The 113,316-nt window shown below is 71.6% G+C and carries 106 protein-coding genes and 1 pseudogene (2 of these 107 running past the window's edge); 56 read left to right on the forward strand and 51 right to left on the reverse strand.

Going from position 1 to position 113,316, the window contains the following annotated elements; genetic code table 11:
• The 8 genes from OG470_RS24530 to OG470_RS24565 form a co-directional block, all read right to left on the reverse strand.
• Nucleotides 1-1,297 carry the 5' portion of an OFA family MFS transporter gene (locus tag OG470_RS24530; RefSeq protein WP_328415823.1) on the reverse strand. 260 nt of this gene lie to the left of the window's left edge, so 1,297 of the gene's 1,557 nt are visible here — the first part of the coding sequence; the start codon lies at nt 1,295-1,297; the stop codon falls past the left edge of the window.
• Nucleotides 1,298-1,636: 339 nt separating this feature from the next.
• Nucleotides 1,637-3,217, reverse strand: a complete 1,581-nt coding sequence (locus tag OG470_RS24535; RefSeq protein ID WP_328415825.1) for an MDR family MFS transporter — start codon at nt 3,215-3,217, stop codon at nt 1,637-1,639.
• Nucleotides 3,218-3,291: 74 nt separating this feature from the next.
• A complete protein-coding gene (locus tag OG470_RS24540) occupies nt 3,292-3,912 on the reverse strand; it encodes an acyl-CoA-like ligand-binding transcription factor (protein WP_328415827.1) in 621 nt (206 codons plus the stop codon).
• 76 nt (nt 3,913-3,988) lie between these two features.
• Nucleotides 3,989-4,816 (reverse strand): alpha/beta fold hydrolase, encoded by an 828-nt coding sequence (locus OG470_RS24545; protein WP_328415829.1) that lies wholly within the window; start codon nt 4,814-4,816, stop codon nt 3,989-3,991.
• Entirely contained in the window at nt 4,813-5,685 is an 873-nt protein-coding gene (locus tag OG470_RS24550; RefSeq protein WP_328415832.1) for an SDR family oxidoreductase, read from the reverse strand. Before OG470_RS24550 ends, OG470_RS24545 begins: the two co-directional genes overlap by 4 nt.
• On the reverse strand, nt 5,675-7,168 hold the full coding sequence (locus OG470_RS24555) for a flavin-containing monooxygenase (RefSeq protein WP_328415834.1): 1,494 nt from the start codon (nt 7,166-7,168) through the stop codon (nt 5,675-5,677). Before OG470_RS24555 ends, OG470_RS24550 begins: the two co-directional genes overlap by 11 nt.
• The gene (locus OG470_RS24560; protein WP_328415836.1) at nt 7,168-7,467 is read right to left on the reverse strand and encodes a DUF4873 domain-containing protein; all 300 of its coding nucleotides are present in this window, start codon (nt 7,465-7,467) and stop codon (nt 7,168-7,170) included. The genes OG470_RS24555 and OG470_RS24560 overlap by 1 nt, the downstream gene beginning before the upstream one ends.
• Nucleotides 7,464-8,192, reverse strand: a complete 729-nt coding sequence (locus OG470_RS24565) for a TetR/AcrR family transcriptional regulator (protein WP_328415838.1) — start codon at nt 8,190-8,192, stop codon at nt 7,464-7,466. The genes OG470_RS24560 and OG470_RS24565 overlap by 4 nt, the downstream gene beginning before the upstream one ends.
• A gap of 48 nt (nt 8,193-8,240) precedes the next feature.
• Between OG470_RS24565 and OG470_RS24570 the strand changes: the two genes are divergently transcribed.
• Entirely contained in the window at nt 8,241-9,137 is an 897-nt protein-coding gene (locus OG470_RS24570; protein ID WP_328415840.1) for an AurF N-oxygenase family protein, read from the forward strand.
• A 60-nt stretch (nt 9,138-9,197) separates the two neighbouring features.
• Here OG470_RS24570 and OG470_RS24575 read toward each other — a convergent pair whose 3' ends face one another.
• On the reverse strand, nt 9,198-9,716 hold the full coding sequence (locus OG470_RS24575; RefSeq protein ID WP_328415841.1) for a winged helix-turn-helix domain-containing protein: 519 nt from the start codon (nt 9,714-9,716) through the stop codon (nt 9,198-9,200).
• A 349-nt stretch (nt 9,717-10,065) separates the two neighbouring features.
• Between OG470_RS24575 and OG470_RS24580 the strand changes: the two genes are divergently transcribed.
• Nucleotides 10,066-14,439, forward strand: a complete 4,374-nt coding sequence (locus OG470_RS24580) for a S8 family serine peptidase (RefSeq protein ID WP_328415842.1) — start codon at nt 10,066-10,068, stop codon at nt 14,437-14,439.
• A gap of 133 nt (nt 14,440-14,572) precedes the next feature.
• On the opposite strand, the gene OG470_RS24585 is transcribed toward OG470_RS24580, so the two are convergent.
• A complete protein-coding gene (locus tag OG470_RS24585; RefSeq protein WP_328415844.1) occupies nt 14,573-15,088 on the reverse strand; it encodes a winged helix-turn-helix domain-containing protein in 516 nt (171 codons plus the stop codon).
• Between the two features lie 272 nt (nt 15,089-15,360).
• On the opposite strand from OG470_RS24585, the gene OG470_RS24590 reads away from it, so the two are divergent.
• The 4 genes from OG470_RS24590 (at nt 15,361) to OG470_RS24605 (ending at nt 19,091) form a co-directional block, all read left to right on the forward strand.
• On the forward strand, nt 15,361-16,374 hold the full coding sequence (locus tag OG470_RS24590) for a phosphatase PAP2 family protein (RefSeq protein ID WP_328415845.1): 1,014 nt from the start codon (nt 15,361-15,363) through the stop codon (nt 16,372-16,374).
• 61 nt (nt 16,375-16,435) lie between these two features.
• Nucleotides 16,436-17,131 carry a response regulator transcription factor gene (locus OG470_RS24595; protein ID WP_328415846.1) on the forward strand — a complete coding sequence of 232 codons (696 nt, stop codon included), beginning with the start codon at nt 16,436-16,438 and terminating at the stop codon, nt 17,129-17,131.
• Nucleotides 17,132-17,205: 74 nt separating this feature from the next.
• The gene (locus OG470_RS24600) at nt 17,206-18,585 is read left to right on the forward strand and encodes an ATP-binding protein (RefSeq protein WP_442931210.1); all 1,380 of its coding nucleotides are present in this window, start codon (nt 17,206-17,208) and stop codon (nt 18,583-18,585) included.
• Nucleotides 18,582-19,091: a hypothetical protein gene (locus OG470_RS24605; protein ID WP_328415850.1), complete on the forward strand. Its 510-nt coding sequence runs from the start codon at nt 18,582-18,584 to the stop codon at nt 19,089-19,091. The genes OG470_RS24600 and OG470_RS24605 overlap by 4 nt, the downstream gene beginning before the upstream one ends.
• Nucleotides 19,092-19,107: 16 nt before the next feature.
• On the opposite strand, the gene OG470_RS24610 is transcribed toward OG470_RS24605, so the two are convergent.
• The 3 genes from OG470_RS24610 to OG470_RS24620 are packed head-to-tail and all read right to left on the reverse strand — an operon-like array spanning nt 19,108 to nt 22,432.
• On the reverse strand, nt 19,108-20,130 hold the full coding sequence (locus OG470_RS24610) for a D-alanine--D-alanine ligase family protein (RefSeq protein WP_328415851.1): 1,023 nt from the start codon (nt 20,128-20,130) through the stop codon (nt 19,108-19,110).
• Nucleotides 20,127-21,269 (reverse strand): alanine racemase, encoded by a 1,143-nt coding sequence (gene alr, locus OG470_RS24615; protein ID WP_328415853.1) that lies wholly within the window; start codon nt 21,267-21,269, stop codon nt 20,127-20,129. The genes OG470_RS24610 and alr overlap by 4 nt, the downstream gene beginning before the upstream one ends.
• On the reverse strand, nt 21,266-22,432 hold the full coding sequence (locus OG470_RS24620; RefSeq protein WP_328415855.1) for an acyltransferase family protein: 1,167 nt from the start codon (nt 22,430-22,432) through the stop codon (nt 21,266-21,268). The genes alr and OG470_RS24620 overlap by 4 nt, the downstream gene beginning before the upstream one ends.
• 153 nt (nt 22,433-22,585) lie before the next feature.
• On the opposite strand from OG470_RS24620, the gene OG470_RS24625 reads away from it, so the two are divergent.
• On the forward strand, nt 22,586-23,461 hold the full coding sequence (locus OG470_RS24625) for an LLM class F420-dependent oxidoreductase (RefSeq protein WP_328415857.1): 876 nt from the start codon (nt 22,586-22,588) through the stop codon (nt 23,459-23,461).
• A gap of 68 nt (nt 23,462-23,529) precedes the next feature.
• Here the strand turns inward: OG470_RS24625 and OG470_RS24630 are convergent, their stop codons facing one another.
• A complete protein-coding gene (locus tag OG470_RS24630) occupies nt 23,530-25,791 on the reverse strand; it encodes a catalase (protein ID WP_328415859.1) in 2,262 nt (753 codons plus the stop codon).
• Between the two features lie 241 nt (nt 25,792-26,032).
• On the opposite strand from OG470_RS24630, the gene OG470_RS24635 reads away from it, so the two are divergent.
• The 13 genes from OG470_RS24635 (at nt 26,033) to OG470_RS24695 (ending at nt 41,069) form a co-directional block, all read left to right on the forward strand.
• The gene (locus OG470_RS24635; RefSeq protein WP_328426582.1) at nt 26,033-26,899 is read left to right on the forward strand and encodes an alpha/beta hydrolase family protein; all 867 of its coding nucleotides are present in this window, start codon (nt 26,033-26,035) and stop codon (nt 26,897-26,899) included.
• A gap of 137 nt (nt 26,900-27,036) precedes the next feature.
• A complete protein-coding gene (locus OG470_RS24640; protein WP_328415861.1) occupies nt 27,037-27,822 on the forward strand; it encodes an ABC transporter ATP-binding protein in 786 nt (261 codons plus the stop codon).
• 87 nt (nt 27,823-27,909) lie between these two features.
• Entirely contained in the window at nt 27,910-28,632 is a 723-nt protein-coding gene (locus OG470_RS24645; protein WP_328415862.1) for an ABC transporter ATP-binding protein, read from the forward strand.
• Nucleotides 28,633-28,663: 31 nt separating this feature from the next.
• Nucleotides 28,664-29,542, forward strand: a complete 879-nt coding sequence (locus OG470_RS24650) for a branched-chain amino acid ABC transporter permease (RefSeq protein ID WP_328415864.1) — start codon at nt 28,664-28,666, stop codon at nt 29,540-29,542.
• Entirely contained in the window at nt 29,539-30,663 is a 1,125-nt protein-coding gene (locus OG470_RS24655; RefSeq protein WP_328415866.1) for a branched-chain amino acid ABC transporter permease, read from the forward strand. The genes OG470_RS24650 and OG470_RS24655 overlap by 4 nt, the downstream gene beginning before the upstream one ends.
• Before the next feature lie 83 nt (nt 30,664-30,746).
• A complete protein-coding gene (locus OG470_RS24660) occupies nt 30,747-32,033 on the forward strand; it encodes an ABC transporter substrate-binding protein (RefSeq protein ID WP_328415867.1) in 1,287 nt (428 codons plus the stop codon).
• Between the two features lie 167 nt (nt 32,034-32,200).
• A complete protein-coding gene (locus tag OG470_RS24665) occupies nt 32,201-32,968 on the forward strand; it encodes an SDR family oxidoreductase (protein ID WP_328415868.1) in 768 nt (255 codons plus the stop codon).
• A gap of 91 nt (nt 32,969-33,059) precedes the next feature.
• Complete coding sequence (locus OG470_RS24670) at nt 33,060-33,671, forward strand: TetR/AcrR family transcriptional regulator (protein ID WP_328415870.1); 612 nt, start codon at nt 33,060-33,062, stop codon at nt 33,669-33,671.
• A 64-nt stretch (nt 33,672-33,735) separates the two neighbouring features.
• Nucleotides 33,736-36,522 (forward strand): helix-turn-helix transcriptional regulator, encoded by a 2,787-nt coding sequence (locus OG470_RS24675; RefSeq protein ID WP_328415871.1) that lies wholly within the window; start codon nt 33,736-33,738, stop codon nt 36,520-36,522.
• Nucleotides 36,523-36,582: 60 nt separating this feature from the next.
• A complete protein-coding gene (locus tag OG470_RS24680; protein ID WP_328415872.1) occupies nt 36,583-37,731 on the forward strand; it encodes an acyl-CoA dehydrogenase family protein in 1,149 nt (382 codons plus the stop codon).
• A 231-nt stretch (nt 37,732-37,962) separates the two neighbouring features.
• The gene (locus OG470_RS24685; RefSeq protein WP_328415874.1) at nt 37,963-38,115 is read left to right on the forward strand and encodes a hypothetical protein; all 153 of its coding nucleotides are present in this window, start codon (nt 37,963-37,965) and stop codon (nt 38,113-38,115) included.
• A gap of 264 nt (nt 38,116-38,379) precedes the next feature.
• Nucleotides 38,380-39,663, forward strand: coding sequence for an extracellular catalytic domain type 1 short-chain-length polyhydroxyalkanoate depolymerase (locus OG470_RS24690; protein ID WP_328415875.1), 1,284 nt, complete (start codon nt 38,380-38,382; stop codon nt 39,661-39,663).
• 35 nt (nt 39,664-39,698) lie between these two features.
• Nucleotides 39,699-41,069, forward strand: a complete 1,371-nt coding sequence (locus OG470_RS24695) for an endo-1,4-beta-xylanase (RefSeq protein ID WP_328415877.1) — start codon at nt 39,699-39,701, stop codon at nt 41,067-41,069.
• 111 nt (nt 41,070-41,180) lie between these two features.
• On the opposite strand, the gene OG470_RS24700 is transcribed toward OG470_RS24695, so the two are convergent.
• From OG470_RS24700 to OG470_RS24735, 8 genes are all read right to left on the reverse strand, one after another.
• Entirely contained in the window at nt 41,181-42,623 is a 1,443-nt protein-coding gene (locus OG470_RS24700) for a hypothetical protein (RefSeq protein WP_328415879.1), read from the reverse strand.
• Nucleotides 42,624-42,643: 20 nt separating this feature from the next.
• On the reverse strand, nt 42,644-43,195 hold the full coding sequence (locus tag OG470_RS24705; protein WP_328415881.1) for a hypothetical protein: 552 nt from the start codon (nt 43,193-43,195) through the stop codon (nt 42,644-42,646).
• Nucleotides 43,196-43,215: 20 nt separating this feature from the next.
• Entirely contained in the window at nt 43,216-43,482 is a 267-nt protein-coding gene (locus OG470_RS24710) for a hypothetical protein (RefSeq protein WP_328415883.1), read from the reverse strand.
• A 46-nt stretch (nt 43,483-43,528) separates the two neighbouring features.
• Nucleotides 43,529-46,279, reverse strand: coding sequence for an AAA family ATPase (locus OG470_RS24715; protein ID WP_328415885.1), 2,751 nt, complete (start codon nt 46,277-46,279; stop codon nt 43,529-43,531).
• A gap of 65 nt (nt 46,280-46,344) precedes the next feature.
• The gene (locus OG470_RS24720; RefSeq protein WP_328415886.1) at nt 46,345-46,788 is read right to left on the reverse strand and encodes a hypothetical protein; all 444 of its coding nucleotides are present in this window, start codon (nt 46,786-46,788) and stop codon (nt 46,345-46,347) included.
• Between the two features lie 73 nt (nt 46,789-46,861).
• Nucleotides 46,862-48,265 (reverse strand): Si-specific NAD(P)(+) transhydrogenase, encoded by a 1,404-nt coding sequence (gene sthA, locus OG470_RS24725; protein WP_328415887.1) that lies wholly within the window; start codon nt 48,263-48,265, stop codon nt 46,862-46,864.
• Nucleotides 48,266-48,322: 57 nt separating this feature from the next.
• On the reverse strand, nt 48,323-48,961 hold the full coding sequence (locus OG470_RS24730; RefSeq protein ID WP_328415888.1) for a response regulator transcription factor: 639 nt from the start codon (nt 48,959-48,961) through the stop codon (nt 48,323-48,325).
• A complete protein-coding gene (locus OG470_RS24735) occupies nt 48,958-50,160 on the reverse strand; it encodes a sensor histidine kinase (RefSeq protein ID WP_328415889.1) in 1,203 nt (400 codons plus the stop codon). Before OG470_RS24735 ends, OG470_RS24730 begins: the two co-directional genes overlap by 4 nt.
• 147 nt (nt 50,161-50,307) lie before the next feature.
• On the opposite strand from OG470_RS24735, the gene OG470_RS24740 reads away from it, so the two are divergent.
• Together OG470_RS24740 and OG470_RS24745 are read left to right on the forward strand one after the other, a co-directional pair.
• A complete protein-coding gene (locus OG470_RS24740; RefSeq protein ID WP_328415891.1) occupies nt 50,308-51,066 on the forward strand; it encodes an ABC transporter ATP-binding protein in 759 nt (252 codons plus the stop codon).
• Between the two features lie 11 nt (nt 51,067-51,077).
• On the forward strand, nt 51,078-53,603 hold the full coding sequence (locus OG470_RS24745) for an ABC transporter permease (protein WP_328415893.1): 2,526 nt from the start codon (nt 51,078-51,080) through the stop codon (nt 53,601-53,603).
• A gap of 94 nt (nt 53,604-53,697) precedes the next feature.
• On the opposite strand, the gene OG470_RS24750 is transcribed toward OG470_RS24745, so the two are convergent.
• On the reverse strand, nt 53,698-54,120 hold the full coding sequence (locus OG470_RS24750) for a DUF2000 domain-containing protein (protein WP_328415895.1): 423 nt from the start codon (nt 54,118-54,120) through the stop codon (nt 53,698-53,700).
• A 50-nt stretch (nt 54,121-54,170) separates the two neighbouring features.
• On the opposite strand from OG470_RS24750, the gene OG470_RS24755 reads away from it, so the two are divergent.
• Nucleotides 54,171-55,052, forward strand: coding sequence for an AraC family transcriptional regulator (locus OG470_RS24755; protein WP_328415896.1), 882 nt, complete (start codon nt 54,171-54,173; stop codon nt 55,050-55,052).
• A gap of 102 nt (nt 55,053-55,154) precedes the next feature.
• Nucleotides 55,155-55,976, forward strand: a complete 822-nt coding sequence (locus OG470_RS24760) for an alpha/beta fold hydrolase (protein WP_328415898.1) — start codon at nt 55,155-55,157, stop codon at nt 55,974-55,976.
• Nucleotides 55,977-55,992: 16 nt separating this feature from the next.
• Here OG470_RS24760 and OG470_RS24765 read toward each other — a convergent pair whose 3' ends face one another.
• From OG470_RS24765 to OG470_RS24800, 8 genes and pseudogenes are all read right to left on the reverse strand, one after another.
• Nucleotides 55,993-56,826: a helix-turn-helix transcriptional regulator gene (locus OG470_RS24765; protein WP_328415900.1), complete on the reverse strand. Its 834-nt coding sequence runs from the start codon at nt 56,824-56,826 to the stop codon at nt 55,993-55,995.
• 306 nt (nt 56,827-57,132) lie between these two features.
• Complete coding sequence (locus OG470_RS24770; RefSeq protein ID WP_328415902.1) at nt 57,133-57,897, reverse strand: aldehyde dehydrogenase family protein; 765 nt, start codon at nt 57,895-57,897, stop codon at nt 57,133-57,135.
• Between the two features lie 85 nt (nt 57,898-57,982).
• Nucleotides 57,983-58,558: pseudogene (locus OG470_RS24775) on the reverse strand (aldehyde dehydrogenase family protein); the annotation flags it as partial.
• An 84-nt stretch (nt 58,559-58,642) separates the two neighbouring features.
• Nucleotides 58,643-59,608 (reverse strand): quinone oxidoreductase family protein, encoded by a 966-nt coding sequence (locus OG470_RS24780; protein WP_328415904.1) that lies wholly within the window; start codon nt 59,606-59,608, stop codon nt 58,643-58,645.
• Nucleotides 59,605-59,967 carry a hypothetical protein gene (locus OG470_RS24785; protein WP_328415906.1) on the reverse strand — a complete coding sequence of 121 codons (363 nt, stop codon included), beginning with the start codon at nt 59,965-59,967 and terminating at the stop codon, nt 59,605-59,607. The genes OG470_RS24780 and OG470_RS24785 overlap by 4 nt, the downstream gene beginning before the upstream one ends.
• Entirely contained in the window at nt 59,964-60,830 is an 867-nt protein-coding gene (locus OG470_RS24790; RefSeq protein WP_328415908.1) for an extradiol ring-cleavage dioxygenase, read from the reverse strand. The genes OG470_RS24785 and OG470_RS24790 overlap by 4 nt, the downstream gene beginning before the upstream one ends.
• A 27-nt stretch (nt 60,831-60,857) precedes the next feature.
• On the reverse strand, nt 60,858-61,628 hold the full coding sequence (locus OG470_RS24795) for a citryl-CoA lyase (RefSeq protein WP_328415910.1): 771 nt from the start codon (nt 61,626-61,628) through the stop codon (nt 60,858-60,860).
• On the reverse strand, nt 61,613-62,749 hold the full coding sequence (locus OG470_RS24800; protein WP_328415912.1) for a CaiB/BaiF CoA transferase family protein: 1,137 nt from the start codon (nt 62,747-62,749) through the stop codon (nt 61,613-61,615). The genes OG470_RS24795 and OG470_RS24800 overlap by 16 nt, the downstream gene beginning before the upstream one ends.
• Nucleotides 62,750-62,943: 194 nt before the next feature.
• Between OG470_RS24800 and OG470_RS24805 the strand changes: the two genes are divergently transcribed.
• The 3 genes from OG470_RS24805 to OG470_RS24815 all read left to right on the forward strand — a co-directional run bounded on the left by OG470_RS24805 (nt 62,944) and on the right by OG470_RS24815 (nt 67,060).
• The gene (locus tag OG470_RS24805; protein WP_328415914.1) at nt 62,944-64,380 is read left to right on the forward strand and encodes an amidohydrolase family protein; all 1,437 of its coding nucleotides are present in this window, start codon (nt 62,944-62,946) and stop codon (nt 64,378-64,380) included.
• Nucleotides 64,381-64,384: 4 nt separating this feature from the next.
• On the forward strand, nt 64,385-65,188 hold the full coding sequence (locus tag OG470_RS24810) for an IclR family transcriptional regulator domain-containing protein (protein ID WP_328415916.1): 804 nt from the start codon (nt 64,385-64,387) through the stop codon (nt 65,186-65,188).
• Between the two features lie 291 nt (nt 65,189-65,479).
• Nucleotides 65,480-67,060: a DHA2 family efflux MFS transporter permease subunit gene (locus OG470_RS24815; RefSeq protein ID WP_328415918.1), complete on the forward strand. Its 1,581-nt coding sequence runs from the start codon at nt 65,480-65,482 to the stop codon at nt 67,058-67,060.
• Between the two features lie 58 nt (nt 67,061-67,118).
• Here the strand turns inward: OG470_RS24815 and OG470_RS24820 are convergent, their stop codons facing one another.
• Together OG470_RS24820 and OG470_RS24825 are read right to left on the reverse strand one after the other, a co-directional pair.
• Complete coding sequence (locus OG470_RS24820; protein ID WP_328415920.1) at nt 67,119-67,580, reverse strand: DUF5709 domain-containing protein; 462 nt, start codon at nt 67,578-67,580, stop codon at nt 67,119-67,121.
• A 148-nt stretch (nt 67,581-67,728) separates the two neighbouring features.
• The gene (locus OG470_RS24825; RefSeq protein ID WP_328415922.1) at nt 67,729-68,697 is read right to left on the reverse strand and encodes a helix-turn-helix transcriptional regulator; all 969 of its coding nucleotides are present in this window, start codon (nt 68,695-68,697) and stop codon (nt 67,729-67,731) included.
• 62 nt (nt 68,698-68,759) lie between these two features.
• Between OG470_RS24825 and OG470_RS24830 the strand changes: the two genes are divergently transcribed.
• From OG470_RS24830 to OG470_RS24840, 3 genes are read left to right on the forward strand one after another with little or no spacing between them, the layout of a single operon-like run.
• On the forward strand, nt 68,760-69,893 hold the full coding sequence (locus tag OG470_RS24830) for an epoxide hydrolase family protein (protein ID WP_328415925.1): 1,134 nt from the start codon (nt 68,760-68,762) through the stop codon (nt 69,891-69,893).
• 5 nt (nt 69,894-69,898) lie between these two features.
• A complete protein-coding gene (locus tag OG470_RS24835) occupies nt 69,899-71,047 on the forward strand; it encodes a winged helix DNA-binding domain-containing protein (protein WP_328415927.1) in 1,149 nt (382 codons plus the stop codon).
• 19 nt (nt 71,048-71,066) lie between these two features.
• Entirely contained in the window at nt 71,067-71,810 is a 744-nt protein-coding gene (locus OG470_RS24840; protein ID WP_328415928.1) for a YqjF family protein, read from the forward strand.
• A 63-nt stretch (nt 71,811-71,873) separates the two neighbouring features.
• Here the strand turns inward: OG470_RS24840 and OG470_RS24845 are convergent, their stop codons facing one another.
• Entirely contained in the window at nt 71,874-72,851 is a 978-nt protein-coding gene (locus OG470_RS24845) for an aldo/keto reductase (RefSeq protein ID WP_328415930.1), read from the reverse strand.
• Nucleotides 72,852-72,992: 141 nt separating this feature from the next.
• Between OG470_RS24845 and OG470_RS24850 the strand changes: the two genes are divergently transcribed.
• Together OG470_RS24850 and OG470_RS24855 are read left to right on the forward strand one after the other, a co-directional pair.
• Nucleotides 72,993-73,355: an ArsR/SmtB family transcription factor gene (locus OG470_RS24850; RefSeq protein WP_328415932.1), complete on the forward strand. Its 363-nt coding sequence runs from the start codon at nt 72,993-72,995 to the stop codon at nt 73,353-73,355.
• Entirely contained in the window at nt 73,352-73,834 is a 483-nt protein-coding gene (locus tag OG470_RS24855) for an SRPBCC family protein (RefSeq protein ID WP_328415933.1), read from the forward strand. The genes OG470_RS24850 and OG470_RS24855 overlap by 4 nt, the downstream gene beginning before the upstream one ends.
• A gap of 23 nt (nt 73,835-73,857) precedes the next feature.
• On the opposite strand, the gene OG470_RS24860 is transcribed toward OG470_RS24855, so the two are convergent.
• Nucleotides 73,858-77,151, reverse strand: coding sequence for a BTAD domain-containing putative transcriptional regulator (locus tag OG470_RS24860; protein ID WP_328415934.1), 3,294 nt, complete (start codon nt 77,149-77,151; stop codon nt 73,858-73,860).
• A gap of 196 nt (nt 77,152-77,347) precedes the next feature.
• Between OG470_RS24860 and OG470_RS24865 the strand changes: the two genes are divergently transcribed.
• The 4 genes from OG470_RS24865 (at nt 77,348) to OG470_RS24880 (ending at nt 81,239) form a co-directional block, all read left to right on the forward strand.
• On the forward strand, nt 77,348-78,631 hold the full coding sequence (locus tag OG470_RS24865; protein WP_328415936.1) for an SGNH/GDSL hydrolase family protein: 1,284 nt from the start codon (nt 77,348-77,350) through the stop codon (nt 78,629-78,631).
• Nucleotides 78,632-78,791: 160 nt separating this feature from the next.
• Complete coding sequence (locus OG470_RS24870; protein ID WP_328415938.1) at nt 78,792-79,394, forward strand: dihydrofolate reductase family protein; 603 nt, start codon at nt 78,792-78,794, stop codon at nt 79,392-79,394.
• A 106-nt stretch (nt 79,395-79,500) separates the two neighbouring features.
• On the forward strand, nt 79,501-80,262 hold the full coding sequence (locus tag OG470_RS24875; RefSeq protein ID WP_328415940.1) for a maleylpyruvate isomerase family mycothiol-dependent enzyme: 762 nt from the start codon (nt 79,501-79,503) through the stop codon (nt 80,260-80,262).
• Between the two features lie 104 nt (nt 80,263-80,366).
• Nucleotides 80,367-81,239 (forward strand): hypothetical protein, encoded by an 873-nt coding sequence (locus OG470_RS24880; RefSeq protein ID WP_328415941.1) that lies wholly within the window; start codon nt 80,367-80,369, stop codon nt 81,237-81,239.
• A 101-nt stretch (nt 81,240-81,340) separates the two neighbouring features.
• Here the strand turns inward: OG470_RS24880 and OG470_RS24885 are convergent, their stop codons facing one another.
• Genes OG470_RS24885 through OG470_RS24895 form a run of 3 tightly spaced genes read right to left on the reverse strand, consistent with a single transcriptional unit; the run spans nt 81,341 to nt 83,115 of the window.
• Nucleotides 81,341-82,033 (reverse strand): GNAT family N-acetyltransferase, encoded by a 693-nt coding sequence (locus OG470_RS24885; protein ID WP_328415943.1) that lies wholly within the window; start codon nt 82,031-82,033, stop codon nt 81,341-81,343.
• Entirely contained in the window at nt 82,026-82,235 is a 210-nt protein-coding gene (locus tag OG470_RS24890) for a DUF397 domain-containing protein (RefSeq protein ID WP_328415945.1), read from the reverse strand. The genes OG470_RS24885 and OG470_RS24890 overlap by 8 nt, the downstream gene beginning before the upstream one ends.
• The gene (locus OG470_RS24895; RefSeq protein ID WP_442931211.1) at nt 82,228-83,115 is read right to left on the reverse strand and encodes a helix-turn-helix domain-containing protein; all 888 of its coding nucleotides are present in this window, start codon (nt 83,113-83,115) and stop codon (nt 82,228-82,230) included. The genes OG470_RS24890 and OG470_RS24895 overlap by 8 nt, the downstream gene beginning before the upstream one ends.
• A gap of 170 nt (nt 83,116-83,285) precedes the next feature.
• Between OG470_RS24895 and OG470_RS24900 the strand changes: the two genes are divergently transcribed.
• The 4 genes from OG470_RS24900 (at nt 83,286) to OG470_RS24915 (ending at nt 85,043) form a co-directional block, all read left to right on the forward strand.
• Nucleotides 83,286-83,516: a DivIVA domain-containing protein gene (locus OG470_RS24900; RefSeq protein WP_328415948.1), complete on the forward strand. Its 231-nt coding sequence runs from the start codon at nt 83,286-83,288 to the stop codon at nt 83,514-83,516.
• The gene (locus OG470_RS24905) at nt 83,513-83,767 is read left to right on the forward strand and encodes a hypothetical protein (protein WP_328415950.1); all 255 of its coding nucleotides are present in this window, start codon (nt 83,513-83,515) and stop codon (nt 83,765-83,767) included. Before OG470_RS24900 ends, OG470_RS24905 begins: the two co-directional genes overlap by 4 nt.
• A 94-nt stretch (nt 83,768-83,861) precedes the next feature.
• The gene (locus tag OG470_RS24910) at nt 83,862-84,416 is read left to right on the forward strand and encodes a hypothetical protein (protein WP_328415952.1); all 555 of its coding nucleotides are present in this window, start codon (nt 83,862-83,864) and stop codon (nt 84,414-84,416) included.
• A 72-nt stretch (nt 84,417-84,488) separates the two neighbouring features.
• A complete protein-coding gene (locus tag OG470_RS24915; RefSeq protein ID WP_328415953.1) occupies nt 84,489-85,043 on the forward strand; it encodes a dihydrofolate reductase family protein in 555 nt (184 codons plus the stop codon).
• A gap of 7 nt (nt 85,044-85,050) precedes the next feature.
• Here the strand turns inward: OG470_RS24915 and OG470_RS24920 are convergent, their stop codons facing one another.
• Nucleotides 85,051-88,080 (reverse strand): BTAD domain-containing putative transcriptional regulator, encoded by a 3,030-nt coding sequence (locus tag OG470_RS24920; protein ID WP_328415955.1) that lies wholly within the window; start codon nt 88,078-88,080, stop codon nt 85,051-85,053.
• Between the two features lie 104 nt (nt 88,081-88,184).
• Between OG470_RS24920 and OG470_RS24925 the strand changes: the two genes are divergently transcribed.
• The gene (locus tag OG470_RS24925) at nt 88,185-88,940 is read left to right on the forward strand and encodes an alpha/beta fold hydrolase (RefSeq protein ID WP_328415957.1); all 756 of its coding nucleotides are present in this window, start codon (nt 88,185-88,187) and stop codon (nt 88,938-88,940) included.
• A gap of 10 nt (nt 88,941-88,950) precedes the next feature.
• Here the strand turns inward: OG470_RS24925 and OG470_RS24930 are convergent, their stop codons facing one another.
• Nucleotides 88,951-89,400 (reverse strand): hypothetical protein, encoded by a 450-nt coding sequence (locus tag OG470_RS24930; RefSeq protein ID WP_328415959.1) that lies wholly within the window; start codon nt 89,398-89,400, stop codon nt 88,951-88,953.
• Between the two features lie 203 nt (nt 89,401-89,603).
• On the opposite strand from OG470_RS24930, the gene OG470_RS24935 reads away from it, so the two are divergent.
• From OG470_RS24935 to OG470_RS24950, 4 genes are all read left to right on the forward strand, one after another.
• Nucleotides 89,604-91,478, forward strand: coding sequence for an adenylyl cyclase (locus OG470_RS24935; RefSeq protein ID WP_328415961.1), 1,875 nt, complete (start codon nt 89,604-89,606; stop codon nt 91,476-91,478).
• 401 nt (nt 91,479-91,879) lie between these two features.
• Complete coding sequence (locus OG470_RS24940; RefSeq protein WP_328415962.1) at nt 91,880-92,026, forward strand: hypothetical protein; 147 nt, start codon at nt 91,880-91,882, stop codon at nt 92,024-92,026.
• Nucleotides 92,026-93,270, forward strand: a complete 1,245-nt coding sequence (locus OG470_RS24945; protein ID WP_328415964.1) for a YeiH family protein — start codon at nt 92,026-92,028, stop codon at nt 93,268-93,270. Before OG470_RS24940 ends, OG470_RS24945 begins: the two co-directional genes overlap by 1 nt.
• 158 nt (nt 93,271-93,428) lie before the next feature.
• On the forward strand, nt 93,429-95,813 hold the full coding sequence (locus tag OG470_RS24950) for a galactose-binding domain-containing protein (RefSeq protein ID WP_328415966.1): 2,385 nt from the start codon (nt 93,429-93,431) through the stop codon (nt 95,811-95,813).
• Between the two features lie 61 nt (nt 95,814-95,874).
• Here OG470_RS24950 and OG470_RS24955 read toward each other — a convergent pair whose 3' ends face one another.
• Nucleotides 95,875-96,741: a metallophosphoesterase family protein gene (locus tag OG470_RS24955; protein ID WP_328415968.1), complete on the reverse strand. Its 867-nt coding sequence runs from the start codon at nt 96,739-96,741 to the stop codon at nt 95,875-95,877.
• Nucleotides 96,742-96,895: 154 nt separating this feature from the next.
• On the opposite strand from OG470_RS24955, the gene OG470_RS24960 reads away from it, so the two are divergent.
• Nucleotides 96,896-97,747, forward strand: coding sequence for an alpha/beta fold hydrolase (locus OG470_RS24960; RefSeq protein WP_328415970.1), 852 nt, complete (start codon nt 96,896-96,898; stop codon nt 97,745-97,747).
• Between the two features lie 81 nt (nt 97,748-97,828).
• Here OG470_RS24960 and OG470_RS24965 read toward each other — a convergent pair whose 3' ends face one another.
• The 4 genes from OG470_RS24965 to OG470_RS24980 form a co-directional block, all read right to left on the reverse strand.
• Nucleotides 97,829-98,845 carry a methyltransferase gene (locus OG470_RS24965; RefSeq protein ID WP_328415972.1) on the reverse strand — a complete coding sequence of 339 codons (1,017 nt, stop codon included), beginning with the start codon at nt 98,843-98,845 and terminating at the stop codon, nt 97,829-97,831.
• Nucleotides 98,846-98,970: 125 nt separating this feature from the next.
• Complete coding sequence (locus tag OG470_RS24970; RefSeq protein ID WP_328415973.1) at nt 98,971-99,375, reverse strand: hypothetical protein; 405 nt, start codon at nt 99,373-99,375, stop codon at nt 98,971-98,973.
• A gap of 92 nt (nt 99,376-99,467) precedes the next feature.
• Nucleotides 99,468-99,644 (reverse strand): hypothetical protein, encoded by a 177-nt coding sequence (locus OG470_RS24975; RefSeq protein WP_328415975.1) that lies wholly within the window; start codon nt 99,642-99,644, stop codon nt 99,468-99,470.
• Nucleotides 99,645-99,808: 164 nt separating this feature from the next.
• Nucleotides 99,809-100,843, reverse strand: coding sequence for a LacI family DNA-binding transcriptional regulator (locus tag OG470_RS24980; protein WP_328415977.1), 1,035 nt, complete (start codon nt 100,841-100,843; stop codon nt 99,809-99,811).
• A 132-nt stretch (nt 100,844-100,975) separates the two neighbouring features.
• Between OG470_RS24980 and OG470_RS24985 the strand changes: the two genes are divergently transcribed.
• The 9 genes from OG470_RS24985 (at nt 100,976) to OG470_RS25025 (ending at nt 107,644) form a co-directional block, all read left to right on the forward strand.
• Nucleotides 100,976-101,932 (forward strand): LamG-like jellyroll fold domain-containing protein, encoded by a 957-nt coding sequence (locus OG470_RS24985; RefSeq protein ID WP_328415979.1) that lies wholly within the window; start codon nt 100,976-100,978, stop codon nt 101,930-101,932.
• A 37-nt stretch (nt 101,933-101,969) separates the two neighbouring features.
• On the forward strand, nt 101,970-104,072 hold the full coding sequence (locus OG470_RS24990) for a PQQ-dependent sugar dehydrogenase (protein ID WP_328415980.1): 2,103 nt from the start codon (nt 101,970-101,972) through the stop codon (nt 104,070-104,072).
• A gap of 129 nt (nt 104,073-104,201) precedes the next feature.
• Complete coding sequence (locus OG470_RS24995; RefSeq protein ID WP_328415982.1) at nt 104,202-104,687, forward strand: molybdenum cofactor biosysynthesis protein; 486 nt, start codon at nt 104,202-104,204, stop codon at nt 104,685-104,687.
• Between the two features lie 108 nt (nt 104,688-104,795).
• Complete coding sequence (locus tag OG470_RS25000) at nt 104,796-105,209, forward strand: YbaB/EbfC family nucleoid-associated protein (protein WP_328415984.1); 414 nt, start codon at nt 104,796-104,798, stop codon at nt 105,207-105,209.
• Complete coding sequence (locus tag OG470_RS25005; RefSeq protein ID WP_328415986.1) at nt 105,206-105,535, forward strand: hypothetical protein; 330 nt, start codon at nt 105,206-105,208, stop codon at nt 105,533-105,535. Before OG470_RS25000 ends, OG470_RS25005 begins: the two co-directional genes overlap by 4 nt.
• A 4-nt stretch (nt 105,536-105,539) precedes the next feature.
• Nucleotides 105,540-106,034, forward strand: a complete 495-nt coding sequence (locus OG470_RS25010) for a WXG100-like domain-containing protein (RefSeq protein ID WP_328415987.1) — start codon at nt 105,540-105,542, stop codon at nt 106,032-106,034.
• Nucleotides 106,027-106,557, forward strand: a complete 531-nt coding sequence (locus OG470_RS25015; RefSeq protein WP_328415989.1) for an endonuclease — start codon at nt 106,027-106,029, stop codon at nt 106,555-106,557. Before OG470_RS25010 ends, OG470_RS25015 begins: the two co-directional genes overlap by 8 nt.
• Nucleotides 106,554-107,111, forward strand: a complete 558-nt coding sequence (locus OG470_RS25020) for an SUKH-4 family immunity protein (RefSeq protein WP_328415991.1) — start codon at nt 106,554-106,556, stop codon at nt 107,109-107,111. Before OG470_RS25015 ends, OG470_RS25020 begins: the two co-directional genes overlap by 4 nt.
• Nucleotides 107,108-107,644 (forward strand): SUKH-4 family immunity protein, encoded by a 537-nt coding sequence (locus OG470_RS25025; RefSeq protein ID WP_328415993.1) that lies wholly within the window; start codon nt 107,108-107,110, stop codon nt 107,642-107,644. Before OG470_RS25020 ends, OG470_RS25025 begins: the two co-directional genes overlap by 4 nt.
• Before the next feature lie 9 nt (nt 107,645-107,653).
• On the opposite strand, the gene OG470_RS25030 is transcribed toward OG470_RS25025, so the two are convergent.
• The 4 genes from OG470_RS25030 to OG470_RS25045 form a co-directional block, all read right to left on the reverse strand.
• The gene (locus tag OG470_RS25030; RefSeq protein ID WP_328415995.1) at nt 107,654-108,058 is read right to left on the reverse strand and encodes a nuclear transport factor 2 family protein; all 405 of its coding nucleotides are present in this window, start codon (nt 108,056-108,058) and stop codon (nt 107,654-107,656) included.
• 111 nt (nt 108,059-108,169) lie between these two features.
• The gene (locus OG470_RS25035; RefSeq protein ID WP_328415997.1) at nt 108,170-108,595 is read right to left on the reverse strand and encodes an ATP-binding protein; all 426 of its coding nucleotides are present in this window, start codon (nt 108,593-108,595) and stop codon (nt 108,170-108,172) included.
• Nucleotides 108,595-108,762 carry a hypothetical protein gene (locus OG470_RS25040; protein WP_328415998.1) on the reverse strand — a complete coding sequence of 56 codons (168 nt, stop codon included), beginning with the start codon at nt 108,760-108,762 and terminating at the stop codon, nt 108,595-108,597. The genes OG470_RS25035 and OG470_RS25040 overlap by 1 nt, the downstream gene beginning before the upstream one ends.
• A 129-nt stretch (nt 108,763-108,891) precedes the next feature.
• Nucleotides 108,892-109,224, reverse strand: a complete 333-nt coding sequence (locus OG470_RS25045) for a nuclear transport factor 2 family protein (protein ID WP_328416000.1) — start codon at nt 109,222-109,224, stop codon at nt 108,892-108,894.
• 215 nt (nt 109,225-109,439) lie between these two features.
• On the opposite strand from OG470_RS25045, the gene OG470_RS25050 reads away from it, so the two are divergent.
• Nucleotides 109,440-109,826, forward strand: coding sequence for a DUF2267 domain-containing protein (locus tag OG470_RS25050; RefSeq protein WP_328416002.1), 387 nt, complete (start codon nt 109,440-109,442; stop codon nt 109,824-109,826).
• Nucleotides 109,827-109,920: 94 nt separating this feature from the next.
• On the opposite strand, the gene OG470_RS25055 is transcribed toward OG470_RS25050, so the two are convergent.
• Together OG470_RS25055 and OG470_RS25060 are read right to left on the reverse strand one after the other, a co-directional pair.
• Complete coding sequence (locus OG470_RS25055; protein WP_328416004.1) at nt 109,921-112,317, reverse strand: ricin-type beta-trefoil lectin domain protein; 2,397 nt, start codon at nt 112,315-112,317, stop codon at nt 109,921-109,923.
• A 256-nt stretch (nt 112,318-112,573) separates the two neighbouring features.
• On the reverse strand, nt 112,574-113,316 hold the 3' portion of the coding sequence (locus tag OG470_RS25060) for a copper resistance CopC family protein (protein WP_328416006.1). The gene runs 100 nt beyond the window's last position; only the last 743 of its 843 coding nucleotides appear in the window; the start codon falls outside the window, past its right edge — the gene reads right to left on this strand; its stop codon occupies nt 112,574-112,576.

A 113,316-nucleotide genomic window follows, 5' to 3' on the forward strand; every position in this document is an offset into this window, starting at 1 on the left:
CGAGGATGCCGACCATGGTGAACAGCGCGGGCCGGTACGCCGACGCGGTGAGCGTGCCGGGCTTGCCCTGCGTGTCGAGGATCCCGTTGACGATCAACGGGCCGGCGACGCCCGCGGCCGACCAGGCGGTCAGCAGCCGGCCGTGGATGGCGCCGACCTGGAAGGTGCCGAACAGGTCGCGCAGGTAGGCGGGCATGGTGGCGAAGCCACCGCCGTAGAACGAGATAATCGCGGCGGCGATCAGCACGAAGACCGCGGTCGCGGAGTGGCCGGCCACGGCGAGCAGTGCGTACAGCACCATGCCGACGCCGAGGTAGATCATGTAGATGGGCTTGCGGCCGATGAGGTCCGACGTCGTCGACCAGACGAATCGCCCGGCCATGTTGAACAGCGACAGCACCCCCACGAAACCGGCCGCCGCGGACACCGAGATGGCGGTGGTCCCGTTGTCCCGGAAGAAGTCCTGGATCATCGGGCTGGCCTGCTCCAGGATGCCGATGCCCGCCGTGACGTTGCAGAACAGCACGATCCACAGCAGCCAGAACGACCGGGTACGTACGGCGTTCGTCGCGGACACGCTCGCCCTCGTCACCAGAGGCCGGCTGGCGACGGTCGCGGGGTCGAACCCGGCGGGCCGCCAGTCCGGCGGAGGAACCCGGACGTTGAACGGGCCGAACATCATGATCACGAAGTAGCCGATGCCGAACGTGACGAAGAGTGCCACCAGGGCATGCCCCGACGCCACAGCAGCAGGGTTGTTCGGGTTGTAGCCGGAGTCGTAGAGGGAGAGCAGTTGGCGCGCGAGCGGGCCGGCGACCAGGGCGCCACCGCCGAACCCCATGATGGCAAGCCCGGTGGCAAGGCCGGGCCGGTCCGGGAACCACTTGATCAGGGTCGAGACGGGCGAGATGTAGCCGATGCCGAGCCCGATGCCGCCGATGACGCCGTATCCGAGGTAGAGCAGCCAGAGCTGATGGGTCGCGATGCCGAGCGCGCCGACCAGGAACCCCACGGCCCAGAAACAGGCGGAGACGAACATCGCCCGGCGCGGTCCGTTCCGCTCCACCCACCTGCCACCCACGGCCGCGGACGAACCCAGCATGACGATGGCGATACTGAAGATCGCCCCGATCGCCGTCTGACTGGTGTCGAAGTGCGCGATGAGGGAGTTCTTGTAGACGCTCGTCGCGTAGACCTGGCCAATGCACACGTGCACGGCCAGTGCCGCGGTCGGGATCAGCCAGCGGCTGTATCCCGGGGGAGCGACAGTGTGCCGAGGATCGAATACCGACAGCATGGTCCGCACCTCCTGCGGCTGAGTAGGCCGGCGGCGGTGCAGAGCTGTCCGAAGCCTCGCAACGTCGTCCTGCCTACTGGGCAGAATCCGCGCATACCCGGATCAGGCCGGGTCGGGAATCTCGCCGGACTCCCGGCAGCTGGCCGAGCGGTGCCGCCACAGTGGCGGCCCGGCGCACGTCCGGCGTCAGCCGTTGGCCGGCTGTACTTCACGTTACGTGGCAACCGGTTCACAGCTTGTCGATACCGAAAAACGCGGCCACGTCACCGGGCGGCCAGCGGTGTGGGCGCAGAACGGGGGCGGGCCAACCGGCCCGCCCCCGTTGTGCTGTCGTACGGCTCAGTGAATCGCGGCCTTTGCGGCCGCCTCCTCCTGGGCGCGTCGTTCGTCCCCGCTGAGGGTGTGCAGCGGCTTCTCCTTGATGAACAGCACGACGATCAGCGCGAGCAGCGCGAACGGCGCGCCGACCAGGAAGAGGTCGGCGGTGGCGATGCCGTACACGTCCTGCACGATGCGCAGCACCGGCTCAGGCAGGGTGGACAGGTCGGGCACCTCAGCGGAGCCGCCGCCGGCCGTCGCCGCCGGGCCGAGCCGCTCGGCCGTCAGCGAGGTCACCCGGCTCGCCAGCACCGCGCCGAGGGCGCTGACCCCGATGGCGCCGCCCATGCTGCGGAAGAACGTCAGCGCCGAGGTGGTGGCGCCGAGTTCGTGGGCCGGCACGTCGTTCTGCGCGGCGAGCACGAGGTTCTGCATGAGCATGCCGACGCCGATGCCCAGCACGGCCATGTAGATCGACAGGACGACGACGCTGGTGTCGGCGTCGATGGTGCCCAGGAGCAGCATCCCGACGGTCATCACCGCGGCGCCGGCCACCAGATAGGCCTTCCACCGGCCGTACTTCGTGATGAGTTGGCCGGCCACCGTCGACGAGACGAGCAGACCGAAGATCATCGGAAGGCTCATCAGGCCCGCGACGGTCGGCGACTTGCCCAGCGAGATCTGGAAGTACTGGGACAGGAAGACGGTGCCGCCGAACATCGCCACACCGACCAGCACGCTGGCGATCGTGGCCAGCGAGACCGTGCGGTTGCGGAAGATGTCCAACGGGACGATCGGCTCCGCCGCCCGCGACTCGACGGCCACGGCCAGCGCCAGCAGGACCAGACCGCCGATGACCATCAGGGCCGTCCAGCCGGAGGCCCAGTCGAACTTGTTCCCGGCCAGGGACGACCAGATCAGCAGCGTGGAGACGCCCGAGGTGATGAGCAGGGCGCCCAGCCAGTCGATCTTGGCCTTGCGGCGGACGACCGGCAGGTGCAGGGTGCGCTGCAGCAGGGCGATGGAGATGATGCTGAACGGGACCCCGATCAGGAAGCACCACCGCCAGCCCAGCCAAGACGTGTCGACGAGCAGGCCACCGATCAGCGGACCGGCGATGGTGCCGACACCGAAGACCGCGCCGAAGATGCCGGCGTAGCGGCCCAGCTCACGCGGCGGGATCATCGCCGCCATGACGATCGTGGCCAGCGCCGTCATGCCGCCGGCGCCAACGCCCTGGACGACACGGCTGAGCAGCAGCACCTCGACGTTCGGCGTGAAGCCCGCGATGAGTGAACCCACCACGAACAGTCCCAGGGAGAGCTGGATCAGCAGCTTCTTGCTGTACAGGTCGGCCATCTTGCCCCACAGCGGCACCGTCGCCGTCATGGCGAGCAGTTCGCTGGTGACGATCCACGTGTAGACCGTCTGGCTGCCGTTCAGATCGGCGATGATCCGCGGCAGCGCGTTCGCCACCACCGTGGAGGCGAGGATGGACACGAACATGCCGACCATCAGGCCGGAAAGGGCCTGGAGAACCTCCCGACGCGACATGCGCGTGCCGACATCGGCGGTGTCGGCGGGCGGGGCGGTTGTGGTCATTGACGCTCCCTTGTCGGGTTTGTAGCGGAGTGACTGGCCCCGGAACTGATGCGGCGGGGCGGGGACTGGTGGGGTCAGGAGGGGTGTGGCGGATCCGGAAGGCCGGCGGCGACGGCGGCGAACGCCTCGTCCACGAAGTCGCGCAGGGGGCGGGTGTCGTCGCTGGCGGCCCAGCGCAGCATCGCGGTGTGGAAGGAGGCACTGGTGACAGCGATGATCAGCGGCGGGAGGCCGTGGTCGGGACCTACGCCGAGGCGGGTGGCGATGACCGTGACCATGGCCCGCTCGGTCGCGATGTTGCCGGCTATCAGCCGCGGCAGCAGCGCGGGATTCTGGGCGATGACCGCCAGCCGCAGCCGCCACAACTCCCGGTCGGCCTGCATCGTGTCGATCGCCTCGTCGAGGGCGAGCCGGACCGCCTGCAACGCCGGCACCTGCGCAGGGACGGCGGCCAGACGCGCCACGACCGGGGTGCCGTCGAGCGCCGGGTCGTCGGTGAGCGCCTCGTCCTTGCAGGTGAAGTAGTTGAAGAAGGTACGCGAGGAGACGTCGGCCGCCTCGCTGATCTCCTCCACCGTCACGTGCTCCAAGCCGCGTTCGGCGACCAGCCGCAGCGCGGCGGCGGTCAGCGCGGCCCGCGTCAGCCGCTTCTTGCGGTCCCGACGCCCGGTGGCAGCGTGGTCGGTGTTGGTCACGCGAGCGAGGCTAGGAGCCAACTTGCGGAGGCTGCAAGTTTTTAGTCTGTGAAGTGATTTTCCTGACCCGTGCTGCCTAGGCGACCACCGACGGGTCCGGTCGCTCGGTGCGGGGCACGGCGCCGGTGGTCTCCAGGATGAGCGCGGCGACCAGGTCCGGGTCGTCGCTCATCGGCACGTGCCCGCAGCGGGGCAGCGTCACCACCCGGGCTGCCGGCAGGCCGGCCCGGGCACGCTCGGCCTGGTGGACGCCGAAGATGCGGTCGCAGTCGCCCCAGCCGATGGTCACCGGCACGGTCGTGTCGGACAGCCGGGGGCAGTCGAAGCGGTAGTGGCGGGCGGCTCGGGCCACGGCGTTGAAGCCGAGCCCTCGCCGCAGGGCGAGCGCGTCGCCCAGCGCGCGGTCGACGTCCAGCAGCGCCGGGCGGGCCATCAGCGGCGCGAAGCACAACGCCCGCAGGTACGCCGAGCGCAGCGCGAGCCGCATGATCGGGGTGGGCAGGTACGAGTTGGCCCGCAAGATCTTGAGGATGGCCAGCGCCCGTCGGCGCTCCGCCGGCGTGAAGAAGCCGGCGGGGGAGAAGGCGGTGGCCGAGGCGACCGCCCCGGTGGCGGCAAGCTCCAGGCCGATCGCCCCACCGAGGCTGTAGCCGGCCACATGCGGACGCTCCAGCCCCCACCCGGTCAGGACCGGCAGGACCGAGGCCACGGTGGCGGCCATGTCGGCGGGCATGCCGGCGCCGGGCACCGGGGAGTTCCCGAAGCCGGGCAGGTCGAGCGCGATCACCTCGTGGTGGGCGGTGAGCCGGTCGAACACCGGCTCCCAGGCCTGGTGGCGGTGACCGATGCCGTGGATGAGCACGAGTGGCTCACCGCTACCCGCGCGACGGATGTGAACGGTCATGGCTGCCCTCCCACCGACGTCCTGCCGAAGGAACGCCCGAGCTGGCGTACCTCGTCCTCCAACTGGCCGACCATCGTCTGGCCACCGAACCGGGTGATCAACGCGTCCGAGAGGCCGCTCAGCACCATCGGTCGCAGCGCCTGCACCATGGCGAGCGACCGTGGCACGTACACCTTGCGTTTGCGGCGCTCGATGCCGCGCAGCAGGGCGTCGACGCACTGCTCGACGGGTACGACGGTGGACAGCGGCCACGGCAGCCGGCGCAGCGCGGTGCGGAACGATGCCAGGTCGTCACGGATGTCGCGGACCAGGTCGGTGTCGATCCAGATCGGATGTGCGGTGCCGACGGTGACGCCGCGTGGGCGGGTCTCCAGGCGCAGCACGTTGGCGAACTGCTCCACGCCCGCCTTGGACGCGCAGTAGGCGGCCATGCCGGGCATCGCCGTGAAGGCGGCGGCTGACGAGACGATCAGGACGTGGCCACGGGCGGCGGTGACGTGGGGAAGCGCCGCGCTGACCGTGCGGATCGCGCCGCAGAGGTTCACCTCGACGGTACGGACCAACGCGTCGACCGGCCCCACGGCGACGGTACCGAGGTTCGCGATGCCCGCATTCGCCACGACCACGTCGATGCCGCCGAAGCGGTCCACCGTGGAGGCCACCGCGGCGTCCAGCGCCGCCTGGTCGGTGACGTCGCACTCGTACCAGTGCGCATCGAGGTCGGCGCCGAGCTGCTTGAGCAGCTCGCCTTCCAGACCCACGACGGCGACCTGGGCGCCGCGGGCGACGGCCTCGCGGGCCATCTGCGCCCCGATGCCGCGTGCCGCGCCGGTGATGAGCATGGTCTTGCCCGCCAGGTCATACCGCATCGGCGTGCTCCCGTTCCGGATCGTTGGGGGTGTTGCCGGGCGTGGCGATCCGGTAGTCGGCCGGGCGGAACCGGCGCAGCCGCATCCGGAAGCTGGTGGCGAAGCCCGGCCAGATGGTGGTGTTGCGGCCGGTGGCGTCGAGGTACCAGCTCGAACAACCGGTCTGCCAGACGGTGCCGGTCATCTTCCGGTCGATCCGTTCGGTCCAGCGTCGTTGCGCCTCCGCGGTGGGCTCGATGGCCTGGATGCCCTTGGCCCACATGTGCCGCAGGGCCGCGAGCACCAGGTGCAGCTGCGCCTCGATCATCAACACCACGGAGGTGTGCCCGAGCCCGGTGTTCGGGCCGAGCAGGAAGAACAGGTTGGGGAAGCCGGCGATGGTGGTGCCCCGGTACGCGTGCATGCTGGGGGTCCAGGCCTCGCCCAGACTGCGCCCGCCACGGCCGTGGATGCGCCGCACCACAGGGGAGTCGGTGACGTGGAAGCCGGTGCCGAGGATGATGGTGTCCGCCCGGTGGTGTCCGCCGTCGGCGGTAACCAGGCCATCCGGCACGATCCGAGCGATGCCGGCGGTGACCACGTCGACGTTCGGCCGGGTGAGCGACGGCCAGTAGTCGTTGGAGATCAGGACCCGCTTGCAGCCCATCGCGTACCGAGGGGTGAGCTTGTCCCGCAGGTGCGGGTCGGTGACCTGACGCCGCAGCGTACGCAGGGACAGCCGCGAGGCGAGCCGGTTGACCGCCGGGTGCAGGAAGCCCAGGCCCATGGTTTCGCGTACCAGATAGAGCCCTGCCCGGACGGCCCGCTGCGCGCCGGGCACGGTGCGGAACACGGCCTGCTCGACCCGGCTGATCCGGCGCGACAGCCTCGGCATGATCCACGCGGGGGTGCGCTGGAACAGCGTCAGCTTCTCGACCGTCGGCTGGATCTGTGGCACGAGCTGGACCGCCGAGGCGCCGGTGCCGATGACCGCGACGCGGCGGCCGGTCAGGTCGTGGTCGTGTGGCCAACGGGCGGAGTGGAACACCGTGCCGGCGAACTCGTCGATCCCGGGCAGGTCGGGGATGGCGGGGTCGCTGAGCGGGCCGGCCGCACAGATCAGGACCCGGGCGGTGTGGTCGCCGCCGGAGGTGCGCAGCAGCCAGCGTTGGCGCTGGTCGTCCCAGCTCGCAACCCGCACCTCGTGGCGCAGCCGCAACTTCGGGCGTATGCCGAAGCGGTCGACGCAGCCGCGCAGGTAGTCCCAGATCTCCGGCTGGCTGGAGAAGGTGTTCGACCAGCGGGGGTTGGGGGCGAAGGAGAAGGAGTAGAGGTGCGACGGGACGTCGCAGGCGCAGCCGGGGTAGCTGTTGTCACGCCAGGTGCCCCCGACGTCGTCACCCCGGTCGAAGACGAGGTAGTCGGTGAAGCCGGCCCGCTGGAGCCGGATGGCGGCGCCCAGACCGCCGAAACCGGCGCCGATAATGGCAACGTCTGATTCCATCACTCCTCCAGAGGCTCGGACACGGCACCCGGTTCGGCCAACGGCGGCCAGGGCGGATCGCCCACGCCGGTGATCCGTACGCCGCCCCACGGGTCGACCTCGGCCAGTCGGGCGGGCCGGACGCGGTCGGCGATGCGTAACTCGACGTCGCGCCGGCCGGAGCGCAGCAGGCGGGCCACCCGTGGCTCGGGCTCGATCCGCCCACCCCAGTGGTAGCGGCCGTCGACCGGCTCCCACCGTCCACTGAGGTGCACCCGGACCGAGGTGCCCTCGACGCCCGCAGGGCCGTGGTAGCTCACGGCACGATCCGCTCGTGGGCGCGGGTGAGCTCGCGCGGCAGGTCGGCGCTGGCCCGTACCCCCTCGATTCCGCTCCACAGCAGAGCGGTCAGGTAATCGGTGAGGGCCGCGCGGCTGATCGGCTGGCCGTGCGTGGTCCACCAGTCGCCGACCGCCTGCACGAAGCCCACCAGGCCGTACGCCCACGGCTCCGCCGGACCGGCGTCCAGGCCCAGCGAACGCAACCGGTCGCCGATCACCCGGGCCAGCCCGGCGGCCACCTGCCGGCTGGTGCCGGCGACCACCTGGTGGATGCCGGGGTCGCCAGACTGGTGCATCAGGAACCGGTAGAGCCTCGGCTCCGACTCGATCACCCCGAGGTACGCGTCGATCGTCGCCTCGACCAGGTCACGTTCCTCGCGGACCTGCGCTACCGCCGGCGCGATGGTGTCGACCACGCGCGCCGCCACCACCTCGCTGACCGCGACCCAGAGCTGCGACTTGTCGGCGAAGTAGCGGTAGAGGACCGGTTTGCTGACGCCTGCGGCGGCGGCCACCTGGTCCATGTCGACCCCCGGCCCGTGCCGCAGCAACGCCTGCACGGCGGCCCCGACCAGCTCCCGCCTTCGTTGCTCACGATGGTCGGCCCAGCGGTCCCGGCGGCCGTTCCCCTTTGCCTTCGGATCGCCGTCAGAGGGCGGGGGCGGCGGGTCGGTTGCATTGACATCGGTGAGCGGCGATTGCATGCTACTACTCGTAACAGTTACCGGTCGTCACGTCAATATGGAGGAGCCATGGAGGCCGCACCGACGGAGACCGAGCGCGCGGCGGTCGCCGAACGACTACTCACGTCCTCACTGCGGACCAGCTACGACCCCACTGTCGAGATCGACTGGGATGCCCCGCACACTCCGGGCGCCTATTGGCTCCCGCCGCACCGCAGCAGCCTCTACGGCACGCCGCTGTGGGAGCAGCTCAGCGAGGAGCAGCGCGTCGAGCTCACCAAGCACGAGGTGGCCAGCGCGGCCAGCGCCGGGCTGTGGTTCGAGACGATCCTCATGCAGATGCTGATCCGGGAGTACTACGGCGCCGACCCGACCAGTCCGCAGGCCCAGTACGCGCTGACCGAGGTGGCTGACGAGTGCCGGCACTCCATCATGTTCGGCCGGCTGATCGAGGCGATGGACTGCCCCGTCTACCGGGCGAGCACGGTGGATCACCACCTCGGGCGCTTCCTGAAGGCCACCGCCAGCGGTCCCCGGATGTACGCCGCGATCCTCATCGCGGAGGAGATCCTCGACGCGTTCCAGCGCGAGATCATGGCAGACGAGTCGCTCCAGCCGCTCATCCGGATGGTCTCCCGCATCCACGTGGTCGAGGAGGCGCGACACGTCCGGTTCGCCCGCGAGGAGCTGGCCGGCGCGGTCGCGGCCACCGGCCCGGTGGGCATGGCGTACGCCCGACTGTTGGTCGGTCGGGCCGCCTACACGATCGCCAACCGCCTGGTCCATCCCGACGCGTACGCGGCGGTGGGTATCCCACCGGCGGTCGGCCGGGCCGCTGCCCGCGCCAACCCGCACTGGCGTGCCACCCTGCGCTGGTCGGCGGCGCGGGTGCACGCCAACCTGGCGGGCGTTGGACTGGTGGCCGGGCCAGGGCGTCTGCTGTGGACCCGGGCCGGGCTGATCTGACCCGTCGTCGCCAGGGTGACTCCGGTGAGGCAGCGCGGAACTGCCCACATCAGGCAACGGTCAGGCCCGGCCGATCCGCGGCTCCTGACGGTCGGTCAGCCGCAACCCGACACCCCGCACCGCCTCGATCGTGGCACCGGTGCCGAGGTCCTGTAGCTTGCGCCGCAGCCGCTTCACCAGGGACTGGACGTCCGCCTTGCGCTCCAGCCCCTCGTCGCGCCAGACCGACCGGTGCAGCTCTTCGTAGCTCCAGACCCGGACCGGCGCGGTCGTCAGGCAGGTCAGCAGGTCGTGCTCCAACCGGGTCAGGTCGATCTCGCGGCCCTCGCAGCGGGCGGTGGATCGGGCCGAGTCGATGACCAGGGCGTCGCTCGCGGCGGCGGGTGCTGGCTCGGGTGGCGTCCCGGCCAGCTGTTGCGGTGCAGCGATCAGCCGGCGCAGCTCGTCGAGGTCGGCCACCAGCAGCAGCGGTGCGATGCCGTCGAGGCGCTCCGCGAGCCGGATGCGCTCGGTCGGCGATGGGGTCACCGCGATCAGCAGCGGGAACGGCTCGTCGGCCGGATCAGCCCCATCCAACATCGCTTCGTCGTCCTCGGCCACAGCACCGCCCGGGATCGATGGGCATCCCTGCCCAATTCTTGTCACGCCCCTGACAATGATTGGCAGGCACGCTGCCCAGCCTGGCAACGGTTAGCGACAAGTTGCTCACGGCAAGTTCTTGATCGTCCTTTCTTCTCGATCATAGTGTCCACTCGGGCAACCGGCGTGACCCGCGCGGTGCATGGGGGGGCATGGAAGGGTTCGTTCACTCGGTCCATAGAGACGAACCTTCTGCACCTTCACATGGCCCATTTCACCCTGGGTCGTTCTGAGGGAGGCAGCACCGATGTTCAGACGTCCACAATGGCGGCGCACAGCCAGATCACTGGTGAGCGCTGGTGCGGCGATGATCCTCGCCGCAACATGCATGGTCAGCATCGGCTCGCCCGCGCAGGCCGCGCCCGGCGGCGGGATGGGCACGGGTACCCCGGTCGGAGACAAGATCCGACCGGAGCTGGCAAAGCAGCTCCAGGCCAAGAGCGAAGGGGACTTCTGGATCCGGTTCAAGGACCGGGCGGACCTGAGCAAGGCCAGTGCCATCAAGGACTGGGCGAAGCGTGGCACGGCGGTTGCGGACGCACTGCGCAAGACCGCCGCCGAGAGCCAGGGCAAGATCCGGGCCGAGCTTGACGGCTCGGGCGCGAAGTACCAGACCTTCTGGGCGACCAACGCCATCAAGGTGAGCAGCGGCTCCCTGGCGATGGTGCAGAAGTTCGCCTCCCACGCAGAGGTCGAGGGCCTGTACGCCCCGGTCGCCTACAAGGTGCCCGAGACCACCAAGGGCACCGACGAGAAGACCGTGAACGCCCTCGAGTGGGGCATCGCGAACATCAACGCCGACGACGTCTGGTCCCAGTACGGCGTCACCGGCGAGGGCATCACCATCGCGAACATCGACACCGGCGTGCAGTTCGACCACCCGGCGTTGGTCAACTCCTATCGCGGCAACAACGGCGACGGCACGTTCGACCACAACTACAACTGGTTCAACGCCGCCGGGACCTGTGCCACCGCACCCTGTGACGGCGATGGCCACGGCACGCACACGATGGGCACCATGGCCGGCTCCGACGGCGCGAACCAGATCGGTGTCGCCCCGGGGGTCAAGTGGATCGCGGCGAACGGTTGCTGCCCCAGCGACGCCGCCCTGATCACGTCCGGTCAGTGGATGCTGGAGCCGGTCGACCTCAACGGCCAGAACCCGGACGCCAGCAAGCGACCGAACGTCATCAACAACTCGTGGGGCAGCCAGAACCCCTCCACCGAGCCCTTCATGGAGGACGTGACGCTGGCCTGGGCCGCGTCGGGGATCTTCGGAGTCTGGTCCAACGGCAACAGCGGGCCGGCATGCCAGACCAGTGGTTCGCCGGGCAGTTCGGTCAGCAACTACTCGACCGGCGCGTACGACATCAACAACAACATCGCCGGTTTCTCCGGCCGGGGTCCCGGGCAGAACGGCGACATCAAGCCCAACATCTCGGCGCCCGGCGTGAACGTTCGGTCGAGCCTTCCGGGCAACGCCTACGGCAGCGCCAGCGGCACCTCCATGGCCGCCCCGCACCTCGCGGGTACGATCGCGCTGCTGTACTCGGCGGCGCCGTCGCTGGTCGGTGACATCGACGCGACCCGTGCGCTGCTCAACGGCGCCGCGATCGACAAGGCCGACGCCCAGTGCGGTGGCACCCCGGCGGACAACAACGTCTACGGCGAGGGCCTGCTGGACGCGCTCGCGCTGCTCAACGCCGCCCCGACCGGCGACACCGGCACCCTGGCCGGCACGGTCACCGACGCGGCCACCGGCGCCCCGATCGCCGGTGCGACCCTGACGCTCACCGGCCCGACCGCGCGCGAGGTGAGCACCGGTACCGACGGGAAGTACTCGACCCAACTCCCGGTCGGCGACTACCAGGTCGCCGTGGCGGCGTTCGGGTACGGCAGCACCACGAAGCCGGCGACGGTCACCGATGGCGCCACCACGACGCTCGACGTCGCGCTGACGGCGGTGGCGAGCGTCAACGTCACCGGAGCTGTCACCGACGGCTCCGGACACGGCTGGCCGCTCTACGCGAAGGTCACCGTGCAGGGTGTGTCCGGCGTGTACGACTACACCACGCCGGTGAACGGCCGCTACAGCATCAAGCTGCCGGCCGGGCAGACCTACACGCTGAAGTACGAGTCGCAGTACCCGGGCTACCAGACGGTCACCAAGGAGGTGGTCGTCGCGTCGGGTAACGTCACCGCCAACGTCGCGGTACCGGTGAACACCACCACCTGTACGACGGCGCCCGGATACACCTTCGGCTCCGACGGTGAGTACGAGACCTTCGACGGCACCACGGTGCCGGCCGGCTGGTCCGTTGTGGACAACAAGGGCAACGGCCAGGTCTGGAAGTTCACCGACGACGGCAGCCGCGGCAACCTGACCGGCGGCACCGGCAACTTCGCGATGATCGACAGTGACGCGTACGGCGCGGGCGGGAGCCAGGACACCTCGCTGGTCAGCCCGGTGGTCAACCTGACCGGCGTCACCGCCCCGGTCATCCGGTTCAACCAGGACTTCAACCAACTGGCCAGCGACCGCGGCGATGTCGATCTGAGCATCGACGGCGGGGCCACCTGGACGAACGTGCTCCGGCAGGCGACGGACGTCCGGGGGCCGAAGGTCACCGAGATCCCGATCCCGCAGGCGGCCGGCCAGGCGCAGGTCCAGGTCCGGTTCCACTACTACGACGCCTCGTACGAGTGGTGGTGGGAGGTCGACAACGTACTGATCGGCAGCCAGGTCACCTGCGTGCCGGTCGACGGTGGTCTTGTCGTCGGCAACGTCCGTGACAAGAACGACAACAGCTACATCAACGGTGCCACCGTCACCAGCGACGACCGGCCCGCCGAGAAGGGCGTCACCGTGGCGACCCCGGACGACCCGGGACTGGCCGACGGCTTCTACTGGATCTTCTCGACGCTGACCGACACGCACAAGTTCACCGCTAAGGCCGGCAACTACGTCAGCCAGAGCAAGCAGGTCGACGTCCAGGCAGACTGGGCCACCGCCGCGAACTTCGTGCTGGCGGCCGGCCGGCTGTCGGTGGCACCGACCCAGCTGAGCGCGACGGTCCAGATGCCCAGCGGCAAGGCCAGCAAGACGTTCACGGTGACCAACACCGGCGGCGCGCCGGTCGACGTCGAGTTCAGTGAGCGCGACAACGGGTTCGAACTCCTTCGGGCGGACGGGTCCCGGGTGACCAGGCAGCAGGTGCTCGGAGCCAGCGGCGCGCCGGAGCAGCGACTCACCGTGCCGACGTCGTTCGCCGCCAAGGCGTCCGGCAAGGCGGCGACGGCGACCTCCGCCGCGGTCAGCCCACAGGCTGCGCCGTGGACGGACATCACCGACTACCCGTCCAACATCATGGACAACCGTGTGGTGAACCTGGACGGCAAGGTCTACTCGATCGGCGGTGGCGACGGCAGCGCCTCCACCACGAAGAACGTCGTCTACGACCCGGTCGCGCAGACCTGGACGCCGGTCGCTGACCTTCCCGGCGCCCGCAATGCCCTGACGGTGGGCGTCGTGGGCGGGAAGATCATCGCCACCGGTGGCTGGGGTGCCTCCGGGCCGGACTCGGCCACCTGGTCCTACGACCCGGCGGCCAACACCTGGACCGAGTTGGCCGACAACCCGGCGCCGCGAGCCGCTGCCGGCCAGGCGGTCGTCGACGGCAAGCTGTACGCGATCGGTGGCTGCACCACGGCCGCCTGTACGCCGATGTCGAACAGTGTCGTCCGGTACGACCCGGCCAGCGACACCTGGGAGACGCTGGCCAACTACCCGAAGTCGGTGGCCTTCGCCTCCTGCGGAGGGATCGACGGCACGGTCTACTGCACCGGTGGCAATGACGGCGCTGCCGCGCAGAAGTCCAGCTACGCCTTCGACCCGGGTGCCAACACCTGGACCGCCATCGCCGATGCGCCGGTCGACAACTGGGCCAGCTCGTTCGCTGTTGCGAGCGGCAAGCTCCTCGTCGTCGGTGGTTCGCAGGGTGGAGCCATCAGCAACGCCGGCTTCGCCTACGACCCGGCCACCAGCTCGTGGTCCAACCTGCCGAACGCCAACACCGCGCGCTACCGCGGTGGCGCGGCGTGCGGCTTCTACAAGATCGGCGGCTCGTCCGGCAACTTCAACGCGGCGCCGGACAGCGAGGTGCTGCCCGGGTTCGAGGGTTGTGCCGAGGCGGCCGCCGATGTCAGCTGGATGACGATCGACAAGTCGGCCGTCACCCTCGCGCCGGGTCAGAAGGTCACGGTCACCGTCGGGATGACGGCGAACGTCGATCAGCCGGGCACCTACTCCGGCTCGGTGGGGATCAAGGAGAACACGCCGTACACGGTGGCACCCGTCGCGGTGACCATGAACGTGACGCCTCCGAAGACCTGGGGCAAGCTGCTGGGCACGGTGACCGGGACCAGCTGCCAGGGTGCGACCTCGCCGATTGCCGGTGCGGTGGTCCAGGTCGACTCGTGGGCGATGTCGTGGACCTTCGCCACCGACGCCCAGGGCAAGTACGCCTACTGGGTGGACCGTCGGAACAACCCGCTCACGATGATCGTCGCCAAGGACGGCTGGAAGCCCCAGACCCGTCAGACGAAGGTCAACACCACCACGCCCACCGTGGAGGACTTCGGGTTGTCTCCCGTTCGGTGCTGACGTCTGAGCGGTAGCACGATCCGGCCCGCCTGGTCAGTGACCAGGCGGGCCGGACCAGCTTCGCCGGCGGTGAGCCGGAACGACACGATCCGGGGGCGCCGCAGCCGCGGCGCCCCCGGATTGCCGGTCGCGATCAGACCGGGGCGAGCCGGAAGCCGACCCCACGCACCGCGTGGATCGTCGCGGCGGCGTTCAGCCGGGCGAGTTTGCGGCGTACCCGTCGGATGACCGAGTGCATGTCGGACCCGCGGCCGAGGTGCCTGTTGCCCCAGACCTCAAGGTGCAGGCGCTCGTACGTCCAGACCTGTCCGGGTGCGTCGACCAGGCAGAGCAGCACGTCGTGCTCCAGCCGGGTCAGGTCGATCTCCTGGTCGCGCCACCGCAGCACCCGGCGGTCGGAATCGACGGCCAGCTCGGGTGGTGGCGGCGAGTGCGTGCTCTGCGCCGCCTCGGCGACCACCGCCTGAGCGGGGGGAGTCGCCGAGGCGACGGGAGGCACCTCGACCACCCCGAGGAACTCCCGTGCCTGCTCGACGCTTGAAACAATCAGGAATGCGTCGCTCCCGCCGAGCAGCCGCGCCAACTGTCGGCGTTCGGCCGGCGAGGACGCGATACCGATCACCAAGGAGGCGGCCGGAATCCCCTGCATTTCCCCAACCCCTTCCGGTTCCCCAACTCGCTCCGGATGGTTTTTCGCACCGCCGACCGAAAATATCGATCAATCGATGTCCTGACCTTAGTGGTGGCTCGTCTCGGTCGGGTAAAACATAGTTGCATGTAAGCATATGAATGAGCGTTCAGGTGCGGGCAAGCCGTTCGGGGGCGGCCTCGTCGGTTTTGCCGGGAACCCACCGGAAGTTGTGACAGAACGAAGACAATCCGCGGACGGTGCCCGGACCTGGCGAGCGGAGCATGGCCGACATGTCCCTCGGATCGTCGTACCACGTCGGGCGGTCGGCACCGGGCCCGCAGCCGGCGGGACCGCTGCCACAGGTCCGCGCAGCCACGCCCCTCGGCCTGCCTCTGCTCGGTGCGGCCCTGGGTCACCTGGTCGTCCTGGGCCTGATCTGCGTCGTGTTCGTACGGACCTACCCCGGCCAATGGCTGGACGGACTGCTCCTGCCGCGTGCCGAGCGGGGCGGAGGGTACGAGCAGCAGACCGTCCTGGTGGGTCCGTCCAAGACCGTGCTGGCCGCCTTCGGCAGCCCTGTGCTCCTGGCCGTCCTGCTCGGCGCGGTGTTGCTGGTGGGTCTGCTCGGCCGGCGGTTGCTGGCGGGAGTCGTGGGTATCGGCATGGTGCTCACCGCGGTGGTGGTGGCCGGAGCGGTCAAGTCGATGCTTCCCCGTTCGGACTTTCAGATCGAGAGTTCAACCACCCACAACAGCTTTCCCAGCGGTCATGTCGCCGCCGCGACGGCCCTGCTGCTGGCGTTCATGCTGGTCCTGCCCGGGTGGGCCCGACGATGGCTGGCGGTACCGGGCGCGGTGGGCGTCTCGGTGATCGCCTCGGCCACCATGATCGCGGGCTGGCACCGGTTCAGCGACGCGCTCGGCGGTGTTCTGCTGGGCGTGGCGCTGTTCTGCCTGGCCGCGGCGGCGCTGGCGGGCTGGCGCCGGGACGCTGATCCGGGCGGCGTCACCGGCCCGCGCGGTGGGCAGGACAGCGGCACCCTGTGGCGCGGGCTGATCGAGGGGGCGGTGGGGCTGGTCGTGCTGGTCTGGGCGCTTCTGGTGGTCGGACCGGGTCTGGACGCATCGGTGCAGCGGGGGACGCTCGTCGCCATCATCGCGGCGACCGGATTGACGCTGCTGTCGGTGGTGTCGGTGGTGTTCCTGGTGCGGTCGGCGGATTTTGTCGGCCCGATGCATTCGCGGCATCGTGCCCAGCCGGAGCCGGCAGTGAACATTCGGGACGGCGGGACAGCGCAGGGTTGATACCCAACCTCCAGGACATCGACAAAAGGCTAAACCAAATCATGATGCGATACTTGGCGACATGTCCCAGGTCCTGCTGATCGAAGATCACCAGACGGTGCGCGACGGACTGCAGTTGGCGCTCACCCGACAGGGCCACACGGTGGATGCCGTGGCGACCGGTGAGCAGGGGCTGGAACGGTTGCGCGCGGCCTCGTCCGACGTCGTGATCCTCGATCTCATGCTGCCCGGGATGGACGGGTTTGAGGTCTGTCGCCGGATCCGGCAGCTCGGCGACCTGCCGATCATCATGCTGACCGCCCGCAGCGACGACATGGATGTGGTGGCGGGCCTGGAGGCCGGCGCCGACGACTACGTGGTCAAGCCGGTGCAGCCCCGGGTGCTTGAGGCGCGCATCCGCGCGGTGCTGCGACGGACCGCTGGCGAGTCGCGACGTAGCGGCGGCGAGCGGTCCGGCCTGGAACAGCACGGTGCCCTGACCATCGACCGGGCGGCGCTGGTGGTCAGCAAGGGCGGGCAGCCGGTCAGCCTCGCCCCGACGGAGCTGCGCCTGCTGCTCGAACTCTCGTACACGCCGGGACAGGTGCTGAGCCGGCAGCAGCTGCTGTCGGCCGTGTGGGAGCACGGATACCTCGGCGACTCGCGGTTGGTGGACGCCTGTGTACAGCGGCTGCGCGCCAAGATCGAGGACGACTCGTCGGTGCCGGTCTTCATCCAGACGGTGCGCGGTTTCGGATACCGGTTCGGGCCGCTGTGAGGCTGTGGCGCTGGGCCGGTGGCCAGGCGTCGGGCCTGCGGGTTCGGCTGCTGCTGGCCTTCGCGTTGCTGGGCATGACCACCACCGCGGTGGTGGCCAGCGGAAGCTACTTCCAGGCCCGGAGGGTGATCCTCCAGCAGGCGCAGGACGCCGCGGTGGTGTCGCTGACCGAACAGCTCACGGAGGTCTACCCGGTACGCCAGCTCCCGCCGTCCCAGGAGGTGCTCGACGCGTTGTCCCAGCGCCTCTCCGACCGGGACGGAGACGTGGTAATCCTCTACCGTGACATGCGGGCGCAGGGCGTGCAGTTCCCCGAGCCGGTCAGCCCGGAGCTGCGGCAGGCGGTCGAGAGTGGCCTCGTCGCCTGGCAACGCGTTTCGCGCGACGGTCAACCCATGCTGCTCATCGGGACCCAGCTGAGGCTCGAGCGACCCGATGGCACTGCCCAGCCGTCCGGGCTGGAGGTCTATGCGCTGCGCAGCCTCGCCCCCGAACAACAGAGCATCGACCGGCTCGCCACCCTGGCGTGGCTGACCGGTGGGCTCTCCCTGGTCCTCGCCGTCCTGCTGGCCCTGCTGGCCGCCCAAGGCGTGCTCCGGCCGGTACGCGAGCTGGGACGGGCGGCGCGCCGGCTCGGCGAGGGCGACCTGACAACCCGGCTGGTGGTTCGGGGCGCCGACGAGCTGGCCGACGTGGCGCGGACCTTCAACGACACGGCGGGGACGCTGGAGCGGCAGGTCGGCGAGCTGCGGCGGATGGAGTCCGACGCCCGGCGCTTCGTGGCCGACGTGTCGCACGAACTCCGTACGCCCCTGGCCGCGATGACGGCGGTCACCGACGTGCTGGACGAGGAGGCCGACCGGCTGCCGGGGGATGCCGGCAAGGCCGCCCGGCTCGTCAGTCAGGAGACGCAGAACCTCACTCGGCTGGTCAACGACCTCATCGAGATCAGCAGGTTCGACTCCGGCACGGCGCGGCTCGCCCTCGACGACGTCGACGTGGCCGCGGCGGTGAGCGCCACCCTGCGGATCCGGGGCTGGGCCGATCGGGTGCGGACGGAACTGCCGCCCGGAATCGTCGCCCGGCTGGATCCCCGCCGGCTGGACGTCATCGTCGCCAACCTGGTCGGCAACGCCTTCCGGCACGGGGCCGAGCCGGTCTCCGTGGACCTGCGCGCCGAACCGGACTGGATCACCATCGAGGTCCGCGATCAGGGGCCCGGGCTGGACCAGGAGGTGCTGCCGCACGTCTTCGACCGCTTCTACAAGGCGGACACCGCGCGGACCCGCACCGAGGGCAGCGGTCTGGGCCTCGCCATCGCATGGGAGAACGCCCGCCTGCACCGGCACGCCGGGCAGCAGGGAAGTCTCGTCGCCGGCAACGGTCCGACCGGCGGCGCGGTGTTCACGCTCCGCCTGCCCCGGGTGGCGGCGGACGCCGGAGGCGTACGGTGACCGGCCGCCGGGCGGCTCGGGCGCTGCTCGCCGGCGGGCTTCTGCTCACGCTGCTCGTGGCGGGCTGCGGGGTCCGGCCCAGCGGCGTCATCACCGGCAGCGCCGCGACGACCGGTCCGTCCGCGGGAGTCAGGCTCTACCTGCTCGCGCACGGGCAACTCGTGTTGGTCATCCGCCCGACCAAGATGGACGCCTCGCCGGAGGAGACGCTCCGGATGCTGGCAGCGGGTCCGGACGACTCCGAGTGGAGACAGGGGCTCACCAGCGAGGTGCCGGTCGGCCTCGTCCCAGCCTCCCTGGTGACGGTGACGGTGACGGGCGACCAACCCGGCCTCACGGTGACGATGGTGGGTGCCGTCATGTCCTTGTCGGGGACCGCGGCCGACCAGATCGTCTGCACCGTGATCGGCACCACGGCGGTCGCCGGTCTGGCCGACAGTTTCGTCCCGGTCACCGTCGCCGGCCCGGATGGCGCCCGCCCGCCCCGGTTCTGTCCGATCAGGTGACCGGGGCGAGGGGCGCTCACACCAGATCGACCGCCCGTGCCGGCCGGGGCAACCCGCCGGAGCGGGACCGGCCCTGGTCGGCCAGCGCGCCGGAGATCAGGATGTCGAGCAGGTCGGCGAACCCGATCCCGGCCTGCTGCCAGATCTGCGGGAACTGCGATGCGGTGGTGAACCCGGGGAAGGTGTTGACCTCGTTCACGATGGGCTCCGCGGACCCCTCGGCGGGCAGGAAGAAGTCGACCCGGAGCAGCCCGCGGCAGTCGAGGGCGTGGAAGGCGCGGATCGCGCGGTCCTGAAGCACCTCGGTGGTGGCCGGGTCGAGCGGTGCGGGGATCTGGAAAACCGCCCCGCCGTCGTACTTGGCGTCGTAGTCGAAGAAACCCGTGCCGCTCACCCGGATCTCCAGGGGCGGTCCGGCCTGCACCCGGCCGTCGGGATGCTGGAGGACGGCCACGTCGATCTCACGTCCGCGCGCCCCCTGCTCGACCAGGACCTTCGGGTCCACCTCCCGGGCCTGCTCCAGCGCAGCGGGAAGTTCCGCCCAGTCGGTCACCCTGACGACGCCCAGGCTGGAGCCGGCCCGGGCGGGCTTCACGAAGACCGGCAGGCCCAGCCGTCGCCGGTCGGCCGGGGACAGTTCCTCGCCGGGACGCAGGGTCACCCCGGGGCTGACCCGCAGGCCCTCCGCGTTGAGGAGCCTCTTGGTGACTCCCTTGTCCATGCCGGCGGCGCTGGCGAAGACGCCGTTGCCGACGTACGGCACGCCGAGCCAGCCCAGCAGCGACGCCACGGTGCCATCCTCGCCGTACGGGCCGTGCAGGGCCGGGAACACCACGTCCTGGGCGCGTAGCACGCGCAGCGCCTGGGGGAGTGGTGTCGGGCGGCCGTCGACGTGCCACCCGCCGTCCCGGTCGATGAGCACCTCGGTGACCTGGTACCGGTCGCGGTCCAGCCCGGCGAGGATGCTCGCCGCCGAGCGGCGGGACACCTCGTGCTCGCCGCTCTGCCCGCCGTACAGCACTGCCAGTCGGGTTGTCATGAAACGTCCGCCCTTTCGTGGAGGTGGTCGCGGGCCACCCGGGCCCCGATGCCGGTGAAGATCTCGTTTGGGTTGGTGCCGGCCCACCGCGCCCACTCGGCGACCGTCGGTTGGGCGAGGTCGTCCCCTTCGGGGCCGAACACCACGACCGGGTCGCCGATCGCCACGGGAAGGTCGCCCGCGTCGACCACGCACTGGTCCATGGCGATGCGCCCGACGATCGGGCAGCGCCGGCCGCCGAGCCACACCGCGGCGCGGCCCTCGGCGGCCCGGGTGATGCCGTCGGCGTAGCCGAGCGGCAGCAGGGCCAGCGTGGTCGGCGCCGAGGTCACGTACTCGGGTCCGTAGGAGACACCCGTGCCCGCGGGCACCCGCTTCACGTTGACGACGGTCGTGCGCAGCGTCATCGCGGCGCGGAGCCCGAACTCACCGGGCCCGGTACCGCCGAACGGGTCCACGCCGTACAGGGCGAGCCCGATCCGGCAGAGGTCGAAGCGGGTCCGGGGTGCCGACAGCGCGGCAGCCGAGTTGGCCAGGTGGACCAGGTCGGGGTCGAGGCCGGCGGACCGGGCGACCCGCAACGCCTCCTCGAAGGTCGCCACCTGCCGGGCCAGCCCGGGGCTGCCTGGTACGTCCGCGTCGGTCAGATGGGACCACACGCCGCGCACCCGGACTCCGCCCTCCCGCTCGTACTTGCGGGCCCAGGCGACCAGTTCGTGCCAGTCGGCCCCGCGGGCTCCGTTGCGGGACATGCCGGTGTCGGCCTTGAGCTGCACCAGCGCGGGTACGCCGAGCCGGTGGGCCGCGTCGACGACGGCGTGCAGGTGGGTCGTCGTCGACACGCCGACGTCGACGCCGGCGCTGATCAGGCTGGCGAAGTCGTCGTCCGGGCGGTGCAACCAGCTCAGCGTGGGCGCGGTGATGCCGGCGCTGCGCAGGGCCAGCGCCTCGGATGCCGAGGTCACCCCCAGCCAACCCGCGCCGGCGCGCAGCGCGGCACGGGCGACCATCACCGCGCCGTGGCCGAACCCGTCCGCCTTCACCACCGCCATCAACTCGGTGCCGGTGAGCGACGCGATCGTCCGGACATTGCCGGCGATCGCCCCGAGGTCGACCACCGCCTCGGCCAACGCGCTCATCCGGCCGCCTCCAGCCGGCGGAGTACGGTCCGGCGGTCGCCGGGGAGGGCGAACAGCCAGCGCGCGTGCACCGCCAGCAGCCCGCGGTGGATGGCCAGGCTCACGCCGATCACGAGCCCGGTCAGCAGGATCGGGTAGCCGAGCACGATCAGGTCCTGCCCGCCGCGGTCCAGCCGGGAGGCCGGTGCGAGCAGCAGCCGGTGCAGCAGGGCCAGGACCGGCAGGTGGATGACGTAGATCGGCAACGTGTTGCGGCCGAGCGTGCTGAGTCGGCGGCTGAGGGCGGGCCACCGGCCCAGTTGGGCGGCCGCGGTGACGCCGAACGCGACCGCCACAACGGAGACCTCCGGCCACACGCCGAACCATCGCTGGGCGCCGACCGTCGCCATCGCGGCGAGCGCGAGGACGTAGGCACCCGAGGTCAGCGCGAGGCGGCGCCGGGTGGCGGTTGCCGCCCACCACTCGATCTGCGGTCGCAGGTACAGGCCGGCGAGGAAGAAGATCAGGTTCTGGTACAGGCCGGCGCGGTTGCCCGGTGCGTCGAGCAGGCCGGCGGCGGCGACGGCGGACAGCGCCGCGGCGGGTACGAGGACCAGCACCCGGGGCGCCCGGCGGGCCACCTTGGCGACCGTGAAGTAGAGCGCCAGGGCGTACAGGTACCAGAGGTTCGAGGGCGTGATCGTGAGCTGTTCCAGCAGACCGAGGGCGGACGTGGCGCGGTCGGTCGGGAAGTCCGGGGCCGCGGCGAAGATCACGGTGTGGATCAGCAGCCAGACGGCGTACAGGTAGAGGAACCCGGCGATCCGGCTGCGGGCGACGACCCGCCAGGGGCGCTGGACGGCGGTCGCCGCGAAGACGCCGGAGATGGTGAAGAACAGCGGCATCCGCAGCGGCAGTAACTGCTCGCCCAGCGTCCCCCACAGGCCCGGCACCGGTACGCCGACGTGCCAGTCGATCTGCAGGTAGTCCTTGACGACGACGTGCCACAGGACGACGAGGATGATGCAGGTGCCCTTCGCGGCGTCGGCCCACTCCGCTCGGCGTGGCCGTCCCGGGGCGGGGCTGGACAGGGTCCAGGGCCTCCGGTGGCGGAACCGGGCGCGCGCCACCTCGGGCGCGTACCCGGTGGGCCGGGAGTCGGTGGATGTCGGCTGGGGGATCACTCAGCAGAAGGTGTCACCCGGATATCCGCGCATGATCCACGAATTGTCATGAACCGGTAATGGAAATCCCCGGACCTCACCCGCCGTCGGCCTGCTCGACCCGCGGGTCTGTGGCGTCGACGACCACTAGGCTCGGTTCGGAGGTGTCGAGAAATGAAGCTCGGACTGCACTACTGGACGTACTCGACCCCGGCCGAGCCGGCGGCGATCGCACCGACCCTGGCCGAGGCGGCCACCACCGCCGAACAGGCCGGCGTCGCGTCGTTCACGGTGATGGACCACTTCTTCCAGATGGACGCGGTGGCCCCGGCCGAGGAGCCGATGTTGGAGGCGTACACGACGCTGGGCTTCGTCGCCGCGAAGACCCAGCGAATGACGCTGGGCGTGCTGGTCACCGGCGTGATGTACCGGTATCCGGGGCTGCTCGCCAAGATCGTCAGCACTCTCGACGTGCTCTCCGGCGGTCGGGCCCGGCTCGGCATCGGCGCATCGTGGTACGAGCGGGAGCAGCGCGGCCTCGGCGTGCCCGTGGTGCCGGTGGCCGAGCGCTTCGAGCGGCTGGAGGAGACGCTGCGGATCTGCCTGCAGATGTGGGGTGACGACAACGGGCCGTTCAACGGACAGCACTACCAGCTCGCCGAGACGATCAACTCGCCCCAGCCGTTGAGCCGTCCGCACCCGCCGATCATGATCGGCGGCGGCGGCGAGAAGAAGACGCTGCTCCTGGTGGCCCGGTACGCCGACGCCTGCAACCTGTTCGGCACGGCCGCCGGCGCCGACGAGGTGGCGCGCAAGCTGGAGGTGCTGCGGGGGCACTGCGTCGCCGAGGGCCGCGACTACGACACCGTCGAGAAGACCGTGGTCGCCCACCGGCCACCGTTGGCCGACGTCGACGCGTTTCTCGCCGAGGTTGCCGACTACGCCGCGCTCGGGGTCACCGAGGTGCAGGTCACGCCGGATCGCCACCCGGTGGAGTTCGCCCAGCGACTCGGCGACGAGGTGCTGCCCCGGTTGGCCGACATCGGCTGATCCCGGCACGGCACCGGGGGCTGCCCTCCGACGAGCGGAGGACAGCCCCTGGTGAATAGCTGGTGGCGTCAGGCGACCGAGGTGGGGAACCGTTCCCACACCCGGTGTGCGGCCATCAGCCGCTGCACCGCGGTCAGGGCTTCGACGCCGGAGCCCGCCGTGACGACGCCGGGAGTGCCGCTCACCCCCGCCTGTTCCAGCACGGTGACGCCGGCGTCCCAGGCGCCGATCGTCTTGGCGTGCCGCCAGCACTCCTCGACGAGGAGCAGCACGCGGGGATCCACGGCCACCGCCTGTGGCCTACCCGCCTTGTCGTCGCGGGCCGGGGTGGCATCCGGTGCGGGTGCCGGCGCTCCGGCCAGCAGGACCGCGTCGAACTCGACCGACCGGCCGGTGGCGAAGGTCCGCTGCACCGGCATGCCGCCCACCATGCCGCCGTGTGGGGCGATCAGCAGCGGCACCATGCCGGCCTCGAACACGGCTGCGCGTACCTGGTCGACGCCGTCGAGGTCGCTGTCGGGGTCGACGACGATCCCGATCGTGCGACCGTCGGTCGGCCACTCCCTGCCGACCTGCGACAGCGCGGGGCTGGGCGTGACGTCGGCCAGCGGCACGGTCGGCTCCGGGGCGGGTAGGCCCAGCCCGGTGGCGACCTGCGCGCACAGCACCGGGTCGATGTTCGCGAGGCACTGGAGCTGGCGCTCCTTGATCGCCTGGTGGTAGCACTTGCCGAGCTCGAAGGTGTAGGCCCGGATGATGTGCTCCTTCTCGACCGGCGACATGCTCAGCCAGAACAGGCGTACCTGGCTGAAGTGGTCGTCGAACGAGGCCGGGTTCGCCCGGACCTTGGGCGCCTCGGCGACCGTCACCGGTACGTCGAGGAAGGCGTGCTCGTCGTCGCCGGCGGGGAAGGGATTGCCGCCGTCGAGCGAGTTCGGCCGGTACGGCGCCACCCCCGCGTGCACGGCGTGCTGGTGGAAGCCGTCGCGCAGCATGTCGTTGACCGGGGCGTGTGGCCGGTTGATCGGGATCTGGGAGAAGTTCGGCCCGCCCAACCGGGTGAGCTGTGTGTCGACGTACGAGAAGAGCCGGCCCTGCAGCAGCGGGTCGTTCGTGACGTCGATGCCCGGCGGGAGGTGGCCGAGGTGGAAGGCGACCTGCTCGGTCTCGGCGAAGAAGTTCGTCGGCGTCCGGTTGAGAGTGAGCTTTCCGATGGGCTGCACCGGTGCCAGCTCCTCCGGCACGATCTTCGTCGGGTCCAGCAGGTCGATCTCGGCGAAGGTCTCCTCGGGGGTGTCGGGGAAGACCTGGATGCCCAGCTCCCACTCGGGGAACGCGCCGGCCTCGATCGCGTCGTACAGGTCCCGGCGGTGGAAGTCCGGGTCGATGCCGCTGAGCATCTGCGCCTCCTCCCAGGTCAGGGAGTGCACGCCCAGCTTGGGCTTCCAGTGGAACTTGACCAGCGCCGTCTCGCCGGCCTCGTTGACGAGGCGGAAGGTGTGTACGCCGAAGCCCTCCATGGTCCGGTACGACCGGGGGATGCCGCGGTCGGACATGTTCCAGAGCGTGAGGTGCTGCGCCTCGGTGTGCAGCGAGACGAAGTCCCAGAAGGTGTCATGCGCGCTCTGCGCCTGCGGGATCTCGCGGTCCGGATGCGGCTTCGCCGCGTGGATGATGTCCGGGAACTTGATGGCGTCCTGGATGAAGAAGACCGGCATGTTGTTGGCGACCAGGTCGAAGGTGCCCTCGTCGGTGTAGAACTTCGTGGCGAAGCCGCGGGTGTCGCGGACCGTGTCGGCCGAACCGCGCGAGCCGAGCACGGTGGAGAACCGGACGAAGACCTCGGTTTCCCGCCCCTTCTTGAGGAAGCCGGCCCGGGTCACCCGCTCCGCGGTGCCGTAGGCGGTGAAGACGCCGTGCGCTCCGGCGCCCCGCGCGTGCACCACGCGCTCGGGAATGCGCTCGTGGTCGAAATGCGTGATCTTTTCACGCAGGTGGTGGTCCTGGAGCAGCGTCGGACCACGTGATCCGGCCTTGAGTGAGTGGTCGGTGTCGCGGAGCCGAGCCCCCTGCGAGGTGGTGAGGAAGGCACCCTGCTGACCCTTGGCGGTCGTCGGCGCCCCGGTCTCCGCGCCGGTCGGGGTGCGGGTCTGCGGGGCACCCTGCTCCGTCTTCGGCGGCAACGGGTCGCGCGGCGTCGTCGGCTCCTCGACGTGTGGCGGGGCGCTGCCCGGCGCGCCCGGGACATCTGGCGCCAGGGCGTCGGCGATCTTGTCTGAGGCGGTCTTCACGGCGTTCTTGACCGCCTCGGCGGGCTTGCTGGAATCCACTGAACGAACCCCTCCATGGAGCGTCTACGAGCAGGCGATGGCATCCCTACCCCTGGTCAGAGGGCCAAAACACAGCCGATGTCCGCGTCCCGACCCCGGATAGGGCGGACGCCGACCGGCGGGACTGGTGATTTCACCGATGCGTGGGCCGACGCAGCGGCCAAAACTGACGCACGTCGATATCCCTCGACTCTAGGGAGTGCCCGACGTGTCGTCACCAACCACCACCCGTCCCCGTTCCATGGCAGCCCGAGCCGCCCGGCTTGTGCTGGCCGCCACCCTGGTCGCCGGAGGCGTCCTGGCCGGTAGCTCCGGCGCCGCGCAGGCGGCGAGCCCGTACGAGAGGGGCCCCAACCCGACCACCGCGATCCTGGAGGCCAGTCGCGGTCCGTTCGCCACCGCCTCGCAGAACGTGTCCTCGCTGAGCGTCACCGGCTTCGGCGGTGGCGTCATCTACTACCCGACCAGCACCAGCGAGGGCACCTTCGGCGCCATCGCCATCTCGCCCGGCTACACCGCGGCCTGGTCCAGCATCAGCTGGCTCGGCCCCCGGATCGCCTCGCACGGCTTCGTGGTGATCGGCATCGAGACCAACAGCCGGCTGGACCAGCCGGACAGTCGTGGCCGTCAGCTCCTCGCCGCGGTCGACTACCTGGTCGAGCGCAGTTCGGTGCGTACCCGGATCGACGGCAGTCGGCTCGCGGTGGCTGGCCACTCGATGGGCGGCGGCGGCAGTCTGGAGGCGGCGTCGGCGCGGCCGTCGTTGCAGGCCGCGGTGCCGCTCGCACCATGGAATTTGGACAAGAGCTGGTCCGAGCTTCAGGTGCCCACGCTGATCATCGGTGGCGAGAGCGACAGTGTCGCGCCGGTCTCGTCGCACTCGGAGCCGTTCTACAACAGCATCCCGGCCTCGGCGGAGAAGGCGTACCTGGAGCTGAACGGAGCGAGCCACTTCTTCCCGCAGACGGTGAACACACCGACGGCCCGGCAGATGGTGGCCTGGCTCAAGCGGTTCGTCGACGACGACACCCGCTACGAGCAGTTCCTCTGCCCGGGCCCGAGCGGCTCGCAGATCCAGGAGTACCGCAACACCTGCCCCAGTTCCTGATCGCGATCCCGGGGCGGTCGCCGCTGGCGGCCGCCCCGTCCGCCTGCCGATGGCGAGGTATTGAAGGTCTTGACGCGGTACCCGAGAAACGTACACTGCGAGTGTAAATAACACCCGCCACAACAGAGGGATGGGTGATGGAGCGCGGGCTCGCATTGCACCACATCGGCGTACGGTTCGGCGGCCTCACCGCCCTCGACGACGTCTCACTGCGGGTGTCACCCAACCGGGTGGTGGGCGTGATCGGGCCGAACGGCGCCGGTAAGACCACGTTGTTCAACGTGATCTGCGGCTTCGTCACGCCGGAGACGGGTTCGCTCACCCTCGACGACAGACCGTTGCGGCCCCGGCCGCACCGGCTGACCCGGCTCGGCATCGCCCGGACTCTGCAGGGGACCGGCCTCTTCGCCGGGCTCACGGTGCTGGAGAACGTGATGATCGGCGCCTCACACACCGCGCGGGCCGGCTTCGTGTCGGCGCTGCTCGGTCTGCCCAGCAGCGACCGCGACGAGCGGCGGCTGCGCCAGCACGCACTGGACATCCTGGACGATCTGGGGATCGCCAGGCACGCCGACGCCGCGCCGACCACGCTGCCCTTCGCCGTACGCCAGCGGGTCGCTCTGGCTCGCGCGCTCGCCGCCCGGCCCCGGCTGCTCCTGCTCGACGAGCCCGCTGGTGGCCTCGGCGCCGACGACATCACCGAGCTGGCGGAGCTGATCCGGCAGCTTCCCCAGCGGGACGCCGACCCCTGCGCGGTGCTGCTCGTGGAGCACCACATGGACCTGGTGATGGCGGTCTGCGACGAGATCGTGGTGCTCGACTTCGGCCGGGTGATCGCCGCCGGCACGCCGGACGAGATCCGCGACGACCCGGCCGTCACCGACGCCTATCTCGGGGCCGCCATCGACGAGGCCGCGGCATGAGCGCGACGACGAAGGGTGGTGCGGCGTGAGCGCGAGGAGTGAGCCGGGTTTGCGAGCCCCGCAGTCGCGAACGAAGGGTGGTGCGGCATGAGTGAGCCGGACCTGCTGGTGGTGCGCGGGCTGGTGGCCGGTTACGGTGCCGCGCCCGTGCTGCAGGCCATCGACCTCACCGTCCCAGCCGGCACCATCGCCGCGGTCGTCGGCGCCAACGGCGCCGGCAAGACCACCCTGCTGCGCGCGCTCTCCGGCATGATCCGTCCGGCCGCCGGGCAGGTCCTCCTCGCCGGGGAGGACCTGCGCGGCACACCGGTGGAGCAGCTCGTCCGGCGTGGCATGGCGCATGTGCCGGAGGGGCGGGGTGTGATCAACGAGCTCACCGTCGACGAGAACCTGCGGCTCGGCGGGCTGTGGCGGCGCGACCGGGCCGACGCCGGCCGTGCTCTCGACGAGGTCTACGAGCTCTTCGAGCCGCTGGCCCGACGGCGTCGGCACCTCGGCCACCAGCTCTCCGGTGGCGAGCGGCAGATGCTCGCGCTCGGCCGGGCGCTGGTCGGTCGACCCCGTCTGCTGCTGCTCGACGAGCCGTCGCTCGGGCTGGCGCCGCGAGTGGTCGCCCGGACCATGGCCCTGCTCCGCCAGTTGCGTGACCGTACCGGCCTGACCGTGCTGCTGGTCGAGCAGAACGTCCGCAGCGCACTCGCCGTCGCCGACCAGGGCGTGGTGATGGCCCTCGGCCGGGTGGTGATCGCCGCCCCGGCCGCCAAGCTGCGCGACGACGTCGACCTGCGACACGCCTACCTCGGTTTCTGACCACCACCTCGTCCCCCAGGAGGGAGGACTGTTGGACCGCTTCGTCTTCCTCACCATCGACGGCCTGTCCCGGGGCGCGGTGTACGCCGCGTTCGCGCTCGCCCTGGTGCTCATCTGGCGGGCGGCGCGGGTCGTCAACTTCGCCCAGGGGGCGATGGCCGTCGCCGCCGCGTACGTCGCCTACTCCGTGTCCGCGTCGACCGGCTCCTACTGGCTGGGTTTCCTGGTCGCGATCCTCGCCGGACTGGTGCTCGGCGCACTGGTGGACCGCGCCGTGATGCGCTTCGTCGACCACGCGTCGCCGCTCAACCCGGTGATCGTCGCGCTCGGACTGGTCCTGCTGATCCAGGCCGTCCTGGGCATGGTGTACGGCAGCGAGTTCCGACCCGCCGACGCGCCGTTCAGCCGCTCCGCCCTCACCGTGGGCGGGGTCGCCGTGCTCTCGCCGTACGACCTGTTCGTCTTCGCGGCGATCGGGGCGGTGGTCGTTGGTCTGGCCTGGCTCTTCGCCCGGACCGCGGTCGGGCTGCGGATGCGCGCGGCGGCCTTCGCTCCCGAGATCTCCCGCCTGCTCGGCGTCAACGTCGGCGGCATGCTGACCCTCGGCTGGGCGCTCGCCTCCGGCGTGGGCGCGTTGGCCGCCATGCTGGTCATCCCCACCGAGCTCGGTCTGCATCCGCACGCGATGGACCTGGTCTTCGTCTCGGCGTTCACCGCGGCGGTGGTCGGCGGGCTGGACAGTCCACCGGGGGCGGTGGTCGGTGGTCTGGTGGTGGGGCTGCTGCTCTCCTATGTCAGCGGCTACGCCGGCAGTGACCTCACGCCGTTGGCGGTGCTGGTCCTGCTGCTGGCGGTGCTGCTGGTCCGCCCCGGCGGTCTGTTCGCTCCGGTCACGGCGAGGCGGGTGTGAGCGCCACCCAGGCAGCCCTGCCGCCACAGCGGAACCTGGCCGGCGCAGGCACTGGCGGCGGCGACCGTCCGGTCGACCGGCGGCGCGGCTCCACCCTGCTGCGCCACCTCGCCTTCGCGCTCGCCGCCGCGCTGCTGCTGCTCGGGGTCAGCTACGCCGTCGAGCCGTTCCGCAACTTCCAGCTCGCCACCGTGGCCGCCTACCTCTGCGCCACTGCCGGGTTGACCGTCCTCACCGGGCTCAACGGCCAGCTTTCGCTCGGGCACGGCGCGTTGATGGCCACCGGCGCGTACACCGTGGCTCTCTGCCAGAACGCGTTCGCCGACCGGGGGATGACCGGTGGCTGGCTGCTGCCGCTCTCGCTCGGCGCGGCGGTGCTCAGCACGGTCGCGGTCGGTGCGGTGGTCGGCGTCGCCGCGGCCCGGCTGCGTGGCCCCTACCTGGCCGGGGTGACCCTCGCCGTGGCTGTCGTCGTGCCGGCCCTGGCCGTCACCTTCGACGGCGTCTTCAACGGCGAGCAGGGGCTGTCGGTGCCGGTGGAGCCGCCGCCGATGTCACTCGGCCCGTACTTTCCCTACGAGCGGTGGCAGCTCTGGCTCGCCGGTGCGGCCACCCTGCTCGCCCTGCTGCTGCTGGCCAACCTGATCCGCAGCCGGTACGGGCGTACCTTCCGGGCGGTCCGCGACGACGAGGTGGCCGCGCGCCTCGCCGGTATCCACGTGGCCCGTACCCAGGTGCTCGCGTTCGTGGTCAGCGCCGCCACGGCTGGTCTCGGCGGCGCCCTGCTCGCGGTGCTCGCGCAGAGCGTGTCTCCGGGCGCGTTCTCGCTGACCCTGTCGCTCTTCCTCCTGATGGCCGTGGTGATCGGCGGTCTCGGTCGCCTCGCCGGCGCGCTGTGGGGGGCCGTCCTGCTGGTTGCCCTGCCCGATCTCACCCACTCCGCGACCGAGCTGCTCACCCTCTCGCCCGCGGTGGCGCAGCGGCTGGAGGGCAACCTCCCGCTGGCGATCTTCGGAGTCACCCTGATCGTCGTCATGATCGCCGCACCCGGCGGCGTGCAGGGTTTGCTGTCGCGTCTCGGCCGGGCGCTGTTGGCCCGGTGGTCGGCCCGGCGGTCCTGAGCTGTCCCTGTCCGGCCTCGGCCGGGCGCCCCACCACCACACCGTTCGATTGAGAACCGGACCGAGAAAGGTCGGTGTTTCCCATGCGCCGTACGGCACGACGCGGTCTCGCGATCGCCAGCACCATAGCCCTGTTGATCAGCGCCGCCGGTTGCAGCGGCGACGACGGTTCCGGTCCCGGCGGGGGATCGGTGCCGGGCGTCACCGACAGCGAGATCGTCGTCGGCACCCACATGCCGCTCACCGGGCCGGCCTCGGCCGGCTACTCCAAGATCGCCCCGGCGACGAAGGCGTACTTCGACTACGTCAACGCCAACGGCGGCGTGCACGGGCGGAAGATCACCTACAAGGTCATGGACGACGGCTACAACCCGGCGAACACTCAGCAGGTGGTCCGCCAGCTCGTCCTGCAGGACAAGGTCTTCGCCATCCTCAACGGCCTCGGTACGCCGACGCACACCGGCGTGCTCGACTTCCTCAAGAGCAACCGGGTGCCCGACCTCTTCGTCGCCTCCGGTAGCCGCAGCTGGGACCAGCCGGACAAGTATCCCGGCACGTTCGGGTTCAACCCGGACTACACGGTCGAGGGCAAGATCCTCGCCACGTACGCGAAGGCGAACCTGGCCGGCCAGAAGGTCTGCTTCCTGGGTCAGGACGACGACTTCGGCCGGGACAGCCTGGTCGGCGTGGAGAAGGTGCTCGGCGCCACGGCCGTGGCGGTCAAGCAGACGTACGTCACCAGCAACACCAACGTGGCGCCGCAGATCGGCGCGTTCAAGGCGGCCGGTTGCCAGGTCGTCGTGCTCGCCACCGTGCCCGGCTTCACCGCGCTGTCCATCGGTACCGCCGCGCGGCTGGGCTTCAAGCCGCAGTGGCTGGTGTCCAACGTCGGCTCCGATTACCCGACCCTGGCCAAGCAGCTCGGCGCCGCCGCTCCGCTGCTGGAGGGCGTGGTCGGCACCAACTACCTGCCGATGCAGAACGACACCGCGAATCCGTGGATCCAGCTCTTCACGAGGATCAACAAGGAGCACAACGGGGATGCGCCGTTCGACGGCAACACCGTCTACGGCATGTCGGTCGGCTACCTCTTCGTGCAGGTGCTGCTCGCCGCGGGCAAGGACCTCACCCGGGAGAAGGTGCTGGAGGCGGTGCAGAAGGGTGGCTTCCAGGGCCCCGGGCTGGCACCGCTGCGCTTCTCCGCCGACGACCACTCCGGCTACGGCGGGCAGCGGCTGGCCCGGGTGAGCGGGGGAGTGCAGAGCTACTTCGGGCCGACGTACGAGACCGACGAGGGGGACGGACCGGTCAGCGAGTACAGCGCGGCGCCGGTGGCACCACCGGCCAACGGGATACCGACCGTCTCCTGACGACACCCGGACCCGGCAGTCGACCGGGCGTGGTCACGCGGCACATCGCCGTGCCCACGCCCGGTCGTACGGCTGCGTCCAGCCAGCCAACCCAGCGCAGTGACCGGCGACACGATCGACCCTCCGGACGTTGACCGACACCGATCGCCGCTTCTAGTATCTGCACTGTGAATGCAGATTCAGGCCGGCTTGTCGATCGGGTCGCCATCGTCACCGGTGCCAGTAGGGGAATCGGCCTGGCTATCGCCCAGCGGTTGGTGGCCGAGGGGGCGCGGGTGGGTCTGACCGCCCGCCGTCCGGAGGCGTTGGCCGAGGCGATCACCGCCCTGGGCGGGCCGGCGTACGCCGTGGCCGTACCCGGGAGGGCTGACGACGCCGAGCACCGGGCCGCCGCGGTTCGGGAGGTCAGCGAGGCGTTCGGGCCGGTGGACCTCCTGGTCAACAACACCGGCATCAACCCGGTGCACGGCCCGCTGGTCGGGCTCGACCTGGGGGCGGCGCGCAAGATCCTCGACGTCAACCTGGTCGCCGCGCTCGGTTGGGTACAGGAGGTCTGCGCCGCCGGCATGACCGACCGGGGTGGCTGCGTGGTCAACGTATCGTCGGTGGCCGGGCTCGGCCCGTCGCCCGGCATCGCCTTCTACGGGGTGAGCAAGGCCGCGCTCAACCACCTCACCGCCAGCCTCGCCGTGGAGCTGGGGCCGGCGGTCCGGGTCAACGCCGTCGCTCCCGGCGTGGTGAAGACCCGCTTCGCGGCCGCTCTCTACGAGGGCCGGGAGGACGAGGTCGCCGAGCGGTACCCGCTCGGGCGGCTTGGCCTGCCGCAGGACGTGGCGGGCACGGTCGCCTTCCTGGCCTCCGCCGACGCCGCCTGGATCACCGGACAGACCATCACCTGCGACGGTGGCGTCACGTTGACCGGTCGAGCCGGATGACGGCGCCGGCGGTCGCCCGGGTGCCGCTGATCATCACCTGTCTAGACTCGGCGGTGCGTCGGGGGACGACATGGTGAAGGGGCGGGGGCGAATGGACGCGGTCGAGGTCCCGGTCCGGGTCGACGGGCGGACCGCCCGGGCCGAGCGCACTCGCGCGGCGATCGTCGAGGCGCACCTCGCGCTCATCTCCGAGGGTGACCTCCGGCCGACCGGCGAACGCATCGCCGATCGAGCCGGAATCTCGTTGCGGACGCTCTGGACCAACTTCAAGGACATGGAGACGCTCTTCGAGGCGAGCGGGGCCGAGGTGCTCCGCCAGCAGGACGCCGCCTACCGGCCGATCTCGTCCGGGCTGCCGCTGGCGAAGCGGGTCGACGCGTACTGCCGGCAACGGGCCCGGCTGCTCCAGCTCATCGCGCCGTCGGCGCGGGCCGCCCAGATGCGCGAGCCGGTCTCCGACCAGTTGCACCGCAACCGGCTCAAGCACATCGACCGGGTCCGGGACGAGGTCGAGGAGCTTTTCGCCACCGAGTTGGCGCAGGCCGGGCGGGGGCGGGGGCAGCTGCTCAACGCGCTCGTGGCGGCGAGCATGTGGCCGGCCTGGTCGATGCTGTGCGACGGCCTGGGGTTGGGCGTGGATCAGGCCCGCGCGGTGATGGCCCGGACGGTGGGCGCCCTGCTGGCCGAGGCGCCGGCCGGCTGATACCGGCTCGGCACGATATCGCCCACCTCTTTCCATTCGGTTACCGATAGGTGACACTGAATGCATGGTTACTGCATCAAGAGTGCAAATAACCGTGCTGCGCGGTCGGGACGACGAGTGCCGGGCTGTCCGGAACCTGCTCGATGGCGTGACCGACGGCGGTGGTGCTCTGATGCTGCATGGCGAGCCGGGTTCGGGCCGGACCGCGCTGGTCGGCTACGCCCACCGGTACGCCGAGCAATGCACCGTGCTCGCCGGGACCGGCCTGGCCGAGGAGGCCGCACTCCCGTACGCGGGCTTGCAGCGCCTGCTCGATCCGGTGCTCGATCGGGCCGCCGCCCTGCCGGAGCAGCAGCGGCACCTGCTGCGGCGGGCGCTGGCCGGAGAGGGCTGTCCGGCTGACCGCCAACTGGCGCTGTCGATGGCCGTGCTCGGGCTGCTCGCCGCCGCCGCCCGGGACCGCCCCCTGCTCGCCACCATGGACGACGTCGACCGGGGCGACCGGCAGACCACCCAGGTGCTGGCCGTCGTGGCCCGCCGGCTGCGGCACCTGCCGGTCGCCGTCCTGCTCACCGCGGACGTCACCGCGACGGTCGACGGGATCCCGGCGCACCGGCTCCGACCGCTGGACGAGCGCGAGAGCGTCGCCGTCCTCACCGACCGGCTGCCCGAGCGGCCCGCCGCGCCGGTCGCGTCCACGCTCGCCGCGGTCGGCGGCGGTAACCCGCAGGCCCTGGTGGACCTCGCCGGCGTGCTCAGTCCCGGTCAATGGCGGGGAGAGGAGCCGCTGCCCACCGCACCGCCGGCCGACGGCGCGTTGGGCCGCGCCTATCGGGCCAGGCTGGACCAGTTGCCGGCGGACAGCCGACGGATGCTGCTACTCGCCGCGCTCAACGAGGACGGGCGGCCGGCCACCCTGATCCGGGCGGCGCAGGCCGCCGGGACCACCGTCGAGGCGCTCGCCCCGGCGGAGGTCGTCGGCCTGGTCCGTGTCGAGCCGACCGGCGTCACGTTCCCCCAGCCGCTGGCCCGCGCGATGGTCGCGGCCAGCGCGCCGCTCGCGGAGCGCCGCGCGGCGCACCGGCTGCTCGCCGACGTGTTCGACGCAGAGGGACAGCGGCTGCGCTGGGCGATGCACCTCGCCGCCGCGACGGCGGGCACCGACCCGGCCCTGGCCACCGAGCTGGAACAGGCCGCGGCCGGTGGGGAGGGCGGCTGGGCCATCGCCTCGGCGGCGCTGTGCCGGGCCGCCGAACTCAGCGACGAACCGGCCCGCGCCGCCGCCCGCCTGCTGGCCGCGGCCCGGTACGCCTGGGCGGCCGGCCAACCCGGTCAGGCCCGACTGCTGCTCGACCGCCTCCGCGCCGTTTGCGTGGACCCGGTCGTCAGTGGGCACGCCGACCTGCTCCGTGGCGAGCTGGAACTGCGGTGCGACGACGCCTCGGGTGCGTCGGTCACGTTGCTGGCCGCCGCCGGGGCGGTGGCCGGCACCGACCGCGCCCTGGCCCTGGCCGCGCTGGTGCGGGCCGGCGAGGCCGTCTGCTTCGCCGGTGACCAGTACCGGTACGCCGAGGTCGGGCGCCGGGCGCTGGCGTTGCGGCGCCCGAACGAGCCGCCGGGCATCGAGCTGAGGGCCTCCTTGGTCGCCGGGGTGGCCGCGACCCTGCGGGGCGACCACGAGCGGGCCGGCCCGGCGCTGCGTCGGGCCGTCGTGCTCGGTGGCCGGTTGACCGGGCCGGCACTGACCCCGACCGCGCTCACCTGCGCGGCAGCCGCCGGCCTGGTGGTGGCCGTGGACGGCGCGGCGCACCGGCTCGCCGAGCGCGCCGTCGGGTTGGCCCGGGACCGGGGAGAGTTGTCCATGCTGCCCCGGGCGCTGGAGCTGCGGGCCATCGCCGAGTACTGGCTGGGCCGGCATGAGGCGGCGGCCGAGACCTCCCGTGCCGGGCTGCGGGTCGCCCGCGCCACCGGGCAGGTCAACTGCGCCAACGTCCACCTGGGCATGCTCGCCGTGCTGGCCGCCATCCGCGCCGACCGGGCCACCAGCCTGCAACGGATCCGCGAGATCGGCGAGACGCCGACACCGGGCAGCCGGCCGCACGCGCTCGCCGGGTGGGCGCTGGCGGTTCTCGACCTGGTCGACGGCCGGCACGTCGAGGCCGCGGACCGACTGGCGTCGCTGGCCCGGCTCGGCACCGGCCGGGGGCAGGTCCTCGTCCAGGTGATGGCCACCCCGTACCTGGTGGAGGCGGCCGCCCATCTGGCGCACCGACCGGCGGCGACCGCCGCGCTCGCCGTCTTCGACCGTTGGGCCAGCAGCACCGTGAGCCCGTTGCGCCGGGCACTCTCCGCCCGGTGTCACGCGCTGCTCGCGCCACGGGGTAGCGCCGAGGCCGAGCGGGAGTTCCGGACCGCGCTGCGGTTGCACCCGATGGAGGCCGGCACGTTCGAGCGGGCCCGCACCGAGCTGCTCTTCGGTCAGGAGCTGCGCCGCAGCCGGCGCCCGCGCGACGCCCGCGGGCACCTGCACCAGGCCCGCGAGACGTTCACCCTGCTCGGGGCGAGTTGCTGGGCCGAGCAGGCCACCGCGGAGCTGCGTGCCGCCGGGGAGTCGGTCGGCCCGCCGGACCTGCCCGCGGCGCGGCTGTTGACCGGTCAGCAACTGCGGATCGCGCAACTGGTCGCCGAGGGGGCCACCAACCGGGAGATCGCCGCCCGGATGTTCCTCTCCACCCGCACGGTCGACCACCACCTCCGCAACGTGTTCCACCGGCTCGGCATCCGTTCCCGCACCGAGCTTGCCCGCGCGTTCGCCTCCGAGCGGCACGCCGGGCTGACCTCCGATCGGTGACCGCCGGTCGGTCGCTGTCCGCTCTGGACGCCGTAAACTATCGCCGCTAGTTTATGCGTCATGGAGCTCACCCTCTCCGCCGAGCAGGCGGCGGTCCGTCAGCTCGCCGCCGAGTTCGCCGACCGGGAGCTGGTGCCGCACGCGGCGGCCTGGGATCGCCGTGAGTCGGTCGATCCGACCATCGTGGGCATGCTCGGCGACCTGGGCTTTCTGGGGCTGACCATCGCCGAGTCCGACGGCGGTTCCGGGGGCGACCACCTCGCGTACTGCCTCGTCCTGGAAGAGCTCGGCCGGGGAGACTCGGCCGTGCGCGGCATCGTGTCGGTCTCACTCGGCCTGGTCGCGAAGTCGATCGCCGCGCACGGGTCGGTCGAGCAGCGGGCCGAGTGGCTGCCCCGGCTCTGCTCCGGCGCCGTTCTCGGCTGCTTCGCGCTGACCGAACCGGACAGCGGCTCGGACGCGGCCGCCCTGCGGACCCGCGCGGTGCGCGACGGCACCGACTGGCTGCTCACCGGCACGAAGACGTTCATCACCAACGGCACCACCGCCGACGTGGCGCTGGTCTTCGCCCGCACCGGTGGCCCCGGGCACCGGGGCATCACGGCGTTCCTGGTGCCGACCGGCAGCCCCGGGCTGACGCGGCGGGAGATCCACGGCAAGCTCGGCCTGCGCGGGCAGGCCACCGGGGAACTGCGCTTCGACGAGGTACGGGTGCCCGACGCGGCCCGCCTCGGCGCGGAGGGCGCCGGGTTCCGCCTGGCGCTGGCCACCCTGGCCAAGGGCCGGATGTCGGTCGCCGCCGGCTGCGTCGGCATCGCCCAGGGTTGCCTCGACGCGGCGGTCGGCTACGCCGGGCAGCGGACCCAGTTCGGCAAGCCGATCGCCGGTCACCAGCTCGTCCAGCAACTGCTCGCCGGCATCGCGGTGGATACCGCCGCGGCCCGGCTGCTGGTGTGGCAGGTGGCCGACCTGATCGACCGCGGCCAGCCGTTCGCCACCGAGGCGTCGATGGCCAAGCTCTTCGCGAGCGAGGCCGCCGTCCGGTCGGCCAACAACGCGGTCCAGGTCTTCGGGGGGTACGGCTACATCGACGAGTACCCGGTCGGCAAATACCTGCGCGATGCCCGGGTCGCCACCCTCTACGAGGGCACCAGCCAGATCCAGCAGCTCCTCATCGGACGCGCGCTCACCGGCGTCAACGCCTTCTAGCCGCCCCCGGCGTGTCGTGTCGGAGTGGCCCGGACACGAAAGAGCGTGATGACTCTGCGGTATGCCTCAGAGTCATCACGCTCTGAGCGGTGACATCGATCCGGTGGGTCAGGCGACGATGGTGCCGAGGGCGGGCATGCCGCTGTCCGGATCAGCCCACGCCGGAGCACCGTCAGTCCCGTCCAGGTGTGACTTCCGGCCGGAGCACCGAGCCGAGCCACCGGTTGGGCCATGGAGATCGTCGAACTCGTGGAACACGAGATCGATCCGGCCCGTGACGTGCCAGATCTGCCGCAGGCGGTTGCTGCGGTCCACACCGACACCGTCGCGGTCAGCTTCCGCAAGTCCGGCGTGCCGGACGCGCGGGGCCGCCGCATCTACTGATCCGGCACGTGGACGGCCCGACCGGAGCGGAGCAACCACCGGCTATCGGGAATGTTCCGGTAACACGACGCCACCGGTTTCCGGTGAACACGGTCGATGCGCAGGCTGCCGCCCAGTCCGGGAGGCGAAAGGTTTCCGGAAGTCTTGACAATCGAGCCTCCTCGATTGAAGCTGACACAGTCACGCGAGCCGCGGTCAGGGTCGGGCGAAGGGCAGTCCTCGATCTACTCCCCTTCCATGCGCCACTCTCCCCAGGAATCGCGAATGAGACTGAAGAAAAGAATGCTTGGCGCCCTCATGGCGACCGTGACGCTGGTCGCTGCCGCGATGGCGTTCGCCGCGCCAGCCTCGGCGGCCACGTTGACCGAGGTGACAGGCTTCGGCAGCAATCCCACCAACCTGCGGATGCACCTGTACGTCCCGGACCGGGTGGCGTCCCGGCCGGCGATCCTGCTGGCCCTGCACTACTGCACCGGCTCGGGTCCGGCGTACCACTCCGGCACGCAGTACGCGTCCCTCGCGGACCGGTACGGGTTCATCGTGATCTACCCGTCGGTGACCCGCAGCAGCCTCTGTTGGGACGTGTCCTCGCCGCAGGCACTGCGCCGGGGCGGTGGCAGCGACCCGGTCGGGCTCATGTCGATGGTCGACCACGTGCGGCAGCGGTACGCCGCCGACCCGGACCGGATCTTCGCCGCCGGCACCTCGTCCGGGGCGATGATGACGAACGTCATGCTCGGCGTCTACCCGGACGTGTTCACGGCGGGTGCGTCCTTCGCCGGGGTGCCGTTCGGCTGTTTCGCCACCGGCGGCAGCTCGGAGTGGAACAGCGAGTGCGCGAACGGGCAGCTCATCAGGACTCCGCAGCAGTGGGGGGACCTGGTGCGCGAGGCGTACCCGGGCTACACCGGCCGGCGACCGCGGATGCAGATCTGGCACGGCACCAACGATGAGACGCTGCGCTACCCGAACTTCGGCGAGCAGGTCAAGCAGTGGACCAACGTGCACGGGCTGAGCCAGAGCCCGACGTACACCGACTCACCGCAGGCCGGCTACACCCGGACCCGGTACGGGAGCAGCGGCGGCACGGCTCCGGTCGAGGCGATCAGCATGCAGGGCGTCTCGCACAACCTGCCGGTCGACGCCGCGCAGGTGCTCCGCTTCTTCGGGCTGGACGGCAACACCCCGCCGCCGACGACTCCGCCGCCCACCACTCCGCCTCCGACCGGGGGTGCCTGCCGGATCGGGTACGCGGTCAACGCCTGGAACACCGGACTCACCGCGAGCGTCACCATCACCAACACCGGTGCGGCGCCGGTGAACGGATGGGCGCTGACCTTCACGCTGCCCACCGGTCAGCGGATCACCAACGGCTGGAACGCGCAGTACTCCCCGGCGAGCGGCGCGGCGACCGCCCGCAACGTCTCCTACAACGCCGCCATCGCGCCGAACGCGTCGGTCGACATCGGCTTCCAGGCCACCCACGAAGGCGGCACCGGTAAACCGTCGTCCTTCGCCCTGAACGGCGTTGCCTGTTCGACCTCCTGACCCCCGACACCATCACCCAGAACTGGAGTTGCACGATGCGAAACCCGCAATGGAAGGCGGCATCAAGAGCCGCGATCGCGCTGACCGGGGTGGGTGCCCTCGCCGCCGGCATGGCGATGCTCCTGGCGGCTCCCGCCGCCGCCGGCACCACGCTCGGTGCGTCCGCCGCCGAGCAGGGTCGGTACTTCGGCACGGCCGTGGCCGCGAACAAGCTGAGCGACAGCGCCTACACCACGATCCTGAACCGTGAGTTCAACTCGGTGACGCCCGAGAACGAGATGAAGATCGACGCGACCGAACCGCAGCAGGGTCAGTTCAGCTACGGCGCTGCCGACCAGATCGTCAACCACGCGCGCAGCCGAGGGATGAGCGTGCGCGGTCACACCCTGGCCTGGCACTCGCAGCAGCCCGGCTGGATGCAGAACATGAGTGGCAGCGCGCTGCGGCAGGCGATGCTCAACCACGTCACCCAGGTGGCGACCCACTTCCGGGGTCAGGTCGTGGCGTGGGACGTGGTGAACGAGGCGTTCGCCGACGGCAGCTCGGGTGCCCGGCGCGACTCCAACCTTCAGCGGACCGGCAACGACTGGATCGAGGCGGCGTTCCGTGCCGCCCGTGCCGCCGATCCCGCCGCGAAGCTCTGCTACAACGACTACAACACCGACGACTGGTCGCATGCCAAGACCCAGGCCGTCTACATGATGGTGCGGGACTTCAAGCAGCGCGGCGTGCCCATCGACTGCGTCGGCCTCCAGTCGCACTTCAACAGCGGCTCGCCGTACCCGAGCAACTACCGCACCACGTTGTCCAGCTTCGCGGCGCTCGGCGTCGATGTGCAGATCACCGAGCTGGACATCGAGGGGGCCTCCGCGGCCACGTACCGCAGTGTCGTTCAGGACTGTCTCGCCGTGCCTCGCTGCAACGGCATCACCGTCTGGGGCATCCGGGACAGCGATTCGTGGCGGGCTTCGCAGAACCCGTTGCTGTTCACCAGCGGCGGCGCCAAGAAGCCGGCGTACGACGCGGTGCTCGCCGCGCTCAACAACGGGACGACCCCGCCGCCGACCACCCCGCCGCCGACGACTCCGCCGCCCACGACCCCGCCCCCGGGGCCTGGTGGCTGCACCGCGACGGTGTCGGTGAACCAGTGGACGGGTGGCTTCGTGGGGACGATGCGGGTGACCGCCGGATCGTCGGCCCTCAACTCCTGGGCGGTGACGATCACGTTGCCGACGGGCGCGACGGTCACCAACGCCTGGAACGCCAACCGCAGCGGTGACACCGGCACCACGCGCTGGACGAACGTGGCCTACAACGGCCGGGTCGGCGCCGGTCAGTCCACCGAGTTCGGCTTCCAGGCCAATGGCACCGCCGGCAGCCTGACCCCGACCTGCGCGGCAGGCTGACGCGACACCGGACGGTGTGGAGGGTGCCCCGAACCCTCCACACCGTCCGGCCCGGAACCGGGCACGCCCGGCCCTGGCTGCGGCGCCCCCCACTGCGCTCAGCCAGGGCCGTCAGGCCCGGCAGATCTTGACGTCCGGCTGGATGTCCAGCTTGTTGAACACGTTGTCCACCCGGCCGATGCCCGACTTCGCCTCGATCGACCCGGCGTTGATCAGTTCGAGGAAGGCGTTGACCGCCTTCACCAGGCCGGCGGGGATGCTGTAGCCGACGCCGTAGTCCAGGAACAGGCCGAGCTGGATGCTGCGGCACAGCTCGATCGGCGCGCCCAGGGCGGAGCCGACGGTCAGCCCCACCGTGGCGGTCACCGTGGCATACAGGCCGGCGGTGAAGCCGAAGGCACCCAGACCGGCTCGGAAGGCCGCCTGGTAATGGACGATGATGCCGCTGACACCGACCGACGGGCCGTAGATGGAGTCGGTGATGCTGTTGCGGACGGTCAGGTTCCAGGGTTTCGTGACGCCGAAGGCGCCGTCGGCGTAGCCGAACCCGAGGGAGCCGCCCAGCGACCATTCGCCAGCCGCCTTGATGTTGCCGTCCTTGGCGCTGAACGCCGTCTGCACCCCGACAAGCTGGTTGGCGGTGATGGAGAACGGGACGCCGAGGATCTCGCCGACCGGCACGCTGAAGTCCAGCGGGATCGGAAGGCGTTTGTTGACGTTCCGCCCCGCGTCGGTGGCACCCGCGATCTCGATCCGCAGCCCGGCCATACCGCCGATCAGCAGTTCCGCCCGACGGATCGCGCCACCCCGGATCTCCAGGTGGAACCGGGCCGTCGGGTTCTTCATCAGCAGCGTCACCGTGCCGACGATGCGGATACCGCCGCCGTCGTAGCTGAACCGCGCGCCGACTCCGCTCGCGCAGCAGATCGGGGTGACCGCGAACCCGTCGATCCGCTGCTCACCCGCGCCGGCCGCCGGCCGAATCGCGCTCTGCCGCCCAGTGCCGGCCGCCATCCCGACCACCGGCGTCACCGAGCCGCCGCCCCCGCCGGCCTCGCCGTCGTACTCGGCCCAGAACGGCGTGCCCGCGTCGTACCGGATCGGATTGTCCAGGGAGACCGGCCGGTCACCGGCGAAGGTGCCGTCGCGGATCACCTGCGTGATGTCCACCGGTCCCAGGGTCACCGCCAGGTCCTCCCCGTCGCGGCGAACATCGAGCACCCGCCCGACCGCCCGACCGGTGAGGAACATGACCCTGCCCCGGGCGAGACGGTCGGCACCGCTGGCGGCGGGATCGATGCGCCAGGTGAGCGCATCCTCGGAGAGCCCGCGCACCGATCCACCGCCGCCGCCCACGAACACCACGTCGGGTTGATAGGTCACGTCCGGATTGGGCGCGGGCGCCGCACCGTACCGCTGGTCACCGCCGGTGCCACCGGCCGGCGGACCGGGCGGCGTCGGGTCCGCTGCACCCCGATCGCAGGCCGCCGGGAGCAACAGGGTCACCGCGAGCAGCGCCACCATCGCGCGGTGCCGCCGGGATCCGGGTGCCATCACGTCCCCTCCGCCGCGGGTCACAGCCGGCCGGCGGTCGTACGGGCCAGGGTCTCCAGGGCCGCGCGGTACCTGGCTGGGTCATCGGTGCGGACGAGTCGGATGGAGACCCACACCCCGCCCTTGCTGACGAAGACCGTGCCGTCCTCGGCGTACGCCTCGTCGCCCGCACCGCTGATCGGGGTCAGCTCGTGCCCGAGTTCGCGTTCGATGTCGAGAAACTTCTTCGCGCCGGGGCCGACGAACACCTCGACCTGGGCGGTCGGACCGCTGACCGGGCCGGTGTAGGTGCAGGTGTCCCGGTCCGGCGCCGGCTTCTCCAGCGGGTCCTCCAGCGGGGTGCCGGCCAGCTTCTCAGCCTCCCGCTTGGACACCAGGGCGCAGGCGTCGACGGCCGGCGCGGCAGGCGACTCCTCCGCCGGGGCAGCGGCCGACGGGTCGCCGCCGGACGTGGCCGTGACGCTCTGCCCGGCGTCGGCCACCGGGGCGGCCGGACCATCGTCCGCTCCGCCGCAGGCGACCAGCGGGATGAGCAGCAGTGAGCACCACACGGGTGCGATCAGACGGCGCACAGTCGTGCTTCCCTCGCTGGTCAGGGGAGTTCCGGATTGATGAGGGCGGTCCCGGGTGGATGGATCCACCGAGCCGGGATCAGGCGGTCGACCCGCCATGCGGCGGCTGCGGCGGCCGCGGCCACCACCTCCGCGTTGGGGCCTTCGACCAGCGCGATCACGACGTCGTCGGTCGGTAGCCGGACGGCGGCGACCACCCGACAGTCTGGGGTGCCGAACGCCGGCGCCGCCCCGTCCGTGTCGGGGGAGCGGTCGTACTGCTCCAGTGCGAACAGGTAGCCGGCCATGACCTGAGGCTAGGTCGCAGCCGGTGGCGAGGAATCGGGCGTTTCCCTACGCTTGCGCGTCGGCCCTGCTCATCGCGGCACCCAGCTCCGCGCGGGTGGAGATGCTGAGCTTGCGGTAGATCCGAGCCAGGTTCGCCTCGACGGTCTTCGGGCTGATGAACAGCTCGTCGGCGATGGCCCGGTTGGTCCGCCCGCGCGCCGCGAGCTGGGCCACCCGCTCCTCGGTGGCGGTGAGGTGCAGGGGTGTCGGTGGGCGGCCACCGACGCGAGCCAACTCCGCCCGGGCCCGGTCCGCGAACGCCGCCGCGCCGATCGCGGTGAACTCCGCGAGCGCTCCCTCCAACGCCTGCCGGGCCGGCAGCTTGCGGCGGGACCTGCGGTGCACGATCCCGGCCACGAGCAGGCAGCGGGCGCGGTCCAACGGCAGCACATCCGGTGGTACGGCGTCCCGCGCCACCGTCAGCGCGTCGAGCGCCTCGCCGGGGTCGACGCCGGTGGCGCTGTCCAACAGCGCGCGGGCCCGGGCGGAGCCGAGCGTCGTCCAGGGACGCGGCAGCCGGCGGTGTCGGGCTGTCAGACGCTCCAGCACGGCCGCCGCCCGGTCGAGATCGCCCACCGCGACGCACGCCTCGATCCAGTCCGGCTCGAACCGCATGGCGAGTGGCTCCACCAGACCGTTGGCGTCGATCGTCGCGGCCAGGCTGGTGTACGCGGACGCGGCCTCCTCCATCCTGCCGGCGGAGAGGGCCACGAACCCGGCCAACTGCTGGTGGATCCGTCGGCACCAGTCGTCGTCCAACTCGTCGGCGAGCCGCAGGCCGGACTCGGCCACCCGGGTCGCCTCGGCCAACCGCCCCCGGTGCGCGTCGAGCAGCCCAGCCAGCCAGGTCTCACCGACGAGGCCGGTGCCGAGCTGGTCACCGAGTTCCCGAGCGGCGGTGATGTGCCGTTCGGCCTCGTCCCACCGCCCGGCCAGCAATTCGGCTTCCCCGAGGTGGGAGAGCAGCTCGTGTTGCAGCGGCTCGTCGCCCCGGGCCTCGGCGCGGCCGAGCATCCGGTGCAGCCGCCGCCGGGCCCGTTCCGCGTCGTCGATCGACTTCCACCAGATCGCGGGCACCGTGCTCGCCAGCCAGGCCGGTTCGTCACCCTCCAAAGTGAGGGCCCGGTCCAACAGGTCGGTACGCGGCGCCTGGCCGAGCCGTACCTCCTGGAAGAAGAGCAGGACCAGGGCGGCGGCGAGCAGGTCGTGGTCGTCGTGGCGTCCGTCCAGCAGCGTGGCGGCGGCCTCGGCGTGCTCCCGGGCCGCTTCCGTCCGGTCGTCGAAGACGGCGAGGTGGGCGTGGATGCGCCCGGCCAGCGCCGAGTCGGGTCGGGCCGCCGCCAGCGCCCGGGTGCCGTTGTCCACCGCCACCCGGGCTGCCTCACCGCCAGACCAGGCGACGACGGCGCGCAACAGCAGCGACTCCGCCCGGACGTCGCCGTCGAACTCCGACGCGACCGCCTCGGCCGCCTGTCGGGCCGCCGGGAAGTCGCCACTGTCGAATCGGCAGCGGGCCGCCGCGAGTCGCCGGTGGCCCAGGCGTACCCGGTCGTCGGCCGGGGTGAGCTGGCCAGCGCGGTCGTGCAGCTCCGCGGCGAGGTCGGGTGCGCCCCGGCTGTGCCACCGCCCGGCTGCGGCGGCGAGGGTGTCCGCGACCACCGGGTCCGGGTCCGTCGCGCAGAGCGCGAGGTGTCGGGCCCGCTCGTCCGGATCGGTGAGCAGGTCGGCGAGCTGCCGGTGCAGCCGGCGGCGGACTCCCGGCGGGATGCCGGCCCGGACGGCGGCCGCGTACACCGGATGGGTGAAGCGCACGCCGGTCGGCGTCACGACGATCAGCCCGGCCTCCTCGGGCGCGTCCAGCGCGGCGGCGGACACCTCCGCCGCCGCCAGGTCGGCCAGGGTGGGCACGGTCAGCAGCGCGGCCAGTCGCACCGCGGCGCGGCTGGCCAGGGGCAGCCCGGCGAGGACGTCCGCGAGCAGGTGGTGCATGGACGCGGCCACCGGCAGGTCGTCACCGGGTGCGGGTTGGCGCGGCAGGCGTTGTACCGCCCGGACCACCTCGATGGCCAGCAGCGGGTTGCCCTCGGCCTCCCGGGCCACTCGGACGAGCATCGGCCGGCTGAGCGTGGCGCCGAGCTGATCGCGCAGGACGTGGTGCAGCGCGCCGACGTCGAGCGGGGGCACCTCGACACGGCCGACCGGGTCGCCGTGGCGGCCCTCGTCGAGCCCGAGGGGTACGTCCTCGGGCGCACCCGGGCCGCGTCGGCGGCTCACCAGGGTGGCCAGGCCGGTCACGCGGCGCAGCGCGTACCGCAACGCGCGTTCGCTGGGCCGGTCCAGCCAGGGCGCGTCGTCCACCGCGACGAGCACCGCCGGGTGGGTGTTCGCCGCCGTCGCGGCTTCCAGCAGCGACCGGGTGGCCGCCCCGACCACCCGTACGTCGACCGCCTCGTGGGCGTCGCCGGAGAGGAGCACCACCTCGGCCGCGACCCGCTGTGGCCGGGGCAGCGCAGCGACCCGGTCGGCGAGCGGGCGGAGCAGGTCGGCCAGGGCCGCGTACGGAAGCTCGGATTCGGCTTCGGTGGGCGCGCAGCTCAGCACCAGCCAACCCGCCTGCGCGGCCTGCGCGACCAGCGCCCGCCACAACTCGGTCTTGCCGATGCCGGCGGGCCCCTCCAACAGCACCGGCCCGGGTTGGCTCAGCAGCTGCCAGGCCCGGTCGAACACCTCGTCCCGCCCGACGATGGTGCGTCGCATGGACGAATTCTGGCAGCCGACCAGGACGGCCGGACATCCCGCCAACGGGTGACCGGGTGCGGCCGTCAGTCGCCGGAGTATCCCCAGAAGTAGATCTCCTCGGGTCGGCCCTGCACGTCGTGCAGGACCGCGCAGCGGCCGAACCAGCTCCGCTCGGCCAGATCCTTGATGATTCCCAGATGCTCGCGGGTGAGCCGCTCGGTCCCGGTGAGGCGCAACGCCTCGGCGGCGCTCACCGGCTCGACGGTGCCGTAGTCGGGCCTCTCACCATCGCTCAGGACCCGGTAGACGTCGAGGATGGAGTGCGTCCCCGACTCCTGCACCGCCTCGTCGTTGAAGAGCTCCTCCATCGTGGTGGGGCGGTCGTCGTAGTCCTTGGCCGAGTTGGGAATCTCGCCCCGGGCCCACCAGTAGTCGCCCTCGGCGAACACCTTGTCCCGCAGGGCGTCCAACGCCGCGTCCAGGTCTGGCTGGTACGCGACGACGTAGCTCCACCCGGATGCGCCCACGACTGCCTCTTTCTCCCACGCTGCAACAGTGTCGGCACCCTAGCGAAAACCACCGACACGCGTTGGCGATGTGTCAGCCGTCGATCCGGGTGATGTTGCGGATCTTGTTGGACGCGTCCAGGGCGGCCACCTTGTACGCCTCGGCGAGCGTCGGGTAGTTGAACACCGCGTCGACCAGGTAGTCGATCGTGCCGCCGCAGCCGATCACCGCCTGCCCGATGTGGACGATCTCGGTGGCGGCGGTACCGAACACGTGCACGCCGAGCAGGCGACCGTCGTCGGGGGAGACAAGCAGTTTCAGCATGCCGTACGAGTCACCCACGATCTGACCACGGGCCAGCTCGCGATAGCGCGCGATACCCACCTCGAACGGCGTCGAGGCGTCGGTGAGCTGTGCCTCGGTCTGCCCGACGAAGCTGATCTCCGGGATCGTGTAGATGCCGATCGGCTGCAGGCCGTGCATCTCCCGGACCGGCTCGCCGCAGGCGTGCTGGGCGGCCAGCCGGCCCTGCTCCATCGAGGTGGACGCGAGCGCCGGGAAGCCGATCACGTCACCGACCGCGTAGATGTTGTCCACCGAGGTGCGGTAGTTGGCGTCGACCGTGATCCGGCCGCGTCTGTCCGCCTGCAACCCGGCCAACTCCAGCGCCAGGTCGTCGGTCTGGCCCTGCCGGCCGGCCGAGTACATGACGGTGTCCGCGACGATCTTCTTGCCGCTCTTCAGGATGCACAGCGCCGCCGTCTGGTGCTTCTCCACCGCGGCGACCTCCTCGCCGAAGCGGAACGCCACGGACAGGTCGCGCAGGTGGTACTTGAGCGACTCGACGACCTCCTCGTCGCAGAAGTCGAGCATCCGGTCGCGGCGTTCCACCACGGTCACCTTGGTGCCGAGCGCGGCGAACATGGACGCGTACTCCATGCCGATCACGCCGGCACCGACCACGACCATGCTGCGGGGTACGGCCTGGAGGTTGATGACGCCGTCGGAGTCCACAATGGTCCGGTCGTCGAAGTCGACGCTGTCCGGGCGGGCCGGGCGGGTGCCCGCGGCGATGATGATTTTGTCGAAGGTCACCTTGGACTCGCGTCCGGAGCCGCCGTCGACCCAGATCGCGTGGGCGTCGGCGAACCGGCCGGTCCCGGTGATCATCGCGACCCGGTTGCGGGCGAGCTGGTTGCGGATGACGTCGGTCTGCCGGGTGATCACGTGCTGGGTGCGGGCGGCCAGGTCGCTGACCGTGATCTCTTCCTTGACCCGGTAGCTGCTGCCGTAGAGGTCCCGCTGGCTCAGCCCGGTCAGATAGAGCACCGCCTCGCGCAGCGTCTTGGAGGGGACGGTGCCGGTGTTGATGCACACCCCACCGATCATGTCGCGGCGGTCCACGATGCCGACCCGCCTGCCGAGCTTGGCGGCCGCGATCGCAGCCTTCTGACCACTGGGTCCGGAGCCCAGCACCAACAGGTCGTAGTCATACACGAGCGTTAGCGTCGCAAGATGTCGCGGCCCGCGCCAGACCCGGCTTCGGCGGGCCCGCTAGCCGACGAGGCGGCGTTCCCAGGCCCAGGCGGCGATCTCGACGCGGTTGCGGGCCGGGAGCTTCGTCTGCACGCTGGCCAGGTGGGTCTTGACCGTGCCCACGGCGATGAAGAGCTGGGTGGCGATCTCGGCGTTGGTCAGGCCCCGGGCGACGAGTTTCACGACGTCGAGCTCCCGGGGGGACAGGCCGGCGTGGTCCCGCGCCGGAGCGGGCGGGCTGAGGTGTTCCAGCAGCCGTACGGTGATGGACGGGCTGATCAACGCGTCGCCGGACACGGCCGCGCGGACCGCCTCCACGAGCAGCGCGGGGCCGGAGTCCTTGAGCAGGAAGCCGCAGGCGCCGTTGGACAGCGCGGTGTGCACGTACTCGTCGAGGTCGAAGGTCGTGACCACGACGACCCTGACCGGGTCGGTGACGCCGGGCCCGGCGAGCAGCCGCAGCGCTTCGAGGCCGTCGAGGCGGGGCATCCGGATGTCCAGCAGCACCACGTCCGGTCGCAGGCGCCGGGCCAGCTCGACCGCGACGACCCCGTCGGCGGCCTCGCCGACCACCTCCATGTCCGATTGCGCCCCGATGATCATGCCGAAGCCGGTCCGGACCATCGCCTGGTCGTCGGCGATCAGTACCCGGATCACCGGATCACCGCCGGCCGCAGCGGCAGCGCCGCGTCGAGCACCCAACCGCCGGCGACGCCGGGCCCGGCGGTGATCGTGCCGCCTAGGGCACGTACCCGCTCACTGAGGCCGATCAGGCCGAAGCCGTGCCCCCGGGCCGGCGCGGTGCGCGGGGTCGCGCCGTCGTCGGCGACCCGGACCAGCAGCCAGTCCGGGGTACGGCGCACGGACACGTCCACCGACCGGGCGTCCGGGGCGTGCTGGCGGGTGTTGGTCAGCCCCTCCATCACCACCCGGTACGCCGAGGTCGAGACCTCCACCGGCAGCCCGTCCAGCGGCCCGTCGACGTGCAGCCGGGCCGGCGCGTTCGTCGTGCCGTTGTGGCCCTCCAGCAACGGTGCCAGGTCGGCCACGCCGGCCAGTGGGGCCAGCGGGGCGTCCGGCGGGGCGTCCGGATTGCGCAGGACGCCGACCATCCGCCGCATCGAGGCCATCGTCTCGGCGCCGGCGCGCTCGATCTGCTCCAGAGCGACGATCACCCGCTGCGGGTCCTGCTCGGCGACGTACCGGGCTCCCTGCGCCTGCACCACGATGCCGGTCACGTGGTGGGCGATGAAATCGTGCAGGTCGCGGGCGAACTCGGCGCGCTGTTCGGCCCGGACCAGCGCGATCGTCCGTTCCCGTCCGGCGGCGACCACGCGCAGGTAGATCCCGACCGCGGCGGCGCCGACCGCGGCGAGTGCCTGGAGCAGCCCGAAGATCACGTAGACGCTCTCGGCGCCGGCGCGCAGCGGCAGCGCGGCGGCGGCGAGCGCGGCGACCACCGCCGCCCACGGCGCGAGCCGCGGCGCGCCGCGCCGGGCCACCACGAAGACCACCGCCAACAGGCCGGCGGACTCCGCGAGACCCCAGGTGCCGCCGATGGGGCGGGTACCGGCCCCGGTGAGCACGACGACACCGGCGGTGACGGCGAGTGAGGTGGCGCCCAGCAGGAGCGCCGCCAGTGGCAACAGCCGGGAGCCCTGCCGGTGCACGGGCAGCCAGACCAGCGTGGTCGCCATCGCCAGCCCCAACCGCACCAGGAGGAGCAGGGCAAAGGCTGTGCCCATCCCCCGAAGCAGGCCGAACCGCAGGTCGAAGAGGCCGAGCAGGGCCATGGCTGCCAGGCCGGCGAGCTGGCCCAGGCGTATCCACCAATTCGAGAATCCCGGCGCGTTCATCGTGACCCAGCGTAGCCAGGTCGGTGGGTCGGCCGGATCGGCCGAAAGGCAGACCCGGCGCCCGTGATCCCGGACCGCGGGCCGATGCGGCCACCCAGCCTCGCGGGCGAGGCTTCCCCGGTCACTGTCGCAGCCACTGGAGGAACCATGACAACGCACGCCCCGCCGGAGACCAGCCACGCCGCCGTCGCCGCGGTCGACCTGGTGAAGGTGTACGGCAGCGGCGACACCGCGGTCCGTGCCCTGGACGGGGTCTCGGTCGGCTTCGGCCGGGCCGAGTTCACCGCGATCATGGGGTCCTCCGGGTCCGGCAAGTCGACGCTGATGTACTGCCTCGCCGGTCTGGACACGGCCACCTCCGGCCGGGTCCTGCTCGGTGGCACGGAACTCACGGGTCGGTCCGACCGGACGCTGACCCGGGTGCGCCGGGACCGGATCGGGTTCGTCTTCCAGTCGTTCAACCTGCTGCCGCAGCTCACCGCCGCGCAGAACATCACGCTGCCGCTGGATCTCGCCGGCCGGCAGCCCGACAGTGACCTCCTCGCGCACCTGGTCGACGTGCTGGGGCTCGGCCAGCGGCTGGGTCACCGGCCCAGCGAGCTCTCCGGCGGTCAGCAGCAGCGGGTGGCGCTGGCCCGGGCGCTGGTGTCGCGTCCCGAGGTGGTCTTCGCCGACGAGCCGACCGGCAACCTCGACTCCCGCTCCGGCGCGGAGGTGCTCACCATCCTGCGCGACTCGGTACGCGACCTCGGTCAGACGGTCGTCATGGTCACCCACGACCCGATCGCCGCCGCGTACGCCGACCGGGTGGTGCTGCTCGCCGACGGCCGGGTCGCCGGGGAGATCGACAAGCCGGACCAGGGCTCGGTCACCGACGCGCTGCGCGATCTGGCGGCCGGCGCATGAGGGCGACGGCGTTGCGGACCCAGGTGAGCGCGGCGGCACGACGCCCCGGACGGCTGATCCTGACCGGTCTGGCCATCCTGGTCGCGTCGTTCGTCGTCTTCGGCACCGTGCTGGCCCAGCAGATCACCGAACGGACCACGCTGGACAACCTCAGCGGCACCCTCGCCGCCACCGACCTGGTGATCGGCGATCCGGAGCAGCCGCCGCCGCCCAGCGTGGCGGCGTTGCAGCGCGTCCGCGCCGTGCCGGGCGTCGCCGAGGCGGTCGGCCGGCTGACCATCGGTGTCTCCCTCGGCGAGGGGTACCTCAACCTGCAGGCCGACCCCGGCACCGGCCCGCTGGCCAGGGTCCGGCTGGTCCAGGGGAGCTATCCGGACAGCCCCGGCGAGATCGCGGTCAGCCCGCGTACCGTCGAGCGGCTGGGGCTCTCGGTCGGCACCGTGACCAGCGGGACGGGCGGTGAGCTGACCACCCCCACCCGGCTCACCGTCACCGGCCTGGTCGAGACCCCCGACGACGGTGGCTTCAACGCGTACGCCCCGGACAGCGTGGTGACCGCGTGGGCCGGTCTGATCCCGCTGGAGCGGATCGATGTGCGGGTGGCCCCCGGCGCGTCGGCGGAGACGGTGCGGGGCCGGATGACCGCGACGCTGCCGGCCGACCTGCCGATCCGCACCGGTGACGAGGTCCGCCAGGCGGAGGCCGATGCGGAGGCCGAGCAGGTCGGGCGACTGTTCGCCCTGGTCGGCATGTTCGTCGCGGTGGCGGTCGTCGCCGCGGCGCTGGTGGTCACCTCGACCTTCCGCATCGTCTTCGCCCAGCGGATGCGGCAACTCGCGCTGTTGCGCGCGGTCGGCGCGAGCCGGGGCGCCCTGGTCGGGGCGCTGATCGCCGAGGGAGCCCTGACCGGGCTGGTCGCCGGAGGCGTCGGGGTCACCGCCGCTCTCGCGGCCGGGCACGCCCTCCCGGCGGTCCTGCGCGCCTCCGGAAAGGCGGTCTCGGCGCCGGGCCTGCCACTGGCCGCCGCGGTCTCGGTGGTGGTCGGCGCCGTCGTCCTCACCGTGCTGGCGGTCCTGGCGCCGGCGTTCTCCGCCGCCCGGGTCTCTCCGCTGGAGGCGCTGCGGGCGGCGAGCATCACCGCCGGCCGCCGCGGCGTCGGGGTGCTGCGCCTGGTGTCCGGGGGGCTACTGGCCACCGGCGCGGCACTGGCATGCGCCGCGACGGTCAGCCGGTTGCCCGCGCCGGACCAGGAGTTCTACGACCCGATGCCGGGGCTGCTCCTGCTCGTCGGCTCCGGCACGCTGGCGTTCTTCGCGCTGGTGGCCCTCGGGCCGCTGTTGGTGCGCCCGGTGCTGGCCGTGGTGGGTTGGCCGCTGCGCCAGTTCGGGCCGCTCGGGCGGCTGGCGGTCGGCGGAATCGGAGGGACGCCGCGCCGCGCCGCCGCGGTCTCCGTGGTGGTCGCGCTCGGCGTGACCCTGATCTCCGGTGTCGTCATCGGCGGTGCGTCGATGCGGATCCTCGCCGACCGCGAGATGGCGCTCTCCGCTCCGACCGATTTCGAGGTCACCGCCAGCAACGGTGAAGCGCTACCGGCAGCCGTCGTGACGCGGGCCGAGGCGGCACGCGGGGCGTTGGCCCGGGTGGTGCCGTACCGGCGGATCGACGACGTCACGCTGATGCGCGGCGCCGACCGGCTCGGCAGCGCCGAGTCCGGCTACCCGACCATCGACCTCGACCTGCCGGCCCTGCCGAGCACCGAAGACCTGGACGCGGCGCAGGGCACGCTGGCCGACCGTGGCCCCGGCCGGATCGTGCTGGGCAGCTGGGTCGCCCGGGACGCCGGGCTGCGGGCCGGCGACAGCACCACGCTCGCCCTCGCCGGGAAGACGGTCGACGTACGCGTGGCCGCGGTCCTGCCCGACCACGGCCCCCTGCACGCGGGCATCGTCACCGACCGTGCCGACCTCGACCGGCTCGGCGTGCCGCCGGCGTTCAGCGGTCTGCTGGCCGACGCGGCCCGCCCCGGCGAGGACGGCCGTACCGCTGCGGTGCAGGCGCTGCGGCAGGCGATCGGCGGCAGTGACGGGGTTGGCCTCGCGGTGCTCGCCGACGAGCGGGACCGCCACGCCGAGGTGCTGACCACCCTGCTCTGGATCGCCGTCGGCCTGGTCAGCCTGACCGTACTGATTGCGGTGGTCGGTGTGGGGTCCACGACCGCGCTCTCGGTGGTGGAGCGGGTACGCGAGTCCGGGCTGCTCCGCGCGGTCGGCCTGTCCCGGCCCGGCCTGCGCGGCATGCTGACCGTCGAGTCCGGTCTCTACGGGGTGATCGGTGCGACGATCGGCCTGCTGCTCGGCATTCCGTACGCCTGGTTGGCGGTGCAGGTCCTCGGGATCAACGCACCGCTGGCCTTGCCGGTGCTGCCGCTGGTCGGGCTCTTCGCGGCGCTGGTCGTGCTGACCGCGCTGGCCGGGGTGCTGCCGGCCCGGCGGGCCTCCCGGGTCAGCCCCGTGGAGGCGTTGGGGATGGACGGCTGAGCACCAGTGGCCCGGTGTCCGCGCTGGACACCGGGCCACTTTCGCGACTCGTCGCTGGCCCGGACCTGTGGCAGGAGGATGCCCGGCGGCCACGTCAGGGGTGCATGCTGGCGCCCTTGAACACCTTGTCCACCACGTTGCGCGGGGCGTGCAGCGCCAACCCGACCAGGTCGAGCTTCTCCCGGCCGACCGCCCGCACGGCGGCGCGGTTGTCCCGGTCGTTACCGGTGGCGAACAGCTCCTGCGTGAAGATGGCCAGGCGTAGCCCACGGCCGAGCGCGCGCGAGTGCGCGGCGGTCAGCATGGCCCGCTCGCCGGCGAAGACCAGCACCGGCTGGCGGAACATCGGCAGGTAGCTGGTGTCGTCCGCGTCGCGGTACTCCTCGCCGAGCAACTCCGGCTCGGCGTTCGCGATGCCGCTGACCAGGAAGGCGGTGACGTTCAGCCGCTGCCAGCCCGCCAGGTCGTTGCGGAGCAGTACGGCGATCTTGGTGTTGAAGCGGATCGGTTCGGTCATGGACTCGAACCTGCCAGCCTCGGCACCGACCGGTCTTGTACGTTCTTAGCGTGGCCACCCGCCCGGCGGGCTCGCACGTCAGCGCGTGGCGACCCACGGTAGCCGGGGTCGCCGAGGTCTTCCACGCCCACTTCGTGGATCATGCGTACCCGCCGCACACCCACGACGTGTGGACTCTGTTGATCGTCGACGACGGTGCGGTCCGCTTCGACCTCGACCGGCACCGGCACGGCGCGCTGCGGACGTCGGTCACCCTGCTGCCGCCCCACGTGCCGCACGACGGCCGCTCCGCGACGCCGCACGGCTTCCGCAAGCGGGTCCTGTACCTCGACACCTCGGCGCTCGGTGTGGAGTTGGCCGGCCGGGCGGTCGACCGGCCGAACCTGGCCGATCCGCAACTGCGGCACCGGATCCACCACCTGCACCAGGTGCTCGCCGAACGTGGGGACGAGTTCGAGGCCGACAGTCGGCTCGCGCTCATCCTGGAACGGCTCCGCCGGCAGCTCCGCCAGCAGGCTCCGGCCAGCGGCCAGCCCGGCACACGCGGCCTCGCCGACCGACTGCGCGAGCTGCTGGACGCCCGGACCGTCGAGGGCGTCACGCTGCGCGAGGCCGCCGAGCTGCTGCACGCCCACCCAACCCACCTGGTCCGGACGTTCACCCACATACACGGGCTGCCGCCGCACTCGTACCTGACCGGTCGCCGGGTCGAGCTCGCGCGCCGCCTGCTCCTCGCGGGGCAGCGTCCCGCCGAGGCCGCCGTCGGAGCGGGGTTCTTCGACCAGGCACATCTGACCCGCCACTTCCGGCGTCATCTGGGCGTCAGCCCGGCCCGCTACCCGGCCCGCTACCCGGCCCGCTACCCGGCCCCTCAGCGCCGACGTGAACAGCATTCGGGCGATGTGGCCCAGCCCTCCGGCGGCCGCACCTAGCATCGGGGAAGGACGCCCCGGACCGGTAGACGGTGTCCGCAGGCACGGGGTGCCGGCCCAGCCGTCCGTCCGATTCCCGCCCAATGACCAGGAGGCATCGGCATGAGCTATGTCAAGACGAAGGACGGCACCGACATCTACTACAAGGACTGGGGCGAGGGGCCGGTCGTCACCTTCTCCCACGGTTGGCCGCTGAGCGCCGACGCCTGGGACGGGCAGATGCTCTTCCTCGTCCAGAACGGGTTCCGGGTTGTCGCGCACGACCGTCGCGGGCACGGCCGGTCCAGCCAGGCCAGCGCCGGCAACGACATGAACGGGTACGCCGACGACCTGGCCGCGGTCATCGAGGCACTGGACCTGCGGGACGTCAACCTGGTCGGTCACTCCACCGGCGGTGGTGAGGTGGCCCGCTACATCGGCCGGCACGGGACGGGACGGGTCGCGAAGGCCGTGCTCATCTCGGCCGTACCGCCGATCATGGTGCAGAGTGCGGACAACCCGGAAGGGCTGCCGATCAGCGTCTTCGACGACCTGCGGAGCCAGCTCTTCGCCGACCGGTCGCAGTTCTACCAGGACCTCGCCCAGATGTTCTACGGCGCCAACCGGCCCGGCGCGAAGGTGTCGAAGGGGATCCTCGACCAGTTCTGGCTGTGGAGCATGCAGTCCGGTCTGTGGAACGCGTACCAGAGCATCAAGGCGTTCTCCGAGACCGACTTCCGCGACGACCTGGCGAAGTTCGACATCCCGACGCTGGTGATGCACGGCGAGGACGACCAGATCGTGCCGGTCAAGGACTCGGCGCACAAGACCGCGAAGCTTGTCGCGAACGCCAAGGAGATCTACTACCCGGGCGCCCCGCACGGCATGACGTCCACCCTGCAGGACCAGGTCAACAAGGATCTGCTGGCGTTCCTGCGCGGCTGACTGGGCGGCCGGGGGATCAGGCGTACTGGGAGCCGATGACCGAGAGCAGCCGCAGCTTCTCGTCGCTCTCCGACCCGGGTACGGCGGTGAAGACCAGCAGCGTCTGGGACTGGTCGGGGTCCACCAGGGTCTGGCAGTGCAGCTCCAGCGGCCCCACCTCGGGGTGGACGAAGTGCTTCGGCGGGCAGTAGCCGGCCGGCACCGGGTGCTCCCGCCACAGGTCCGCGAACTCCGGGCTCGCGGCCAGCAGCGCGTCGACGATCGCCGCCGCTCGCGAGCCCCGGCCGTCGCGGGTGTACGCCGCGTGCAGGTGCGCCACGAGGAGTCGGCTCTGCGCCGCGTGGTCCTGCGCCGGGTGCAGCTGTCGGGTCTGTGGATCGGTGAACCAGCGGTGGTGCAGGCTGCGATCCAGCCCGGAGTGCCGGGTCTCGTCGCCGAGCAGGGCGATCGCCGGTGCGGTCTGCGCCAGCGTCTCGCCGAGGTGGTTGACCACCTGGGCGGGAGTGTCGTGGAGCCGGTCGAGGATCCGCATCATCCCCGGGTTGACGTGGTCGGCCCGGACCGTTCGGTGCGGGACGGCGTGCCCGGCGAGCTGGAACAGGTGGTCCCGCTCGGTCAGTGAGAGCCGCAGGCCCCGGGCCAGGGCGGCGAGCATCTGCTCGGAGGGATGTGGCCCCCGCTGCTGCTCCAGCCGGCTGTAGTAGTCGGTGGACATCCCGCTCAACGCGGCCACTTCCTCGCGCCGCAACCCGCCGGTACGTCGGCGCTGGCCCCGGGGCAGTCCCACGTCCTCGGGCTGCAGCGCCTCGCGTCGGGTACGCAGGAAGCTGGCGAGTTGGGCGCGGTCCACGGTGTCTCCGATCGGTGGGTGCCGGCGGGTGGACCGGCACGTTGAGTGCAACAGGCGAGCCCAGGCACGGTGTTCCGCCTCGCCGTGCACGGACACAAGACCACAAACCGGACCCCGCGCCGGCGCCATCCCATATCCACCCACCGAATCCTTCGCAAGATCGCGCTCGATCCTTGGATCCAGGGGTGTGACGGGGCGTACGAGGCCACTACATCCACGATCCAGCACGATCTTCACCGAAGCCGAGGATGCGCGGCGGCGGACGGCCCCGGCCCGACGGCGCGGGCCGGGGACCGTCCGGCGCGGTCAACGCTGGATGGACTTGGTCTCCAGGAACTCCTCCAGGCCGAAGCGGCCGAACTCGCGGCCGTTGCCGGACTGCTTGTAGCCGCCGAACGGCGCGAGCGGGTTCCAGTGACCGGCGTTCACGTCGACCTGGCCCACCCGCAGCCGCCGGGCGACCGCCGTCGCGTGCTCAGGCTCGCCGAAGACGCCACTGGTCAGGCCGTACAGCGTGCCGTTGGCGATGGCCACGGCCTCCTCCTCGTCCGCGTACGGGATGATCGTCAGCACCGGGCCGAAGATCTCCTCCTGGGCGATGGCGGAGCGCGGGTCGACGTCGGCGAAGATCGTCGGCTGGACGTAGGCGCCCTTCGCCAGGCCCTCGGGCCGATCCGGGCCACCGAACACCAGCCGGGCGCCATCGGCGATGCCCCGCTCGATGTATCCGACGACCTTCTGCCGGTGGGCCTCGGAGGCCATCGGGCCGATCCGGGTGGCCTCGTCGGTCGGGTCGCCGACGGTGTACTGCTTCGCCGCCGCCACGGCCAGCGCCACGACCTCGTCCTGACGGGAGGCGGGCACCAGCATCCGCGGCCATGCGCCGCAGACCTGGCCACCATTGGTGAACGACATCATCAGGCCCCGGCTGACCGCCTCGGGCAGGTCGGCGTCGTCGAGAATGATGTTCGCGCCCTTGCCGCCCAACTCCAGCGCGACCCGCTTGACGGTCTCCGCGGCCACCGCGGCGATCCGCTTCCCGGCCCGGGTGGAGCCGGTGAAGGAGATCATGTCGATGTCCGGGTGGGCGGAGATGGCCCTCGCCGACGATCGGGCCGGTGCCGTACACGACGTTGAACACGCCCGCCGGCACACCCGCCTCGGTCGCCACCTCGGCGAGGATCCGTGCGGTCAGCGGGGCGTTCTCGGACGGCTTGAGGACCACCGTGTTGCCCGCGAGCAGCGCCGGTGCCAGCTTGGAGACGACCTGCTGGAGCGGGAAGTTCCACGGCGTGATCGCACCGACCACGCCGATCGGCTCACGGACGATCAGCGAGGTGCCGATCTCCTCGGTCCAGGCGAAGTCCTCGGCCAGACCGGCGACGGATTCGATGACCGCGGCCGGGAAGGCGACCTGGGCGGTCCGGGACATGGTGATCGGTGAGCCCATCTCGGCGGTGATCGCCCCGGCGATCTCCTCCTGGCGGGCGGTGAGGCCGGCGCCGAGGCGGCGCAGCACGTCCGCCCGCTGCTGCGGCGTGGTCGCCGCCCAGGCGGGGAAGGCGGCCCGAGCGGCGGCGACGGCGCGGTCGACGTCCGTGGCGGTGCCGGCCGGGGCCTCGGCGACCACGTCGCCGGTCGCCGGGTTCACGACGGGAAGGGCGCCGGCCGAGCCGGCGACGATCTCGCCACCGATCCAGTGACCGGTGACGGTGTAGGTGGCAGGTGTCATGGACCGACCGTGGCATCGGCGCCGAGCCCCAACCAGGTGCGGTTCATCCAGGGATTCACGATCCCTGGCTGGGGCCGGGCCTGGTCAGAGCGCGAGGACGAGGCGGCCAGCCGCCGTGCCGTTGTCCTGCCGGGACCAGGCGTCCGCGACCGAGGCGAACGGCACGGTCTCGTGGTCGACGGTGAGTCGACCGGCGGCCGCGTGCCCGGCCACCACGGCCAGCGACGCCGCCCGCTGCTCGGCCGACAGCGCGTTGTTGGTGTAGCCGATCATCCGCAACGATCCGCTGCGGAGAACGGCGGACTCGATCGGCGCGGTCGCGCCCGCGGCGCTGCCCAGGTTGACCAGGCGGCCAGCCGGGCGCAGCACCCGCAGCGCCGCCGCGGCCGGGACGCCGAAGACCGGATCGAGGACGAGGTCGACAGGACCGTCGGCGGCGTCGCGCAGCCGGTCGGCCAGGGACGCGACGTCGTCGTCCGGGAGCAGCGGGACGGAGACCGCGGCGCCGAGTTCCTCGGCCCGGGACCGCGCCGCAGCGGAACGGGTCACGGCGATCACCCGGCGCGCCCCGGAGAGCAGGGCCAGTTGGACGGCCGCCTGACCGACCACACCACCGGCGCCGAGCACGATGACCTGTTCGCCGGCCGCGAGGCCGCCGGCGTGGGTCAGGGCTGCGTGCGCGGCGACGGCGGAGAGGCCCAGGGCGGCGAGCAGGGTCAGCGGTACGTCGGGCGGCAGCGCCACCACGTCGGCGGTGGGCACCGCGACCGTGGTCGCCATGCTGCCGTCGACCCCGGGCTTCATCCCGGCCGAGGTGCCGAACCAGACTCCGGTGCCGTCGGCGAGCCGGCCGACACCCTGCACGCCCGGCACGTACGGGGTGGCCGGCGTGCCGAAGTAGCTGGTCCCGCTGGCGCAGAGCACGTCGAGCGGGGTGATCGGCACCGCCTCGACCGTGATCGCCACCTCGCCGTCGGCCGGCACGGGGGCCGGTCGCTCGGCGATCGTCGGTGGCGTGCCGCAGGCGCTGAGCAGGGCCGCGCGGATCACGTCGCGATGTCCGGGTAGGGCAGCGCGAAGTGGGCCAGCCGCGCGCCGTAGGACTTCTGGTACTCCAGCGGCTCGGTGTTGTCCCGCTCGAAGACGGCGATGAAGAGGGTCAGGGTGAGGAACGGGTGCGCCCCCAACTCGAACAGCTTCACGTGGTCGTGGGTGGCCAGCGCCTCACGCTCGACGTCGTCGAGGCGCAGCCAGGTGCTCGCCTCGCCGCTGTGGGAGTTGAGCACGGTGTTGGCGCACTCGGCCTCCCACCAGGCGACCAGCTCGCGCGGCTCGCTCCGGTAGCGCTCGACCAGCTCTGGATCCCGGTCGACCATGTAGAGGAACTTGTTCAGCAGGTACTTGCTCATGCCGCCGGCGCTCCGTTCGGGTACCAGGTGAAGTACGCCTCCATGGTGTGGAACAGATCGAGGGTGTCGACGTGGTCGGCCTTCGCGCCGGCCCCGGCCACGCCCATCATGAGCATGAAGTCCATGAAGCCGTGGGTGGCGTTGCCGGGTGAGTGCAGGCTGTCCAGGGTGACCTCACGCAGGCACCCGTCGAGGTCGCCATTGGCGATCCACTCGACCGCCCGCTGGTCGAACTCCGGGTCCGGGCCGTGCGGGCCGAACTGCCGCGGCCCGCCCAGTTCGAGCGAGAGGTGGCCGGTGCCGATGATGGCCACCCGCAGGTGCGACGGCCACGACTCGACGATCTCCCGGATCGCCGCGCCCAACTGGACGAAGCGCTTCGGCTGCGGCAGGGGCGGCGCGAAGATGTTCGTGTAGATCGGCACGATCGGCAGGTCGGCCTCGGGCCGCAACGTGATGATCGGGCAGGTGATGCTGTGGTCGATCCGCAGCTCGTTGCTGAACGCGAGGTCGAAGCCGGCGTCGAGACCCGCCCGCAGGATGTGCCCGGAGAGGTCCTCCTGACCCTTGAGCAGCATCCGGGGCAGACCGAACTCGCGCTCCTCGTTGTACCAGTTGGCGTCGTAGCTGGGCGCCTTGCCGACCAGGAACTGCGGCATGTTGTCCAGCCAGAGCTGGTGGAAGTGGTCTGAGCCGACCATCACCAGCACGTCGGGCCTGGCCCGCGTCAACGTCTCACGGAAGGCCAGGATCTTGCTGGTCCACTCGTCGGCGAACGGGGGCCGGTCCTCGCCCGTGGCCGTGCTGGCCCGGTAGTAGAAGGGGTGGTGGGTGGAGGCGATGACCGCGACGACGGTTGCCATGCCACTCCTTTCGCTGCAGCAGGGGGGTCAGGGTTCGTAGACGGCGTTGCGGTCCACGGTGCGGTAGATGTCCATGCCGAGCGGCCGGCGTCGCTCCTCGGCGAGGTGCCCGAGCAGCCCGGCCGCGCGGGCCAGCAGGGCGAAACCGCGCAGCATCTCGACGGGGAGACCGAGGTCGGCGAGCGCCGCGCCGCAGACGCCGGCGCCGTTGAGCGGCAGGGTACGGCCGAGCACCTGCGGGTGCACCCGTCCGATCGCTTCGAACAGCCGGAGGTGAGGGCCGTACAGGCCCTCCTCGGTGGCGATCCGGATCAGTACGGGAGTGCGCGGGTCCTGCTCCTTGTGCACGGGGTGCCCGAGCCCGGGGACCAGCCGGCGCTCCTGCTTGGCCCGGGTGACGGCGTCGAGTGCCACCGCGTCGTAGTCGGTGACCTCGCCGGCCTGCGCGAGCGTGTCGGCGAGGAAGCGTCCACAGTCCTCGGTGACGCCGAGGAAGCGGGAGCCACCGCCGAGCAGGCCCGCGGCGAGTGCGCCCTGCAGCGACTCGGGCGCGGAGAGGTAGGTCAGCCGGGCCGCGATCGCCGTCGGGGTGAAGCCGTGGTCGGCGAGCGCCACCAGCACCGCCTCGAACACCCGTACCTCGCCCGGGGTGGGACGGCGGCCGGCGACCAGCCAGTACGCCAGCTCGCCGAAGCCGACCTTGCCCATCAGGTCGTTGGCCAGGTCCTGTCCGAGCAGCGAGATGGTGGTCGGGTCGGACGTGCCGATCCCGGTCGGGAAGCTCAGTTCTTCAGCCACGCGCGGATCTCCTCGCCGTGTTCGTCGAGCCCGGGCGGCGGCAGCTCGTACCGGGCCGGGGTGTCGGAGAAGGTGATGGGGTTGCGGACCCCCGGCACGTCACCGACGGCGACCACCGGGTCCAGCCCCAACTCCTGGGCGAGCGCCACGCCGCCGTCGATGGTGTTGATCGGCGCGCAGGGGACACCTGCGGCGAGCAGGTCCCGGAACCACTCGTCCTTGGTGCGCTTGGCGAGCCGTTCGACGAGCAGGGGCCGCAACTGCTCGCGATTGGCCGTGCGGTCCTGGTTGCGCCCGAAGCGCGGGTCGTCGGGGAGGGTGGGCAGGTCGAGCACCTGGCAGAGCTTGCGGAACTGCCCGTCGTTGCCGGCGATGACGATCAGCTCGCCGTCCGCGGTGGGCATCGGCTCGTACGGGAAGAGGCTGGGGTGCGCGTTGCCCATCCGGAACGGGACGGTGCCGCCGGCGACGTAGCCGCTGGAGTGGTTGACCAGTCCGGACAGCGCGGAGCTGAGCAGGTTGACCTCGACGTGCTGACCCTGCCCGGTCGTGTCGCGGTGGTGCAGCGCGGCGAGGATGCCGATGCTCGCGTGCAGGCCGGCCATCACGTCGAAGACGGAGATGCCGGCCCGGTACGGCGAGCCGTCCGGGTCACCGGTGAGGCTCATCAGCCCGGAGATCGCCTGCACCATCAGGTCGTAGCCGGGGAAGTCCCTGCCGGCGCCGGTGCCGAACCCGCTGATGCTCGCGTACACGATCTTCTCGTTGCCGGCGGTGACGCTGTCGTAGTCGAGGCCGAACCGGGCGAGGCCGCCGGGCCGGAAGTTCTCGATCATCACGTCGGCGCGGCGGGCCAGCTCCTGTGCGGCCGCCAGGTCGTCCGGGTCCTTGAGGTCGAGGGCGATGGACCGCTTGTTGCGGTTGATGCCGAGGTAGTACGTCGAGACGCCGTCGCGGGTGGGCGGCATCCAGGTGCGGGTGTCGTCGCCACCGGGGCTCTCCACCTTGATCACCTGCGCGCCCAGGTCTGCGAGGAGCATCGTCGCGTACGGCCCGGCGAGGATCCGGGAGAAGTCCGCGACGAGCAGGCCGGCCAGCGGCCCCGTCGAATGCTGCACCATGTTTCCGCCCGTTCTGCGGACACCTGTCCGCCGAAACAGCTTGCGTCACCGCACGGGGGCTGTCAACGGCCGGTTCACCGCACCGAAACACGCCCTTGACACGAATCGTGACCGGTACCACACTTGCGCCACTCGGGCTGGCCGCACAGCGGACAACGGTCCGGATCCCTCGTACCCGAAAGGAATGGGTGGCGATGAGCGCAACCGACCGGCCGGTGGTCTTCCGCAACGGCCTGGTTCTCACCATGGACGACGCACACACGGTGCTGCCCGGCGCCGACGTGCTGGTCATCGGCGACCGGATCGCGGAGGTCGGCGTCGGCCTCACCGCTCCCGACGACGCCCTGGAGATCGACGCCACCGACGGCATCCTCATGCCCGGAATGGTGGACACCCACCGGCACATGTGGCAGACCGCCATGCGCGGGTACGGCGCCGACTGGACCCTGACGCAGTACTTCGTCTGGTACTACCTGGAGTCCGGCAAGCTGTTCCGGCCCGAGGACGTGTACGCCGGCAACCTGCTCGGCGCCATCGAGGCGATCGACGCGGGCGTCACGACCACCGTCGACTGGTCGCACGGCCTGCAGACACCCGACCACGCCGACGCGGCTGTCGACGCCCTCGAGGCGGTGCCCGGACGGTTCGTGCTCGCCTACGGCAACATCCAGCAGGGTCCGTGGGAGTGGGCCGCCTCGCCGGAGTTCCGCGACTTCCACCGTCGCCGGATCGACGGCGGCAAGCTGGCCGGCTTCCAGATGGCGTTCGACGTCACCGGCGATCCCGCCTTCCCGGAGCGGGCCGCCTTCGAGGTGGCTCGGGAACTGGGCGCTGCGGTGACCACGCACGCCGGTGTGTGGGGCGCCACCAACGACGACGGCATCCGACTGATGCACGAGCACGGCTTCATGAACCCCTCGACCGTCTACGTGCACGCCGCGACGCTCACCCACGACTCGTACAACCGGATCGCCGCCACCGGCGGCTCCGTCTCCGTCTCGACCGAGAGTGAGCAGAGCGCCGGGCAGGGCTACCCGCCCACCTGGCAGCTGCGCCACCACGACATCCCGGTGTCGCTCTCCATGGACACCAGCGTGTGGTGGAGCGGGGATCTCTTCTCGGCGATGCGGAGCACGCTCGGCGCCGACCGGTCCCGGGAGCACCTGGAGGCGCACGCCAAGCAGGACACCATCACCCACTGCCACCTGCGGGCCGAGCAGGTCGTCGAGTGGGCCACCCGGGGCGGTGCCCGCGCCCTCGGCATGGACTCCACGATCGGCGCCCTCACCCCAGGCCGGCAGGCCGACGTCGTCCTGATCAAGAACGACGCCTCGCCGGTGATGTTCCCGATCCTGAACCCGCACGGTCACGTCGTCTTCCAGGCCCAACGCGGCGACGTGCACACCGTGCTGGTGGGCGGTCGGGTGGTCAAGCGCGACGGCCGCCTGGTCGACGTCGACCTCGCCGCCGCGCGGGCCAAGGTGGCCGCCACCATCGATCACCTCCGCGAGACCATGGGGGAGGAGGCGTGGCAGCGGGGCATGAACCCGGACATCCCCGAGACCGCGATCCTGGAGAACCCGTACCAGTACACCGAGTGGGACGCCGGCTCGGCGCAGTGGAAGCATTGAGCGCATGAGTGACAACGGAAGGGGCGCTGCACCCGACTTCATCGAGGCACTCGCCCGTGGTCTCGACGTCCTGCGCTCCTTCCGTCCCGGTTGCCCGTCGACGACGCTCAGTGAGATCGCCGCCGCCACCGGCCTGGCCCGGCCCACGGTCCGGCGCATCCTCATCACCCTCGAGTCGCTGGGCTACGTCCGCGCGGTCGGCCGTGGCCACGCCCTCACCCCGCGTGTCCTGGAACTGGGGATGGCGTACGTCAACGCGCTGAGCATGTGGGACGTGGCCCGCCCGCACATGGAGAAGCTGGTCGCCCAGACCAACGAGTCGACCTCGATGGCCCAGCTCGACGGCAGCGACATCGTCTACGTCGCGCGCGTGGCCGTACCGAAGATCGTCACGCTCGCCGTCACCATCGGCACCCGCTTCCCGGCCCCCGCGACGTCGATGGGCAAGGTGCTGCTCGCGGGCCTGCCGCCGGAGACGCTGGCCGCCGTGCTCGCCGAGCCGACCCGCTCCGGCATCACGCCCCGCTGGCAGCCCTCGCCAAGTGAACTGGACGCCGTGTTGCGCGAGGTCCGGGCGAAGGGCTGGGCCCTCGCCGACCAGGATCTGGCTCCGGGCATCCGGTCCGTCGCCACCGGTGTGCGCGACGGCGACGGCCGGGTCGTCGCCGCGATCAACGTGACCGTGCACGCCGCCGAGACGTCGCTGGAGACGCTGCTCGACGACCACCTGCCGAAGTTGCTGCGCGCGGCGGCCGACATCGGGCACGACTGGGCGCTGACCGCCGCCGTGCCGATGATCACCGCCTGACCGGTCGCCGTCCGGCGCCGCGCCTCCCATATCGGGCCACCCTGGCCCGGCTGCCCTCGACGGTGGCCGGGCGGTCCGCTCGGTGAGCGACACCCCGACGTCCGGTTCCAGTCGGGGGGCTGATCGGACGCGCCGCCGCTGTGGTCGTAAAACCGGCGGCGAACCGTCGGTGCTGCCGGTTAGTCTGCCTGCGCGCGTCGTCGCCTCGGTGCGTCGCGTCCCGCGCCTGGTTGGCGCGGCACCGCCGCCACCACCCACCATTCGGCGGCTCAACCGACTTCAGGAGAGTTTGTGACACAGCAATCCGTCGCGACATCGGACAAGCTCGACGCCGCGGTGCTCAAGGTGGCCGGCGTCGTGGTCCTCGGCGCGATCATGTCGATCCTCGACGTGACGGTGGTCAGCGTGGCGCTGCCCACCTTCCAGAGCGAGTTCGACGCGTCCTACGCCCGCGTCGCGTGGACGATGACCGCTTACACCCTCGCGTTGGCCACAGTGATCCCGCTCAGCGGGTGGGCGGCCGACCGGTTCGGCACCAAACGCCTCTACATGGTGGCGCTGGCCCTGTTCACGATCGGGTCCGGGCTCTGCGCCACCGCCGACACGATCGGCGAGCTGATCGGCTACCGCGTCCTGCAGGGCCTCGGCGGCGGCATGCTCATGCCGCTGGGCATGACCATCATGACCCGGGCGGCCGGGCCGCACCGGATCGGCCGGTTGATGGCGGTTCTCGGCATCCCGATGCTGCTCGGGCCGATCGGCGGCCCGATCCTCGGTGGCTGGCTGATCGACGCCGCGAGCTGGCACTGGATCTTCCTGATCAACCTGCCGATCGGCGTCGTCGCGCTGATCTACGCGCAGATGGCGCTGCCGAAGGACGCCCCCGAGCCGTCGGAGTCGTTCGACTTCGTCGGCATGCTGATGCTCTCGCCGGGGCTCGCCCTCTTCCTCTACGGCATCTCGTCACTGCCGGAGACGGGCACCTTCGCCGAGACCAAGGTGTGGGCTCCCATGCTGGTCGGCGCCGCGCTGGTGGTGGCGTTCGTGCTCTACTCCTTCAAGCCCCGGCATCCGCTGCTCGACCTGCGGCTGTTCACCAACCGCAACCTGACCATCGCCTCGCTGACGCTGTTCGTCTTCATCATCGCGTTCATGGGCGCCGGCCTGCTGTTCCCGAGCTACTTCCTGCAGGTGCGCGGCGAGACGACGCTGGCGGCCGGTCTGCTGATGGCGCCGCAGGGCATCGGCGCGATGATCACCATGCCGATCGCCGGCACGCTGGCCGACCGGGTGCCCATCGGTCGCACGGTTCCGTTCGCGCTGGCGCTCATCGTCGCCGGGTTCTTCACCTTCACCCAGGTCGACCCGCAGACCTCGTACTGGCTGCTCGGCGGCTCGTTGTTCGTGATGGGCCTGGGCATGGGCGGCACGATGATGCCGATCATGACGTCGGCGCTGCGGACGTTGCAGGCCCACGACGTGGCTCGCGGCTCGACGCTGGTCAACATCCTCCAGCAGATCGGCGGGTCGATCGGCGCCGCGGTGATGTCGGTGATCCTCACCAACGAGCTGAACGGCTCCCGGCCGATCCCCGGGCTGGTGGACCCGAGCGGTGAACCGGTCACCGAGGCCGGGCTGGCCATCGCCTCCCAGCAGCGGCCGGAGCTGCTCCAGCAGATGCCGGTGGACCCGTCGCTCATCGAGCGCGGGCTCGACTTCGCCGCCAAGTCGTTCGCCACCACGTTCTGGGTCGCGTTCGCGCTGGTGCTGCTCACCTTCATCCCGGCTGCCCTGCTGCCGCGCCGGCGCCAGCCCGCGCAGCCGCTCGACGACCAGGGCGAGCTGGCCAAGGCACCCGTCGTCATCCACTGATCGACCCCGCCCGCCGCGCTCAGCGCCCCTCGTGGTGCTGAGCGCGGCGGCGCGGCGCTCAGCGAAGCGGGCCGTCCCCGGGCCCGTCAGGGTCCTCGACCAGGTGGATCGCGGCTTCCTCCGCGCTGGCGGCGCCCGCGTCGATCCCGGCGTCCCACGCCACCGACTCGGCCTCCTCGTCCTCGCCAAGGCCCTCGTCGTAGGCGACGAGACGGCCCGCGCGCGCCTCGCGCTCGTACCCCCGGCGGGTCAGCTCGTCCTCGTCGTCGCCGCCCTCGGCGTACGGGTCGAGGTCCGGCTCCTCCTGGGCGAGGTGCTGCTCCAAGGACTCGCCCGCCCGCTCCTCGGCGGGCGTGGTGCCGAACCGGTTCGCGGCCGTCCAGTGGTCCTCGGCGATGATGCCGGTGTCGAGTGGGTCGCTGACGCGGTCGTCGTCCAGGGTGTCGGAGGTGTCCAGGACTCCGTCGTCCTCGGCCACGTTCCACTCCTCGACGGAATCCATCCGCTCGGTCTGGCTCACGGTGGTCTCCTCTTCGTCACGGTGCAGCGATGGGACCAGCCTATGACCGCCCGCCGGCACCGCATCCCGAGGGGCCGGCCGGGCACGGCGGGCGGACCTCGGGGTACGACGCGCGGAACGGATCAGCGTTCCAGCAGCTCCACCACGCCTACCCGGGCTGCGGGCGGGCCGCGCGGGTCGCCCGGCCGCCGATCTCGCGGAGGTACGCGATCAGCTCCGGTGGCTCGTGCACCTCGAACTCGCAGCCCAGGGTCAGCAGGCGCCACGCCAGCCAGTCCAGGGTGTCGGCGTGGCTGCGCAGCCGGCAACTGGCGGCGTCGATCGGCTCCAGGTCGACCGGGGAGCCGCCGAGCGGGCCGGCCATCCGCTCGACCGGTGCGTGCAGGATCACCACCGCCCGGTAGACGGGCGTGAGCTCCAGCAGCTTCTCCGTCACGAACGCCGCGGCGTCGGTGGCCGGCAGCGGGCGGGGCGGGACACGCGTCCGGGTGGTCCGCTGCGCGCTGATCCGATCGACCCGGAACATCCGCCAGTCGCCCCGGTCATTGTCGTAGCCCACCAGGTACCAGCGGCGGCCCGCCGACACCAGCTTGTACGGCTCGACCAGCCGCTCGCCGCCGACGCCGTCGCGCCGGCGGTAGGTGAACCGCAGCTGCTCGCGGTTGGTGACGGCTGCGGCCAGCGCGCTCAGGTGCTCGGGGTCGACCGTCGGCCGGCCCCAGGTGAGCAGCGGTTCGGTGGCCGCCCCCAGCGCGCTGACGCGGTGGCGCAGCCGGGACGGCAGCACCTGTTCGAGCTTCGCCAGCGCCCGTACCGAGGCCTCCTCGATGCCGACCACCGCGTGACCGGCGGCGGTACGCAGGCCAACCGCGATCGCCACCGCCTCCTCGTCGTCGAGCAGCAGCGGCGGCATCGCCGTGCCGGCGACCAGGCGGTACCCGCCGATCGCGCCCATCGTGGCCTGCACCGGGTAGCCGAGGTCGCGCAGCCGCTCGACGTCGCGGCGGATGGTGCGCAGGCTGACGCCGAGCCGGGTGGCCAGTTCGCTGCCGGGCCACTCGCGCGGGGTCTGCAACAGCGACAGCAGGCCCAGCAGCCGGGCGGGGGTGTCGGACATGGCTCCAGAATGCCAGCGATGTGTGTCAGAACCTGACCTACATGGGTCGTAGCGTGGCCGGCATGACGCCATTTCGCATCGACATCCCGCAATCGGACCTCGACGACCTGCGTGACCGGCTCTCCCGCACCCGGTGGCCGCGCTCGTTGCCCGGCACCGGTTGGAGCCGGGGGGTGCCGGTGGACTACCTCCGCGAGCTGGCCGAGTACTGGGCGAACGGTTACGACTGGCGGGTGCACGAGGCGCGGCTGAACGAGTTCCCGCAACTCGTCACCGAGATCGACGGGCTGGACGTGCACCTGCTGCACGTCCGCTCGCCGGAGCCGGACGCGCTGCCGTTGCTGCTGACGCACGGCTGGCCGAACTCCGTGGTCGAGTTCACCGAGCTGATCGGCCCGCTGACCGACCCGCGTGCCCATGGTGCGGACCCGGCGCAGGCGTTTCACGTGGTCGTGCCGTCGGTGCCCGGCTACGGTTTCTCGCAGGCGCCACCGGACGGGTTCACGGTCGACCGGGTCGCCCGGATGTGGGCCGAGCTGATGACCCGCCTCGGCTACCACCGCTACGGCACCCAGGGCGGCGACCTCGGTGCGTACATCGCGCCGGAGGTGGCGACGGTGGCGCCGGAGCAGGTGGTGGGCGTGCACATCAACGGCGGGTTCGGCTTCCCGACCGCCGCCGACGTACCAGGCATGACCGAGGCGGAACGCGCCGAGTGGGAGCAGATGCAGCAGTGGATGAGCGGCGGCGTGGACCATCACGCGCTGCTGCGGGCCGCGCCACAGACCTTCTCGTACGCCTGGACCGACTCGCCGGTCGGGCTGCTGGCCTGGATGATGCAGAAGTTCAAGGAGTTCACCATGACGGTTCCGACCCCCGAGCAAGCCATCGACCGGGACCACCTGCTCACCAACGTGAGCCTCTACTGGTTCACCGGCACGTCGGGGTCGTCCTCGTGGACCATGTACGAGCGTCTCACGCTGGCTGACGACGGCGGGTTCGCCTGGCCCAGGGGACAGCAGCGGGTGCCGTCCGGCGTGTACGGCGGCGGGTCCGCGCTGATGCGGCGCCTCGCCGAGCAGGACAACACCATCGTCCACTGGCCGGAGGGCAACCCGGGCAGCCACTTCGTGGCCATGGATGAGCCGTTGGCGCACGCGGCGGACATCCGTGCCTTCTTCGCGGGCCTGCGATGACCGACGTGAGCTGGGCGCAGGTGTGCGCCCGGCGCCTGGAGCGGCACGCGCTCACGGCGGGGTCGACCGAGGCGGGATCCGAGCCGGCCGCGGACGCGGTCGCCGCCGTGGTGTCCGTGATGTGCGGGGCGCATGCCCAGGTCGCCGCCGCCGCCGAGTTGTCCGTCGGGCTACGGGTCCCGGGTGCCACCCGTACCCTGGTGCGGCAGGCAGTGTGGACGGACCGCACCGTGGTCAAGAGCCGCGGGCCGCGCGGGACCGTGCACCTGCTCGCCGCCGCCGACCTGCCGATGTGGACCGGCGCGCTGTCGGCGCTGCCGATCCCAGCGCACGAGAAAAACCTGCTGACCACCGAGCAGACCGCGCAGGTGATCGGGGCCATCGCCGACGCCCTGGCCGAGGCCGAGCTGACCACCGCCGAGTTGACCGAGCAGGTGGTCGCTCGCACCGGTCCCTGGGCCGGCGAGCGGGTGATCGACGCGTTCCAGGACAAGTGGCCCCGGTGGATCGCCGCCATGGGGGCCGCAACCCGGAGCGGGGCCATCTGCTTCGGCCCCAACCGCGCCCGCGCCACCACGTACACCAGCCCGGCCCGCTGGTTGCCCGGGTTCGCCCCGATGGACGGCCCGGCCGCGCTGGCCGACCTCGTCCGGCGCTACCTGTACTCGTACGGGCCGGCCACCCCGGCGCAGTTCGCCCGGTGGCTGGCGGTACCCGCGCCGTGGGCGGTGAAGCTGTTCGAGTCACTGGACCTGGCGGCCGTGACGGTGGCGGGCACGCGGGCGTGGGTGGCGGCCGGTGACACCGACTTTCCGGACGACCGGCCGACCGGGTTGCGGTTGCTGCCCTACTTCGACGCGTACACCGTGGGTTGCCACCCGCGCGAACTGCTCTTCCCAGGGGCGGCCGCCGAGCGGGCACTGGCCCGTGGGCAGGCCGGCAACTACCCGGTGCTGCTGGTCGACGGCACGGTCGCCGGGGTGTGGCACCACCGTCGTTCCGGCCGCACCATCCAGGTCACGGTCGAGCCGTTGCGGGCGCTCGGCGCCGGCCAACGGGAGGCGTTGGAGGAGCAGGTCGAGCGAGTCGGCCAGATCCTGGAAGGCACTCCGTCGCTGACCATCGGCACGGTGGCTGTCGGTCCGCACGCGTGAGCCAGGGCAGGATGACGGGGTGGACATCGAGCCGGTCGACTGCGAGCCCCAGCAGACGTTCCCCCGGGCCGTCCTGCGGCAGCGCTGGGAGGATCTCACCTTCCTGCACTGGCCCGTCGCGCCGGAGCTCGTCGCGCCACTGCTGCCGGCCGGCACCCGACCGGACACCCTGGACGGTGTCAGCTACGTCGGCCTGATCGGCTTCCGGATGGTCGGGCTGGGCCTCGGCCGGGGCCCGGGGGTGCCGTACTTCGGCACCTTCTGGGAGACCAACGTCCGGCTCTACTCGGTCGACGACACCGGCCGGCGTGCGGTGGTGTTCCGGTCGCTCGACGCGTCCCGGCTGGTCCCGGTGCTGGTCGCCCGGGCGACGCTGCGGCTGCCGTACCTGTGGTCGTCGATGCGCCTGGACCGCGACGGTGACCGGCTCGCCTATCGGTGCCGACGCCGCTGGCCCGGCCCGGCCGGGACGACGAGCCGGATGGCGGTCCGGGTGGGGGAGCGGATCGCCGACCCGACGCCGCTGGAGCACTTCGTCACCGCCCGCTGGGGGCTGCACACCCGGGCGTACGGGCGCACGCTGCACCTGCCGAACTGGCACCCGCGCTGGCCGCTGCACCGGGCCGAGCTGCTGCACCTGGACGACGAACTGGTCACCGCGGCCGGGCTGCCGGCGCCGGCCGGGCCGCCGGTCAGCGTGCTGTATTCCCCCGGCGTCGGGGTGCAGTTCGGCCCGCCGGTCACCGCGCGCCGGCCCGGCTGACCGGGGGCGGGCCGTTGCCCGCTCCCCGGTCCCGCCGGCCGGCCCGCGACGAGGCGTCGAGCCTCAGTAACGGCTGCCTTCGGGCGAGGGCAGGGCGTCGAGGTCGGCCAGGTCCTCGGCGCTGAGCCGCACGTCGCCGGCCGCGCTGTTGTCCACCAGGTACTTCGGGGTCTTGGTGCCGGGGATCGGGATGATGTAGCGGTCCTGGGCGACCACCCACGCGAGGGCGACCTGCGCGGGGCTGACCCCGGCCCGATCGGCGATCTCGCGGACCCGGCCGACGATGGCGAGATTGACGCGCAGCGCGTCCTGCTGGAATCGCGGCAGGCCACGCCGGAAGTCGTCGGTGGGCAGATCGTCGAACGAGGTGAACCGGCCGGCGAGGAAGCCTCGGCCCAGCGGGGAGAACGGCAGGAAGGCGATGCCCTGCTGGGCGCAGTACGGCAGCACCTCGGTCAACGGATCGCGCGTCCACAGCGACAGCTCCGACTGCACCGACGCCACCGGGTGCACCGCCTGGGCCCGCACGATCTGGGCCACCGTCACCTCGGACAGGCCGAGCTGTCGGGCCTTGCCCGCCGCCACGACCTCCGCCATCGCACCCCAGGACTCCTCGATGGGCACGTCGGGGTCGACCCGGTGCAGCTGGTAGAGGTCTACGTGGTCGGTGCCGAGCCGGCGCAGGCTGTCGTCGATCGCCGCGCGGATGTGCTCCGGGCGGCCGTTGTTGCCGATGGTCGGCGAGTTGCCGGGGCCACCGGTGGGGGAGGTGACCACCAGCCCGACCTTGGTGGCCAGGACGGCCCGCTCCCGGTGGCCGCCGGCCAACGCCCGGCCGACCAGCTCTTCGTTGGTGTACGGCCCATATACGTCCGACGTGTCGATCAGGGTGGCGCCCAGGTCCAGCGCCTGTCGGATGACGGAGATCGACGTGTCGTCGTCCCGGGGGCCGGTGATGTCGTACCCGTGGCTCATGCCCATGCACCCGAGACCGATGACGCCGACCTCGGGGCCCGCACTGCCCAGCGTGGTGGTTCGCATGCGCCCTACGCTACGACCGGTTCCGATCTCCTGCGAACTGCCGAGCGGCGGGCCTCGATGGATCTTCGGTGGCCGGCGGCTGGCCGCGGCGTCATCACTTAGGGCTTGACCTAAGTGATGTGCGACGGCATAGTTAGGCACATGGCTAAGCATGTGCGGGAGGGGAGCGGCCCGATCGACGCCGCTCTGGACGGCGTGTTCCACGCGCTGTCCGACCCCACCCGCCGCCAGGTCGTCGAGCGCCTCGGCCAGGGGCCGGCCACGACCAGCGACCTGGCTCGCCCGTTTGACATGGCACTGCCGTCGTTCACCCAGCACCTGAACGTTCTTGAGCGCTCCGGCCTGGTGACGTCGGAAAAGAAGGGCCGGGTGCGCACCTACCGGCTCGCGCCCCAGCCGCTCGAACGCCTCGACACCTGGCTCGCCGTGCAGCGCGCGCGGTGGACCCGGCGGCTCGACCAACTCGATTCGCTTCTCTACGACCTGAAGGAGCAGCAGCAATGACCGTCTACACCGTGAACCCGGAGCTCGACCTCGTCCTGGAGCGGACCGTCGATGTGGCGCCCGAGCTGGTCTGGCGGGCCTGGACCACCCCCGAGCTGCTCATGCAGTGGTTCACGCCGAAGCCCTGGTCGACCATCGCCTGCGAGATCGACCTGCAGCCCGGTGGCAGGTTCGACACCACGATGCGCTCGCCGGAGGGCGAGGAGTACCCGAGCAGCGGCTGCATCCTGGTGGCGGAGGAGGGCAGGACGCTGGTCTTCACCTCCGGCCTCGGCCCCGGTTTCCGCCCGCAGATCTCCGCGGACGGCTTCCCGTTCACCGCGGTCGTCCGGATGGAGCCGGCGGGTGCCGGCACGAGGTACACCGCCATCGCGATCCACGCCGACGCGTCGGCGAAGAAGTCGCACGAGGAGATGGGCTTCCACGAGGGCTGGGGCGCTGCGCTGGACCAGCTGGTCGACCTCATGAAGTCCCACTGATTGGCGCACGCCGCCGCGAAGGCCTAGAGGCGTAGGGCTGCCGGCCCCGACCGGTGCACGAGGTCGCGGATCTCCTCGCTCGACAGCCGCCGCCCCTGCTCGTGGGCGGCGGCGAAGTCGTCGTCACCCAGCCTCGCGCGGGCCGTCGCGGTTGCCCGCTCGACGTCGGCCCGGTCGGCCGGCGTCAACGCCAGTGCCGTCGCCTCACGCGCTGCCGCAGCCGCACCGAGCAGCCGGGCAGCGTCCTGTGGGCGGTCGCCACCGGCACCGGCAGCGGCCAGGCCGACCAGGACCTGCGCCAGGTCCTGGTCGGCACCGAGTTCCCGGGCGACATCGGCGGCACGCAGGTGCCAGGCCGTTGCCGTCGTCAGGTCGCCACGCAGCTCGGCCACGTACCCCAGCTCGACCAGGACCCCGGTCAGGTACAGGGGCCGCCCTGGCCCGTCCTGCTGCCGCTCGGCGGCTTCCAACAGATTCCGCAGGTGGGCTTCCGCGGTGTCGAGGCTGCCCTCCCGCCGCGCCACGGCGGCGAGACACAGCTCCGCGAACACGATGCCGAGCGGTGAACCCTGCTCGGTGGCCAGCCGCAGCCCACGCCCGCAGAGCTGCCGCGCCGCCGGGTAGTCCCCCCGCTGCAGCGCCACCCAGCCGAGCCAACAGAGCTGGCCGGACATCTCGAACCAGAGCCCGAGGTCCTCCGCGACGCGCAGCCCTTCCCGGTACAGCTGGCTCGCCCGCTCGTAGTCGCCGGACATGGCCGCCTGGGCGCCGAGCCACTCCGTGACCTGCAACAGCCCCCACCGGTCGCCGAGCCGACGGAACTGCGCCGCGCTCTCCGCCCCGTCCTGCGCCACCGCCACCGCATCTCCCCGGATGTGCGCGTGCTTGGTCCGCAGGCTCAGCGTGGCGGCCACCCCCCACTCGTCTCGCAGCAGTCGCACGTCGGCCAGGACGCGGTCGAGCAGGGCACCGGTGTCCGCCACCGCACCGAGGTCGATCTCCGAGTAGGCGAGGAACCACTCAGCCCGGGCTCGGCCGTGCGGGTCGTCGACCTCCTCGTACCGCTGGATGGCCGCGCGGTGGCGCGCCGGCCAGTCCGCTACGTCGCCCGACAGGAGCGAGAAGCCCAGGTGCCAGGCCGTGGCCCGGGCGGCCTGGGCGGCGGTGGCGCCGGCCGGCGGGCAGCCCAGTGCTGCCCCGAGCCAGCGTCTGGCCTCGGCGAACCGGCCCCGCAGAAACCAGTACCAGCTCAGCGCATTGGCCAGTCGCAGCGCGAGGTCGCCGTCATGCTGGCGCACCGCCGCGTCCAGCGCCCCGCGCAGATTGGCGGATTCGGCGTCGAGTCGCCGCAGCCACCGTCGTTGGCCATGGCCGTGCAGCTCGTCGTGCGCCTGCTCGGCCAGATCGGCGTGGTAGCGGTGGGCCCGTTCGCGGATGTGGCGCAGCTCGCCGGCGGCGTCCATCTGGCCCAGGCCGTAGGCGGCGACGGATTCCAGCAGCCGATAGTGCGGGACGCCGTCGCGTGGCGCGACGACGACCAGCGACTGGTCGACGAGGCGGGCCAGCAGATCCGCGACGCTCGCGGCGGGCACGCCGTCGGGCGCGCAGACCGCTTGCACCGCGTCGATCCGACCGCCGTCGGCGTACGCGGCCAGCCGCCGCAACACCACCCGTTCCGGCTCGCTGAGCAGCTGCCAGCTCCAGTCCAGCATCGCCAGCAGCGTCCGTTGCCGAGGCGGTACGCCCCGGTGCCGGGCGCTCAGCAGCCGGAACCTGTCGTCGAGCCCGCCGACCAGGCCGGTCACGCCCAGCCCGCGGACCTGGGTGGCGGCCAGTTCGAGTGCCAGCGGGATCCCGTCCAGCCGACGACACAGGGTGGCGACAGCCACCGCGTTCTGCGCACCGAGCACGAATCCACGGTCCGCCGAAGTCGCCCGGGCGACGAAGAGCCGGACCGCACCGGACCGCTCCAGGGCGGCCAGGTCCGTTCCGACGGCGGGATCGGGCACCGGCAGCGGTGGGACGGCCCAGACCACCTCCCCGGCCAGGCCGAGGGGCTCCCGGCTGGTCGCCAGCACGTGCAGCCCCGGTGCCGCCCGCAGCAGCAGGGCGGTCAGCTCCGCGACCGGGTCCACCAGGTGCTCGCAGTTGTCCAGGACCAGCAGCAGCCGTCGGTCGCTCAGGACGCGGGTGAGGCGGTCGACCGACGTGACCGGTGCGCCCGGCTCGGCGGCGTCCCGCACGTCGAGCACGGCCAGCACCAGGTCGGCCAGCGTGTCCAGCGTCTCCGGCGCGTCGGACCGGTCCAGGCCAGCCAGCTCGACGAACGACGCGCCGTCCGGGTACGTCGGCGTCCGGGCGCGGGCGACCTCCACGGCGAGCCGGGTCTTGCCGACCCCGCCAATGCCGGTGAGGGTGACCAGACGGTTGTGCTCCAGCGCCAGCCCCAGCTCGTCGACCGCGTCCTCGCGGCCGATCAGCTCGGTCAGCGCGGCCGGCAGGTTCGTTCGCACCGTGGCGGGCGGCGCCGCCACCGGGATGACCGACCCGGCCGGTGCGGGCGGCGCGGACAGCTCCGGATCGTGGGTGAGGATGGCCCGGTGCAGCGCCCCGACCTCCGGGCCCGGATCCAACCCCAGCTCGTCACGGAGCTGGACGCGCAGCTCCTCGTAGCTGCTCAACGCCTCGAACTGCCGCCCGGCCCGGTACAGGGCGAGCATGTGGAGCGCGCGTGCGCGTTCCCGCAGTGGCTGCCGGGCCAGTAGGTCGCCGAGTTCACCGGCGGCCACGGCGTGCTCGCCCAGCGCCAGTCGGGCTTCGAGGCAGTCCTCCGTGGCGACGAGCCGTTGCTCCTCCAGGGCGGCCGCCGCGGCCCGGATGAACGGCTCGTCCTGGAAGTCGGCGAAGGCCGGCCCCCGCCACAGCGCCAGTGCCGTCGAGAACAGCGCGACCCTGGACCGGACATCCTGCTCGCTGCGAGCCTGCGACACGAGCTGGTGGAAGTGGCCAGCGTCCACCTCGTCGCGATCGACCAGGATCCGGTAGCCGGGCGGCGGTGATCGCACCAGCTCCCGACCTCCGGACTCGGCGTCCGCCAGCACCCGGCGCAACTGCGAGACCTTGGCGGACAGGGCGCCGGCGGCGTTTGCTGGCGGAGCGTCGCCCCACAGGTAGTCGACGAGCCGATCCGCTGGCACCGGCTGCCCCTCGTGCAGCAGCAATGCGGAGAGCAGGGCCCGGACCTTCAGCCCCGGGACGGCGACCACGGCGCCGCCTGCGGTCCACACCGTCAACGGGCCCAGCACCCCGAACCGCATGGCGGCCAGGATACGGCCTCTGAGCTGCGCCGAGGGTACCGGCGCGCGGTCCATGATCCCCGGCCCTGCTCGCACTGCGGCAGGTCACCGTAAAGAAACCGTAAAGCCCACCGCGCAGGGTGGACGCACACCGGCCGACCGCCCCGATCCGGGCACCCCGGTTGGATCATCCGCCCACTCCCGAAGGGACATTCCCGTGTCGTCGTCGCCACGCCGCCTCCTCACCGCACTCGTTGCCCTGTTCCTGCTGGTACCCGCCATCCCTGCCGGCGTCGCGACCGCCTCGGAGCCCGCCCAGCGCCACGCCACCGCCGGCTGGTCGGCGGCCTGGTCGGCGGCCCACCACCATCCGGTGCCGGGCAACGACTGGGACGGACCGAACTGGTCCGTCCCGGGCTTCACCAACCAGTCGGTACGACAGGTGGTCCGGGTCAGCGCCGCCGGTTCCCTGCTACGGATCCGGCTGTCCAACCGGTACGGGAGCCAGCCACTGCGGCTGACCGGTGCCACCGTCGGCCGGCCCACGTCCGGGGCGGCGGTGCAGCTCGGCACGCTGCGTCCGGTCACCTTCGACCGCCGGTTGTCGACCACCCTGGCGGCCGGTACGGAGAAGACGTCCGACCCGGTGCTCCTGCCGGTACGGGCGCTGGAAGCACTGACCGTGACGCTGTACTTCGCCGGACCGACCGGCCCGGCGACCTTCCACCAGAGCGGGCTCACCACCACCTACCGCGCCCCGGGCGACCACCGTTTCGATCCCCACTCCGCCGCCTTCGCCGGTGAGACCAGCCAGTCCTGGTACCACCTTGCCGGAGTCGACGTGGCCGGCTCGCCGCGTACCCGGGGCACGGTGGTGACGTTCGGCGACTCGCAAACCGACGGCTACGGCTCCACTCCCGGCGCCGACAACCGCTACCCGGACCAGTTGGCCGAACGACTGGTCGCCACCGGTCGCCCGCTCGCCGTGGTGAACGCCGGGATCAGCGGGAACAAACTGCTCGCCGACTCGCCCTGTTACGGCGAGCGGGGCGTCAGCCGGTTCCGGCACGACGTACTCGGGCAGCCCGGCGTACGGACGGCGGTCGTCCTGATCGGCATCAACGACATCGGTGCCGGCGGCTACCCTGACTTCGGCTGCGGCGCCTCGCCGGTGGTGACCGCCGGCCAGCTCGTCAACGGCCATCGGGCATTGATCCAGGCCGCCCGGGCACGCGGGGTCACCGTCATCGGCGTCACGATGCCGCCGCTCAAGAACGCGACGGGTTACGACACCCCGGACAAGGAAGCGCTCCGAGACGAGCTGAACCACTGGATCCGGACCAGTGGCGAGTACGACGTGGTCGTCGACCTCGACCGGATCCTCGCCGACCCGGCCGACCCGGACGCCCTGCGCCCGGCGTACGACCACGGCGACCACCTGCACCTCAACGACACCGGGGCGACCGCTGCCGCCGTCGCCGTCGCCGCGCAGATCCGCTGAGCCCGTGTCACCGCACCGAGGGGACCTGGACGCGCGCTGATCGTCGGTTGGACCTGGGCGGAAAAGAATGTCGGGCGGTGTGTCGAGCACCGGGGTGCCGGCTTCGACCACAGGATGAGGGCCGGGTGCGCCGGGCCGACCGAGACCAAGGAGTGGACCGATGACGAAGGTGACGACCGGGGCGACGATGTCGTTGGACGGCTACATCGCGGACCCGTCCCACGGGGGCTTCGAGTACCTGTTCCAGTGGTACGAGAACGGCGACGTCGAGACGCCGACGGCCACCCCCGAACTGACGTTCCGGACCTCCGCCGTGAGCGCGCGACACATCCGCGATCTCACCGAGCGGACCGGAGCGCTGGTCGTCGGTCGACGGCTCTTCGACATGACCAACGGGTGGGGCGGCCGGCATCCGTTGGACGTGCCCGTCGTGGTCGTCACGCACAGCGTGCCGGACGGTTGGGAACCGGAGAACGACTCGTTCGTCTTCGTCACCGACGGCATCGAGAGCGCCATCGAGCGGGCGAAGACGATCGCCGGCGACAAGGAGGTCGGGGTCAACGGCGGCACCATCGCGACCCAGGTCATCCAAGCCGGCCTGCTCGACGAGGTGCACGTCGACCTCGTCCCGGTCCTGCTCGGTGACGGTATCCCGCTCTTCGCCGACCTGAAGATCGCGCCGCTCCAGCTTCACGGGCCGATCAGCGTGGTCGAGGGCACCGGGGTCACCCACCTGGCCTACCGGGTACGCCCGACGGCCTGACCAACTCGGACGGGCGGCCCGGACCGGGCCGCCCGTCTGCCTGTCCCGCCTGGTCCGGGCGGGTGGTGCCCCCTACGAATCCGTACCGTGTGCTGAACTGTCCGGCATGGAGCCTTCCCGATTCCTCGGCTGCCTCACGGACGACTTCGCCCGGCTGCGCGCCGTCGCCTCCATCGACCCCACCGCGGCGGTGCCCAGCTGCCCCGGTTGGAGTGTCGCCGACCTGACCCACCATGTCGGCGAGGTCTACCTCCACAAGACCCTGGCCATTCGCGAGGGTGCCGAGCCCGAGCCGTGGCCGCCCGCGGACCTTGCGGCCGAGGAGCCGATGGCGCTGCTCGACCGGGCGTACGCCGGGCTGCTGGCCGAGTTCGCGGCCCACGAGCCGCAGGACCGGGCTGGCTCCTGGTACGCGCCGGGCCAGACCGTCGGGTTCTGGATCCGACGGATGGCGCAGGAGACGGTCATCCACCGCATCGACGCCGAGTTGGGCGTCGGTGCGCCGGTCGCGCCCGTTCCGGACGACCTCGCCGTTGACGGCATCGACGAGCTGCTCAAAGTGTTCGTGGAGTATTCGGTGGCCGAGTGGGCCAGCGCCTTCAGCGAGATCCTGGCCGACTCGCCGGGCTGGACGTACACGGTGCGCACCGACGGTGGGGCGTGGTCGGTGCGTACCGGGCCGGGGCTGCTCCGCGTGACCGACGGCGCGGCCGACGCCGCCGACGTGACCGTGAGCGGCCCGCCCACGGCATTGCTGCGCTGGCTGTGGGGCCGGGAGTTGGCCGGCGAGACGAGCGGCGTCACCGTCGATGGCCCACCCGAGGCGATGGCCCCGTTGCGCCGCTGCATCGTGACCGCAACCCAGTGAAGACTCGCTGCCCGGAGTGAAGCCGGGTGTGCCGCCGTCGCCATAGAATCGATGATGTTCACTGTTAGCGGCGAGGGCGTCACGGGTGGCTACCCCGGAGGGCGGTGCGGGAGATGGGACCGGACGAGCGGGAAAGGCTGTTCGAGCGGGCGCGGGAGCACTCGACGCGGCAGGACACCTGGGCGGAAGCGGACCGGCTGTGGATTCAGGTCATCGACGCCTACCGGCAGGCCGTGCAGGGTCCGGGTCGGGTGGACCGGCGCGATCAGCAGCAGTTGGCCCGGGCACTGTGGCGGCGCGGGATGCTGCTGTCCGCGCGTGGTCGGGCCGCCGACGGGATGGCCCCCGGCGGTGAGGCGGTCACGCTCTTCGAGCGGGTGAACGACGCGGTGGCAGCCGAGGGTGGAAACGTGGCCGACCCGCCACGGGACGAGGCGCTCGCGGAGCTGATCACCGCGCTGGTGGACCTGGCGGAGGTCGCGTTCGCCGCCGGGCAGCCCACCACGCGGCTGGAGTTGGTGGAGCGGGCTGTGGCGGTGGGGCTGCTCACCGGCTCCCCGCCGTCCGCAGGGCCGCGCACCAGGGAGGCGATGGGCACGGCCTACCACAACCAGGCGACCTCGTTGTTGCACCGGGCCGTCACGCGGCCCGCCTCGGACGACAGCATCCGGGAGGCGGCGCTCGCCGCGTCGCGGGCCTGCGAGCTGCGCCAGGGGCTGCTCGACCCGCTGCGCCCGCTCAGCCTCTGGGAGTTGGCCAACACCTACGGGGTGTACGCGCAGTGCCTGGCGCTGATCCGCGACTTCGACCGCGCCGAGATGGTGCTGGGGCTCGGCATCCGACTGGTGGAGCTGCTGGGGCCGGCCGGCGAGCAGCCCGCCCTGAAGCTGCGCGTGGCGGCCGAGATGGTGGTCCGGGAAAAGGCGACGTCACAAGGCTCGGCCGGCCCGCGTCGCTGGGAGTGGCGGCGGCGTTGACCCCGGTCCCGCTGGTCGACGGGGAGCGGACCGGCGGGGGTGGTCGTGGTCCGGTGAGCGTGATACCTCAGAGTCATATTCATACCTGTGAGGTATCGCGCTCAATCCCGCACGGCGTCCATGCCGGTCCGTGCGCCGGAAGGGGCGACCGCCGCCGCTGGCCCCGCGTCGTCGGCGAAGTCGATCCGCATCACGACCCGCCGCAGGGTGGGGTGGCTGACCTCCTTGAACCCGGCGTCCTCGAAGATCTGCCGCACCCCCACGTGCGCCTCACCCCAGGTGATCTGCTTGCCCGCCTCGGCGAGCATCGGGTACGCCGCCAGTGACCGGGCACCGCGCTCCCGCGCGAAGTCGACCGCGGCGCGGGCCAGGGGATAGGTGAGGCCGCGACCCCGGAAGCCCTTGCGGACCACCAGGCAGGTCACCGCCCAGACCCCGTCGTCGTCCCTGTCCTCGTCGCGGCCGAGCCAGGGAACCCGCTGGTTGCGCAGCTTCGGGTACGCCGTCCGCGGCTCCACCGCCACCCAGCCCGCCGGGTGGTCATCGAGGTACGCGACCAGTCCACTGGTGGTCGGGGCATCCGGCTCGCCACAGCTCGTCTGCTCCCGGAACGACGCGACGCGCCCCTCGGGGGTGGAGGCCCGCCACAGCCAGCCCGGGACCTTGAACCACTGGCACTGGCACCGGCCCGCGTCGGCGCTGCCGAGAATCTCCTGGAGGTCGTCCCACGACGCCTCGTTGGCCGGCACGATCCGGACGTCCCGGTCGGCGACCGGAGCCTGGCGGTCAGCCAATCGAATGCCTTCCCGGGGCGCTGACGGCCACGACGAACGCCGCCCAGGCGTCCGGGGTGAAGGCGAGCGACGGACCGGCGGGGTGCTTGCTGTCGCGCACGGCGACGACGCCGGGAAGGTTGGTGGCGACCTCGACGCAGGCGCCGCCGTTGTCGCCGCTGCGGGTGCTCTTGCGCCAGACGGCGCCGGTCAGGTCAGTCATGCCGTATCTCCCCGGTGATCCTTTTGATCATGTCTTTCGATTCTGCCTCGTGAAGCGAGAGCGAATCCAGCCCTCGCCACACTCGTTCGTAGGCGGCCAACTCGTCGGGCTTGTCGAGGTACAGCGCACCGGTCAGCGACTCGCTGTAGACGACCGATGGTTCCGGCACGGCCCGGCCGCCATTGCCGGGCGGAAAGTCCAGGATCATGAAGGTTCCGGCCACCGCCCCCGGCTGCGGGCCGGCCGCCAGCGGCAGCACGCGGACGGACACGGTCGGCAGCTCGGCCAGCTTCAGGACGTGGTCGAGCTGCGCGGCCATTGTGGTCTGACCGCCGACCGTGCGACGGAGCACCGCCTCGGACAGCACCGCCTCAAGCCGGGGAGCAGCGGGAAGCCGGCGGGTGAGCAACGCCTGCCGCTGTAGCCGCACCTCGACGGCCTGCTCTCGCTCGTCGTCGCTGAGCATCCGTCCCAGGCGGAAGAGAGCATCGGCGTATGCCCGCGTCTGCAAGATCCCGGGGATCAGCGATTCGTCGTACCCCCTCAGGCGGGACGCGGCGGATTCCAGGCCCACGTACAGCTCGAACCAGCTCGGCACCGCGTCGCCGTAGGCGTGCCACCAACCCTTGGACTTCGTCTCGACGGCGAGCCCGCGCATCGCCTCGGTCATCTCCGGCGAGACCCCGTACAGGTCGCACATCGCCTTGACGTCGAGCACCCGGACCGAGCCGGTGCCGCACTCGATGCGCCAGATCTTCTGTCGGCTGTACTCCAACGCCTCCGCGGCGGCGTCGAGCGTCACCCCGGCCTCGTTGCGGTACTGCCGCAGCAGCCGCCCGAGCTGCCGACGCGGCACGGTCGATCCGATGTCCTCGGCCATCCGCACACTCCCTGATTCCATATCGCAACGCTGCGTTACGCGTTCTCGCAACACGTACGCGGTGCAGGAAAGAAAGTCAATGCACAACAGGGAAATTGCGGTGTAGGAAGTTGCGTCTTCGCTGCGCACGGTCACAGGATGACCACAGGCGACCAGGAAGGCGGCCCGACGTGAGTATCCGTCACCAACGACCACACTCGACGTACCCCGGCCTGCTGCCGTGGCAGGTGGGCGAGCGCCGCTTCCCGGCCGCCCGGCTCGGGCGCCGCGGCCTCGACCCCGCCGAGGTGTACGCCTGGCTCGACCGCGTCGCCGTCGACATGGCTGCGCTGCACGCGGCCCTCGCCGAGAGTCGCCGGGAGGTCGCGCGGCTGCGGCTCGCGCAGGGTCGGCGGCGATGAGCCGGCGGTACGTCGTCCACCTGCCGGTCGTCGCCTCCGACCTGGCCGCCGCGCAGCGCCTGGCCCGGATCATCGGCCGCTGGCTGACCCCGCTGCCGATGACGGACCCGGGGGAGACCACGGTGTCCGAGGAAGATCAGCAGTTCCTGCGCCACCGCGTCTTCTGCGACCTCCTGCTGCCCGGCGGCCGCCGCCGCTGCCTGCTCCGTGCCGACCATGACGGCCCCTGCTCGCGTCGCTTGCGTCGCTGAACGTGGTCGCTGACGGGCCGGTCACCGCCGCCTTGGTCAGCCGGCGCCCCGCCGTGACCGCGACCAGCTCCGGCTCAGGCGTTATCCTGCGCCGGTGGAGGTCATGGCGGAGGGCGAGCGGTTGGCCGCCGACCTGGGCCGCTGGCTGGACGACCTGACCTTCGTCGACCTGGACACCGACGAGGTCACCGCGAGGGTGATCGAGTCGGTGGTGCGGTGGGCCGAGGCCCAGGGCTGGCGGGTCTACCGGCGCGCCCCCAGCGTCCTGCCGTTGCCACCGCCGCTGGAGCAGCGGCACTCCGTCCTCGACGTGGCGTGCGCCCGCCCCGACGGCCCGCCGGTGGTGGTCGAGGTCGACCACACCGACCGGGCCCGTACGGTGCAGAAGCTGCGGGCGGAGGCGGATGCCGGCCGCATCCCGATCTGGGTGCGGTGGGGAGTGGGCCGTTTCACCGCGCCGCCACCGCCGGTGCGGATGGTGACCTGCGAGGTGACCCGGCGCGCCGGGCCGGCCGGACGCGGGCGACTGCACAGCCGCACCGGCGACCGCCCCGCGCCAGCGCACTCGGTCGGTGGCGGCACGGCGGCCGCGCAGGCGTTGCCCATCCCGCTGACCGACCCGGTTACGGACGCGGGTAAGGGCACCTGAAGCGAATCGTAAGCGGGACCCGACAGAGTTCTGGGTGTCACCGAGAGCACCACCGACAACCAGGAGATTCCGATGCGCAAGCTCATCAACTCGACCTACATCACCCTCGACGGCGTCATCGAGAACCCCATGTGGACCTCGCCGTACTTCGAAGAGGAGGCCGCCAGCCTCGCCGGCGAACAGACCAACGCAGCGGACGCGATGCTGATGGGCCGGGCCACCTACGACGGCATGTCCGTCGCCTGGCCGAGCATGGACGAGAACGACCCGACCACCGGCGCGGCGTACTTCAACAACGTCAAGAAGTACGTCGCCTCGACCACCCTGACCAACCCCACCTGGAACAACACAGAGGTGCTCCAGGGCGACCTGGTCGAGGCGGTCACCAAGCTCAAGGCCCAGGAGGGCAAGGACATCATCCAGTACGGCTACGGCTCGGTCACCGCGCAGTTGGTCCGGGCGGGCCTGGTGGACGAGGTCCGGTTCTGGATCCACCCCGTGCTGGAGGGCGGCCCCAGCCTGACGACGCCGCTGACGGACATCAAGGCGTCGTTCGAGCTGGTCGACACCCGGGTGCACAAGAACGGCGTGATCATCGCCTCGTACCGGCCGAAGACGGCCAGCTGACCACCGATCAGAGCTGAGCCCGGGCCTCGCCCGGGCTCAGCTTCGCGCCCTCGGCGACCAGCGCGTCGAAGCGTTCCCGCCCCAGGGCAGCCAGCACGCGTGCTGCCACCCGGTCGGTGTCGTCGCGTTCCGCCGGGGCGGCCGGGGCCTGCGCGGCGAACCGAGCGGCGGCCGCGGCGCCCAGCAGTCGGGCGGCGACCTCCGGGGAACGCACCGCCGACGCCATCCCCTCCAGGGTGTTGACGGCGTCCCGTGGGGTTGCGATCGCCACGGCGGCCTCGAACGCCTCGATGTGCAGGGCCAGCGCGGCATCCGGGTCGCCGCCCTGCTCGACCGCGTAGCCCAGCTCGACCAGGATCATCGGTAGGTAGAGCGCGGGCTGGGTCTCCGCGCGGCCCTGTTCGACGAGGTGGGTGAGGTGGGCGACGGCCACGTCGAGCTTGCCGTCGCGGCGGGCGGCCATCCCGAGGCTCATCTCCGCGAAGACCAGCGCACTGGGTGAGGCCTGCTCCACCGCGAGCTGGTACGCGCGCTCGGCCAGCTCCCGACCCTGCGCGTAGTCGCGGGTCTGCACCGCCAGCCAGGCCAACCAGGACAGCTCGCTGCACACCTGCGGCCACAGCGCCAGCTCCTCCGCCCAGCGCAGCCCCTCCCGGTGCAGGGCGGCGGCGCGCTCATGCTCGCCGCGCATGTCGGCCAGCCCACCCACCCACTCGGTCGCCTGGAGCCGGCCCCACCGGTCGCCGATGCTGGCGAACAGCGCGGCGCTGCGTGTCGCGGCGTGCTCCAGTGCTGCCTGGTCACCGTTGGCGTGCGCGATCTTGGCCCGGGAGCTGAACACCGCGGCCTCGGTCCACGGGTCGGCGACGGCGGTGGGCAGCAGCTCCGATGCCAGGGCCAAATCGCTGTGGTCGATCACCGCGGTGGCCGCGAACCAGGCACCGCGGCCGTCCGGGTCGCCAGCCAGCGCGGCCCGGAGCTCGGCCGGCACGATCGGGTCGCCCTGCAACAGCGCGAAACCGACCCTCCAGGCCGCGGCGCGGGGCTCGTGCTCGGGGTCGGGCATCGCCAGCGCCTGCCGCGCCTCGGTGAGCCGGCCACGCAGATACCAGTACCAGCTCAGCGCGATGGCCAGCCGCAGCCCGCCGCCGTGGACCAGCGCCGACCGCAGGTTCGCCGTCTCCGCGTCCAGCAGCGCCAGCCACCGCTGCTGGTCGCCGCCGCGCAGCAGCGGATCGGCGTGTTCGGCCAGCTCCGTGTAGTACGCGGCGTGCCGCGCGCGTACCTCTTCGGCGTCGGTCAGCCGGTCCAGGCAGAAGGCGGCAACCGATTCGAGTAGCCGGTAGCGAGGGCCCACGCCGGAGTCGTCCAGCACCACCAGCGACCGGTCGACCAGCCGGGCCAGCGTGTCCAGATCGGTCCGGCAGACCTGCTCGGCGGCCTCCGGGGTGCAGCCGTCGCTGAACACCGCGAGCCGGGCCAGCACCAGCCGGTCGGTCTCGTCCAGCAGGTCCCAGCTCCAGCCGATCACCGCGGTCAACGTCCGTTGCCGCGGCGGCACGTCCCGCTGCTGGGTGGTGAGCAACCGGAACCGGTCGTCGAGCCGGTCCACCACGCCCAGCACGCCCAGGGAGCGCACCCGGGTCGCGGCCAACTCCAGCGCCAGCGGCAGCCCGTCGAGGCGGCGGCAGAGCTGGGCCACCGCGGGCGCCGTCCGCCCGTCGAGGCGGAAACCGCGCTGCTGCGCGGCGGCGCGGGCGGCGAACAACCGGGCCGCCGCCGAGCGCCGGACCGCGTCCAGGTCGCCGTCCTCCGGCACGGACAGCGGGGGTACCTCCCAGAGCAGCTCCCCGGTGAGACCGAGCGGCTCCCGGCTGGTGGCCAGCACGCTCACCCCGGGCGCGTCCCGCAGCAGTCGGGCCACCAGCTCGGCGACCGGCTCGATCACGTGCTCGCAGTTGTCCAGCACGAGCAGCAGTTGTCTGTGGCGCAGCGCGGCGGCGAGCCGATCGGCGGCCGACAGGCTCGTGCCGGCGCTCTCGCGGGTGTCCAGCGCGCCGAGCACCTGCTCGGCGACGCGCGGGTCGCCGGCCGGCAGCGGGGCCAACTCGACCAGTTGGACGCCGTCCGGCAGGGACTGCGTGCGGGCCGCCTCGGTGGCCAGCCGCGTCTTGCCGACGCCACCCGGCCCGACCAGCGTGACCAGCCGCTGCCGCGGCAGCAGGGTACGCAGCTCGGCCAGCGCCTCGGCCCGGCCGACCAACTCGTCGAGCTGGGCCGGCAGGCTGTTGCGGATGATCGCGGCCTTCGGCGGCGCGCTCAGACCGGCGTCCTGTTCGAGGATCTTGCGGTGCAGGGCGACCAGCTCCGGCCCCGGGTCGAGGCCCAGCTCGTCGGCGAGCCGGTCGCGCAGGTCGGCGTAGCTGTCCAGCGCCTCGGACTGGCGGCCGGCCGCGTACAGCGCGCGGAGCTGCACCGCCCGCAGGCCCTCTCGCAGCGGGTGCCGGGCGACCAGCTCCGCGAGGTCGGCGGCGGCCAGGTCGTGCTCGCCCCGGGCCAGCCGGGCCTCGGCCAGCCGCTCGTGCACGGCGAGACGCTGCTCGGCCAGCCGGGTGACCTCCGCGCGGACGAACTCCGCGTCGGCCACGTCGGCGTACGCGTCGCCGCGCCACAGCGCGAGGGCCTCGGTCAGCCGGTCGACGTCGGTGCACCGGGTCAGCTCGGCGAACCGGTCGGCGTCCACCCCGCCGGCCCGCAGCAGGTACCCGGGTGACCGGGACTCGACCAGCTCGCGGGCGCCCGGCTCGGCGTCGTTGAGCGCCTTGCGTAGTTGGGACACCCGCACCTGAAGGGCGCCGGTGGGGTTCGCGGGGGCGTCCGCGCCCCACAGGTCGTCGATGAGGCGGTCCGCCGAGACCACCTGGTTGCGGTTGGTCAGCAGGTCGGCCAGCAGCGCCCGTACCTTGGTGCCGGGCACCGCCACCGGCTCGCCGGCGTCGGTGGTGACGGCGAGCGGTCCGAGCACCCCGAACTGCACGGCGATCATCCTAGGGCTTGGCTCGACCCACACGCCCGAACCAAGCCCTTCGGCGGTAAGGCGACCTGAAGTTGACCGTAAGCGCTCCGGCGCACCGTGTGGGCATGGACATCCACCACGAAGAGCACGGCAACGGCGAGGGTCGCCCCCTGGTGCTGATCCACGGGGCGCTCTCCGGCATCGGCACCTCGTTCGGCGCGATCCTGCCGATCCTGGCGAAGACCCGGCGGGTGATCGCCGTCGAGTTGCAGGCGCACGGTCGCACACCGGACCTCGATCGTCCGCTGACCGTGGAGCATTTCGCCACCGACGTGGTCGAGCTGCTGGACCGCCTCGGCGTCGGGCGGGCGGACGTGTTCGGCTGGAGCATGGGCGCGGCGGTGGGGTTGCGCCTCGGCACCGATCACGCCGACCGGGTCGGGCGGCTGGTGCTCGCCTCGGTGAGCTTCGACGACGCCGGCCTGCACCCGGGGCTGCTCGACGGAATCCAGGACCTGCAACCGGAGCACCTGCACGGCTCGGAGTTCCACGAGGAGTACCTGCGGAGCGCGCCGGACCCGGCGGGCTGGGCCAACCTGGTCACCAAGATGAAGGTGCTGGACGCGAACCTGCCGCAGTGGACCACCGAGCAGATCCGCGCGCTGGCCGCGCCCACGATGATCGTGCTGGCCGACGCGGACATCGTCCAGCCCGAGCATGCGGTGCGGATGTTCCGGCTGCTCGGCGGCGCGGTGCCCGGCGACCTGACCGGCCTGCCGGGGTGCCGGCTGGCCATCCTGCCCGGCACCACCCACACGATGATCCCGCAGCGCGCCGACTGGCTGGCCCCGATGATCGACGAATTCCTGGACGACGTCTAGCCGGTGCCGCCTATTCGGATCTGCGGCGGACCGCCGCGAGCATGCGCCGGATGCCGATCACATGGCCACCCGAGGTCAGGAGGAGTTGTCGGTAGAGGCGGCCGGCCAGGCCGGGGAAGGCGGCTCGCGTCTCGGCCCGTAGCCGTGACCGGCCCCGGCCGATGGGTTCGAGGCGGAAGATCAGTGCGTAGGTCGAGAACCGATGGCTGCCGCGCAGGGCCAGTTCCCGACCGGGGATCGCGGTGACCACCCGGAAGCCGGGGAACGTCGAGCCTTCGGCGAGTGGCCGTGACCCGGACGTGCCCGGGTCGGCGGCACCCACCAGGCGCGCGTAGCCGGCCATGCCGGGCCGGGAGAAGGACGCCTCGACGATGTCCGCCAGGTGGGGCCAGACCTCGCCGGTCTCCGCCGCGATGACGGTGGCGTGCTCGTCCAGGTGGGGCAATGAGTCGATCCGCATCAGCGCCTCCCCGTGTCACCGTCCATTCTCGCCCGCCCGGGCCGAACTTCGCGGGCCGGGGTCATGGCGTGCGGCCGATTTACCAGGTAGAAACATGCCAACCCCTTCGTCCCGGTCCAACCTCCGGCCGGAGGGATCAGAGAGCGCTCTCACGCCCCAGCTGTGCCGGGAGCACGCTCCGGCCAGCGGAGAGGACGAACCGCATGACAACCCAGCCCCGACGGGTGCGCCGGCGATCCGGACGCACCCTCATTCTCGCTCTGGTGCTGACCACCGCCGTCACGATGAGCAGCACCGCCGCCAGCGCCGGCCGGCCGACGCAGGGCGCCCCGGATTTCGGACCCAACGTCACGATCTTCGACCCCGGTATGCCGATCAGCGAGATCCAGCAGACCGTCGACGCGGCGCACGCCCGCCAGGTCGACAACGAGATGGGCACCGCGCGGCACGCCTACCTGTTCAAGCCGGGCACGTACGGCACGGCGGAGCAGCCGTTGCAGGCCAAGGTGGGCTACTACACCGAGGTCTCCGGTCTGGGTGCCTCGCCCACCGACGTCAGCGTCAACGGCAAGCTGGAGGTCTACAACCGCTGCCTGGCGGACGGCGGCACCGGCAACTGCCTCGCGCTGGTCAACTTCTGGCGCACCCTGTCCAATCTCTCGCTCACCATCAACGCGGCGGGCCAGGACGGCTGCCGGTCGTCGGCGAACTTCTGGGCGGTGTCCCAGGCGGTATCGATGCGTCGGCTGAACATCAACGGCGGCGGGCTGTCGCTGATGGACTACTGCACCGCCGGCCCCCAGTTCGCCAGCGGCGGCTTCATCGCCGACTCGCGACTGCCGGCCACCACCAACGGATCCCAGCAGCAGTGGCTGACCCGCAACAGTGAGGTCGCCGGCTGGTCCAACGCGGTGTGGAACCAGGTCTTCGCCGGGGTCGAGGGCGCTCCGGACGACGCCACCTTCCCCGACCCGCCGTACACCACGCTGGAGACCACCCCGCTGAGCCGGGAGAAGCCGTACCTCTTCGTCGACGCCAAGGGCGGCTACAACGTCCGGGTGCCCGCTGCGCAGCGGGACAGCCGGGGCGTCTCCTGGGCCGACGGCCTGACGGCGGGGCGGACCATCGGAATCCGCGACTTCTTCATCGCGAAGCCGTCGGACTCGGTGCGCGTCATCAACAGCCAACTCGCGCGCGGCAAGCACCTGCTGCTCACCCCCGGCACGTACGACATCGCGCGCAGCATCGAGGTCCGGCGCCCCAACACGGTGGTGCTCGGCATCGGGCATGCCACGCTCACTGCGGTGAACGGCGCCGTTCCACTGGACGTTGCCGGCGTGCCCGGCGTGGTCGTCGCCGGCGTCACGATCGACGCCGGCAGCGTCGAGTCGCCGGTCCTGCTGCGGGTGGGCCGGCAGCACGGGCACAACGCCAGCAGCGCGGCCAACCCGACCACGCTGTCCGACGTGTACTTCCGGGTCGGCGGCCCGCACATCGGCCGGACGAACACGGCGCTGGAGGTCAACAGCGACAACGTGCTCATCGACCACACGTGGGTGTGGCGCGGTGACCACGGCGTCGAGGGCTTCACCGAGGGCGTCAACGGCGACACGGAGCGCTGGCGCACCAACACCGGCCGCTACGGCGCCGTCATCAACGGCGACCATGTGACCGCCACCGGCCTTTTCGTCGAGCACTTCCAGCGGTACAACACGGTCTGGAACGGCGAGCACGGCACCACGATCCTCTACCAGAACGAGTTGCCGTACGACCCGCCGACGCAGGCCGACTGGATGAACGGCGCGGTCGAGGGCTGGGCCGGCTACAAGGTCGGCGACCGGGTACGCCACCACACCCTGTACGGCGGCGGGGTCTACGTCTTCAACCAGAACAACCCGTCGATCCACACCGAGAACGGCTTCGAGGTCCCGGTCCGGCCGGGCGTGCGGCTGCACCACATCATGACCGTCAACCTCAGCGCCGGAACGATCGACCACGTGGTGAACGGCGTGGGCGACGCGGCCGACATGACCAAGGTCGGCGTGCCGGTCTACCTCGCGCAGTACCCGCTGCCGTAGGGCAGGTCGGGCGTACCGACGGAGGGCCGGAGCCGGTGTGGCTCCGGCCCTCCGCCTGTCCGGCGGGGGTGGGGTCGACGGGTGGATGGAGAAACCACTCCCGTGGGCTTGAATTCCTATCGTCCCGATAGGAAAATGGGTGAATGCCGGTCGGTCCGTTCCTCACCTCCCGTCGGGTCGTGGACCTGATGCGGGTCGCCTCCGAGCTCTGTCCCAGCTCGACGGCGACCGACTGAGCGCCGTCGCTGCCCGCACCCTCCGCCCGGCCCCGCTGCCACGTTCGGCGCGCCGACCCGTGTCCGGCGCCACCCGCCCGCTCGTCGAGGCCCTCGCGCGTCCGCGTTCCGCCCCCATCCCGATCCCGTCACGGCCGGATCGGTCCTTCCCCTCGGAGGTATGTCATGAGCACCGATCCGTCACCGTCCACCCCACCAACCGCGGGGGAGTCCCGGCTCGCGTTCAACGAGGACTGGGTGGCGACCATTCTCGGTCTGGTCCTGCTCGGTCTCGTCCTGCTCGGTGCGATCCCCGCCGGGCTGGTGCCCTGATGACCACCGACGCGACCCGCACGGGCGATGAGCCCCGCACAACCGACGCCACCCACACGACCGACGCCATCCGCGCGGCCGAAGTGCCCGCCGACGCGGTCGAGCCCGCCCCGGACAGCGGGCCGCCGTCGTCCGTTGACCCCGCCGGCCCCGCCGGTGTGGCACGCGGCGGCCCGTTCTGGGCCTGGACGGCGCTCGGCCTGGTGGTCGTGGTGGGGCTCGCCGCGCTCACCCGCTACCTTGAGCAGAACGTCCCCTCGTGGGCCGAGGGCACCGCCGTCGAGGACATCGGGGCGGCGATCGAGTACCCGGTCTACGCGATCCTGCTCGGCCTGCTCGGCAACGCAGCCGTCACCCTGCTCGGGTGGCGCGACCGGATCGCCGCCGCGTTCCGGACCGAGTTCTTCATCAAGACCGGTCTGGTGCTGCTCGGGGCGTCGATCAACCTGGCCGTCATCGCCAGTGCCGCCGGCCCGGCGATCGCCCAGGCGATCCTGCTGATCAGCGGGGTCTTCCTGTTCACCTGGTGGCTGGCCGGCCGGTTCGGGCTCGACGACAAGCTACGCGCGTTGCTCGCCTCGGCGGTGTCGATCTGCGGGGTCAGCGCGGCGATCGCCGCCGCCGGAGCCGTCCGGGCGCGACGCGAGCAGTTGGCCTATACAGCGAGTCTGGTTATCGTCTTCGCGCTGCCGTCCATCTTCATCCTGCCCTGGCTGGCCGACGTGTTCGGGCTCTCCGACGCGGTGGCCGGCGCCTGGATCGGCGGCAACATCGACACCACCGCCGCGGTCACTGCCGCCGGAGCGCTCGCCGGCGAGGAGGCGCTCCAGATCGCCAGCATCGTCAAGGTCACCCAGAACGCGCTCATGGGCGTGGTCGCCGTCGCCCTCACCGCGTACTTCACGTTGCGGGTGGAGCGTCAGCCCGGCGCGGCCCGACCGGGGCTGGGGGAGTTGTGGCGGCGCTTCCCGAAGTTCGTCCTGGGATTCGTTGCCGCGTCGGTCATCGCCACCTGGTACCTCGACGCGGCGGGTGCGGACGGCAAGGCCACCATCGCCATCGTCAACGACCTGCGCGTCTGGTTCCTCATCCTGGCCTTCGTCAGCATCGGCCTGGAGGTCCGGGTCGCGTCGCTGCGGGAGGCCGGCTGGCGGCCTGTCGCGGTGTTCGCCAGTGCCACCGTGTTCAACCTGGCCTTGGCGCTCGGCCTGGCGTCCCTGCTGTTCCGCAACTTCGCGGCCTGAGTCGGCCTCGCCCCGCCGGATCGACCGGCGGGGCGGGGTGCTCGTTTCCTTCCGACCCGTTGACCAATATTTTCATCGATCAGTCGAACTCTTGCGAGTCCACTTTCGCTACTGCCACGATGACCGTCAATGCCTTCCGTCCCGAAGGAGTGGTCGTCATGGCGGTCTCCCGCCGCAGGTTCGTCACGTCGGTGGTGGCGGGGTCCGCCCTCGCCGCCGCCTCCACCACCGAGTTGCTCACCACCCTCGCCAGCCCGGCCCACGCCGCCAGTCCCCCCGGGGATGTGGTCGGCAAGGTGACGGTCGGCTACCAGGGCTGGTTCAGCTGCCCCGGCGACTCGGCGCCCATCGGCGGCTGGTGGCACTGGAGCCGTGACCGGTTCCAGCCGCCCTCGCCTGCCAACACCACGATCGTGTCGTGGCCGGACATGCGCGAGTACACCCGCAGCTACCCGACCGCCTACCCCAACCTCGGCAACGGCTCGCCGGCCACCCTCTTCTCCTCCTACGACCAGCAGACGGTGGACACCCACTTCCGGTGGATGCAGGAGTACGGCTGCGACACCGCCGCCCTGCAACGGTTCAACCCGATGGGCGACGAGGGGCCGACCCGCGACGCCATGACGCAGAAGGTCCGCTCGGCCGCCGAGCGCTACGGCCGCAAGTTCTACATCATGTACGACGTCACCGACTGGTTGAACATGCAGTCGGAGATCAAGATCGACTGGACGACCAAGATGTCCGCGCACACCGCGTCCAGCGCGTACGCCCAGCAGAACGGCAAGCCGGTCGTCTGCATCTGGGGCTTCGGCTTCAGCGAACCCAGCCGGCCCTTCACCCCGGGGCCCTGCCTGGAGGTCGTCAACTGGTTCAAGGCGCAGGGCTGCTACGTCATCGGTGGCGTGCCCACCTGGTGGCGCCAGGGGATCGAGGACTCCCGCCCCGGCTTCCTCGACGTCTACCACGCGTTCAACATGATCTCGCCTTGGATGGTCTACCGGACCACCACCCTGGAGGGGCTCGACTCGTACTACAACAACGTCAACATCCCCGACATGGCCGACTGCGTGGCGCGCGGCATCGACTACCAGCCCTGCGTGATGCCCGGTGACCTCGCCGGAGGGCATCGCCGCCACGGCGACTTCTACTGGCGGCACATCTACAACATGGTCCGGCTCGGCTCCCAGGGCCTGTATGTGTCCATGTTCGACGAGTACAACGAGGGCAACCAGATCGCCAAGACCTCCGAGACCCAGGCCACCACCCCGGCCGGCGCGAACATCCGGGCCCTGGACGAGGACGGCGTGGCCTGCTCCTCCGACTACTACCTCCGCATCACCGCCGACGGCGGACGGATGCTCAAGGGGCAGCTCGCTCTCACCCCCGTACGCCCCACCCAGCCGATGCTCGGTGGCCCGCCGACCGGCGGGAACCTGGCCGCCGGCCGGCCCGCCTCCGCGAGCAGCCAGAACGGCCCGTTCCCGGCGTCGAACGCGGTGGACTCCAACGCCGCCAGCTACTGGGAGAGCGGCAACGGCGGCTTCCCGCACTGGTGGCAGGTCGACCTGGGCGCCAGCCACCAGGTCGGTCGGCTCGTACTACGGCTGCCCGCCGGCTGGGAGACGCGTACCCAGACCATCACCGTGCTGGGCAGCACCGACGGCGGCTCCTTCGCCACCATCACCCCGGCCGCCGGGTTCACCTTCGACCCGGCGACCGGCAACACTGTCACCCGCACGCTGCCGACCACCACCGCCCGCTATGTCCGGCTCAGCATCGGCGGCAACACCGGCTGGCCGGCCGGGCAACTCGCCCAGGTCGAGGTGTACGCCGCGACCGGCGGGCCGGACACCCCACCGACCGCGCCGAGCGGCCTCACGGTCACCGGGCGGACGGCGACCAGCGTGTCACTGGCCTGGACGGCGTCGACCGACGACACCGGGGTGAGCGGCTACCAGGTACGCCAGGGCGGCACAGTGGTCGCCACCGTCACCGGCACCACGGCGACGGTGAGCGGGCTCAGCCCGTCCACCGGATACAGCTTCACGGTTACCGCGCGGGACACCGCGGGCAACACCTCCGCCCCGTCGAACGCGGTCACGGTCACCACGGACGCCCCGGCCAACGCGGACCTCGCCCGGGGTCGGCCCACCGCGGAGAGCGGCCACACCCAGAGCTACGGATCGGGCAACGTGGTCGACGGCGACCCGAACAGCTACTGGGAGAGCGTCAACAACGCCTTCCCGCAGTGGGTCCAGGTCGACCTGGGCGCGGCGCGCACGGTCGGGCGCGTGGTGCTCAAGCTGCCACCGGCGGCGGCCTGGGCCACCCGGACGCAGACCCTCGCGGTGCAGGGCAGCACCGACGGGGCGAGCTTCGGCACGCTGGTCGCGGCGGCCGGGCGCACCTTCAACCCGGCCACCGGGAACCAGGTGACGCTCACGTTCACCGCCGCGCAGACCCGCTACCTGCGGATCACCGTCACCGGCAACACGGGCTGGCCGGCCGGGCAACTGGCGGCACTGGAGGTCTACGCGAGCTGACCGCGAGCGGGGGCGGCCACCGGCGAGGACCGGCGGCCGCCCCCGGTCGCGATGGTGTGTGTCAGCCCGCCGGTTGCTGCATCCGGCGCAGGTCGTCCGCCGGGTGGATGGTGCGAACCGGGTTCGGCACCGGCCCGCGCCGCCGCCACTCGCGCGGGTAGCCGAGGGAGACCTCCTCGAAACGTACGCCGTCGTGGAACGTCGTCCGGGGAATGTGCAGGTGCCCGTAGACCACGGTGGCCGCGCCGAAGCGCAGGTGCCAGTCTCCGGTACGGACGGTGCCGCACCACTGGGCGAACTGCGGGAACCACAGGACGTCGGTGGGTTCGCGTACCAGCGGGTAGTGGTTGACCAGCACGGTCGGCAGGGCCGGGTCGCGCTCGGCCAGCCGGCGCTCGGTCTCGACGACCCGGGCGTCGCACCACGCCTCCCGGCTCGGGTGGGGATCGGGGTGCAGCAGCGCCTCGTCCGTGCACACCACCCCGGCCTCGTACGCCAGCGCCAGCGACTGCTCCTTGGTGTTCGCCTCGGGCACCCGGAAGGTGTAGTCGTAGAGCACGAAGAGCGGGGCGATCGTGGCCGGGCCGCCGTCGCCGTCCCACACCGGGTACGGGTCCTCCGGGGTGACGACACCCAACCGCCGGCACAGCCGTACCAGCTCGCGGTAGCGCTCCTCGCCGCGCAGCCGCACCGGATCGTCGGGCGGTGTCCACAGCTCGTGGTTGCCCGGCGCCCAGACCACTCTCGCGAACCGACTGCTGAGCAGCCCGAGCGCCCACTCGATGTCGGCGAACCGCTCAGCCACGTCGCCGGCGACGAGCAGCCAGTCGCCGTCGTTGTCCGGGTGCAGCTCCCGTACGAACGAGCGGTTCTCCGGATAGCCGACGTGCAGGTCGCTGACGGCCCGCAGCCGGGGCGGATGACTCACGCCCCGAGGCTAGGCCGGCGCGGCCCGGTCGGGACACCCCTGTCCGGTCCGTGTCGCGCCACACCTGGCGGCGGGCACTCCGGTGGTCGGCATATCCGTCGACCGCCCGGGAAAGCGCTGGTGTCCGACAGCCGAACCGGAGCAGGAGTGAAACATGCCTTTCATCACCGTGGGAACGGAAAATTCCGCACCCATCGACCTGTACTACGAGGATCACGGGTCCGGTAAGCCAGTGGTGCTGATCCACGGCTTCCCGTTCAACGGGGCGACCTGGGAGAAGTCGACCACCGCGCTGCTGAACGCCGGATACCGGACGATCACCTACGATCGGCGCGGTTTCGGCAACTCCGCCCAGCCGGCATTCGGGTACGACTACAACACCTTCGCCGCGGACCTCGACGTGCTGATGACCGAACTGGATCTGCGCGACGCGACCCTGATCGGTCACTCGATGGGCACCGGCGAGGTGATCCGCTACCTGGGCAACTACGGCTCGCAGCGGGTGAGCCGGGCCGTGGTGGTCAGCCCGCTGCAACCAATGCTGGCCAAAGCCAAGGACAATCCGGAAGGCGTTGACCCGAGCCTCTTCAAGGGTTTCCAGCAGGCCATCATCAAGGACCGCTTCGCCTACCTGACCCAGTTCTGCGACGCGTTCTTCAACTACAGCGAGAACAAGGGCAAGCTGGTCAGCGAGGAGGCGTACCGGGCGCACTGGCAGATCGGTGCGATGGCCTCCGCCAAGGGCACCCATGACAGCGTGGACGCCTGGCAGGAGGACTTCCGTCCCGATCTGCCGAAGATCGACGTGCCGCTGCTGATCGTGCAGGGCGACAAGGACAACGTGTTGCCCTACCCGGTGACCGGCCAGCGGCTCGCGCCGATGACGCCGACGTCCCAACTCATCACGCTCAAGGGCGCGCCGCACGGTCTCCCGTGGACCAACGCCGACGACGTCAACAAGGCGATCATGGACTTCATGAAGCAGCCGGCGAAGGCTCGCGCCTGACCCGTACCGGTAGCCGATCGGACACCAGTGCCGCGAGGACGCCGCGACACCCGGCCCCGCTGGGCCGGGTGTCGTCGGCGGTCAGGGCCGGCGGGCCACCACGGCGCCGTTGGCGCCGGGGGCGTCGAACGGCACGGTGCGGGCGTCGACGAAGCCGGCGTCGGAGAGCCAGGCGGCATACTCGGCGCCCGAGTAGTTCCGGCCGCCCTCGGTTTCGACCAGCATGTTCATGCCCATCAGGGCAGCCTCCGGCGGCCCGGTGCGCTCGTCGTTGAGCAGCAGCTCGCAGACGACGATCGCCCCGCCGGGCGGCAGCGCCGCGTGGCACCGGGCCAGCAGCGCCCGGTTCGTCGGCTCGTCCCAGTCGTGCAGGATCATGCTGAGCAGGATGACGTCGTGTCCGCCCGGTAGCGCCGGGTCGGCCAGGAAGTCGCCGGCAACCGCGCCGATCCGAGCGGTCAGACCGGCACCCGCGATCCGCTCCTCGGCCCGTACGCAGACGTGTGGCAGGTCCAGCACGGTCGCCCGCAGCTCGGGCAGCCGGCGGCAGAGCTCGATCGGGAACGCGCCGGCGCCGCCGCCCACGTCGAGCAGCCGGCGGTACGGCGAGAAGTCGTACGCCTCGGCCAGCGCACCGGCGGTGAAGCTGGACGTGGAGTACATGGCGTCCCAGAACTGCGCCAGCATCTCCGGGTCGGCGGTGTCGAACATCGACTCCTGGGCCTGCGGGTCCCAGGTCAGTGGCCGGTCGGTGCGCAGCGCCTCGCCGATGCGGTGCCAGGGCAGGTAGGTACGCAGGTCCGAGTAGCGGACCTGGGCTCCGAAGTAGTACGGGCGGCCCTCCACCAGGAACTGCTCGGCCAGCTCGGAGTTGCGGTAGCCGTCACCGGCCTTCTCCAACAGCCCGAGTGAGGCGCTCGCGGCCAACAGCAGGTCGGCCGGGCGATCGGCCAACCCGAACTCGGCGGCGGCCTGCTCGACGGTCACCGTCCGGCCGTCGGCGAGTCGGGTGAACAGGCCGAGCTCAACGCCGGCCGCGAGGGTCTTGAAACCCCAGACGCCGGCCACCAGGCTCATGAGGGGAGTCGGAGTGATCATGGTGAATATAAGATCACAGATATCGTCCGTCCACGATGGGCGGACGGCGGTCGATCAGGCCCGGATCAGCGTGACCGGGCGGCGTGTGGACGAGCACCACCACAGCGGGCTGCCGGATGCCTCGGCTAGCGGGTTCGGCCGGCCAGGCGACGGCCGACGCGGCGTGCGCCGAGGCTCACCAGCGTGCTGCCGATCGCCATCCCGACCAGCACCAGGATCGCCCCGACGGCCCACAGTCCGCTGTCGTCGGTCGACGCGGCCTGCCACGACCATGGCACCGTGAAGGCCACCGTCATCACCGGCGCCACCAGCCACGGACTGAGCCGCCGGACGGCGAGGGCGGCGAGCAGCACGAGGGTCAGCACGCAGCCGATCACCTGCCACGGCGCGTACGGGCCGCTGGACGACCCGGTCTCCGGGTCGACGGTGTACTCGGTGTCCCAGCCCAGCCAGAGCAACCACACCCCGACCGTGGCCGCCGCCAGGAACAGGGCCCCGAGCAGTGGGCGCATACCCCTCATCGCTGTCATCCGGAGATCATCCCCCCGCTCGGGGCGGTTCGGGAATGAGCACCGGTACCCATCCTGCCAGCGCCGAGCGGGTCACCGGCCGAGGTCGACGCTCAGGGGGTCTTCGGTCCGGTGAGCCGGTAGCCGTCCTCGGTGAGGGTGCGGGTCATGTGCTGTGCGTACCACTGCGGCCAGTCTGGGTCGGTCCGACCCAGCTCCTTCTCGTACTCGCCGTGCGCCTCCGCGGCTCGCTTGAGCGCGTCCAACAGGACCTCCGTCGTCGGGTCCATCGCCGTTTCCTCCCTGCTCGCGAGCTGCTGAAGCCTCACCCTAGGCGGGCGGGGCGGCGGGCGAGCCGGGAACAGCCGGTTCGGGACCGACCGGACCGACGACGGCGGCGGTTGCTCCCGGCCTGGGTCGCGTGCCGCCGAACCTGGCGGACGGTCTGCGCCGGTCAGGTGCCCGGCGCGGGGCCGGTGGAGTCGCGGACGACCAGCAGGTGCCCGGTGGCGCGACGCCGGGGACGCGTCGAGCGGGGCTTGAGCGCGAGGGTGAGTGCCGTGCGACCCATCTCGGTCATCGGCAGCCGGATGGTGGTGAGGCTGGGCGCGAGATCGGCCGCCACGGAGACGTCGTCGAACCCGACGACGGACATCCGCTCGGGCACCGGGACGCGGCGCGACCGCAGCGTCGACAGCACCCCGATCGCCATCGCATCGTTGAGCGCGATGATCGCGGTCGTCTCGGGGTGCTCGTTCAGGATCTGCTCGGTGGCCGCCCGGCCGCCGCCGCGGGTGAAGTCGCCGTGCACGACGGCGAGGTCGGCCGGGGACAACCCGCGCTGCCGCAGCGCCGACGAGACGCCGGCGAGCCGGTCGGCGACCGTGGTGAGACCGGCGCTGCCCGCGGCGACCGCGATCCGCTGGTGGCCGAGGTCCACCAGGTGCTGGGCGAGCGCCCGGCCGCCGGCCTCGTTGTCCGGCAGGACGGCGTCGACGCCGAGCGCGTGCCGCCCGATGGCGGCGACCCGGCCGCCGTGGTCCTGGAACGCCGCCAACTCGGCGCGGGCCTCGGCCTCCACCCGCGGGTCGTCGTACCCTGAGCCGCTGATCAGGATGATGCCGACCCGCTGGGCGATGAGATGGCGGAGCTGTTGCAGCTCGTAGTCGGGGTCCCGACCGGACTGACAGATCTGCACCAGCAGCCCCTGCTCGGCGGCGACCTGGATGACCCCGCTGGCGATCTCGGAGAAGTACGGGTCGTCGACCTGGTGGACGATCAACCCCACCGTGGAGCTGGCGCCGCTGGCGAGGGTGCGGGCGTACGGGTTGGCGACGTACCCCAGCTCGCGGGCGACCTGCCGGACCCGGTCGGCCACCTCCGCGCTGACCCCCTCGCGGCCGGCGAGGGCCCGGGAGGCGGTCGCCAGCGAGACGTCGGCGCGGTCCGCCACGTCCACGAGCCGAGTTCGCTGGCCTGCCCTGGGCATCCGCAACTCCCTGGAACATCCATGTCACCTGATCTCTTGCCAGTGACGATTGTCGAAGCCTAGGGTACGTAAGCGCTTACGTAAGCGCTTACGTTAGTCGGCACCGGCGTGCCGCGAAATGAGGTGAACGCGATGTCCAGGGCCAGAAGAGCCGCCGTCGCCACCGTCTCCCTCCTGGCGGTCGGCGTGCTGACCGGCACGGGGGCGCCACCGGCACAGGCGGACCGGAACCATCCGTCCGATGTCCACCCGGCCCTGCGAGCGCACCTGGTCGCCGCGTACGACTTCGACCACCCGGTGCCGGGCGACCCCGCGCTGGAGCGCGACCAGGGTCGCTCCGGGACCGAGATCGAGCTGATCAACGGCGGTCCCGCCATGCGGGTGGCCGACCACGCCTACCGGGGCAGCGGCAGGGCGCTGCAGACCCGGCAGGTCGACCCGGCGGTGGCCGGCAACGACGACTGGAAGGCCGGCACCTGGTCGGCCAGCGGGGTGCGGACGCTCCGCGCCTTCAACGCCACCGCCGGCACCACCGTGATGGGCTGGTTCAAGCTGCAGATGGACAGCCCGCTGCCCAACTCCACCACCGCCGACCCGAACGATCGCTTCAACGCCATCGGGCTGGCCGGAGTGTTGACCGGCGACTCCGACGGCCACGGCGTCCGGGCCCTGCTGGAGCTGATCGACGTCAACGGGGAGCTGCGGCTGGTCGCGCTCGGCCGGCGGCTCGACGGCGGCAACTCGCAGACGTTCGCCGCCAGCCAGGACTGGCGGGACCTGCTGCCGGCGGGGGAGTGGGTGCACCTCGCCGCCACCTTCGACTTCGCCACCGGCGCCCTCGCCCTCTACCGCAACGGCGAACCGGTGGACGGCTTCTACACCCGCACCGACGACCCGTGGCTCGTGTCGGGGCCCGGCCCGCACGTGACCACCGCCTCCGACCCCCGGGGCATCAAGATCGGCGGAAGCTTCCCCCAGGACACGCTGGAGCGCAATCCGTGCGACTGCCGCATGGACGGCCTGATGTTCCTCGACAGCGTGGTCTCCGCGAGCGACGTGCGGAGGCAGTACCGCCACCTGGCCCGCTGACCACCCTCGGCACCGTCCCACCGAGAAGGAGACACGCGTGCTCACCCTCCACGACAGCGCCCGCAGGATCCGCGGACCCGTACTGACGGCCGGTCTCACCGCCCTCGTGCTGGTCCTGTCCACCCTGCTCGCGACGCCCGCCCAGGCCGCCGGGGCGGTCTACGACCCGGTCCCCGAGATGCCGATCCAGTCGCGGCTCGGGCTGGTCCTCAGCGAGTACGCCAGCTTCCCGCAGTCGTACCCCAACCCGGCCCCGACCGATCAGCGGCTCATGCGGACCGCCCGGATCAACACCATCATGGAGGTGCCCGACGGCTCCGGCCGGCGTGCCGTGCCCGACCTGAACGGCAGCCTCTACCTGGTCGAGGGTGGCGTGCCGCACGTCTACCTCGACGTGGCGGCGACGTTCGCGCCGCAGTTCTTCTCCGGCCGTGGCCTGGGCCAGGGCTTCGGGTACGTCGCCTTCCACCCGGAGTTCGGCGCCAACGGCCGGTTCTACACCATCCACACCGAGTCGGCCTCGGCGGCGACCACGCCGCCGGACTACGCCCAGCCCGGCACGATCTACCACGGTGTCATCACCGAGTGGACGGCGACCGACCCGGCCGCCGACACGTTCGCCGGTACCCGGCGGGAGGTGCTGCGCATCGGCTTCGGTGGCCAGGTGCACGGCATCCAGGAGATCAACTTCAATCCCACCGCGAAGCGCCACGACGCCGACTACGGCCTGCTGTACCTGGCGGTCGGCGACGGTGGCCTGGGTGTGCGCAACACCGACCCGCAGAACCTGGGCCTGCCGCACGGCAAGCTGCTGCGGATCGATCCGCGAGGCACCACCTCCGCCAACGGGCGGTACGGCATCCCCGCCACGAACCCGTTCGTCGGCCGGGCCGGCGCGCTCGGTGAGATCTACGCCCTGGGCTTCCGCGACCCGCACCGCTTCAGCTGGGACCGGGCGACCGGGCGGATGTACCTCGGGCACATCGGTGAGCACGCCATCGAGGCGATCTACGAGGTGCGTGCCGGCGACAACTTCGGCTGGAGCGGGCGCGAGGGATCCTTCGTCTTCGACAAGACGGCTACGAACCCCTGCGACCGGCTGTTCCCGCTGCCCGCCGACGACGACCAGTACGGGTACACGTACCCGGTCGCCGCGTACGACCACGACCCCGCCGCGGGCTGGAACTGCACCGCCGACGTCGGCGTCGCGGTGGCCGGCGGGTTCGTCTACCGAGGTCGCGCCCTGCCGGCGCTGCGCGGGAAGTACGTCTTCGGTGACCTGGTCGACGGCCGGGTGCTCTACACCGAGGCGAACGAGATGCGTCGCGGCCGGGGCCTGGCCCCGATCCACCAGCTCGCCCTGTTCGACACCGCCGGCAGCCCGGTCCGGATGCGGGACCTGTCCGGGCCCGGCGCCCCCGGTGACCCCAACCGCGTCGACCTGCGCTTCGGCACCGACGCCGCCGGTGAGCTCTATGTGGTCGCCAAGGCCAACGGAAAGATCTGGAAGGTCACCGGCACCCGGGTCTTCGCCAGCGGCGACGTCGGGAACACCACCCTGCGCCGCACCGCGGGGGCCTCGAACTGGGCGCCGGTAACCCCGGCGAAGTGGCAGTTCACCCGCGACCAGGTCATCCTCGCCGAGGCCGGAGTCAGCCGGCCCGGGCCGCGCCGGCCGTTCGAGTACGCCGTACTGACCGGCGGTCCGGAGTGGTCGTCGGTCGAGGTCGAGGCGCGGGTACGGCTCGACACGCCGGTGGAGGTCAGCAACCGGGACGTGATCATCGTCTTCGGCTGGCGCTCGGACACCGAGTTCTACTACGCCCACCTCTCCACCGACAATACGATCTATCCGCACAACGGGATCTTCAAGGTCAACAATGCCGACCGGGAGCGCATCGACCACCAGTGGAACGGCCGGTCCCGTGGCGCCAACCCGGCGATCACCGATGCCGACTGGCACCGCGTACGGGTCGTCCACCTGCCGGCCACCGGCGAGATCGCGGTCTACGTCGACGGGCACCGGGACCCGCTGATGACCGCGAAGGACACCACGTTCGGCTCCGGGCGGGTGGGCTTCGGCTCGTTCGACAACGTGGGTCGACTGCGGAACCTGACCGTCACCGGCACTCCGGCCTGACCTCGTCGCGTGGGGACGGCGGCGCCCGTGCCGCCGTCCCCACCGTCACGACCACCGGCCGCGGGGCCGCCGACCGCCGGGTCCGCCGAGCCGGCCCGGAGGGTGCCGTCCGGTTCGTAGAATCCGTCCATGCCGCAGATCGTCGAGTTGCTGGCCTCGCCCGTGCACCGCTTCCTGGGCCGGCCCACCGACGGCCCGGCGCCGGCGCCGCCCGGTGAGCTGGTCGACGTGGTCCGGATCCGGGCCGGCCTCGGCATCGTCGGCGACCGGTACTTCGGCCAGCCCGCGCACCGCGACGCCAGCGTGACGGTGATCGCCCGGGAGTCGTTGCCACCCGGCGTCGGCCTGGCGGAGGTCCGGCGCAACGTCCTCACCACCGGCATCGCGGTGGACGAGCTGATCGGCAAGGTGCTGGTCCTGGACTCCGGTGACGGCCCGGTCAGCCTGCGGGTCAACCGGGCCGCCCGGCCGTGCGCGTGGATGGACGTCACGGTCGGCCCGGGGGCGTGGAAGGCGCTGCGCACCACCGGCGGCATCCGCTGCACACCACTCACCGACGGCACCCTGCGCATCGGGCCGGTCGACGTCACCATCGAGCGGTCGCCCGCGCCCTAGTGCCGGCGAGCGCCATCCGTCCATCATGGTGTCCAGGGTCGGCCGGGCCGGGTGAAGCCGTGGTACCCGTCGGTTAGGCTCGGCCCGTTCGGCCTTTGGGGAGGGCACATGGCGGCGGATCAGGTCAGCGGCGACTTCAGCCGCATGTTGGACGCGACGATGCAGGCGCTGGCGGCGGTCAGCGCTCCGACCGACGACGTACCGGCCGACCCGCCGGCCGGCGAGGCAGCGGACGGCCAGGTCCGCGCCGAGCTGGGCCCGGACGGTCGGCTGCGCTCGCTCTGGGTGGAGCCCCGGCTGATGCGGCTCGGTTCGGTGGAGCTGACCGAACACATCACCACCGCCGTCAACGCGGCGATCGACGCGATGCGGGGTGCCACGGTGCCCCCGCAGGTCGGTGACCTGACGCAGCTGCGGGAGCAGTTGGCGGAGGTCCGGGACACGGCGGTGCCGCGCCTGGGGTCGTTCCTCCAGGCACTGACCGATGCGCAGGAGCGGATGGTCCGGGGCGGCCCGAAATGAGCGGCGACGGCTTCGAGGTGGAGCCGCAGTCGATGCGCGACGCCGGCGGGACCGTCTCCGATGTCGCCAGCCGATTCCTCGACGAGTTGGACGGCTTCGAGGCGCAGATGGCCGGTTACGGCGAGCCGTGGGGCGCCGACGACATCGGTTCGCTGATCGGGGCCGCCTACACCGGTGTCGCCGCGTACGTCTTCGACTGCATCGGGATCGCGGCGGAGGAGATCGGCTCGGCCGGTGGCGATCTGACCACCATGGCCGACGCGTACGACCGGGTCGACGAGGACGGCGCGGGCACGATGCGCTCGCTGGCCGGCGGATTGGGGTAGCGGAGTGGGCTTGCAGCTGCCGGGTGAGTTGGTCACCGCGCTGAGCTGGATCGGCTACTCCTGGCCGGAGGGCGACGAGGAGAAGCTCTTCGAGATGGGCCAGGCGTGGATCGACTTCGCCGGCCGGATCGGCGCCACGGCCGGCGAGGCGGACGCGGGCGCGACCCAGGTGTGGTCGCAGAACCTCGGCCCGGCGGTGCAGGCGTTCCAGGGCTGGTGGACCGGTGAGCAGAGTGGGCCGTCGGTGCTTCGGGACGCTGCTCAGGCGGCCGTCATTCTCGGCGCCGGCCTGATCATCTGCGCGGCGATCGTCCTGGCGTTGAAGATTCAGGTGATCGTGCAGCTGGCGATCCTCGCGTTTCAGGTGGCGCAGGCGATCGCGACCGCGGTGGCCACCTTCGGGGCCACGCTGGCCGAGATCCCGATCTTTCAGATGATCACTCGCGAGATCGTCGGTCTGCTGATCGACCAGGTCATCGGGCAGCTTCTCGATGCCTAGCAAGCCGAGGAGTGGTCGCGGCGCGGCCCCGAAGCCGGCCGCCGGCAAGATCGTCAGCGCGGCCGTCAAGAAGCTCGAGAAGCCGAAGGTCCGGGTGACCGGGCCGGATCACAGCCTGCCGACGAAGGTGATCCAGGTCACGCGCAAGGACTTCCACGCCACCTCGCAGTTCCGGCGCAAGATGGCGGCGCTGCAGAAGCTCAGCGACGAGGGCAAGCTCTACAAGGCCACCAACCCGGTCGAGCGGGACAAGAGCATCACCGACGGTTACAAGGAGCGGATCCGGCAGAAGATCTGGGACAAGTACTGGCCACACGACAAGGATCTGGCCAACCGGCTGAGTGAACGGCTCAGCAGCTACCACCCGGACCACGTGTGGGAGCTCCAACTCGGTGGGCCGGACACCGTTGAGAATCTCAAGTTGCTGCATGGTAGAACCAACACGGACATCGGCTCGCAGATCTGGGGGCAGATCCAGAACTTGCCGGACGGCACCCCGATCCGAATAGAGGTGGTGGATTGACCCCCGAGCTGCACCAGCTCATCGAGGAGCTGCGGGCCGACCTGGTTGAGGACCAGCCGGCAAATCTGGGGTACGCCCAGTTCGGCGACGGCGCGGCCACCGACGCCCTGCCGGCCGACCTTCCGGCGGGCCTGCGGGACCTCCTGCTGGTGGCCGACGGGCTGCGCGCCGGTCGGATCGAGTTGGCGTCCACATCGACCCTCGCCGGCATCCAGTACCACCTCGACTACGCGCCGGCCTTCTCCTCCATTCCCGAGGACCGGGCGGGGTGGCTGGTGATCGGCACCCACAGCGACGAGCCGATCTTCATGGATCGCGGCACCGGCGCCATCTGGTACTTCACGCCGACCGGCACCGAGTGGTTCATGTCGGACGCCTTCGAGGAGCTCGCCCCCGACCTCGACTCCTTCGTGCACTACTACCTGCTCGGCCCGGGCTACGCCGAGCTGACCCCCGCCGACGACCGATGGTGGGCCTTCCTCGGCCAGCAGGGCCTGCTCGACGAGGACGACGAAGAAGAGGCGGACGACCCCGACGCGGAGCCCGGGCGGTGACGGTCACCCGCGAGGAGTTGGTCGCGCTGTGGGGCGAGCGGGGCGTCATCTACTTCCCCGACCAGCGCTTCGACGCGATCCTGGGCCCGTTGGGGCCGGAGACGTTCCCGCCGTACGGCGCCCTGCCGGTCGAGGTGCCGATCCTGTTCACGGTCGACGTCTCCGCCCCCGACGTGGAGCTCTTCTCCACCCTGCGGATCGAGGTGGGCGACGAGGCGCCGCGCGCGTACGTCGTGCTGGGCAGCTCGCCCGAGGACCCGATGCTGCTGTTCTGCCTGGAGGCGGCGACCGGCGCGGTGGTGCTGCTCGACCTGCAGACGCCGAACCTGGAGACGGTCAACAGCAGCTTCGCCGCGTTCGTGGAGTTCCTGTACCGGCTGGGCCAGCTCATCGCCACCGACCCGGGTGGCCGGGAGCGGGCGGCCCGTGCCGCGCGGATTCGCATCGATCTGCGGGAGGTCGACCCGACGGCGTTCGCCGAGCCGGAATCCTGGTGGAGCCTGGCGTTCGACGAGCTGGAGTCCACGACCTGAGCCGGCGGGTCAGACCGGGCTGATGTGTGCGGCCAGCACCCGCCAGCCGTGTCTGTCGTCGTGGACCCAGGTCCGGGTGTACCGCAGGCGCGCCGCGAACGGCACGCCGTCGTACACCCCGGCCACCCGGCCCAGGAAGAACGTCACCCCGGTCGACCCGACGACGAGCAGGTCCAGTTCCTCCTCGACCAGCTCCTGGACGACCGAGGTCCGGTCCCGGTGCGCGGTCAGGTCGTCCCGCTTGGTGAGCTTGCCGCCGTCCGGGCCGATGGCGATCAGCTGGTCGACGAGCAACTGGTCGAGGGCCGCGACGTCGCCGGCCCGCTGGGCGGCCTGCAGGGTGCGCTCAGCGTCGAACAGTTCCGCCTCGCGTTCGCTGTCCGGCATGGTGCCGTCCTCCTGATCAGGGTCCACCCGGCGCCACCGTCCGGCCGGGCTGTCCGCATTGTGGCAGCCGGCGTGGCCCCAACGGGTGCGGATCGACCCGGCACGCTGGCCGTGCGCGTACTGCCCCGAGCCGCCGGGTCACAGGCCGAGCCGGATGCGGACGACCGTCCCCTCCGGCTCGGCCAGCACGGCGACCTCGTCGCAGACCTGCTCGACGATCGCCAGCCCTCGACCCCGTACCGCGTCGGCCGGCGGCATGTCGCGGCCGAACGCCCGCATCGGCCCCTGGTCGACGACATCGCAGATCAGCTGATCGGCCTCGGCCCAGAGCCGGACCCGGCCGCCGCCGGTCGTGTGCTGCAAGGTGTTGGTGGCCAGCTCACTGACCGCCAACGTCAGCAACTCCACCCGGTGCGGCGGCAGGCCCCGAGCGAGTGCCCCGGTGCAGACGAACGCGCGCAGCGCGTGCAGGTCGGTCGCCGCCTGGTACGCCATGGTGTCCGGGATCCGAGCGGACGCGTACTGCTCGGTGAGCTTGCGGGCCTCCCGCCGGTCGGACGGCATCAGCCCACCAGACGCGGGTCGTCGACGGTCGGACGCAGCGGGTTGCCAACGCTGGTGATGTCCAGCGCGCTGGTCAGCTCGTCCCGGACGGCCAGGTCGCACTCACCGTTCAGCGCCACCACGATCCGGCCGGGTGCCGCGGACGTGCGGGCCTCGAAGTGCGCCATCGGTCAGCAGCACCCTTCCTCGTTGCAACAGCCGTTGTCGGCACATCATGTCATCCGCTGGCTGGCCGGCCGTGTCCTCCGTTTCGGCGGCGATGGAGGGCGGCCGTGCCGAACCGGATCGGGCGGTCACTACGGGCGGATGTTCAGGGCGCCGATCAGACCGTCGCGCAGCGTGAACCGGTATCGCAGCTCGATCGGGCTGCCGGGAAAGCTGCCCGACACCCGGGTGAGCACCAGGTACGAGTCGCCCGCCTGCGGCGTGACCTTCACCGGCTCGGCGGTGTACGAGTACGCCGCCGTCGTCCGCTCCCGCCAGGCGCGGATCGCGGCCCGTCCCTCGTGCAGCCGATCCTCGTCGGCCACGCTCGCGGTGTCCGTGAAGCAGGCGACGAACGCGTCCAGGTTGCCGTCGTCGACGGCCCGGAAGTACCGGTCGATCACGTCGGGCAGGTCGACCGCCATCTGCTCCTCCTGCGACGCAGGCCGCCGTCGGGCAGCCGCCGAGTTCCCCGTTCGACCTCACCGTACGAGACGCGGCCGGCGCCGCGCGGACCAACCCGGAGAACGCAGGTGGTACGGCAGCGCGCTGCTCTCGCGCAGAGGGACGACGCCTGGCCCGGGTTTGCCGCCGCTGGGCCCGGGTAGCCACCCGTCTCCGGAACGGGAAGGGCGGGGGCATGGCCGAGCTGACGTTCGTCGACAAGGTTGCGGCACGGGCGGGTGTTCCGCCGGAGCAGGCGCGCCCGCTGACCGAGGCCGTTCTGCGTACCCTCACCGAGCGGCTCAGCGGCGGGGAGGCGGCCGAGTTGGCCCCCCACCTGGCCCCTGAGCTGAGCCCGCTGCTGGTCAAGGCCGTCGAGCCGCCGGAAGCATTCGGCTACGACGAGTTCATGCGGCGGGTGGCTGACCGTGCCGGGACGGATCGATCCGCCGCCGAGCGGGGCGTCCGGGCCGTACTTCAGACGATGCACCGGGTGGTCGGGCACCGGGAGTTCGAGGACGTGCTGGCCCAACTGCCGGCCGACCTGGGGGCGCTGGCCCAGCCGTTGCCGCAGGGCCCCTGACCGACCGCCGCCACCAACGACCTGCGTCGGCCGTCCGGGGCGCGGCCCGACCGGTTGTCGGTCAGACCACGCCCCTACGACCGGCGGCAGGTGATCAGCCGACGCTGACCACCCACTTCTGGTGGGCGCCGTTCGCCCAGGTGCCGATCTGGATCTGGGTGCCGTTGGCGGTGCCCGCGCCAGCGACCTCCAGCACCTTGCCCGACTGCGGGTTGCGGATCGAGCCGTCGGACTGCCTCTGCCAAACCTGCGCGCCGGTGCCGTTGCAGGTCCAGAGCTGGACCTTCGTGCCGTTGGCGGTGCCGCCGTTGTCCACGTCCAGGCACTTGCCCAGCGCCCGGTAGGTGTCGCCGACCCGGCTCCACGACTGCGCGCCGGTGCCGTTGCAGGTGTAGAGCTGGATCTTCGTGCCGTCCGCGGTGCCGGAGTTGCTGATGTCCAGGCACTTGCCGCCGATCCCGGTGATGGGCCCGCTGGTCGGTGGCGGGGTGCTGCCCGGGATGGCGTTGAGCGTGTACCACGCCTCGGTGCTCCAGAGCGACTGGCCGCTGGTGGAGGTGAACGGGCGCGGCGAGCGCAGATGCACCACCCGGCCGGCCTTGCGACCGTTGACGGCCAGGGTGACCTTCTTCCCGTCCGCCGAGAGGGTGGCCGAGGTGACGGTCAGCGTCTCCTCGTCGATCTTCGGGCCGCCGTAGCTGGCCGTCGGCTGGTACCGCCACTGCTTGACCTTGTAGCGCGCGGCCAGCTCGGCGGCGGTCTCCGCCGAGACCGGCTGGGTGTACTCCAACTCGAAGCCGGCCTCGGTGGCCCGCATGGCCAGCATCTCGAAGGCGTTGGTGCTGTTCGGGGTGAGCTTCTGCAGGCCGTACGACAGCTTGCCGGTCTGACCCCAGTTGCCGCCCGCGCCGAGCCCGCCGACGTAGATCGCGCCGTCCGGGCCGAGGTTCACCTCGGAGACGCCCGCCTCCAGGCCCTGGGTGAGCCGGAACAGGGCGCCCTGGTACTCGCCGTTGACCTTCTCCACGTAGGCCCTCTGGAGGCCGCCGTAGGTCACGTCGCCGATGACGAACTGGCCGGCGTACCGGCCGCTGGTCAGGTACAGCGGGGTGCTGGGTGAGTTGGCGATCTCGTTCTGCGGCATCCAGAGCACCGGCGCGGTGACCGGGTTGGTGTCGAACGGGCCGGCCGGGTTCATGTAGTGGTTGAAGAACCGACCCTGCTTGATGTGCACCAACTTCGACGAGGGCAGCCAGCCGCCCTGGTTGTCGGTGACGAAGATGCCGCCCTCCGGGCCCCAGCCGATGCCGTGCGGGGTCCGCAACCCTCCGGCGACGTAGCTGACCGCGCCGGTGTCCTTGTTGACCTTGAGGGTGGTGCCGCGGTTCACGGCCGGCTGCGGGTTGGTGGTGGCGCCACCGGAGTTGATCGACACCGAGAGGTTCAGGTAGAAGAACCCGTCCTGGTAGAGCAGGCCGAACGCGAACTCGTGGAAGTTCCCGCCGTACGGCCAGGTGGCGACGGTGTCGAGGCGGTCGGCCACCTCGTCGCCGGTGGTGTCCAGCAGCCGGGTCAGCCGCTGCTTCTCCGAGACGTAGACCACCCCGTCAACGATCTTGAGCCCCATCGGTTCCTTGAGGCCCCCGGCGATCTTCTTGGTGGTCACGTTGCCCGGCCCGGTCGCGCCGCCGGTGTTGCCCATGATCCACACCTCGCCGTCCTGGGAGGTGCCGGACTGGTCGCTGCCGCCCCAGGTGGAGATGACCAGTCGACCGTCGGCGAGCCAGTCCATCCCGGTGACCTTCGGCTGGAAGCCGGTGGGCCGCAGGTTGGTCAGCGTGTAGCCGGGGTGCACAGCGGTCAGCGGCAGGCCGTCACCGGGGGAGTCGGTGACCCCCTCGCACTCCTTGCGGCCCGGCGCGGTCACCCGGACCACACCGGCGTCGGTGCTCAGCGCCGAGTTCGGCACGACAACGAAGGACGACGAGCCGGGCGTCTTCCACTCCAGGGTGATCTGCTGCCCGCCGTCGCGCTCGAAATGATCGATCCGCAGCGGGTGCAGCCCGGCGGTGAGGGTGACGGTGCCCTCCTTGGGCGGCGTCGCGCCGTGCAGGCCGTCGTGGTTGATCACCACGGCGTTGTCGATCGACAGCTTGGATCCGTCGTCGCTGCTCAGCCGGAACGTGTAGCTGCCGGCCTCGGTGGTGGTGATGTTGCCGAGCACCTGCGAGGCGAAGTAGTTGTCGAAGCCGAAGTCGGCGGTCGACGTCCAGTTGATCGTGGACATCAGCTTGTCCACGTTCGGGGTCTGCGCGGGCTTGAGGGTGCAGAGTTCGGAGAGCGGAACCTGCACGTCGAAGACGCGCAGCGTGACGCCCGGTTCCTGCTCGGGGGCGGCGTCGGCCGGGTCGGCCCAGAAGCCGGCGGCGAGGACGAGTGCCAGTGCGCCCAGGACAGGACTGCGGAATCGGCGTAGCAGCCGTGTGCCCATCGTTCCTCCAGGAGGGATAGGAGTATCCGACGGCCGGCGCTGATCAGTGGTGGAGGCGGTGGCCGCCGGCCCGGATCCGAAACGTCCTCGACGCCGACGAGTGACGATTTGGAAACACCGGGCTGATGGGTCGAGACATTAAGGTGCTTCGATTGATCTGTCCATGCCTTTGCATCGATGCATCAAAAGTTCCCGATGCCTGTGCGAAAGTTCGCGGTGGTAGGCCGGAAATGCCCGGTGCGGCGGGTGCCGAGACCTACCGCCGCCCACGCCGGGCCGGACCACCAGCCCGGTTGCCGGGTTTGCGGGCGGGGGTGCCAGGTTTGCGGGCAACGGTGGCGGGCCGGCGGCTCGGAGTGGCACCGGCGGGTCGGCGGCGGGCCGCCACCAGCACGACAACGGCGACCACCACGACGATCAGGGCCGGCACCAGCCACGGCGGCAACCCACCGCCCGACTCTTTCCCCGTGGCGCTGGCCGGCTCGCTCGCCGGGCCGCCGGTCGCGCCCGTGTCGGGGCTCGCGCCGACGGCGCCGGGACTCGCCGACGGGGTGCCCTCGACCAGGGCGAGCAGCGTGGGTGCGGGCCCGTCGGTGGGTGCCGTCCAACCGGCCGGCGCCGCCGTGCCGGAGCCCTGGTAGTCGAATGTGACGCTGCCACGCACCGCTTCACCGTCGGAGGCGACGGACAGGTAGCTGGCGGTGTACCGACCCTTCGCCGGCCAGTGCGCCACGGACACCATGGCAGGGAAGCCGGCGTGGTACAGCCGCGGCTCGAAGACCCCGTTGACCATGAAGTACTCCTGGACCGGCTTGTCCAACCGCTTCGGCTCGCCGTACGACCAGCCGTTGTCCACTCGGGACCCGTTCGGCCCGGTGACGGTGAAGTGGGCGTTGGACGCCGGCTTCTCGGTGAAGTACAACGCCACCTGCGCCAACGGCTCGCGGACCACCGTGCCGGTCAGCGGGGTCGAGGTCGCCAACTGGCCGTGCGCGGACG

The sequence above is a fragment of the Micromonospora sp. NBC_00389 genome, assembly GCF_036059255.1.
Classification (GTDB): Bacteria; Actinomycetota; Actinomycetes; order Mycobacteriales; family Micromonosporaceae; genus Micromonospora.

Excerpts from the sequence above, each read along its gene's own strand:
- OG470_RS24640 (WP_328415861.1), top strand. The coding sequence starts at position 27,037 with ATGGAGCGCGGGCTCGCATTGCACCACATCGGCGTACGGTTCGGCGGC.
- OG470_RS24950 (WP_328415966.1), top strand. The coding sequence starts at position 93,429 with ATGGCGGTCTCCCGCCGCAGGTTCGTCACGTCGGTGGTGGCGGGGTCC.
- OG470_RS24980 (WP_328415977.1), bottom strand. The coding sequence starts at position 100,843 with ATGCCCAGGGCAGGCCAGCGAACTCGGCTCGTGGACGTGGCGGACCGC.
- OG470_RS25035 (WP_328415997.1), bottom strand. The coding sequence starts at position 108,595 with ATGCCGTCCGACCGGCGGGAGGCCCGCAAGCTCACCGAGCAGTACGCG.
- OG470_RS24670 (WP_328415870.1), top strand. The coding sequence starts at position 33,060 with ATGGACGCGGTCGAGGTCCCGGTCCGGGTCGACGGGCGGACCGCCCGG.
- OG470_RS24860 (WP_328415934.1), bottom strand. The coding sequence starts at position 77,151 with ATGCGGTTCGGGGTGCTGGGCCCGTTGACGGTGTGGACCGCAGGCGGC.
- OG470_RS24905 (WP_328415950.1), top strand. The coding sequence starts at position 83,513 with ATGAGCCGGCGGTACGTCGTCCACCTGCCGGTCGTCGCCTCCGACCTG.
- OG470_RS24660 (WP_328415867.1), top strand. The coding sequence starts at position 30,747 with ATGCGCCGTACGGCACGACGCGGTCTCGCGATCGCCAGCACCATAGCC.
- OG470_RS25055 (WP_328416004.1), bottom strand. The coding sequence starts at position 112,317 with ATGGGCACACGGCTGCTACGCCGATTCCGCAGTCCTGTCCTGGGCGCA.
- OG470_RS24845 (WP_328415930.1), bottom strand. The coding sequence starts at position 72,851 with ATGCGAACCACCACGCTGGGCAGTGCGGGCCCCGAGGTCGGCGTCATC.
- OG470_RS24940 (WP_328415962.1), top strand. The coding sequence starts at position 91,880 with ATGAGCACCGATCCGTCACCGTCCACCCCACCAACCGCGGGGGAGTCC.
- OG470_RS24770 (WP_328415902.1), bottom strand. The coding sequence starts at position 57,897 with ATGATCTCCTTCACCGGCTCCACCCGGGCCGGGAAGCGGATCGCCGCG.
- OG470_RS24625 (WP_328415857.1), top strand. The coding sequence starts at position 22,586 with ATGAAGCTCGGACTGCACTACTGGACGTACTCGACCCCGGCCGAGCCG.
- OG470_RS24740 (WP_328415891.1), top strand. The coding sequence starts at position 50,308 with ATGACAACGCACGCCCCGCCGGAGACCAGCCACGCCGCCGTCGCCGCG.
- OG470_RS24985 (WP_328415979.1), top strand. The coding sequence starts at position 100,976 with ATGTCCAGGGCCAGAAGAGCCGCCGTCGCCACCGTCTCCCTCCTGGCG.
- OG470_RS25005 (WP_328415986.1), top strand. The coding sequence starts at position 105,206 with ATGAGCGGCGACGGCTTCGAGGTGGAGCCGCAGTCGATGCGCGACGCC.
- OG470_RS24870 (WP_328415938.1), top strand. The coding sequence starts at position 78,792 with ATGACGAAGGTGACGACCGGGGCGACGATGTCGTTGGACGGCTACATC.
- OG470_RS24715 (WP_328415885.1), bottom strand. The coding sequence starts at position 46,279 with ATGCGACGCACCATCGTCGGGCGGGACGAGGTGTTCGACCGGGCCTGG.
- OG470_RS24875 (WP_328415940.1), top strand. The coding sequence starts at position 79,501 with ATGGAGCCTTCCCGATTCCTCGGCTGCCTCACGGACGACTTCGCCCGG.
- OG470_RS24550 (WP_328415832.1), bottom strand. The coding sequence starts at position 5,685 with ATGCGGTATGACCTGGCGGGCAAGACCATGCTCATCACCGGCGCGGCA.
- OG470_RS24855 (WP_328415933.1), top strand. The coding sequence starts at position 73,352 with ATGACCGTCTACACCGTGAACCCGGAGCTCGACCTCGTCCTGGAGCGG.
- OG470_RS24760 (WP_328415898.1), top strand. The coding sequence starts at position 55,155 with ATGAGCTATGTCAAGACGAAGGACGGCACCGACATCTACTACAAGGAC.
- OG470_RS24785 (WP_328415906.1), bottom strand. The coding sequence starts at position 59,967 with ATGAGCAAGTACCTGCTGAACAAGTTCCTCTACATGGTCGACCGGGAT.
- OG470_RS24850 (WP_328415932.1), top strand. The coding sequence starts at position 72,993 with ATGGCTAAGCATGTGCGGGAGGGGAGCGGCCCGATCGACGCCGCTCTG.
- OG470_RS24700 (WP_328415879.1), bottom strand. The coding sequence starts at position 42,623 with ATGGCACCCGGATCCCGGCGGCACCGCGCGATGGTGGCGCTGCTCGCG.
- OG470_RS24585 (WP_328415844.1), bottom strand. The coding sequence starts at position 15,088 with ATGCAGGGGATTCCGGCCGCCTCCTTGGTGATCGGTATCGCGTCCTCG.
- OG470_RS24810 (WP_328415916.1), top strand. The coding sequence starts at position 64,385 with ATGAGTGACAACGGAAGGGGCGCTGCACCCGACTTCATCGAGGCACTC.
- OG470_RS24710 (WP_328415883.1), bottom strand. The coding sequence starts at position 43,482 with ATGGCCGGCTACCTGTTCGCACTGGAGCAGTACGACCGCTCCCCCGAC.
- OG470_RS24535 (WP_328415825.1), bottom strand. The coding sequence starts at position 3,217 with ATGACCACAACCGCCCCGCCCGCCGACACCGCCGATGTCGGCACGCGC.
- OG470_RS24645 (WP_328415862.1), top strand. The coding sequence starts at position 27,910 with ATGAGTGAGCCGGACCTGCTGGTGGTGCGCGGGCTGGTGGCCGGTTAC.
- OG470_RS24635 (WP_328426582.1), top strand. The coding sequence starts at position 26,033 with ATGGCAGCCCGAGCCGCCCGGCTTGTGCTGGCCGCCACCCTGGTCGCC.
- OG470_RS24600 (WP_442931210.1), top strand. The coding sequence starts at position 17,206 with ATGACCACCACCGCGGTGGTGGCCAGCGGAAGCTACTTCCAGGCCCGG.
- alr (WP_328415853.1), bottom strand. The coding sequence starts at position 21,269 with ATGAGCGCGTTGGCCGAGGCGGTGGTCGACCTCGGGGCGATCGCCGGC.
- OG470_RS24735 (WP_328415889.1), bottom strand. The coding sequence starts at position 50,160 with ATGAACGCGCCGGGATTCTCGAATTGGTGGATACGCCTGGGCCAGCTC.
- OG470_RS24915 (WP_328415953.1), top strand. The coding sequence starts at position 84,489 with ATGCGCAAGCTCATCAACTCGACCTACATCACCCTCGACGGCGTCATC.
- OG470_RS24995 (WP_328415982.1), top strand. The coding sequence starts at position 104,202 with ATGCCGCAGATCGTCGAGTTGCTGGCCTCGCCCGTGCACCGCTTCCTG.
- OG470_RS24935 (WP_328415961.1), top strand. The coding sequence starts at position 89,604 with ATGACAACCCAGCCCCGACGGGTGCGCCGGCGATCCGGACGCACCCTC.
- OG470_RS24965 (WP_328415972.1), bottom strand. The coding sequence starts at position 98,845 with ATGATCACTCCGACTCCCCTCATGAGCCTGGTGGCCGGCGTCTGGGGT.
- OG470_RS24610 (WP_328415851.1), bottom strand. The coding sequence starts at position 20,130 with ATGACAACCCGACTGGCAGTGCTGTACGGCGGGCAGAGCGGCGAGCAC.
- OG470_RS24890 (WP_328415945.1), bottom strand. The coding sequence starts at position 82,235 with ATGACTGACCTGACCGGCGCCGTCTGGCGCAAGAGCACCCGCAGCGGC.
- OG470_RS24675 (WP_328415871.1), top strand. The coding sequence starts at position 33,736 with ATGGTTACTGCATCAAGAGTGCAAATAACCGTGCTGCGCGGTCGGGAC.
- OG470_RS24925 (WP_328415957.1), top strand. The coding sequence starts at position 88,185 with ATGGACATCCACCACGAAGAGCACGGCAACGGCGAGGGTCGCCCCCTG.
- OG470_RS24970 (WP_328415973.1), bottom strand. The coding sequence starts at position 99,375 with ATGACAGCGATGAGGGGTATGCGCCCACTGCTCGGGGCCCTGTTCCTG.
- OG470_RS24825 (WP_328415922.1), bottom strand. The coding sequence starts at position 68,697 with ATGTCCGACACCCCCGCCCGGCTGCTGGGCCTGCTGTCGCTGTTGCAG.
- OG470_RS24695 (WP_328415877.1), top strand. The coding sequence starts at position 39,699 with ATGCGAAACCCGCAATGGAAGGCGGCATCAAGAGCCGCGATCGCGCTG.
- OG470_RS24945 (WP_328415964.1), top strand. The coding sequence starts at position 92,026 with ATGACCACCGACGCGACCCGCACGGGCGATGAGCCCCGCACAACCGAC.
- OG470_RS25045 (WP_328416000.1), bottom strand. The coding sequence starts at position 109,224 with ATGGCGGTCGACCTGCCCGACGTGATCGACCGGTACTTCCGGGCCGTC.
- OG470_RS24805 (WP_328415914.1), top strand. The coding sequence starts at position 62,944 with ATGAGCGCAACCGACCGGCCGGTGGTCTTCCGCAACGGCCTGGTTCTC.
- OG470_RS24895 (WP_442931211.1), bottom strand. The coding sequence starts at position 83,115 with ATGGCCGAGGACATCGGATCGACCGTGCCGCGTCGGCAGCTCGGGCGG.
- OG470_RS24690 (WP_328415875.1), top strand. The coding sequence starts at position 38,380 with ATGAGACTGAAGAAAAGAATGCTTGGCGCCCTCATGGCGACCGTGACG.
- OG470_RS24595 (WP_328415846.1), top strand. The coding sequence starts at position 16,436 with ATGTCCCAGGTCCTGCTGATCGAAGATCACCAGACGGTGCGCGACGGA.
- OG470_RS24830 (WP_328415925.1), top strand. The coding sequence starts at position 68,760 with ATGACGCCATTTCGCATCGACATCCCGCAATCGGACCTCGACGACCTG.
- OG470_RS24680 (WP_328415872.1), top strand. The coding sequence starts at position 36,583 with ATGGAGCTCACCCTCTCCGCCGAGCAGGCGGCGGTCCGTCAGCTCGCC.
- OG470_RS25040 (WP_328415998.1), bottom strand. The coding sequence starts at position 108,762 with ATGGCGCACTTCGAGGCCCGCACGTCCGCGGCACCCGGCCGGATCGTG.
- OG470_RS24960 (WP_328415970.1), top strand. The coding sequence starts at position 96,896 with ATGCCTTTCATCACCGTGGGAACGGAAAATTCCGCACCCATCGACCTG.
- OG470_RS24565 (WP_328415838.1), bottom strand. The coding sequence starts at position 8,192 with ATGCAATCGCCGCTCACCGATGTCAATGCAACCGACCCGCCGCCCCCG.
- OG470_RS24545 (WP_328415829.1), bottom strand. The coding sequence starts at position 4,816 with ATGACCGTTCACATCCGTCGCGCGGGTAGCGGTGAGCCACTCGTGCTC.
- OG470_RS25050 (WP_328416002.1), top strand. The coding sequence starts at position 109,440 with ATGGCCGAGCTGACGTTCGTCGACAAGGTTGCGGCACGGGCGGGTGTT.
- OG470_RS24555 (WP_328415834.1), bottom strand. The coding sequence starts at position 7,168 with ATGGAATCAGACGTTGCCATTATCGGCGCCGGTTTCGGCGGTCTGGGC.
- OG470_RS24685 (WP_328415874.1), top strand. The coding sequence starts at position 37,963 with ATGGAGATCGTCGAACTCGTGGAACACGAGATCGATCCGGCCCGTGAC.
- OG470_RS24790 (WP_328415908.1), bottom strand. The coding sequence starts at position 60,830 with ATGGCAACCGTCGTCGCGGTCATCGCCTCCACCCACCACCCCTTCTAC.
- OG470_RS24570 (WP_328415840.1), top strand. The coding sequence starts at position 8,241 with ATGGAGGCCGCACCGACGGAGACCGAGCGCGCGGCGGTCGCCGAACGA.
- OG470_RS25000 (WP_328415984.1), top strand. The coding sequence starts at position 104,796 with ATGGCGGCGGATCAGGTCAGCGGCGACTTCAGCCGCATGTTGGACGCG.
- OG470_RS24590 (WP_328415845.1), top strand. The coding sequence starts at position 15,361 with ATGTCCCTCGGATCGTCGTACCACGTCGGGCGGTCGGCACCGGGCCCG.
- OG470_RS24975 (WP_328415975.1), bottom strand. The coding sequence starts at position 99,644 with ATGGACCCGACGACGGAGGTCCTGTTGGACGCGCTCAAGCGAGCCGCG.
- OG470_RS24800 (WP_328415912.1), bottom strand. The coding sequence starts at position 62,749 with ATGGTGCAGCATTCGACGGGGCCGCTGGCCGGCCTGCTCGTCGCGGAC.
- OG470_RS24930 (WP_328415959.1), bottom strand. The coding sequence starts at position 89,400 with ATGCGGATCGACTCATTGCCCCACCTGGACGAGCACGCCACCGTCATC.
- OG470_RS24575 (WP_328415841.1), bottom strand. The coding sequence starts at position 9,716 with ATGTTGGATGGGGCTGATCCGGCCGACGAGCCGTTCCCGCTGCTGATC.
- OG470_RS24750 (WP_328415895.1), bottom strand. The coding sequence starts at position 54,120 with ATGACCGAACCGATCCGCTTCAACACCAAGATCGCCGTACTGCTCCGC.
- OG470_RS25015 (WP_328415989.1), top strand. The coding sequence starts at position 106,027 with ATGCCTAGCAAGCCGAGGAGTGGTCGCGGCGCGGCCCCGAAGCCGGCC.